The 115,343-nt window shown below is 35.1% G+C and carries 87 protein-coding genes and 1 tRNA gene (1 of these 88 only partly in view); 47 read left to right on the top strand and 41 right to left on the bottom strand.

Going from position 1 to position 115,343, the window contains the following annotated elements; genetic code table 11:
* Positions 1-638: 638 nt before the first annotated feature.
* From creD to HCX49_RS23990, 4 genes are read right to left on the bottom strand one after another with little or no spacing between them, the layout of a single operon-like run.
* Complete coding sequence (gene creD, locus HCX49_RS23975) at positions 639-2,081, bottom strand: cell envelope integrity protein CreD (RefSeq protein ID WP_168128347.1); 1,443 nt, start codon at positions 2,079-2,081, stop codon at positions 639-641.
* Positions 2,082-2,091: 10 nt separating this feature from the next.
* Positions 2,092-2,595, bottom strand: coding sequence for a Coq4 family protein (locus HCX49_RS23980; RefSeq protein ID WP_132772124.1), 504 nt, complete (start codon positions 2,593-2,595; stop codon positions 2,092-2,094).
* Positions 2,596-2,645: 50 nt separating this feature from the next.
* A complete protein-coding gene (locus HCX49_RS23985; RefSeq protein ID WP_021189616.1) occupies positions 2,646-2,948 on the bottom strand; it encodes a winged helix-turn-helix domain-containing protein in 303 nt (100 codons plus the stop codon).
* Positions 2,948-3,565: a hypothetical protein gene (locus HCX49_RS23990; RefSeq protein ID WP_132844622.1), complete on the bottom strand. Its 618-nt coding sequence runs from the start codon at positions 3,563-3,565 to the stop codon at positions 2,948-2,950. Before HCX49_RS23990 ends, HCX49_RS23985 begins: the two co-directional genes overlap by 1 nt.
* A gap of 158 nt (positions 3,566-3,723) precedes the next feature.
* On the opposite strand from HCX49_RS23990, the gene HCX49_RS23995 reads away from it, so the two are divergent.
* Positions 3,724-3,805: transfer RNA gene (locus tag HCX49_RS23995), tRNA-Leu, on the top strand.
* 77 nt (positions 3,806-3,882) lie between these two features.
* A complete protein-coding gene (locus HCX49_RS24000; protein WP_132772126.1) occupies positions 3,883-5,208 on the top strand; it encodes a trigger factor in 1,326 nt (441 codons plus the stop codon).
* A 222-nt stretch (positions 5,209-5,430) separates the two neighbouring features.
* Here the strand turns inward: HCX49_RS24000 and HCX49_RS24005 are convergent, their stop codons facing one another.
* On the bottom strand, positions 5,431-9,813 hold the full coding sequence (locus tag HCX49_RS24005; protein ID WP_206368696.1) for a translocation/assembly module TamB domain-containing protein: 4,383 nt from the start codon (positions 9,811-9,813) through the stop codon (positions 5,431-5,433).
* 20 nt (positions 9,814-9,833) lie between these two features.
* Between HCX49_RS24005 and tsaD the strand changes: the two genes are divergently transcribed.
* The gene (gene tsaD / locus HCX49_RS24010) at positions 9,834-10,835 is read left to right on the top strand and encodes a tRNA (adenosine(37)-N6)-threonylcarbamoyltransferase complex transferase subunit TsaD (RefSeq protein WP_168128349.1); all 1,002 of its coding nucleotides are present in this window, start codon (positions 9,834-9,836) and stop codon (positions 10,833-10,835) included.
* A gap of 57 nt (positions 10,836-10,892) precedes the next feature.
* Here the strand turns inward: tsaD and HCX49_RS24015 are convergent, their stop codons facing one another.
* Positions 10,893-11,678 carry a hypothetical protein gene (locus tag HCX49_RS24015; protein WP_132772129.1) on the bottom strand — a complete coding sequence of 262 codons (786 nt, stop codon included), beginning with the start codon at positions 11,676-11,678 and terminating at the stop codon, positions 10,893-10,895.
* A 195-nt stretch (positions 11,679-11,873) separates the two neighbouring features.
* Here HCX49_RS24015 and HCX49_RS24020 point away from each other — a divergent pair, with 195 nt between their 5' ends.
* Together HCX49_RS24020 and HCX49_RS24025 are read left to right on the top strand one after the other, a co-directional pair.
* Positions 11,874-12,770 carry an energy transducer TonB gene (locus HCX49_RS24020; RefSeq protein WP_168128350.1) on the top strand — a complete coding sequence of 299 codons (897 nt, stop codon included), beginning with the start codon at positions 11,874-11,876 and terminating at the stop codon, positions 12,768-12,770.
* Positions 12,771-12,917: 147 nt separating this feature from the next.
* Positions 12,918-13,427, top strand: coding sequence for a hypothetical protein (locus tag HCX49_RS24025; RefSeq protein WP_168128351.1), 510 nt, complete (start codon positions 12,918-12,920; stop codon positions 13,425-13,427).
* A gap of 69 nt (positions 13,428-13,496) precedes the next feature.
* Here HCX49_RS24025 and HCX49_RS24030 read toward each other — a convergent pair whose 3' ends face one another.
* The 3 genes from HCX49_RS24030 to aspS all read right to left on the bottom strand — a co-directional run bounded on the left by HCX49_RS24030 (position 13,497) and on the right by aspS (position 17,950).
* Positions 13,497-14,633, bottom strand: coding sequence for an acyltransferase (locus tag HCX49_RS24030; RefSeq protein WP_168128352.1), 1,137 nt, complete (start codon positions 14,631-14,633; stop codon positions 13,497-13,499).
* Between the two features lie 80 nt (positions 14,634-14,713).
* Entirely contained in the window at positions 14,714-16,102 is a 1,389-nt protein-coding gene (locus HCX49_RS24035; RefSeq protein ID WP_168128353.1) for a LutB/LldF family L-lactate oxidation iron-sulfur protein, read from the bottom strand.
* A 93-nt stretch (positions 16,103-16,195) separates the two neighbouring features.
* Positions 16,196-17,950, bottom strand: coding sequence for an aspartate--tRNA ligase (gene aspS / locus HCX49_RS24040; RefSeq protein WP_168128354.1), 1,755 nt, complete (start codon positions 17,948-17,950; stop codon positions 16,196-16,198).
* A gap of 519 nt (positions 17,951-18,469) precedes the next feature.
* Here aspS and mraZ point away from each other — a divergent pair.
* The 14 genes from mraZ (at position 18,470) to HCX49_RS24110 (ending at position 35,595) form a co-directional block, all read left to right on the top strand.
* Complete coding sequence (gene mraZ, locus HCX49_RS24045) at positions 18,470-18,943, top strand: division/cell wall cluster transcriptional repressor MraZ (RefSeq protein ID WP_031288067.1); 474 nt, start codon at positions 18,470-18,472, stop codon at positions 18,941-18,943.
* A complete protein-coding gene (gene rsmH, locus HCX49_RS24050) occupies positions 18,936-19,850 on the top strand; it encodes a 16S rRNA (cytosine(1402)-N(4))-methyltransferase RsmH (protein WP_168128355.1) in 915 nt (304 codons plus the stop codon). The genes mraZ and rsmH overlap by 8 nt, the downstream gene beginning before the upstream one ends.
* Positions 19,851-19,870: 20 nt before the next feature.
* The gene (locus HCX49_RS24055; protein WP_021189603.1) at positions 19,871-20,281 is read left to right on the top strand and encodes an FtsL-like putative cell division protein; all 411 of its coding nucleotides are present in this window, start codon (positions 19,871-19,873) and stop codon (positions 20,279-20,281) included.
* A gap of 9 nt (positions 20,282-20,290) precedes the next feature.
* Positions 20,291-22,414, top strand: coding sequence for a penicillin-binding protein (locus tag HCX49_RS24060; RefSeq protein ID WP_021189602.1), 2,124 nt, complete (start codon positions 20,291-20,293; stop codon positions 22,412-22,414).
* A gap of 1 nt (position 22,415) precedes the next feature.
* A complete protein-coding gene (locus tag HCX49_RS24065) occupies positions 22,416-23,873 on the top strand; it encodes a UDP-N-acetylmuramoyl-L-alanyl-D-glutamate--2,6-diaminopimelate ligase (protein WP_168128356.1) in 1,458 nt (485 codons plus the stop codon).
* A 4-nt stretch (positions 23,874-23,877) separates the two neighbouring features.
* A complete protein-coding gene (mraY, locus tag HCX49_RS24070) occupies positions 23,878-25,122 on the top strand; it encodes a phospho-N-acetylmuramoyl-pentapeptide-transferase (protein ID WP_132772137.1) in 1,245 nt (414 codons plus the stop codon).
* Positions 25,123-25,126: 4 nt separating this feature from the next.
* Entirely contained in the window at positions 25,127-26,500 is a 1,374-nt protein-coding gene (murD, locus tag HCX49_RS24075) for a UDP-N-acetylmuramoyl-L-alanine--D-glutamate ligase (RefSeq protein ID WP_168128357.1), read from the top strand.
* Between the two features lie 35 nt (positions 26,501-26,535).
* Positions 26,536-27,744, top strand: a complete 1,209-nt coding sequence (locus tag HCX49_RS24080) for an FtsW/RodA/SpoVE family cell cycle protein (protein ID WP_021190261.1) — start codon at positions 26,536-26,538, stop codon at positions 27,742-27,744.
* A gap of 12 nt (positions 27,745-27,756) precedes the next feature.
* Positions 27,757-28,860: an undecaprenyldiphospho-muramoylpentapeptide beta-N-acetylglucosaminyltransferase gene (gene murG, locus HCX49_RS24085; RefSeq protein ID WP_168128358.1), complete on the top strand. Its 1,104-nt coding sequence runs from the start codon at positions 27,757-27,759 to the stop codon at positions 28,858-28,860.
* 5 nt (positions 28,861-28,865) lie between these two features.
* Positions 28,866-30,221 (top strand): UDP-N-acetylmuramate--L-alanine ligase, encoded by a 1,356-nt coding sequence (gene murC, locus HCX49_RS24090; protein WP_168128359.1) that lies wholly within the window; start codon positions 28,866-28,868, stop codon positions 30,219-30,221.
* A complete protein-coding gene (locus HCX49_RS24095; RefSeq protein ID WP_021190259.1) occupies positions 30,214-31,056 on the top strand; it encodes a cell division protein FtsQ/DivIB in 843 nt (280 codons plus the stop codon). Before murC ends, HCX49_RS24095 begins: the two co-directional genes overlap by 8 nt.
* A 24-nt stretch (positions 31,057-31,080) precedes the next feature.
* A complete protein-coding gene (ftsA, locus tag HCX49_RS24100) occupies positions 31,081-32,445 on the top strand; it encodes a cell division protein FtsA (protein ID WP_132844597.1) in 1,365 nt (454 codons plus the stop codon).
* 140 nt (positions 32,446-32,585) lie between these two features.
* Entirely contained in the window at positions 32,586-34,271 is a 1,686-nt protein-coding gene (gene ftsZ, locus HCX49_RS24105) for a cell division protein FtsZ (RefSeq protein WP_168128360.1), read from the top strand.
* A 181-nt stretch (positions 34,272-34,452) separates the two neighbouring features.
* Entirely contained in the window at positions 34,453-35,595 is a 1,143-nt protein-coding gene (locus HCX49_RS24110; protein WP_168128361.1) for a sugar phosphate isomerase/epimerase family protein, read from the top strand.
* Positions 35,596-35,618: 23 nt separating this feature from the next.
* Here the strand turns inward: HCX49_RS24110 and HCX49_RS24115 are convergent, their stop codons facing one another.
* The gene (locus tag HCX49_RS24115; protein ID WP_168128362.1) at positions 35,619-36,260 is read right to left on the bottom strand and encodes a response regulator transcription factor; all 642 of its coding nucleotides are present in this window, start codon (positions 36,258-36,260) and stop codon (positions 35,619-35,621) included.
* A gap of 258 nt (positions 36,261-36,518) precedes the next feature.
* Between HCX49_RS24115 and mscL the strand changes: the two genes are divergently transcribed.
* The 5 genes from mscL to tsaB all read left to right on the top strand — a co-directional run bounded on the left by mscL (position 36,519) and on the right by tsaB (position 38,705).
* Complete coding sequence (gene mscL / locus HCX49_RS24120) at positions 36,519-36,926, top strand: large-conductance mechanosensitive channel protein MscL (protein WP_021190117.1); 408 nt, start codon at positions 36,519-36,521, stop codon at positions 36,924-36,926.
* A gap of 187 nt (positions 36,927-37,113) precedes the next feature.
* Positions 37,114-37,272, top strand: a complete 159-nt coding sequence (gene rpmH, locus HCX49_RS24125) for a 50S ribosomal protein L34 (protein ID WP_045753170.1) — start codon at positions 37,114-37,116, stop codon at positions 37,270-37,272.
* 66 nt (positions 37,273-37,338) lie between these two features.
* Positions 37,339-37,776, top strand: coding sequence for a ribonuclease P protein component (locus HCX49_RS24130; protein WP_168128363.1), 438 nt, complete (start codon positions 37,339-37,341; stop codon positions 37,774-37,776).
* Positions 37,727-37,981, top strand: coding sequence for a membrane protein insertion efficiency factor YidD (gene yidD / locus HCX49_RS24135; protein WP_168128364.1), 255 nt, complete (start codon positions 37,727-37,729; stop codon positions 37,979-37,981). The genes HCX49_RS24130 and yidD overlap by 50 nt, the downstream gene beginning before the upstream one ends.
* A gap of 16 nt (positions 37,982-37,997) precedes the next feature.
* A complete protein-coding gene (gene tsaB / locus HCX49_RS24140; RefSeq protein WP_168128365.1) occupies positions 37,998-38,705 on the top strand; it encodes a tRNA (adenosine(37)-N6)-threonylcarbamoyltransferase complex dimerization subunit type 1 TsaB in 708 nt (235 codons plus the stop codon).
* On the opposite strand, the gene HCX49_RS24145 is transcribed toward tsaB, so the two are convergent.
* Together HCX49_RS24145 and HCX49_RS24150 are read right to left on the bottom strand one after the other, a co-directional pair.
* A complete protein-coding gene (locus HCX49_RS24145) occupies positions 38,700-39,602 on the bottom strand; it encodes a CorA family divalent cation transporter (protein ID WP_168128366.1) in 903 nt (300 codons plus the stop codon). The two genes, tsaB and HCX49_RS24145, sit on opposite strands and share 6 nt — an antisense overlap.
* A gap of 111 nt (positions 39,603-39,713) precedes the next feature.
* Entirely contained in the window at positions 39,714-40,325 is a 612-nt protein-coding gene (locus HCX49_RS24150) for an OmpH family outer membrane protein (RefSeq protein ID WP_021190122.1), read from the bottom strand.
* 190 nt (positions 40,326-40,515) lie between these two features.
* On the opposite strand from HCX49_RS24150, the gene gyrB reads away from it, so the two are divergent.
* The 4 genes from gyrB to HCX49_RS24170 all read left to right on the top strand — a co-directional run bounded on the left by gyrB (position 40,516) and on the right by HCX49_RS24170 (position 49,071).
* Complete coding sequence (gene gyrB, locus HCX49_RS24155) at positions 40,516-42,474, top strand: DNA topoisomerase (ATP-hydrolyzing) subunit B (protein ID WP_168128367.1); 1,959 nt, start codon at positions 40,516-40,518, stop codon at positions 42,472-42,474.
* Between the two features lie 566 nt (positions 42,475-43,040).
* Positions 43,041-45,086 (top strand): helix-hairpin-helix domain-containing protein, encoded by a 2,046-nt coding sequence (locus HCX49_RS24160; protein WP_206368698.1) that lies wholly within the window; start codon positions 43,041-43,043, stop codon positions 45,084-45,086.
* Complete coding sequence (locus HCX49_RS24165; RefSeq protein WP_168128369.1) at positions 45,086-47,173, top strand: ComEC/Rec2 family competence protein; 2,088 nt, start codon at positions 45,086-45,088, stop codon at positions 47,171-47,173. Before HCX49_RS24160 ends, HCX49_RS24165 begins: the two co-directional genes overlap by 1 nt.
* Positions 47,170-49,071 carry an ATP-dependent DNA helicase RecQ gene (locus HCX49_RS24170; RefSeq protein ID WP_168128370.1) on the top strand — a complete coding sequence of 634 codons (1,902 nt, stop codon included), beginning with the start codon at positions 47,170-47,172 and terminating at the stop codon, positions 49,069-49,071. The genes HCX49_RS24165 and HCX49_RS24170 overlap by 4 nt, the downstream gene beginning before the upstream one ends.
* Before the next feature lies 1 nt (position 49,072).
* Here HCX49_RS24170 and HCX49_RS24175 read toward each other — a convergent pair whose 3' ends face one another.
* The 8 genes from HCX49_RS24175 to HCX49_RS24210 form a co-directional block, all read right to left on the bottom strand.
* Positions 49,073-49,411 carry a YciI family protein gene (locus tag HCX49_RS24175; RefSeq protein ID WP_206368701.1) on the bottom strand — a complete coding sequence of 113 codons (339 nt, stop codon included), beginning with the start codon at positions 49,409-49,411 and terminating at the stop codon, positions 49,073-49,075.
* A 123-nt stretch (positions 49,412-49,534) separates the two neighbouring features.
* Positions 49,535-50,098: a YdeI/OmpD-associated family protein gene (locus HCX49_RS24180; protein WP_132772152.1), complete on the bottom strand. Its 564-nt coding sequence runs from the start codon at positions 50,096-50,098 to the stop codon at positions 49,535-49,537.
* A 13-nt stretch (positions 50,099-50,111) separates the two neighbouring features.
* Positions 50,112-50,945, bottom strand: a complete 834-nt coding sequence (locus tag HCX49_RS24185; protein ID WP_168128371.1) for a sulfurtransferase — start codon at positions 50,943-50,945, stop codon at positions 50,112-50,114.
* A gap of 105 nt (positions 50,946-51,050) precedes the next feature.
* A complete protein-coding gene (gene rpsA, locus HCX49_RS24190; protein ID WP_021190131.1) occupies positions 51,051-52,985 on the bottom strand; it encodes a 30S ribosomal protein S1 in 1,935 nt (644 codons plus the stop codon).
* Between the two features lie 467 nt (positions 52,986-53,452).
* Positions 53,453-54,427 (bottom strand): YihY/virulence factor BrkB family protein, encoded by a 975-nt coding sequence (locus HCX49_RS24195; protein ID WP_031288364.1) that lies wholly within the window; start codon positions 54,425-54,427, stop codon positions 53,453-53,455.
* Between the two features lie 2 nt (positions 54,428-54,429).
* Complete coding sequence (locus HCX49_RS24200) at positions 54,430-54,837, bottom strand: acyl-CoA thioesterase (RefSeq protein ID WP_168128372.1); 408 nt, start codon at positions 54,835-54,837, stop codon at positions 54,430-54,432.
* A 1-nt stretch (position 54,838) separates the two neighbouring features.
* The gene (gene mltG / locus HCX49_RS24205) at positions 54,839-55,879 is read right to left on the bottom strand and encodes an endolytic transglycosylase MltG (protein WP_021190134.1); all 1,041 of its coding nucleotides are present in this window, start codon (positions 55,877-55,879) and stop codon (positions 54,839-54,841) included.
* A gap of 2 nt (positions 55,880-55,881) precedes the next feature.
* A complete protein-coding gene (locus tag HCX49_RS24210) occupies positions 55,882-56,700 on the bottom strand; it encodes a PASTA domain-containing protein (protein ID WP_132772155.1) in 819 nt (272 codons plus the stop codon).
* Between the two features lie 155 nt (positions 56,701-56,855).
* On the opposite strand from HCX49_RS24210, the gene HCX49_RS24215 reads away from it, so the two are divergent.
* A complete protein-coding gene (locus tag HCX49_RS24215; protein ID WP_132772156.1) occupies positions 56,856-57,860 on the top strand; it encodes a D-alanine--D-alanine ligase in 1,005 nt (334 codons plus the stop codon).
* 54 nt (positions 57,861-57,914) lie between these two features.
* Here HCX49_RS24215 and HCX49_RS24220 read toward each other — a convergent pair whose 3' ends face one another.
* The 3 genes from HCX49_RS24220 to HCX49_RS24230 all read right to left on the bottom strand — a co-directional run bounded on the left by HCX49_RS24220 (position 57,915) and on the right by HCX49_RS24230 (position 60,589).
* Positions 57,915-59,099, bottom strand: a complete 1,185-nt coding sequence (locus HCX49_RS24220) for a serine hydrolase (protein WP_168128373.1) — start codon at positions 59,097-59,099, stop codon at positions 57,915-57,917.
* A gap of 136 nt (positions 59,100-59,235) precedes the next feature.
* Positions 59,236-59,730, bottom strand: coding sequence for a dihydrofolate reductase (locus tag HCX49_RS24225; protein WP_168128374.1), 495 nt, complete (start codon positions 59,728-59,730; stop codon positions 59,236-59,238).
* 37 nt (positions 59,731-59,767) lie between these two features.
* Complete coding sequence (locus HCX49_RS24230) at positions 59,768-60,589, bottom strand: thymidylate synthase (RefSeq protein WP_132772159.1); 822 nt, start codon at positions 60,587-60,589, stop codon at positions 59,768-59,770.
* 334 nt (positions 60,590-60,923) lie between these two features.
* Between HCX49_RS24230 and mtaB the strand changes: the two genes are divergently transcribed.
* Positions 60,924-62,243, top strand: coding sequence for a tRNA (N(6)-L-threonylcarbamoyladenosine(37)-C(2))-methylthiotransferase MtaB (mtaB, locus tag HCX49_RS24235; RefSeq protein WP_183915780.1), 1,320 nt, complete (start codon positions 60,924-60,926; stop codon positions 62,241-62,243).
* A 55-nt stretch (positions 62,244-62,298) separates the two neighbouring features.
* Here mtaB and HCX49_RS24240 read toward each other — a convergent pair whose 3' ends face one another.
* On the bottom strand, positions 62,299-63,195 hold the full coding sequence (locus HCX49_RS24240; protein WP_168128375.1) for an EamA family transporter: 897 nt from the start codon (positions 63,193-63,195) through the stop codon (positions 62,299-62,301).
* A 190-nt stretch (positions 63,196-63,385) separates the two neighbouring features.
* Between HCX49_RS24240 and HCX49_RS24245 the strand changes: the two genes are divergently transcribed.
* The 3 genes from HCX49_RS24245 (at position 63,386) to HCX49_RS24255 (ending at position 66,199) form a co-directional block, all read left to right on the top strand.
* Positions 63,386-63,877 carry a C40 family peptidase gene (locus tag HCX49_RS24245; protein WP_311732299.1) on the top strand — a complete coding sequence of 164 codons (492 nt, stop codon included), beginning with the start codon at positions 63,386-63,388 and terminating at the stop codon, positions 63,875-63,877.
* 93 nt (positions 63,878-63,970) lie between these two features.
* Positions 63,971-64,483 carry a hypothetical protein gene (locus tag HCX49_RS24250; protein WP_232789200.1) on the top strand — a complete coding sequence of 171 codons (513 nt, stop codon included), beginning with the start codon at positions 63,971-63,973 and terminating at the stop codon, positions 64,481-64,483.
* Positions 64,484-64,627: 144 nt separating this feature from the next.
* Entirely contained in the window at positions 64,628-66,199 is a 1,572-nt protein-coding gene (locus HCX49_RS24255) for a calcineurin-like phosphoesterase C-terminal domain-containing protein (protein ID WP_168128377.1), read from the top strand.
* A gap of 232 nt (positions 66,200-66,431) precedes the next feature.
* Here the strand turns inward: HCX49_RS24255 and HCX49_RS24260 are convergent, their stop codons facing one another.
* The 5 genes from HCX49_RS24260 to HCX49_RS24280 form a co-directional block, all read right to left on the bottom strand.
* Positions 66,432-67,757, bottom strand: a complete 1,326-nt coding sequence (locus HCX49_RS24260) for a mechanosensitive ion channel family protein (RefSeq protein ID WP_168128378.1) — start codon at positions 67,755-67,757, stop codon at positions 66,432-66,434.
* A gap of 43 nt (positions 67,758-67,800) precedes the next feature.
* Positions 67,801-69,174 (bottom strand): nucleoside permease, encoded by a 1,374-nt coding sequence (locus HCX49_RS24265; protein ID WP_132844556.1) that lies wholly within the window; start codon positions 69,172-69,174, stop codon positions 67,801-67,803.
* 45 nt (positions 69,175-69,219) lie between these two features.
* Positions 69,220-69,837 carry a bifunctional nuclease family protein gene (locus HCX49_RS24270; protein WP_132844555.1) on the bottom strand — a complete coding sequence of 206 codons (618 nt, stop codon included), beginning with the start codon at positions 69,835-69,837 and terminating at the stop codon, positions 69,220-69,222.
* 240 nt (positions 69,838-70,077) lie between these two features.
* Positions 70,078-71,052 (bottom strand): electron transfer flavoprotein subunit alpha/FixB family protein, encoded by a 975-nt coding sequence (locus tag HCX49_RS24275; RefSeq protein WP_168128379.1) that lies wholly within the window; start codon positions 71,050-71,052, stop codon positions 70,078-70,080.
* 21 nt (positions 71,053-71,073) lie between these two features.
* Positions 71,074-71,811: an electron transfer flavoprotein subunit beta/FixA family protein gene (locus HCX49_RS24280; protein WP_168128380.1), complete on the bottom strand. Its 738-nt coding sequence runs from the start codon at positions 71,809-71,811 to the stop codon at positions 71,074-71,076.
* A 336-nt stretch (positions 71,812-72,147) separates the two neighbouring features.
* Between HCX49_RS24280 and HCX49_RS24285 the strand changes: the two genes are divergently transcribed.
* Both HCX49_RS24285 and HCX49_RS24290 read left to right on the top strand, forming a co-directional pair.
* Positions 72,148-72,480, top strand: coding sequence for a tetratricopeptide repeat protein (locus HCX49_RS24285; RefSeq protein WP_132772167.1), 333 nt, complete (start codon positions 72,148-72,150; stop codon positions 72,478-72,480).
* Positions 72,481-72,564: 84 nt separating this feature from the next.
* The gene (locus HCX49_RS24290) at positions 72,565-72,984 is read left to right on the top strand and encodes a copper resistance protein NlpE (protein WP_021189447.1); all 420 of its coding nucleotides are present in this window, start codon (positions 72,565-72,567) and stop codon (positions 72,982-72,984) included.
* A 66-nt stretch (positions 72,985-73,050) separates the two neighbouring features.
* Here HCX49_RS24290 and HCX49_RS24295 read toward each other — a convergent pair whose 3' ends face one another.
* From HCX49_RS24295 to HCX49_RS24315, 5 genes are all read right to left on the bottom strand, one after another.
* The gene (locus HCX49_RS24295; RefSeq protein WP_168128381.1) at positions 73,051-74,178 is read right to left on the bottom strand and encodes a cysteine desulfurase family protein; all 1,128 of its coding nucleotides are present in this window, start codon (positions 74,176-74,178) and stop codon (positions 73,051-73,053) included.
* 50 nt (positions 74,179-74,228) lie between these two features.
* The gene (gene lnt / locus HCX49_RS24300; RefSeq protein ID WP_168128382.1) at positions 74,229-75,857 is read right to left on the bottom strand and encodes an apolipoprotein N-acyltransferase; all 1,629 of its coding nucleotides are present in this window, start codon (positions 75,855-75,857) and stop codon (positions 74,229-74,231) included.
* 2 nt (positions 75,858-75,859) lie between these two features.
* On the bottom strand, positions 75,860-76,573 hold the full coding sequence (locus HCX49_RS24305; protein WP_132772170.1) for a PH domain-containing protein: 714 nt from the start codon (positions 76,571-76,573) through the stop codon (positions 75,860-75,862).
* 33 nt (positions 76,574-76,606) lie between these two features.
* The gene (gene rsmI / locus HCX49_RS24310) at positions 76,607-77,272 is read right to left on the bottom strand and encodes a 16S rRNA (cytidine(1402)-2'-O)-methyltransferase (RefSeq protein WP_132772171.1); all 666 of its coding nucleotides are present in this window, start codon (positions 77,270-77,272) and stop codon (positions 76,607-76,609) included.
* A gap of 139 nt (positions 77,273-77,411) precedes the next feature.
* Positions 77,412-78,404 (bottom strand): aldo/keto reductase, encoded by a 993-nt coding sequence (locus HCX49_RS24315; protein WP_168128383.1) that lies wholly within the window; start codon positions 78,402-78,404, stop codon positions 77,412-77,414.
* Positions 78,405-78,703: 299 nt separating this feature from the next.
* Between HCX49_RS24315 and serS the strand changes: the two genes are divergently transcribed.
* From serS to HCX49_RS24335, 4 genes are all read left to right on the top strand, one after another.
* Positions 78,704-79,975, top strand: a complete 1,272-nt coding sequence (gene serS, locus HCX49_RS24320) for a serine--tRNA ligase (protein ID WP_168128384.1) — start codon at positions 78,704-78,706, stop codon at positions 79,973-79,975.
* Between the two features lie 543 nt (positions 79,976-80,518).
* Positions 80,519-83,749 carry a SusC/RagA family TonB-linked outer membrane protein gene (locus HCX49_RS24325; protein WP_168128385.1) on the top strand — a complete coding sequence of 1,077 codons (3,231 nt, stop codon included), beginning with the start codon at positions 80,519-80,521 and terminating at the stop codon, positions 83,747-83,749.
* Positions 83,750-83,762: 13 nt separating this feature from the next.
* Positions 83,763-85,238, top strand: coding sequence for a SusD/RagB family nutrient-binding outer membrane lipoprotein (locus HCX49_RS24330; protein WP_168128386.1), 1,476 nt, complete (start codon positions 83,763-83,765; stop codon positions 85,236-85,238).
* 239 nt (positions 85,239-85,477) lie between these two features.
* A complete protein-coding gene (locus HCX49_RS24335) occupies positions 85,478-86,512 on the top strand; it encodes an endonuclease/exonuclease/phosphatase family protein (RefSeq protein WP_168128387.1) in 1,035 nt (344 codons plus the stop codon).
* 274 nt (positions 86,513-86,786) lie between these two features.
* Here the strand turns inward: HCX49_RS24335 and HCX49_RS24340 are convergent, their stop codons facing one another.
* Together HCX49_RS24340 and HCX49_RS24345 are read right to left on the bottom strand one after the other, a co-directional pair.
* Complete coding sequence (locus HCX49_RS24340) at positions 86,787-88,472, bottom strand: SusD/RagB family nutrient-binding outer membrane lipoprotein (RefSeq protein ID WP_168128388.1); 1,686 nt, start codon at positions 88,470-88,472, stop codon at positions 86,787-86,789.
* Between the two features lie 11 nt (positions 88,473-88,483).
* Entirely contained in the window at positions 88,484-91,780 is a 3,297-nt protein-coding gene (locus HCX49_RS24345) for a SusC/RagA family TonB-linked outer membrane protein (protein ID WP_168128389.1), read from the bottom strand.
* Positions 91,781-92,372: 592 nt separating this feature from the next.
* On the opposite strand from HCX49_RS24345, the gene HCX49_RS24350 reads away from it, so the two are divergent.
* On the top strand, positions 92,373-93,242 hold the full coding sequence (locus tag HCX49_RS24350; RefSeq protein WP_168128390.1) for a HEPN domain-containing protein: 870 nt from the start codon (positions 92,373-92,375) through the stop codon (positions 93,240-93,242).
* 11 nt (positions 93,243-93,253) lie between these two features.
* Here the strand turns inward: HCX49_RS24350 and HCX49_RS24355 are convergent, their stop codons facing one another.
* The gene (locus tag HCX49_RS24355; protein WP_021190869.1) at positions 93,254-93,526 is read right to left on the bottom strand and encodes a helix-turn-helix domain-containing protein; all 273 of its coding nucleotides are present in this window, start codon (positions 93,524-93,526) and stop codon (positions 93,254-93,256) included.
* Positions 93,527-94,281: 755 nt separating this feature from the next.
* On the opposite strand from HCX49_RS24355, the gene HCX49_RS24360 reads away from it, so the two are divergent.
* The 3 genes from HCX49_RS24360 to HCX49_RS24370 are packed head-to-tail and all read left to right on the top strand — an operon-like array spanning position 94,282 to position 101,548.
* The gene (locus HCX49_RS24360; protein WP_168128391.1) at positions 94,282-96,981 is read left to right on the top strand and encodes a TlpA family protein disulfide reductase; all 2,700 of its coding nucleotides are present in this window, start codon (positions 94,282-94,284) and stop codon (positions 96,979-96,981) included.
* 44 nt (positions 96,982-97,025) lie between these two features.
* Positions 97,026-100,187 (top strand): SusC/RagA family TonB-linked outer membrane protein, encoded by a 3,162-nt coding sequence (locus HCX49_RS24365; RefSeq protein ID WP_168128392.1) that lies wholly within the window; start codon positions 97,026-97,028, stop codon positions 100,185-100,187.
* A gap of 17 nt (positions 100,188-100,204) precedes the next feature.
* Positions 100,205-101,548, top strand: a complete 1,344-nt coding sequence (locus HCX49_RS24370) for a RagB/SusD family nutrient uptake outer membrane protein (protein WP_168128393.1) — start codon at positions 100,205-100,207, stop codon at positions 101,546-101,548.
* Positions 101,549-101,610: 62 nt separating this feature from the next.
* On the opposite strand, the gene HCX49_RS24375 is transcribed toward HCX49_RS24370, so the two are convergent.
* The 4 genes from HCX49_RS24375 to HCX49_RS24390 form a co-directional block, all read right to left on the bottom strand.
* Positions 101,611-101,982, bottom strand: a complete 372-nt coding sequence (locus HCX49_RS24375; protein ID WP_168128394.1) for a hypothetical protein — start codon at positions 101,980-101,982, stop codon at positions 101,611-101,613.
* 180 nt (positions 101,983-102,162) lie between these two features.
* Positions 102,163-102,738 carry a MauE/DoxX family redox-associated membrane protein gene (locus HCX49_RS24380; RefSeq protein ID WP_168128395.1) on the bottom strand — a complete coding sequence of 192 codons (576 nt, stop codon included), beginning with the start codon at positions 102,736-102,738 and terminating at the stop codon, positions 102,163-102,165.
* Positions 102,739-102,977: 239 nt separating this feature from the next.
* Positions 102,978-103,976 carry a helix-turn-helix domain-containing protein gene (locus HCX49_RS24385; RefSeq protein WP_168128396.1) on the bottom strand — a complete coding sequence of 333 codons (999 nt, stop codon included), beginning with the start codon at positions 103,974-103,976 and terminating at the stop codon, positions 102,978-102,980.
* Between the two features lie 750 nt (positions 103,977-104,726).
* Entirely contained in the window at positions 104,727-104,864 is a 138-nt protein-coding gene (locus tag HCX49_RS24390; protein WP_168128397.1) for a hypothetical protein, read from the bottom strand.
* A 1,261-nt stretch (positions 104,865-106,125) separates the two neighbouring features.
* Here HCX49_RS24390 and HCX49_RS24395 point away from each other — a divergent pair.
* From HCX49_RS24395 to HCX49_RS24410, 4 genes are all read left to right on the top strand, one after another.
* Positions 106,126-109,242 carry a SusC/RagA family TonB-linked outer membrane protein gene (locus HCX49_RS24395; RefSeq protein WP_168128398.1) on the top strand — a complete coding sequence of 1,039 codons (3,117 nt, stop codon included), beginning with the start codon at positions 106,126-106,128 and terminating at the stop codon, positions 109,240-109,242.
* 11 nt (positions 109,243-109,253) lie between these two features.
* Positions 109,254-110,699, top strand: coding sequence for a SusD/RagB family nutrient-binding outer membrane lipoprotein (locus HCX49_RS24400; protein ID WP_168128399.1), 1,446 nt, complete (start codon positions 109,254-109,256; stop codon positions 110,697-110,699).
* A gap of 1,053 nt (positions 110,700-111,752) precedes the next feature.
* On the top strand, positions 111,753-114,995 hold the full coding sequence (locus HCX49_RS24405; protein ID WP_168128400.1) for a SusC/RagA family TonB-linked outer membrane protein: 3,243 nt from the start codon (positions 111,753-111,755) through the stop codon (positions 114,993-114,995).
* Positions 114,996-115,006: 11 nt separating this feature from the next.
* On the top strand, positions 115,007-115,343 hold the 5' portion of the coding sequence (locus HCX49_RS24410; RefSeq protein ID WP_132772192.1) for a RagB/SusD family nutrient uptake outer membrane protein. The gene runs 1,199 nt beyond the window's last position; 337 of the gene's 1,536 nt are visible here — the first part of the coding sequence; its start codon is at positions 115,007-115,009; the stop codon falls past the right edge of the window.

The raw sequence follows: 115,343 nt of genomic DNA on the forward strand, positions 1-115,343 counted from the left end.
ATAAACATCTATTGTTGTCTCCAATTCACGGGAGTCATAACACCTATTTTTATTTTTGTATCGTGGTTAAATTCATTTGCAAAAAATACAATAGCTCATTATTGTGTTTTACCCAAATACGAGGTTTTTCTCATTCTAGATCTTGTAAGCCATTTTATAGTATAAGTTATGTCATAGAAACGGTCAAGGTAATAGACCATTAACCACTTTATATATAGAGAGATCTATTTCAAAAATGAAGCAACCAACTCTTCGATAACAAGCATCAATATATTAGCAAGCCAAAACAGATTTTGTAAGCACCTATTATGGAGTGAAGGACGAGCCAATAAACGAATAACATTGACTATACAATCGCCCTAGTGGCACACAACAAATAGCCTGCATGCACACAAGAACGACACTAGGATGAGCCTAGAATCACACAAGGTGGAGTATACTTCCATGCTGCATGTGCACAATGATGCGCCTTCCTATGGCCTCGCTATGCACATGTTATAGACAGCAAATGAGCAATTAGGCTTATCCGACCGCTATAGATGGAAATAGAAACAATAATCCATTTCATTATATTGCTTTTCTTTTAAGGAGTATCAAGATATATGTTAAATATATCTTGATACCTTCTGTTGCCAATCTCATCGTTTATCGTATTGATACCAATTGATCTTTGTGGATACGCGCATTAAAATTGCCAATATGATAAATATACCTATTGTACCCACTATGAGTGAATAATCACGTAATTGCATTAAGATAAATATGAAACTATAGAAAATGGAAAGTATTCCAGAAAAGATAAGTGCAGACCTGCTATCATTGGTAATAGATTTAATGAATGAAGCGATAAGAATAATAGTAGCTAATGCGGCTAGTAGGTAAGCGAGGTTGAAACCCAGATGCTCACTAATGGAAAGAAGCAGGGAGTAAAAGAGTACCATAGCAAAACCAATCAGCATATACTGTATAAGATGTATGCGTTGTTTTTTTATAATTTCTGTGAAGAACAGTGCCGCAAATGTTAGAATAATAATCAAAATTCCATATTTGGCTACACGGGTAGTTTTTTGATAATTATTGACTTCCTCTAAGAAGTTGATTTGAATCATATCTTTTTCTGTCGCTATACTACTCTCAGTGGTAGCGGTAGGTTCGACAGTACTGCTATATCCTTCACTGACGGCATTACTGATTTCATAATTGTTTTTAATTTCATACAGTTTCTCTGCTTCACCAACCCATTGTTGCGAAAATTTACGGTTGAAACTTGGAATATTCCAGGTTGCCTCAAAATTGTTCCCTGTTATATTTCGGTCATCGGCTAAAACGGCACCGTTAAAACTTGGATTAGCCCAATTTCCCTGGGTATGGATCTTAGTCTGTTTTGCCAATGGAAGGAAGTTAATGGATTGCGAACCTCTTACATTAAATTTAATCTGAAAATTACCTAAGGTTGTTTTTGTTTGAGAAAGATCGATGGCTGCAATCATGTTATTCTCAAAAGGATTTAGAGCAGACATATTAGGTTCGAAGTCAATTTTCGTTTGATTGAAAACCAAACTTGGAGATGCTCCAAGCCCTTTAAGATCACTTAAACCAATCAGTATTTTGGCATTTTTCCATTCTAGTTCCTGACCGCTCAAGTCTATTTTGTTAAAATCGATCGCATCAAAGGAACCTTTTAAATCAAGTTGGGCATTGTAGACGACGCTTTTATAAATACCTCTTTTAAGCGATTCTGGTGAAATCACACTATTAATGTCCAATGATTTTGGCATTAGGTAAACGTATTGTGTTATGTAGGTATTCTTAGTGGAGATGATGTTCTTATCCGTAGTTACAATTTCTTTTACAACCTGATAGGGGATGGCAATAATAGGGCCTGATATCACCTGTTGACCAGCCCATTTAAATGCAATTTCACTGCTTACTTCTGACTGTCTATTTTTTCTTTCTTCAATAAGATCCTTCACCCAGAATAATGGGATTAGCAGTAATAGAACCAGTACAACAATGGTACTCAGTTTGGCGAAAATAGATGAACCAATACGTTCTAAGAGGGGTGTTTTATTTGTTTCCATGATTTTAAATTTATAATGCTGTTAAATTATGATGGTTAAGGTGTGTTTTTAAATTAAAAGATAAGCTGTTTTTGATTTCAGCTAAAGGAATTTTCAATAATGCCTTAAAATCCAGATCATAGAATTTTTGCATAGAATTTCCTTTTGCTAATGCTCTGAAGTACGTTTTTAGATATTCGGGATATATACAGGTCCCTATTCCAATCATGGCAAATTGGTATAAACTTATCTTTCCATTGCCAAGTAATAGATACTGCATAGCAACTTCGTCCTGTATTTCTGTGCCGCACTCTGTGATGACATGAAACACATCGTGATTCTCTAGTTTTGGGATAACATCAAAACCTTTCTCTTGATAGAATATACCTATATGATATCCCAAAGAGTCTTTCGGGAATTTTAGGAAATCTTCTTTACTGATTTTCCAAGCTGATTTATTTTGCTTAAATAACTCTGTGTAAATCTTTTGACTGGAGTTGTACAAAGCGAGCATTATGGTTAATCGTATTTTCATGTTTTTTATTTTAAAAGTACTTTGAAATTCAAAGTAAATGGATAAAAAAATTATTTGTATTGTTGTTTGATCAATTTTTCAAGAGCCTTTAAATGTTCTTCGAAAGCCCTTTCACCTTCGGTTGTTCTTCTATATCGTGTATTTGGCTTTCTGTCGACAAAGGTTTTAAAAACTTCGATGTATTTTTCCTTTTCCAATGTTTTCAAATTAGAAGCCAGATTTCCATCAGTGACATCCAGTATGGATTTTAATGAATTAAAATCATATTCGTCATTAGCCATCAATACGCTCATGATCTGTAAGCGGACTTTATTTTCAAATACTTTATTATACTGTGTTAAGTCTAAATTCACTATTCGTATTTTTTATGAACGATTACTCCATATATGATATGTAGAACTCCAAATCCCAATGCCCAAAAAATAATTCCATTACCTGGAAAAAGCAAAGCTAATAGTCCTAGTACAATTTCTAAAATTCCAAGACCTTTTATTTCACTAAATGTATAATGACTACCGGCTGTAAGTGCCAGACCGTAAAAAATCAATAGGATAGAGGATACCACCGCATAGTTTTCTTTAAAGATAGCTATGATGGCAAATAGGCCTCCAGTACAAAGCGGAACTGCCATTGCAAACAATAAAGCCCGGCTTGTGGTATTCCAAATATTTTGGCGATTAGCTTTAGCTTTTTTTATGGCCATAAAGACTCCCGTAAAGATAGAGGCTATTAAAACGAGAATAGCTGTCGTTAGAAGTTTCATGATAATCAATGGTTCATTGACATAATGATCCCGATAACCCATTTGACTATCAAAGCCATAAACTTCATAGTAGGCATATGCTGCTCCTAGTAGTGCATATGTACCAATAAGAACACTGGAAATCCCGCTAATGGAAATAAATTTGCTAGATTTTTCCATTAAATTCCGAATACTTGCTATTTCTTTTACTAAATCTTCTTGTTTCATAAAAGTACTTTGTTTTTCAAAGTAAATGAATAAGAATGAATTATGCAAATTTATTTTTTACCATAAAATATAAATTAGAAAATAATGAAAATTTATTGAGAAAAGACTTGCATCATATACGTTTCGTTTCTATCTTTGTGCCAACAAGAAATCCTAATGCGGAAGTGGCGTAATTGGTAGCCGCACCAGACTTAGGATCTGGCGTCGCAAGACGTGGGGGTTCGAGTCCCTTCTTCCGCACTTGAATGTCCTCCCGAAATTAAATCATCGGGAGGATTTTTTTTTATCAAAATAATGCGTAACGGTTTAGAAAGAGTATGAACATTTCACACGAAAAAGTTGACGCGATCAACGCAGTAATTACAGTTGATTTAGCGCCAGAAGATTATAACCCACAAGTAGACAAAGAAATCAAGGATCAAGCTAAAAAAGCTAAATTACCTGGATTCCGCCCTGGTTTAGTGCCTGCAGCACATATTAGACGTACTTATGGTAAATCAATTTTGTTGGATACAGTAAACAAAATTGTTAATGATAAAATTACAGCGTACATCGGCGAGAATAAATTAGAAGTTTTAGGTCAACCTCTTCCTATTGAAGAAACGGCTACATATAACTGGGACTATAAAGATAACTTCCAATTTAAGTATGAAATTGGTTTAGCTCCAGAATTTGTAAATCCTTTCACTAAAGAAGCTGAATTTACAGAATATGACATTAAGGCTGATGATGAAACTTTAGAATCACGTATTAAAAATTTACGTCGTAGCTATGGTAAAATGACTAACCCTGAAGTTTCTGAAGAAGGTGATGTTTTATACGCTACGTTGAAACAAGATAAAGAAGACGGTATTGAGAAAACAACTTCGGTACGTACTGATATTATCGAAGATGCAAAAATTAAAAAATCTTTAGTAGGTCTTAAACAAGATGATACGGTTAAGATTGATATTAAAAAAGCATTCAATGCTGAAGATATCTCCCGTATTTTAGGAATCACTCCTGAGGAGGTTGAAGCTTTGGACGTTACTAAATTTGAGTTAACGGTAAAAAATATCAACCGTTTAGAAGAGTCTGATTTAAATCAGGAGTTCTTCAATAAATTGTTTGCTGAAGGCGAAGTTACTGAAGAAGCTGAATTCAGAACAAAAGTAAAAGAAGAAGTTGAAAACTTATTCAAACAAAATTCTGACCAACGTTTACGTAATGATATGTATACTTTCGGTATGGAAAAAGTTGATGTAGCTTTTCCAGAAGAGTTTTTGAAAAGATGGTTAAAAGCAACGAACCCAAGTATCTCTGAAGAAGAGTTGAACGAAGGTTTTGCTGATTTCTTGAATAACTTGAAATGGACGATCATTGAGAACCGTGTTGTTACTGAAAATGGTCTTGAAGTTAAATATGATGAAGTAATCAATTTGGCAAAAGAGCGTATTTATGCGCAGATCAAAATGTACAACATCAATGAGGAGCCAAGTGATGAGCAATTATCGCAATATGCAATTCAAATGTTGCAAGATAGAGAGCAAGGAAACCGTTTGTTCGAAGAAGCAAAAGCACTTAAAGTGTTCGAATTCTTAAAAGAGCAAATTAAAATCAATAAAGAAGAGATCGAATATAGTGCATTCGAAAAATTAGCGTAAGCTATTCAACTTCTAATCATAGAAAAAGCCTTTCCATATTTTGGAAAGGCTTTTTTTAGGTGCAATTACTGGTTTCTAAGCTTGATATAATATGAAGTGAGCCTTAGATAAGAAAGTTTTAGTATGATTACACGAGCTTTTATATGACCTTCATGTTGTTTGCACCAAGATGGTCTATTTGTTTTTAATTGAATAAATTATTAAGCTGTTGAAGGGCTATTGCTATTTCGCTTTTTTCTTTTTTCCAAATGGAAACATCCGCGATAGAAATTCTGAAAAGGAATTGAACTCCTGACGGTATACTAAACCCACGGCACTCACATATTCCTCACCATTAGGATTGATAAGGAAATTCCGTGTATTTAGACGGTTAGACCCTCTTAGAAGTAAACGACCATCTTTACGAAGATAAAACAGGGCTTCTGCATCCGTAGTTACACGGTCCGAAAATACATTTAAATCCGTCAGCTGGTTGCTCCTGTTATCTGTGATTCCACCCGTCAAGATTAAACGATCATTAAAAAGTCTCAATGATGCTGAAGCATCATTTAAACTTTTAATATTGATGTCGAAAAAATTGATATTTAGAGATTCTGCAATGATATTATTTAATTGATTGAAAGCAATTTCAGTTCCGGCAGATAATAAGGTATTGTTGACTTCTTTACCGAAATCAGTCTGCGATCCTGGCGTAAAGCTTCTGCGAACGATTAAACTGAGGGCTTGCTGATTGATGTTGTTAACATCTGAAAGATAACCTTGAAGTTCATCTTTGACATATGGATCCTGAGGAAAGTTGAGATCAAAATTTATTTCGGGCTGACTCAATAAACCTTTTAGATTCATATCCGCTTGGGCAAGAATTCGTTGCGGATTGTCTGTTTGTCCTGCCGCATTATAAAGAGGGGACAGGGAAGTTCTTTGTTGGTAGATCGCAGTCAAATTAATGTTGGCTTCGGCGGGTTTACCAGCCCAGCGAATAGTTCCTCCTTCTTTAAGATCGAAGATCTTATTCAGATAATCCTGTGCTTTAAAATTGAATTTACCAGAACTGATGATATAATCGCCGAACATTCCAAAGTCACCTAGAGAGCTGATATTCATTGTGATATTTCCTGTTCCACGTCCAGATACACCACCTAAAGTAGTATATAAATTCATTTCTGCATTTGGACTTAAAGAAAGATCCATATTCATCGTGATACCATTGAAACTTTTTCTTTTTATCTGTTCGGAGGTAATTGCGCTATCTGGAGAAACGAAATAGATAAAATCGTTATCACTGATTGTCATCGAACTATTGAAGGGAATGTTAATAACTGTATTGTCTTCCGACTTAGCTTTGATATCGATATTGATAGCTGAGGTTAGACCTTTGAAGTTGAAATCACCACTGGCATATGCTGTTCCATAATAAAGATTGTTGTCCTTAAGCGTAGTGTTGAGCGTTAAAAAATTATTCGCTCTTACCTTAACATCAATAGTCGGATCGGAAAGCTTATTTAGATCGACCATACCATTGACAAGGGCTTCACTGTTTTTAGGATCAAGAATTTTAAAATTGTTGAGGAAAATACCATTTGATACTATAATGGCTTTATCAGTAAGATGGTAGGGAGTCCTTAAATAATTGATGATAAATGATGCATCGGTGAAATTAGCATTTCCACTTATTTTTGGCTTGTCGATATTTCCTTTGATATCAAGCTCACCATGGACTCTTCCTTGGAGATTTGAAACTAATGATTTCAAAAAAGGTTGGAAAAGGATAAGATCAGTATTCTTTAGGGAAGCCTTGAGATTTATTTTATCCTCCTCCTCTTTGATATTATAGGTGCCGGCAAGTGTAATGCTTTTGTTCCCATCATCGATTTTACTGTCTAAATGGACAATATTGGCATTTTGGTCGTAATTTGCCTTTAAGCTAAGCTGACCGATTGGAAGTTGATTATAAAGGATCGGATTTGTCTGTAGGTTAGCAATAAAATATGGGGACTTAAAAAGGGAATTGATTTCAAGATTACCATTCATTGCGCCTGACATAGTAATGCCAAGTGGCTTTGTAATACCATTTAAAGAACTTAGGTTAAAATCTTTGAATAAGATATTCAATTGGTCGCTTTCAGCATTAGACAATATCCCATTGAGCAGTACTTTTTGTTCATCATGCTGTAATGTCAAATCTTGCAAGAACCATTTCCCTTTGGAAACTTTAAGTTCTGAACCCTGGGTAAGTGACCATTGGTTTTTATTAATAATAATAGTTGATGGATCAAAACTGATAAATGCAGGCTTCTGGTGAGCAAAACGAATAACACCATTAAGATCAAGGTTATTACTAGCATCTAGTTCGGATAGTTTTATATTGAAACGTAAACTATCATTGGAAAGAATGTTAGCAATATTTACATTTTTAATATAGGTGCTATCCGTGAGATTTATACGGTCTGCTGAAGCTGATACAGACATGGATTCTGTATTGGAGATCTGATCTACAATAAGGTTAGAAATCTTTATGCCACTATATTTGAAAATGGGACTATATAAATTGAATTGTGCAGCGTTTTCCTCGCTTGAAAATTTAGCGTGCATAGTTGCTCCGCTATCGAGGCTGATTTCCTTTTTAAAGAAGGTCGCGATGGGTTCAAATGATTTGATTTGAAGATCCAGTTCAAAGTTTTGATTATTGTACAGCTCTGTTTCAAAACCAATTGCAGGTGCATAGCGCATGGCAAGCATTTTAAAATAAGGAACAATTGTTTTTAGATCAATCTGTCCAATAAGCGACGCAACAACAACATCGGAAGATACCGTCAGTAATCGGTTGATTTCATCTCCGGACGCTTGGAATACAACTTCTTTGATATCAAATGTACCTTTTTTTGTACTGAAATTGATGTTGTTTGCTTTCAGATCGCCGACAAGATTATTGATGTTTGATCCTTTTAAATTAGTTTCTATCGTTGTGTTGTGAACAATTATACTATCTTGCTGTGAAAGATGAAGTGCATATAAATTGGTTTCATGAATACCTGCTACTAGATTGTATAGAACGGGGGCATCTGACCAGTCCACATCTGTTTGAAAGTCTATACTTGCATTTGGGTCTTTAATGGAACCAGATCCTTTAAATTTTTCTTCAGCTATAATTCCCGATATTGGAATCTGTTGATAGGTATAATTTCTGAAATTAAAATTTTCTAAATTACCATTTAGATCTATTGAAAGTGTTTTTGATGAACTTCCTTTACCTTTTAAATTGAAGTTAAACCCTGTTGTTTTTAAAAGGCTATTGTTCAAAAATCTTCCTATATTAAAAGATTTCGATTCGTAAAGACCAGAAAATTGTGTTTCATTTTGAAAGTTTAAAGATGACTTGGTGCGAAGCGCTCCTAACTCTGTTTTTAATTCTCCATCAATATGAAAATTATTATAAAGCCCATGCAAATCTCCCTGGTACGAAACTGTATTTAATATTTTTACGATTTCTGGAAGTTTAAAATTCTTGTTATTGCTCAGTTTTGGAAGAATAACCTGCAGGTCAGCGTAGGTTGATTGTAATGATAGGTCTGTTAATTTAAAATCTGTTTGATCAATATCTGGTAAGCCAATTATTTTAACGTTGCCTTTTAATTTAGTTGCTTTTTCCGCTTCAATCTGTATATTTTTTGCATCAATATGATTTACGCTACCTTGCGCTGTGGCCTGCTTTATTTTTAAATCAAATTTGACCCGGTGCATTGATGAAGAAAAGAAGGCAATATCTTCTGAATTTAAAATAGAATTTTTGATTCTTAGGCTTACATTCACCCGATTGTTAAAATCAGAAAAGTCATCAAAACTATTAAACTCTAATTTGACAAAGTCTTTTATCGTTGATTTATTCGTGATCAATAAAAGCTTATCCAATTGAATTCTCTTGTTGCTCACAAATGCTTTTGCAACTAATCCTTTAACCTCCAATCCTTTTTTTTCCCGAAGATTTAATTGCTTAATGTCAACTTGTATGGATTTGTCCGTAAGTTTTATATTTCGAAAGTCGGCATTTAATTGTTTAATGTCTAGGTCGCCAAAATCCACAACTTTCGCATAATGTTTCTTGGTATGATCAAGATAGCGAAACTGATTATTTATTAATTTCAGTTGTTTTAAATCGAAATTTAAATTTTTACTGACTTTCTTTTCCTTTTTCTTTGGTGGAGTAAAGTACTGCAATAAAAACTGAATGTTTGAGCTGTCTTTATAAGCCTGATAATAAGCTGTGGTATTTTCTAGTGTAAGTTTATTGATAACAATTTTTTTGTCATCCCAGTATTGATTTAGATCTACCGATGCATTTAGCTTTTCAGCTATCAAAATCGTATCACCATTTGGACTGTATAATTCAAACCCTTCTAGAACCAAAGAACGAAAGGGTTTAAAATATATTTTTTTTAGAGCGATTTTTGTATTTAATTCTTTGGAGAGGTAAGAAACTGCTCGCTTGGCAATAAAATTCTGAACGGGCTCTAATTGTAACGATAGTAGCAATACTCCTAGCAAAACGAGTATGCTAGCCAGTGTAATCAGTGCTATTTTAATTATTTTTTTGATACTTTTGTACAATTATTAATTACCCCAAAGCTATGGCTGTTATTTTAGGTATTGAATCATCTTGCGATGAAACATCTGCTTCAATTTGTATCGACGGTGAAATATTTTCTAATGTTATTGCTACTCAGGCGATTCATGCTAAGTATGGGGGTGTTGTACCCGAACTAGCATCGCGTGCGCATCAACAAAATATTATTCCTACAGTAGAAGAAGCCATTCGCATTGCAAAAATACATAAAAATCAAATAGATGCAGTAGCTTTTACACGTGGTCCGGGATTATTAGGCGCATTGTTGGTTGGAACTTCATTTGCAAAGTCTTTTGCTCTTGCTCGTAATATCCCCTTGATAGATGTCAATCACATGCAGGCTCATATATTAGCGCATTTTATTGAAGATCCTAAACCTACTTTCCCGTTTTTATGTCTTACTGTATCTGGGGGACATACACAAATTGTGTTGGTGAAAGATTATTTCGAAATGGAAATTTTAGGGCAGACATTAGATGATGCCGCCGGCGAGGCGTTTGACAAAACAGCAAAAATTCTGAATTTACCATACCCGGGCGGGCCGTTAATCGATAAACATGCACAAAATGGTAACCCAGATGCCTATAAACTTCCTGAACCGCAAATACAAGGTTTAGATTTTAGTTTTTCGGGTTTGAAGACGGCCATTCTTTATATGGTGCAAAAGGAGGAAAAAGCTGATCCCGATTTTTTGAAAAATCATATGGATGATGTTTGCGCTTCAGTTCAATCGCGTATCGTATCGATATTGCTCAATAAACTTAAAAAGGCAGCCAAAGAAACTGGAGTAAAAGATATTGCAATTGCTGGTGGAGTTTCGGCAAATTCAGGTTTAAGAAGAGAATTGCTAGCAATGGGAGAACGGAATAAATGGAATGTATTTATTCCGAAGTTTGAGTACTGTACTGATAATGCGGCTATGATTGCAATAGCGGGATATCAAAAATATTTAATTAAAGATTTTGTCGGACAGGATGTCGGTCCACTGGCACGTATGCCTATGTAGTACATGGATCCCGATCATAAAAAAAAGACTAGTTGTTTAACTAGTCTTTTTTTGTTTCTACAATGGGGCACTATAACCGTATGCTTCAGCAATGTTTTTAAAAACTCCATCTACTGATTTGTAAAAATTGAGATTATAACCCTCTGCTCCCCAAAATGCGGTTGCTATTTTGATGGATTTATCGGATTGAAAAATAGATAATACTTGTAGATTTTCAAAATCAAATACGCCGCCGTCATCTACTCGCCAAGTACTCATTTCATCATATTTTGCAGGAAAATCTAACGTGATCAGCTGATCATCATGCAGATAAGATAGTACAGCAAGTGCTGAATCATTTTTAACCTCAAATAATGTTATATTAATCTGAGCTTTATTATTAAGTTCTGCTACTATTGAACTTTGGGAGATCTTTCGATTATACTGCTTCGCTATTTTTAACTTTATCTGTTCATCTGTCGCTTTGTCCATCTTCTTGAATGGTAGAATTTGATTTTGATCAATGAATTTTTGATTCACTATTAAAGCAAAATCACCCTCTTTTATTTGCTCCTTTATACTGAAAAAAGTACCACCATTATTCGAGAAATTGTTGCTTGTTTGTCGACCATTAGAGGATTCACTTTCAGATTTAGTACCTGAAAAATCAATAGAAGTGATTTTGTTTTCAATAATAGCATGTGTTGCCACCTCAGGTTTAATTTTTTCGTCTTCAACAGCCAAACTAACTAAAGAATCTTTTTTTTCATTTAAAAAAGCAAAACCTACAAAGGCTTCAGCCTTGTCTGTTTTGAGATTGCTTTCTTTTTTTTCTTGCTTGATTTGTTTTGGTTTTTCGTTCATGCAACTTATTAATAATGAAGAAGCTATGATGGCCGATAAGAATGTTGTAAAGTTTTTAACCATTTTCTATTTTATGGATTGATTTGTTCTCTATGGTTTAAAAATACGGGAAATTTTATAAATGAAAAATTTTCTTTTATGGAATTTTAATTACTGTGCATCATATGTTAAAATGTAAACTTAATTTTTAAAGCTATGCTAAACTCCAAATTGAATATTTACAAATCGGAATGGTTAGAGGTCGTTTTTGCAGGACGTAACCAATCTTATGGCGCTTTTGAATTGCGTAATTTATCGAATAAGGCAACGAACTGGTCGGTCGTAATTGTTTTAAGTGCAGTTGCTTTAATCGTGCTAAGTAGTAGCATATACAAAACATATTTCAAATCAGAAGCGCCAATTATAAATGAACGAATAACAGTTGTCGATTTACCTCCCCAGGTTGAACAGAAGGAAAAAGAGGAGGAAGACAAAATTGTAGAACCTATTCCTATTGAAAAAGAAGCACCACAACAGGTTGCTATAGATTTACCAAAGGAGGAAGTAATTCGTTTCGTTGAACCTAAAGTTGCTCCTCAAAGTATGGTAAAAGAAGATGTGGTGACGCAAGATGAACTAAACAAAACCAATAAATTGGCGGGACGCTTGAGTTTGAAGGCAAATCCTAATGGAACATCTATTGCAAGAGGTGAGTTTGGTACAGTAAAACGGGATGGTGGAATAACCGGCACTAACAAAGATGGTGCATTACATGGAGATCCAGATGCTATTGTTGGGTTTGAGCATATAGAAATTCAGCCAAGACCGCAGGGTGGGATGGAAGCTTTTATGAAATGGGTAGGCGAAAATTATCAGTATCCTGAAGCCGCTTTACAACAAGGTGTTAGTGGAATTGTTGAGGTTTCATTTGTAATAGAGAAAGACGGTACACTAACAGATATCCATGTAAAGCGTGATGTTTCCCATGGAACAGGGAAAGCTGCTGTTGAATTGCTTGTCAAAGCAAAAAAATGGAAACCAGGAGTTCAAAACGGTCGTCCGGTTCGGGTAGCCTATACATTGCCTATTCGGTTAAATACAGTCTCTCAATAAATATATTACTATTAGGGTTTAACTTTATTTAACAGTGGACGATTTAAACTTTAGGTAGTTTTCAACATCTTATTAACAAATGTCTGTAAACTCATCAATTAAAAATGGAGTAGACAAAGTTGTTAATAGTATTAAATAGAAAATATCATGAAAAAGTTAATGTTAAGTTTGTTGCTATCTGGAGCAATGTTTGCGGGTTTTGCACAAGAAAAAGCTAATATTAAAGAAAACGCAAACCATGATGGTCACCGTTCTGGAAAACGAGAATTTAAGTTAGATAAAAAATCAGCAGAAGAAATTGCGCAATTGCGTACGGATCGTATAGATCAGAAATTAAAATTTACGGATAAGCAGCGTAAGGAAATCTATTCATTGCAATTGGATCAAGCGAAAAAGGATAAAAAGAACTTTGCGGATCGTAAAGCTGCTATGGAACAGATGAAGAAGGATCGCATGGCTCAACGTGAAAAGTTGATGAAAAATCTAAATCCTGATCAACAAAAACTGTATAAAGAGTCATTTGCTGAAAATCATAAACAGCACCGCATGCGTAAATCTGAAGATCGTCCAATGCGTCGTGATCGTTTGGACAGAAATAATAAAGGTGAAAAAAATAGTATAGAGGTTAAAAAAGATATAACCGAAAAAAATAGTTAGTCTGTTTTAATGGTTTGGTTTTAATTGGTTTTTGGTAAAAAAGGTCCGTTCGTAAGAGCGGACCTTTTTTTATTTAACAAATCTTCTTGTTATGGAATTGGTGTCAAATAGCTTAGTCACTAGGTAACTTAAGACAAAACTAATAACGGCGATGAGAATTATTTTTAGACCAGCAGGTAGATATGGAATTTTGAAAAACAAATCGGATATACCCTGTACAATTATAAAGTGCGAAAGGAATATCCCAAATGTTGCAAGAGACCAATCTTTTAATGCTTTTGATTCACGCACCTTCAATCTTTGAAAAATAATAAATACTGAAAAAGTCATCATCGCGACGTTTATGGAGCAGAAATACCACACGATCTCTAAATTAGCATAGTTGGCAGGAAAATATTTTTGTGTAATTAGGAAACCTGAAAAAGTAATAACAAATCCGATCAAAAAGAGCGGAACAGCGATTGATAATGTTTTGTTCCAAGACCAATTTAAAGGGAATTTTACTAAATAGTAGGCGAGAATGATGTAGCCGATAAAACCAGAAAAATAATAAAAAGTTCCAAACTCATTCCAGGTACAGACTCCCCAAATACCCGTATTGCCGTAGTTGCCGTTGTAACCTAATAGTGGAGCAGCCATTTTAATGTAGGGCAAAACTAAGGTTACAATCCAAAAGCCTAAAAAGATCTGTATGTCTTTTTTCGAAGCGCGATCTAACCATGAACCAAATATGGGTATGATTAAATAAATGCCAATGAGCATGTAAATGTACCAAAGGGGTGTTGTATCGTAATTGAAATTAAAAATTGAGGTAATTATTTTCGTCATAGTTCCTTCTACAGTGTATTTTTCAATTGAAATCAACCCATTTGGGCTTTTTTGAATAAAATAGGCGTATAATGCAAATGCTACTGGAAGTGCAATGGACCAAAATAATAATGGAATAATGATGCGCCCGATACGTTTTTTATAAAATGTAGCGAGGTCGGTCTTAATCGGAAATAATAAAATACCGGACATCATGGCAAATAAAGGAACGCATGGTCGCACAAGACTTCCTATGAATACTGCTGTATGAAAAGAAAAGCTATTATCAAAAGAAGCGACAAATGCATCGCAGCTATGGCAGAGTACGACTAAAAAGCAAGCGAAGATTCTTAAAAAATCAATCCAGGGAATGTAAGTTCTTTTTGTTTGTAAATCCATAAATAAATTAGGTTTTTATTGATGGAGCTAAGCTAGGAAAAAAAATAGCAATTGATTTCAAATCAATTGCTACAATCTTGTTAATCTTTATTTTTTTGTTGCTCTTTCCACTGTTTGGAAAATGATTTGTCTGCGATTTTTGGTAATTGTCGATTATTTCCCCATGTTTTTTTGAAAAATTTACTAATAAAGAAGTTCTTGATCTTTCCGCCGAATAAATCGATCAGCTTTCTCCTTTGTATTAAGTAAGTAAATCCTTTCCATGCTTTTTTCTCGATTGCTGGTGATAGATCCTCTGCTACGGAATCTCTACGGTTTAGCAACAGCATACGTTGAATATCGATACCAACCGGACATACTTCTGTACATTTACCGCAAAGCGATGAAGCATAGCTTAAGTGTTTAAACTCTTTCATGCCACTGAGGTGTGGAGATATGAGTGAACCGATTGGACCTTGATAAGTCGTTTCATAAGTGTGTCCACCAATATTTTGATAGATAGGGCATACATTCAGACATGCTCCGCATCGGATACAATAAAGGCCCTGACGTTGGTCTTTTTGCGCTAATAGATTGGTTCGTCCATTATCCAGTAAGACGACATACATCTCTTCTGGACCATCAGATTCATAAGCTTGTCTTGGGCCGCTCAGTAGTGTATTATAAACTGTTAAATTTTGACCTGTTCCATGAGTGGCAAGCAAAGGCCAGAATAAATCAAGGTCATTGATCGATGGTAATATTTTTTCAATACCTACAATAGCAATGTGAATTTTTGGGAAAGCTGTTGTTAGACGGGCATTTCCTTCATTTTCTGTAATGGCAATACTACCGGTGTCTGCTATTAAAAAGTTTGCTCCGGAAATACCGATATCAGCAGTTTTATATTTTTCACGTAAAAGTTCACGTGCTTTCATTGTCAATTCTTCAGCTGTTGCTTCGAGCGGAGTGCCAAATCTTTCGTTGAATAATTGCGCTATATCTGCAAGACTTAAATGCATCGCCGGTGTAACGATGTGGTAAGGTTTTTGATCCAATAATTGAATTATAAATTCACCGAGATCACTTTCTAATGCCTCTATTCCTTTATTTTCTAGAAAATGATTGAGTTCAATTTCTTCAGAAGCCATGGATTTGGATTTGATAACAGTTTTTGCATTATTTCGTTCCATGATCTTCCAGATTTCCTGACGCGCTTCTTCTGCGTTATTGGCCCAGATTACTTTACCTCCTCGTGCTATAAATTTGCTTTCAAATTCGAGTAGATATTTATCTAAATTTTCAATAGCTCTCCATTTTGTTAGATTGGCTTCTAAACGGGAGTTCTCCAGATTTACAAATTTACTCTTCCCTTTTTCGAAAGCAATAGTATACTTGTCGATATTATAGTTAATAATATCGCGATGTTTACTGTCGAAAGATTTTGTCGCACTTTCTTTTAAAAATTTATCTGCAGAGCTTACTGACATCTAATTCTTTTAATTTTACAAAAAAAGTTGGTAATAAATTACCAACTTTTAAAGATAACGCTTATAAATTATTTATCGCATGATGCGATCAAATTATTTAAGTTTTAAATTCAAATTTAAGCTCAATTCGTTCAATTGATCCTGATGGATAGTTGAAGGAGCATCGATCATCACATCTCTTCCTGAATTGTTTTTAGGGAAAGCAATGACGTCACGAATAGAGTCTATTCCAGCTAATAATGCAACTAAACGATCAAATCCAAATGCTAATCCACCATGCGGAGGAGCACCGTAAGTAAATGCTTCCATTAAGAAACCAAATTGTTTTTGTGCCTCTTCGGGTGTGAACCCTAAATGTTTGAACATCAAAGATTGCAATTCACGATCGTGGATACGAATCGAACCACCACCTACTTCAGTACCGTTGAGTACAAAATCGTACGCATTTGCTCTAACTTCACCAGGATTAGTATCCAATAATGCAATATCCTCCGGTTTTGGAGAAGTAAAAGGATGGTGCATCGCATGGTAACGTTCAGATTCTTCATCCCACTCTAATAGTGGAAAATCAAGTACCCAAAGTGGTGCAAATTTGTTTTTATCACGAAGACCCAATTGATTGGCCACTTCAAGACGAAGTTCATTTAATTGTTTACGTACTTTATCCTTTGGACCGGCCATGATTAGGAATAAGTCACCAGGTTTAGCATTAAATAATTTTGCAAATTCTAATAATTGCTCAGGTGTATAAAACTTGTCAACGGAAGATTTTACCGTACCGTCTTCATTGTAGCGCGCATATACAAGACCTGTTGCACCAACTTGAGGACGTTTTACAAAATCGGTCAATGCATCGAGCTGTTTACGAGTATAGTATGCACAATTTTCTGCGTTAATACCAACTACTAATTCAGCTGCATCAAACACAGGGAAGCCTTTGTCTTTTGCAACTTCATTTAATTCTACGAATTGCATACCGAATCGGATATCTGGTTTATCAGAACCGTATAAACGCATCGCATCGGCGTACGTCATACGAGGTACTTCTCCCAAATCAATATTCTTGATTTTTTTGAAAATATGCTTTGCTAAACCTTCAAATATATTTAAAACATCTTCTTGCTCTACGAATGACATTTCGCAGTCAATCTGTGTAAATTCGGGTTGACGGTCTGCACGTAGATCCTCGTCGCGGAAACATTTTACAATTTGAAAATACCGGTCGAAACCAGATACCATCAATAATTGCTTGAATGTTTGTGGCGATTGTGGTAAGGCATAGAATTCTCCTGCATTCATACGAGAGGGAACAACAAAATCACGAGCACCTTCCGGTGTTGATTTGATCAATACAGGGGTTTCAACTTCTAAAAAGTTTTGCTCGTCAAGAAAACGACGAACTTCCTGAGCTGTTTTGTGACGTAAAATTAAGTTTTCACGAACTGGGTTACGACGTAAGTCTAAGTATCTGAATTTCATTCTGATGTCTTCCCCGCCGTCGGTTTCATCTTCGATGGTAAATGGTGGCGTTTTCGCCGAATTTAATATTTCTAAAGAAGAAACTTTGATTTCAATTTCTCCAGTTGGAATTTTTAGATTTTTACTCGAACGTTCGATAACTGTTCCAGTTACTTTAATCACATATTCACGGCCTAGTTCACGTGCGCTAGCGCGTAAAGAATCGTCGTCATCCGAATTAAAAGTTAATTGTGTAATGCCATAGCGATCTCTTACATCTATGAAAGTCATTCCGCCTAAATCGCGAGATTTTTGAACCCAACCGCTAAGTGTTACTGTTTTACCTAAGTCAGCTATTGTTAATTCTCCGCACGTGTTTGTTCTATGCATACGCTAAATTTTAATTTTACTACAAAATTATCTGTTTTTAGGGAGAATAACGAATGGCAATTTTGTTTTTTGAAAGAAACTCCATTACACTTTTGGAAGCTGCTATTATTTCCATGGTAAATTAAATTTTTCATTCTTAGAATTGGTGAATTTTGAAACTAGTTGGTGTATTTTAAGGATGAATTTTAATGTTTTTATTTAACTGTTTTTTTATCCCACATTCTCCCATTTTTGAGTCATTTTTTGTAAAAAATATGTTTTTTGACGTAGTTTCAGTCCAGTTTGACGAAAATAAAAGTGATTTTTGAGGTCTTTTTTTTCGTGTTATACCGTTTTTTGAAACGGTATAAAAACTGTATTTATGCGCTGATATTTAGCTTTTTGCCTGCTTTTTCCTCAAGTAATTTTCAATTAAATGTAGCGGGCTGGCTATGTGGAAAACTTTTTTGTGGGTAAAAGTGGGTAAAAGTGGGTGAAAGTGTATACTTTTACATTGAATTTGAAACCAATGTGTACAAAATGAGTTTTTTAATTGGCGAATATGAATGCAAGTTGGACACCAAAGGAAGAATGGTGTTGCCCGCTGCGCTCAAAAGGCAATTGCCTGATGTTGAGCGTGAGGGACTTGTGATCAATCGTGGATTTGAAAAACATTTGGTGATCTATACGCGCGAGGAGTGGAATGCGATTACAGCTCGGTTAGCTCAGTTGAATCAGTACGTTGAAAAAAATAGGATGTTTATCCGAAATTTTACACGTGGTGCAACGGAGCTAAGTTTGGATGCTGCTGGTCGTGTTTTGTTGCCAAAGGGTTTGCTAGATTATTCAGGTATCACAGGTGAAGTTGTTTTGGCTTGCCAGGTTAATAAAATTGAAGTTTGGTCCAAAGACGGATATGAAGAGTTTATGAATGGAGATCTTGGAGAGGATTTTTCAGCTTTGGCCGAGCAGGTTATGGGAGGTTTTGATTTAGGAGGATTAGCGAATGGATAATGTTTATCACGTACCAGTAATGTTAAAAGAGTGCATGGATGCTTTGGCGATTAAGCCAAATGGTATTTATGTGGATGTTACTTTTGGTGGCGGAGGGCACTCAAGAGAAATTTTGAAACACTTGGGACCTGAGGGCAGGTTATTTGCTTTTGATCAGGATCCAGATGCATTAAATAATGTAATTGATGATGCTAGATTTACCTTGATCCATCAAAATTTTCGTTTCTTAAAAAACAATCTTCGTTTGAACGGGGTGAAGCAGGTGGATGGTATTTTAGCTGATTTGGGAGTTTCGTCTCATCAGTTTGATGCCGCTGACCGTGGCTTCTCTATTCGTTTTGATGCGGATCTGGATATGCGTATGGATCAGATTTCTGATGTTGACGCTCGTGCAGTATTAGCGACTTACGCTGAGGAGGATCTTCATCGTATTTTCGGAATGTACGGGGAGATCGTTAATGCAAAAACATTGGCAAAGACAATTGTGACAGCTCGTTTGACTGCTCCTATTAATACGGTTGCGGAATTAAAGGAAGCGATCAAGAAGTTAGTGCCTAGAGGGAAAGAGCATAAATATCATGCGCAGGTTTTTCAGGCTTTGCGTATTGAAGTTAATAAAGAGTTAGAAGCTCTGCAGGAGTTTTTATTACAGACGGTCGATGTTTTAAAATCAGAAGGACGTCTTGTGGTCATGTCTTATCATTCTTTAGAAGATCGCTTGGTTAAGAATTTTATGGCTAAGGGCAAGTTTAGAGGTGATGTAGAGAAGGACTTTTTTGGGAATGAAATAAAACCATTTCATGTTATCAGTCGTAAAGCAATTACGGCTAATGATACAGAACTGGTTGAAAATAATAGATCGCGTAGTGCGAAACTGCGTATTGCTGAAAAGTTGGAGATAGCTTAATGCTTTAATAAAGTGTCGAGATGGGCAAGAATACAATAAAACAGCAGGGATTAAGCGAGGAGCTTCAAGAGGAACTACAGGAAGCAGTTGAGGAAAAAGCCGAGGAGACCCAGAAGTTTCTGCGGACGCTACTTACTGCTGGTAATTTGTCTATATATTCCATCGTCAATTATCTGCCATTTATTGGGTTTGTAACACTGCTCATGTTGCTTTATATTACAAATAGGCATTTTGCGGAGCGTACGATTCGTAATATCGATAAGCTGGGGAAGGAAGTTAAAGAGTTAAGCTGGGATCATAAATCACTTTCGGCAGAACTCATGAAAATGTCCACTCAAACTGAAATTGCGAAACGTGTGGATTCTTTAGGTTTGAAAGAGCGGGTAGAGCCACCGATCAAGATCGAAATTGTAAAAGAAAAAAAGAAGTAGGAGACGTTTATGAATATCAGAACTACCATTCTATTTCGTGTTTATATCGCATTCGGTTTAATCGTCCTTGTGGCGATTGCTGTGTTTACGAAGCTTTTTCATTTACAGTATATTGACGGTGATAAATGGCGGGAGTTGTCAGATAGTTTATCCATTCAGGAGCGTGAAGTAGAGGCTGCTCGTGGAAATATCTACTCTAATGATGGAAGCTTACTGGCGACATCTGTACCTGAATACGAATTGCGCTTTGATGCTATGGCTATTCCGGAAGAGGAAAACGATTATTTCAATCTGAAAGTTGATTCTTTGGCGATTAAACTGTCGGGATTTTTTAAAGATAAATCTTCTAGACAGTATTTGACATTATTAAAACAGGCAAGAAATAAAAAGCAACGTTATGTCTTGATTAAGCGAGCTGTTTCGCATCAAGACCTGAAAGTTATTAGGAATTTTCCGTTGCTTAAAGCTGTTCGTGTTGGTAAAGAACGTTATCCTGGTGGTTTGATTACAGAGCGTCAGAATAAGCGTATTCTTCCGTTTGTTAATTTGGCTGCGCGGACAATAGGCTATAAAAATGTCAAAGAAAATATTCATGTTGGACTTGAAGGTGCCTATGGTGAATATATTGACGGAAAAAGTGGAAAACGCCTGATGCAAAGAATTGCAGGGGGTGTATGGATTCCTGTTAACCGTGATATTGAAGTGGCTCCTGTAGATGGGGCTGATATTATCTCAACCATTGATATCAATATGCAGGATATGGCACAAAGGGCCTTGGAGAAGCAGATGATAGCAAGTAATGCTGATGAAGGTTGTGTTGTGATGATGGAGGTTAAAACGGGAGAAGTTCGTGCTGTTGCAAATTTTACGAAAGACAAAGATGGTGTCTACCGTGAAAAAATGAATATTGCGATTGCACAGAGTGCTGAACCAGGATCTACATTTAAACTAGCATCTTATCTGGCTGCTATTGATGATGGGTTGATCGATTCGAGTACTCATGTGAATGTTGGAAACGGAAACTGGCCGATCTACCGTCACACGATTAAAGATTCACATGCGCCTAAAAAATCAATAATGAGTGCGCAGGAAGCTTTTGAACAATCGTCAAACGTAGGTATTACGAAATTGATTTATGAGCATTATAAAGATAATCCAGGGAAATTTTCAGCTAAGCTGCATTCTTTTGGATTAGATCAGAAATTAAAATTACAAATAACGGGAGAAGGAGCTCCCTTGATAAAAACTCCAAAAAGTAAGAGTTGGAGTGGTCTGTCACTTGTACAAATGGCTTATGGCTACGAGCTAAAAGTGACACCATTACAGATGTTGACATTGTATAATGCCGTAGCGAATAATGGAAGAATGATTTCTCCGCTTTTTGTAAAAGAAATCAGACACCTAGGTAATACGGTTGAAAAATTTGAAGCAAGGGTTATTAATGAGAAGATTGCTTCTGATAAAGCCTTGGGACAAATTAGGGGAATGCTGGAAGGTACGATGAAAGATGGAACAGGGAAAACCTTGAGAAATCCATTGTATAGTTCCGGTGGTAAAACAGGAACGGCTCAAATGGCAGACGGTGCGATGGGATATCGTAATCGTAAATATCAATCTTCTTTTGCAGGATATTTTCCTGCTGAAGATCCAAAATATTCGATCATCGTGGTGATTCGAAATCCGAGAAACGGATATTATGGTGCGTCAACAGCGGGACCGGTTTTTAAAGAGCTAGCTGATATGGTGTATGCAAATGATTTGGATATGCACAGTGCTTTTAATAGAAAAAAACTAAATACGTCGGCCTTGAATACGAAGGCTTTAACATTAAAGGGATCGCGCGAAGCGACTCAGAAGGTGTACGAGCAGTTAGGTTTAAAAATTGTGAATTGGAATTCAATTGCACAGAATGATTCAACAAGTTCAACGCTTGGAGTTCCATTTGTGGAGTATCAAATAAAAGAGGGTGTAGTGCCAAATGTTATGGGAATGGGGTTGATTGATGCTTTGTTTGCTCTGGAGAATTCTGGATTTAAAACAAGCGTGATTGGAAAAGGAAAAGTGATTAAGCAATCTTTGATTGCAAGTCAAAAATTACCAATTGGTACAGGTGTAACAATAGAACTGAAGTAGAATGAAGAATTTAAAATCAATATTACATGCTATTCCTGTACAGGAGGTAGTCGGTCAACTAGATGTTGAGGTAGTATCGCTTTGCTTTGATTCGCGTCAGGTCGTGTTCGGAAGTTTGTTTATTGCCGTTAGAGGTGTACATACTGATGGGCATTTATTTATTGAAAAAGCAATTGCATTTGGAGCAAGAGCAGTAATTGTAGAAGAGTTGCCGACAGAGACGTTGGATTCTGTTGTTTATATTGTTGTAGCCGATTCAGCATTAGCTTTGGGTATTGTTGCATCTAATTTTTATGATAATCCGTCAAAGAAATTGAAATTGGTTGGCGTGACGGGAACGAATGGTAAAACAACTGTTGCAACGTTGTTGTTTCAGCTGTTTTCAGAATTGGGTTATCATGTTGGGCTTTTGTCAACTGTACAGAATCAGATCGGTGATCGTATTATACCTGCAACACATACAACTCCTGATCCTATTCAATTAAATCACTTATTGAGTGAAATGGTTGAAGAGGGATGTGATTACTGTTTTATGGAGGTAAGTTCGCATGCAGTAGTGCAACAACGGATTGCAGGTTTGAAATTTACAGGCGCTATTTTTACGAACATTACGCATGATCATCTAGATTTTCATAAAACTTTCAGTAGTTACATTAAGGCAAAGAAAAAGTTTTTTGATGATTTAGATACAGCAGCTTTTGCACTGACGAATGAAGATGATCGTAATGGACAGGTGATGTTGCAAAACACATTTGCTTATAAAAAGACATATGGCTTGCATTCTGGTGCAGATTTTAGTGCTAGAATTGTGGAAAGTCATTTCGATGGGATGTTGATGAACATCGATGGTCATGATGTTTGGGTGAAATTGGTTGGAGGCTTTAATGCTTATAATTTATTGGCAGTTTATGGAGCTGCTATTTTGCTGGAGCAAGAAACTGTTCGTGTATTGACTGCAATGAGTGTCTTGACTGGTGCAGAAGGACGTTTTGAAACCATGAAAGCACCGAATGGCGTCTTCGGAATTGTTGATTATGCACATACACCTGATGCTGTTGAGAATGTATTGCAGACCATTGAAAAATTACGTAATGAGAGTCAGCAGATTATTACGGTACTGGGATGTGGTGGTGATCGTGATAAAACAAAAAGACCCGAGATGTCACAGTCGGCATTACGTTATAGTGATCGTCTGATTATTACATCAGATAACCCAAGAACGGAAGATCCGCTTGTTATTATCAAAGAGATGGAAGCGGGTGTTGCTCCTGAGCAAAAGAGTAAAGTTTTGTCTATTGCCGATCGTAAAGAGGCTATCCGAGTAGCATATCAATTGGCTAAGCCAGGTGATATTATTGTGATAGCTGGAAAAGGACATGAAAAGTATCAAGAAGTGAATGGTGTACGCCATCATTTTGATGATAAAGAAATTTTAGAATTAACATTTAACGAAGAATAAGAATATGTTGTACCATTTATTCACATGGTTAAACGAATACGTGCACATTCCAGGAGCTGGACTGTTTCAGTATATTTCTTTCAGAACATCGATGGCGGTGATTGCATCATTGATCATCACGACTGTCTTTGGAGGAAAACTGATTCAGGTACTTCAGAATAAGCAAGTGGGAGAGACCATCCGTGATTTAGGATTAGAGGGGGAGAAAAAGAAACAAGGTACACCAACTATGGGTGGTTTGATTATTATTGCAGGTATTCTAATTCCGACTTTATTGTTTGCGAAGCTGACGAATATTTATGTCATCATTATGATCGTTGCTACACTTTGGATGGGAGCTGTCGGATTTTTGGATGATTATATTAAAGTATTTCGTCATAATAAGGAAGGTCTGGCTGGCCGTTTTAAGGTAATCGGTCAAACTGGTCTAGGTATTTTCATTGCATGTACAATGTATTTTCATCCAGAAATTGTCGTACGTCAAAATGTTGCATCACCTACTTCGACTAAACCTGTTGAGGTTGTGATCAATCAGAGTACCGGTGAGAAGACTTATGCAGAGAATGTGAAATCATCGAAAACAAATATTCCTTTTTATAAGAATAACGAATTTGACTATGCTAAAGTGTTTAAGGTATTTGGACTTAATAGTAATGTTTTAACGTTTATTGTATTCTTGGTCGTTGTAGTATTTATTGTGACAGCGGTATCTAATGGTGCAAATATCACAGATGGTATTGATGGTTTAGCAACGGGTACTTCTGCAATTATTGGTGTTACACTAGCCATTTTAGCTTATGTGTCCGGTAACGTTATTTTTTCAGACTACCTGAATATCATGTATATTCCTAATTCGGGAGAGCTTGTGATTTTTGCAGGTGCTTTTGTTGGGGCATGCGTTGGCTTTTTATGGTACAATACTTATCCTGCTCAGGTATTTATGGGAGATACGGGTAGTTTGGCTATTGGTGGTATTATTGCCGCTTTTGCGATTTTGATCCGTAAAGAACTGCTGATCCCGATATTGTGCGGTGTTTTCTTATTGGAACTGGTTTCTGTTATTTTGCAGGTTTCTTATTTTAAATACACAAAGAAAAAATATGGTGAGGGAAGACGTATTTTCTTAATGTCTCCTTTGCATCATCATTTTCAAAAGAAAGGTTATCATGAAGCTAAGATTGTAACCCGGTTTGTGATTGTTGGAATTATTTTGGCCATTTTGACCATCGTAACATTAAAAATTAGATAACAGTATGGCGAACATTTCATCAACATATTATCCACAGTCGGGAAAACTAATCGTTCTTGGAGCAGGTGAGAGTGGTGTAGGTACTGCTATACTGGCAAAACAGAAAGGTTTTGATGTTTTTGTTTCTGATATGGGAATGATTGCATCGCACTATAAAGTGCAGCTGGATGAAGAACAGATTACTTATGAGGAGGGCACTCATACCGAGAAACGTATTTTATTGGCGGATCTTGTTGTGAAAAGTCCCGGTATTCCGGAACATGCTCCTTTAGTCATTGCGTTGAAAGCTAAACATATTCCTGTTATTGCAGAAATAGAATTTGCTGCACAATATACCGACGCTAAATTGATCTGTATTACGGGATCAAATGGGAAATCGACCACTACCATGTTGACCTATGAGATGCTGAAGCATGCAGGTAAACATGTAGGATTAGCAGGAAATATCGGTAAAAGCTTTGCGCTGCAAGTCGCACGTGAGCAATTTGATGTTTATGTATTGGAAATTTCGAGCTTTATGCTGGATGATATGTACCAATTTAGAGCAGACATCGCTGTTATTTTGAATATTACCGCTGATCATCTGGATCGTTATGATTATAAGGTGGAGAATTACGTGGATTCTAAGTTTCGAATGATTCAAAATCAGACAAAAGACGATTACTTCATTTATTGTCTTGATGATCCACAAACAGCAGCAGGTTTAAAAAGACATCATACTGCAGCAATGCATTTGCCTTTTACACAGGAACAAAAAGTAGAATTTGGAGCATATTTGACTTCAATTAAAGATATTATAATTAACATACCTAATAGCGATACATTTACTATGAGAACGGAAGAGTTGTCTTTGACAGGGAAACACAATGTGTACAACAATATGGCTTCTGGCCTTATTGCTAAGGTTCAAGAGTTGAGAAATCAAGCTATGAAGGAAAGTATGAGCTCATATGTTAATATTGCACATCGTTTGGAGCAAGTAGCTTGTATAGGTGGCGTTAATTATATTAATGATTCAAAAGCAACCAATGTTAACTCGGTTTGGTATGCTTTGGAAAGTGTATCCACACCTATCGTTTTGATGTTAGGTGGCGTGGATAAGGGCAATGATTATGAAATGTTGCGCGATTTAGTTAAAAATAAAGTACGTGCTATTGTTTGTATCGGCAAAGATAATACGGCTATTCACGCCGCATTTGAAGATGATACGGAATTGATCGTAAACAGTTCTTCTATGAAAGATGCGGTGCAATTAGCATCTCATTTGGCTCAAAAAGGAGATACGGTATTGTTGTCACCAGCGTGTGCAAGTTTTGACTGGTTTAAAAATTACGAAGATCGCGGTGATAAATTTAAAGCCGCAGTGATGGAGTTGTAGTGGATATAGGTTTTATAAATCTAAAGTAATTAAATATGGTAGAGCATCTACTTTCTAAATTAAAGGGCGACCGTTGGATATGGATTATTGTAATCCTGCTTTCGGGCTGGTCTTTGTTAGCGGTCTACAGTTCTGTAGGAACGTTGGCATATAAAGAAGGTAAGGGAACAGAATTATATCTGTTCAAGCACTTCTCTTTAATTGCTGTTGGTTTTGTGTTGATGTATTTATCGCATAAACTGGATTACCGTTATTATGCAGGTATTTCCAAATTGTTGATGGCGATAACGGTTCCATTGCTTTTATATACATTGATTTTTGGAAGTAAGGTGAATGATGCAAGTCGTTGGGTTACGATCCCTGTGATTAATCAGACTTTTCAAACTTCCGATTTGGCAAAGTTGGCATTGATTACGTTCTTAGCTCGTATGTTGTCTAGGAAGCAAGAGGAGATAAAAGATGTCAAGAAATCATTTATTCCGATCATGGGTGCTGTTTGTGGTGTCTTTGTTTTAATTGCTTGGGCGAATATGTCTACAGCAATTATGTTGTTTGGGGTATGTGTATTACTGCTCTTAATTGGGCGTATTAGTTTTAAGCAGATCGCTATTGTATCTGCCGGTGTGGTATTGCTCGGAATAATTGTTGTTTCGATCGGTCCAAGACGAGCAACTTATTACAGTCGTGTCAAGTCTTTTATCGGGGTTGAAAAAGATAAACAGGAAGGTATGCCTGTTTCATTTCAGGATGATAAAAACTATCAGGCTAATAATGCGAAGATTGCAATAGCGACGGGAGGTGTTTTTGGTAAAGGACCAGGTAATAGTATTCAGAGAAATGTATTGCCACACCCTTATTCGGATTTTATATTTGCCATCATCATTGAAGAATATGGAACAATAGGCGGTGTCGTCTTAATTTTTCTATATCTCGCTTTGATGTATAGATGTATTCGTATTGTGACATTAAGCCCTAAAGCATTTGGTGCTTTTTTAGCCGCAGGGCTAGGCTTTAGTTTGACTATTCAAGCATTTGCGAATATGGCAGTAGCAGTAGGTTTGGGTCCGGTGACCGGTGTTCCGCTTCCCTTAGTGAGTATGGGAGGAACATCAATTCTATTTACCAGTATTGCATTAGGAATTATCTTAAGTGTAAGTAGAAATATTGAAGAGTTAAAAGGTAAACAGGAATTGGATGAACGACCAAAGGAAAAAAGAGTGGTCGTTGGTACGATTCCAGTATAAAAGATATAAAGAATGGCTATACGTGTGATCATAAGTGGTGGTGGTACTGGCGGACATATTTTTCCGGCAGTAGCAATTGCTAATGCACTAAAAGCATTGGATCCGCAAAATGAAATTCTTTTTGTTGGAGCTAACGGCCGTATGGAAATGGAGAAAGTTCCAGCAGCAGGTTATAAAATTGCGGGATTAGATATTCAAGGGATCAATAGACAACAGTTTTGGAAAAATATATTTTTACCGTTCAAGCTGTTTAAAAGCATGAACAAAGCACGTAAAATTGTCCGTGAGTTTAAACCTGATGTAGCTGTTGGTGTTGGTGGTTTTGCTTCTGGCCCCTTATTGATGGTAGCAAATCGATTGCATATACCAACACTCGTACAAGAACAAAATTCTTATGCGGGAGTTACCAATAAGCGCTTAGGAAATAAGGCAGCTAAGATTTGTGTTGCTTATGAAGGTATGGAACAATTTTTTCCAGCAGAGAGATTATTGTTAACGGGTAATCCGATTCGCCGTGCTTCTATTGAGATTGAAGGTAAGCGTGAAGAAGCGTTGGCCTTTTTTGGATTAGATGCTGATAAAAAGACAATTTTAGTCACGGGTGGCAGTCTAGGAGCACGTACTTTGAATGAAAGTGTAATGGCTTCTCTCGGGAAGTTTGATGATGCAAATATACAAGTGATATGGCAGTGTGGAAGTTACTATTTCGATAAATTAAGTCAAGAATTGAAAGATAAACTTTCTGGTCGTGTTCATATGCTTGCTTTCTTGCAACGTATGGATTACGCTTATGCAGCGGCTGATATGATTATTGGCCGTGCAGGTGCTGGAACGATCTCAGAACTATGTGTGGTTGGTAAGCCGGTAATATTGGTTCCTTCGCCCAATGTAGCGGAAGATCATCAAACAAAAAATGCGATGGCTTTGGTGAATAAACATGCGGCGGTATTAGTTAAGGATAACGAGGCAAAAGCAACATTATTTGACACAGCTATTGCTTTGCTCGGTAATGAATCTGAATCGAAAGCTTTGGCTCAAAATATAAAGAAATTAGCGCTTCTTGATGCGGACGTAGTCATTGCAAAAGAAGTTATAAAATTGGCAAATAAAAGGTAGAAATAATGAAAATTGACGCAATCAAACAAGTATATCTTATTGGGATAGGTGGAATTGGAATGAGTGGACTTGCTCGTTATTTTGCTCACTTAGGATGCGTAGTGAAGGGATATGATCGTACGGAAACGGAATTGACTAAAACATTAGTGTCAGAAGGAATTGAAATTTCGTATGTTGATGATGTCAATACGATAGATCCGATATTTAATATTTCTAATGAAGAAACATTAATCATTTTTACTCCTGCTATTCCTAAAGATTCTAAAATTAAACATCATCTGGAAGAAGTAGGGCATACGCTACATAAGAGATCTGAAGTTTTAGGCATCATTAGTGAAAGTCGTTTTACAATTGGTGTGGCGGGTACACATGGTAAAACGACAACTTCTACCATGGTGGCCCACATATTAAAGGATAGTGGTTTTGACTGCTCTGCTTTTCTAGGCGGTATCAGTTCCAATTACGATACAAATGTTTTGTATGGTAATAATGATGTGGTCGTCGTAGAAGCGGATGAATATGATCGCTCATTCTTAACCTTACATCCTAATATAGCTATTGTGACTTCAGCTGATGCTGATCATTTGGATATTTATGGTGATGCAAGCCAACTTTTGACGACTTTTCAAATGTATTTGGATCGAGTTGTTGAAGGTGGTACGCGTATTGTTAAGAAGGGTTTACCTTTTGAAAGTCAAATCTCGTATTCTGGACATGATGTTGCAGATGTTTATGCTTCTAATGTACATGTTAAAGATGGAGAATTTTATTTTGATTACATTTCAGGAGATGCAAAGATTGAAGATATTCATTTGGGAATACCGGGCACGCATAATGTTGAAAATGCTGTAGCGGCAATAACTGTTGCCCGTATTTTGGGTATTGCAGATGATAAAATAAAAGTTGCACTAACGAATTTTAGAGGTGTTAAAAGACGTTTTGAATATATCGTAAGAAGTCCGTCTGCTATTTATGTAGATGATTATGCACATCATCCGGAAGAGTTGCGTGCATTTTTGAGCTCGATGCGTAAGCTATATCCGAATAAGAAGTTGACAGTTGTATTTCAGCCACATCTCTTTACGAGAACCCGTGATTTTATAGAAGGATTTGCAGAAGTGCTTTCTATGGCAGATCGTGTACTACTTATGGAAATCTATCCTGCTCGTGAATTACCTATCGAAGGTGTAAATTCATCTTGGTTGTTGAGTAAAATCACGGCACCGGAAAAAGCTGTTGTTACAGCCGAGGAAGTATTGGCAATTGCTCAGTGTGAAAAACTGGAATTGTTGGTGACAGTTGGAGCTGGTGATATTGATAAATTAGTAAAACCATTGAAGGAAATTTTAGCACATGCTTAAATATTTACACAACATACGATGGAATCGCGTATTATATTTATCACTCTTTTTTTTAGGTGTGATAGCTGTAATCATTGTGATGTCCTTGGTCAATCGCAAAGATGACCTTCAAGTATGTCGTGAGGTAAATATTTTTATTGAAGGAAAAGAAGCTTTTATTGATCAAGGAGATATCTCTGCGCTTATCAGTAAAAGTTATGGCAATATAATTGGTAAGCCATTACTTGATATTCCTTTAGAAAAGATCGAAAAAACGTTGAAAAAGTTGCCTTACGTATCTAAGGCAACGGTTCATTTGGATATGGATGGTATTCTAGCCATTAATATCGCGCAACGGGAAGTCGTTATGCGTGTCATTAATAAGAATGGTCGGGAATATTATATCGATTTAAATGGATTGAAGGTACCAACTACATTGAAATATGTACCTCATGTCATGATTGCAACAGGTAATATTGAAGAGGGGTATAAGAATCCTTTGGATTCGATTAACTCTACACTGGTAAAGGATTTATTACGAGTGACACAGTTTATCGAAAATGATGAGCTGTGGAGCAATCAAGTTGTACAGGTATTTGTTAACAATGATAAAGATATTGAATTGGTACCTCGAGTCGGAAATCAGCAGCTTGTTATCGGCACTGCCGATTCTTTAGACCAAAAGTTTAGTTTGTTGCAGACATTTTATAAAGAAATAATCCCTAAAGTCGGGGTTGACGCTTACAATAAAGTGAATGTAAAATATGCAGGTCAAATTATTTGTGAAAAACGTGGTGTTTGGACATTTGATGATCTGCATAATCCGGAGAAGAAAGTAAAGAATAACACATTATAGTATACAGCATCAATACAGAATATTATGAATCCAAAATCAGCAGAAATCGAAAGAGAGAACCCAATTATTGTGGGACTCGATATTGGTACAACCAAGATTTGCGTTACAGTTGGAAGACGTAGTGGCGGAAATAAAATAGAACTTTTAGGCGTTGGTAAAGCAGATTCGGCAGGAGTAAGCCGAGGTGTGGTCGCGAACATTCAAAAAACGGTGAGCAGCATTCTTGAAGCGGTTGAAATAGCCGAAAATCAATCAAATGTTGATATCAAAGTGGTGAATGTTGGTATTGCTGGCCAACATATCAAAAGTATTCAACATCGTGGTATTTTTACCAAGACTGATAGCGATGATGAAGTTACAAGAAAAGATATTGAACGTCTTATTTCGGATATGTATAAATTAGTGTTGCCTCCTGGAGAAGAAATTATCCATGTGTTGCCGCAGGAATTTACGATCGATAATGAGCCGGGTATTCGAGAACCGATCGGTATGGCAGGACGTCGCATTGAAGCGAATTTCCATATTATTTCGGGACGTGTTACGGATATTCGAAATATTAAAAGATGTATTGATAATTCAAATTTAGAGGTTTCAGAATTAATTCTTGAACCTTTGGCATCATCTGAAGCTGTATTGGATGATGACGAAAAAAATGCTGGTGTTGTTTTAGTTGATATTGGAGGAGGTACTACAGACGTAGCGATTTTCCATGAAGGAATCATTCGTCACACTGCTGTAATTCCTTTAGGAGGGAATATCGTGACGGAAGATATTCGTCAAGGTTGTTCTGTATTGAGAAGTCAAGCTGAGTTGTTAAAAACACGATTCGGATCTGCATTAGCTGATGAAAATAAGGAAAACGAAGTAATTTGTGTTCCCGGATTAAAAGGTCGTGAACCTAAAGAGATTTCAGTAAAAAATCTTGCATACATTATTCAAGCACGTATGGAGGAGATTATTGAACATGTGTACTATGAGATCAAATCTTCTGGTTATGAAAATAAACTGATCGGTGGAATCGTTATTACTGGAGGTGGTGCCCAATTGAAACATTTGGTACAACTTGTTGAATATATCACTGGCATTGATTGCCGTATCGGTTTTCCTAATGAATACTTGGCAAAAAATGAAGTTTTGCCAAAGGCTTTGTATGAAGAATTGAAAAGTCCATTATATGCTACCAGTATAGGTTTGTTGATGAAGGGTATTCAGGCGCACGAGGATGAAGTAGAGACCAGAAGAGCGCCTAAAGTTGTAAAGAAGGATGTTGAGTCTGTGAAAGAGGTCGGCGAGCAACAACAGAAGGAGCATGGTTTGCTAACATGGTTCAAAAAATTAATGAAGGATGGCAATGAAATTGATGATGCCACTTTCTTGGATAAAAAATAGTTTTCAACACTTTATGTTTTTTTCCACATTTTAAACATTTGTGGAAAAAAATTGTTGAAAATATGTTATTATTACATTACGAATATTGAGTTTAGGTGAAGTTTGTACTGAAGTCATTATGAGTTAAATAGGGATAAGTTATGTCAATACAGTTTGAAATGTTAAAAGAACAATCATCAATAATTAAGGTTATTGGGGTTGGTGGTGGTGGCGGTAATGCCGTTAACCACATGTATAAACAAGGAATTAGTGGGGTAGATTTCATCGTGTGTAATACCGATGCTCAAGCTTTGGAGTTAAGTCCAATACCTAATAAAGTACAATTGGGTATGAGTTTGACAGAAGGTATGGGTGCTGGTGCAGATCCTGATGTAGGTGAAAATTCAGCTATCGAAAGTATTGACGATATCAAACGTATGTTAGGTACTAATACCAAAATGCTGTTTATTACTGCAGGAATGGGTGGTGGTACTGGTACTGGAGCTAGTCCCGTATTGGCAAAAGCAGCTAAGGAATTAGGTATTTTGACTGTTGCGATTATTACAACTCCCTTTACTTTCGAAGGTAAACGTCGCCGTTCGCAAGCCGAAGAAGGTTTATCTGAATTGCGTAAATATGTAGATTCGTATTTAGTGATCTCTAACGATCGTTTGAGAGAGATTTTTGGGAATCTTACCATGACAGCAGCTTTTGCAAAAGCTGATGATATTTTAACAACTGCCGCAAAAGGTATCGCTGAGATCATTACTATCCCTGGTTATGTAAACGTCGATTTTAAAGATGTGCGCACAGTGATGAATGATAGTGGTGTTGCCATTATGGGTAATGCTGTTGCTGAAGGTGAAGACCGAGCTATTAAAGCAGTTGAAGGAGCTCTTGCTTCTCCGCTATTAAAAGATAATGAAATTGAAGGTGCCCGTTATATCTTACTGAATATTACTTCTGGTTTAAAGGAAGTAACTATGGATGAGGTTGCTATTATTACTGATTATATTCAAGAGAAAGCTGGTCTTTCTGCAGATTTAATCTGGGGTAATTGTATTGATGAAAACTTTGGCGAGGAACTATCTGTAACAATTATTGCGACAGGATTCCAGACTTCTGAGGAAAGAGATATTGAACGCGAAAATACGAAAGTTACGATGCCTTTAACGGCTGCAGAACAAGTAGCATCTTTTGTTAAACCGGTTAATCAATTTGTACAGAAGGAAGTTACGAATACACCTCTTGTTAATCCTGTGCAAACAAATCCAGAAAACGTTTCAGCTCCTATCCCGACAAATGATTTGTTTTCTGCACCTAAAAATGTTGTTCAACAACAGGTTGCTGTTGAAGGGAATTCGATTATTCGTCATGAATTAAATTTTGAAGAAGTGGTCGAAGAAGAGGCTTCGTCAGCAAATCAGGGAAATGATTTCCAATTAAAAACTTCTCCTTCTGTATTTCAATTTCAGATGCCTACGGTATTTGACGATTACACTGCTGGATCTGTTTCTCCGCAAGAGGAGCAGGCAAATAATTTCTCTGCTTCTGTCAATAATAAAGCTGAAATAGAACAGGTGGAAGAGGAGCAAGTTTCTTTTGAAGATCAATTGGTACGTACAAAAGAACGTATTTTGAGATTGAAGGAGTTGAGTATGAAATTAAAATCTTCAAATGGTCTTCAGGAATTGGAAAATGAGCCAGCTTACAAAAGAAAGCAAATGTCATTAGATGATACGCCGCATTCTTCACAATCTCAGGTTTCCAGATTTACACTGTCTTTTGAAGATGGAAATACAGAAATTAGACCCAATAATTCTTTTTTACATGACAATGTAGATTAGTTTAATTTTGCATAAATAATATGAAAGCTATCTCGTGTGAGATAGCTTTTTTTTGTATCTTTAATTTTTACCATTTATATAGAAATACATTATATTTATGAAATAGCAATGTTGTAAAAACTCTAAAAAAGAGCATATGCATGGTTATGTCATAGAACCGATAAAAACAAGTAGTATAGATATGAATCGCAAATTGAATAATCCAATATGGGTGATGAGTTCAGCATTTGACAAGCTGGATTTAACTGAATTAATAGATAAAACAAAAGAAGTCGGAGCTTCAGGTATTGATTTATGTGTGTTTAGAAAAGATGGCACACGTCAGGATCATACGGCAACACATCTCAATTATGAAGGTTTTACAGCGGAGGATGCAAAACGTACAATAGAAGTTTTCAATCAGGCCGCTTTACATCTGTCTTTGGGGGCTTTCGAGAATATGATCGGTGGAGAAGAAGGTGAACGGGTTAAAAATCAGAATCATTTATTAAAACTTATTCGGATTGCTCATTTACTCGGAGGAGATGCCAATAATGTAAAAGTGGGGACTTTTGTTGGTTATAATCATGATCTTGGTAATCAGATAGATGGCTTTCAGAAAAATCTAGATGAGTACAAACGTGTTTTTGCACCAATTATTAAATATGCTGAAGATCTAGGGGTAACGGTATTGTATGAAAACTGTCCTATGGAAGGCTGGAGATCGTCGCGTTATAGCAGTACTTATAATAATTTGCCAGCAGTATTGGCCGCACGAAAATTGATGTATGAAATGATACCAAGTAAAGCACATGGTGAAATCTATGATCCATCACATGATGTCTGGCAAAATACAGATCCAGTATCTGTTATCAATGCTATGGATATTGAGCGGTTACACCGTATTCATATCAAGACTACACGCAATTTAAGTACACAAGCGCGCACGGACTGGGGCGGTATGTATCCAATGCAGCATGTTGATGCTGACCTTGCTAAGGCTGCTAATATTGCAATTCCAGCACATGATTGGGATAGACATCATTACGAAGCCATGCTTCCTGGATTTGGAGGGTCAGATAGCATGGACTGGAGAGCATTTGTTGATACTTTGCAAAACCGCGCTTTTAACGGAGTTTTTGAAATAGAAAACGAAGCTAAAAATTCTAAAGATACAGGGGTTATGTCTGCTATCTTACAGGGCTTTAATACCTGTGTTAATTTCTTTGCACCAATGCTATGGGAACTGGATGAAAAGAGCGGGTATTCATATAAAAATGAACGTGACTTACAGATCGTACACGGAAAAGATATTCCTGTTGTAACAATTGATGAGTTATCTTAAAAAAATAGAATTCACTCTGCAAACTAGTTTGCAGAGTGAATTTTAAATATTTCAATGAGCTCTGGAATATTAGAGACATTTAATTTTTCAAATATTCTGCTTTTGTAAGTACTTACAGTTGACGGGCTAAGATCTAAGCTCGTAGAGACTTCAATGATACCCAATCCCTGCATTAAATACTTTGCAACATCCACTTCTCTGTTTGAAAGTCGTGAAAGCGGATTCATCGTGTTTATCTTAGCTTTGGTTTGAGTTAGCTTCTTAACGTAAAGGTCTTTTACTTCATCCGACATGTATTTTCCTCTTTCTTTTATTGTTAATATTGCATTACTAAGCTCTGCCATAGCCGTGCTTTTATTGACAAATCCTGCAGCGCCAGCTTCAATATATCTTAAAGCATAAAGAGATTCATCATAAGAAGAGAATACCAGTATTTTGATGGACGGTTGTATTTCTAGAATTTCTTTTACTACTCTAATATTATTTCCTCCAGGCATATTGATATCGAGTAATAGTAGATCAAAATCTTCTTTTTCCAACAATGTTAGAACCTCACTATAATCCTGAGCCTGTGTAATGATACAGGATGGCATAGTTTCTTTTATAATGACAGATGCTCCTAATCGAACAATACTATGGTCGTCGGCAATTAATATTTTTTTCATGAGCGATATTTAGGAAATATTATGTTGCGAATTGTGTTGTTTAAAAATAAACAAAAATACTGAATTCGAAATAATAAATGCGTGTAAATATAGTCAAAGATTAGTTCTTTTCTGTTTATTTTATTTCTCGCTACTTTGTGTTGTAAATTGGCTAACGATATTTTACCGTAAATATTAATATTTTTGTGTCAGTTATATTGAAATAAGCTTATATTTAGGTAGAGAATTACAATAATTGCAATATTAAACATTTATTTTATGGGAATTTTGAAAGAGTTTAAAGAATTTGCTATGCGCGGTAGCGTAGTTGATTTAGCAGTCGGTGTTATTATCGGTGGTGCATTTGGAAAAATTGTAACGTCATTGGTAGATGATATCATCATGCCACCAATTGGTTATTTGACAGGAGGTGTTGATTTTTCAGAAATTAAATATGTACTTAAAGCTGCAGATGAGGTTGCAAAAAAGCCAGAAGTAGCGATTAACTTAGGAAACTTTATTAATGTCGTGATCCAATTTCTAATTGTTGCATTTTGTATTTTTATGGTGATAAAAGCCTTAAATTCGATGAAACGTAAGGAAGATAAAGCTCCTGAAGTGGCACCTGCTCCAACAAAAGAAGAAACACTTTTAACAGAAATCAGAGATTTACTTAAAAATAAGTAATCATATACTTTGGTAAAAAATTAGATGAAGAATACCCTATTCTTCATCTGTTTTTTATGGAATATTTCGATATTTTGGAGAAGTTGCATTTATTGTTTGTTATTCTCTAAAATATATTTTACTTTTGCATTCCTCTTTAGGGAGTTTTATTAATAGAATCAAAACATAATTTAGCATATTAAGCGTCATGAAAAGAACATTTCAGCCATCGCAAAGAAAAAGAAGAAACAAGCACGGATTCAGAGATCGCATGAGTTCTGCAAATGGTAGAAGAATTTTAGCTTCTCGTAGAGCAAAAGGTAGAAAACGCCTTACAGTTTCTGACGAAGGTCGTCACAAAGGTTAATATTTTTGCGTAGCTGGTGGCCAGGAGGCTCGTGTAATGACATGGCCGACTTTTCAGTCATCGATTATGATTAAAAATACATTTAAAAAAGAAGAACGTTTATGTAGTGTCAAGTTGATTGACACGCTGTTTCATAAAGGTTCTTCTTTTGTTTGTTATCCCTACCGTGTTGTCTTCTATGCTCAAAGAGAAGATACTAACCTCATTTTGGAAAATTCTTTATCACAGGTAATCTTAGCGGTTTCAAAACGCCGGTTCAAACGTGCCGTTGATCGTAATCTGATGAAGAGACGTATGCGTGAATGTTATCGTTTACAAAAAAATGATGGCTTAACACCATTTTTACTGGAACATCAATTACCTTTGTTATTTACAATACAATATGTTGGTAAAGGCTTGTTAGCATATGATTTTCTGTATAGTCATATGGAAAAAGCTTTGATAAAATTAAAGAATGAGTGTTCTAAACTATATTTGGCAAAAGATAATCAAGCGGATATTTAGTCTGCTATTCTTAGGTATTATCCGATTTTATCAAATTTTTATCTCTCCTTTCTTGGGAGCTAATTGTCGTTATACGCCAACCTGTTCTCAGTATGGTTATCAAGCTATACAAAAGTATGGCCCATTTAAAGGAGGATGGTTAGCTATTAAACGTATCTTGAGTTGTAATCCGTGGGGTGGTCATGGCCACGATCCGGTTCCTTAATCTTTTTACTATAAATATGCATACTTATATTTTACAAATAGAAACCTCGACTTCTGTATGTTCAGTAGCTCTAGTTGAATCAGGTAACGTCCGTCAGCACGAAAGTGTTGATGAGCCGAATGTGCACGCTTCTCAATTGACACTTCTTATTCAAGCTTTGCTGGATCAGGAAAATATAGGTTTTAAAGATTTATCCGCGATTGCAGTAAGTATGGGGCCTGGATCTTACACTGGCTTAAGGATCGGAGTTTCTACCGCTAAGGGTTTGTGCTATGCCCTGGATATACCTTTGATCGCTGTCAATACGCTAGATGCTATTTATTCAGGTTTTCGTGCGAATGAAGGGAAATCACTATCGTACGATCTTTATATCCCGATGTTAGACGCGAGAAGGATGGAGGTGTACTGTGCTTCATTTGATGATACAGGAAAATCGGTAGTAACTACTCAAGCTTTGATTATCGATGCTACAAGTTTTGATCAATTTATAGTACAATACCCTCGTATTTGTTTATTTGGTCCGGGAGCGGATAAATTAAAAGATGTATTTAGTACTGGACAAGGTGTAGATATTATTGAGGAAGTACAGACGAACGCGACTGATATGAGCAAAATTGCTTTCGATAAGTATCAAGCTAAAGATTTTGAAGATGTTGCTTACTTCGAACCCTATTATTTAAAAGATTTTGTTGCAACCACTGCAAAGAAAAGACCTGGTTTATAACCAGCCTTTTCTTTTGAACCAGTAATAGATTGCTAGCGATATTCCGAGCATAATAATAATTGCTACAGGATATCCATAGTACCATTCTAGTTCAGGCATGTTTTTGAAATTCATACCGTAAACGCCAGCGACAAAAGTAATCGGCATAAAAAACACGGAAAAAATGGTTAAAATACGCATGATTTCGTTCGTGTGATTGGAGGAAATATTAAAATAGATATTGAGGAGCTGACTTGTGTTCTCTGAAAGATTGTCGTACAGGGTATTGGCTCTCAAATATAGATCTTTTAAATCTCGGCTGTAGACATTGCGTTTTTGATTAGCATGAAAGTGCTCTACAATTTCTTTGTACAATATGATAACCTTCCTGACAACATCAATCTGTCTTTTAATAAAATAGACATGTTTGAGGACTAGCTTTTTTTGACGTGTCAGAAAAACGCTTTCTTCATATTCATCCAATTTAGTAGATATTTTGGGCAGTATTTTTTCAAAAGAGGCCAGCGCCGCCGTGCTCAGGTAATTAGCTAAATGTTTACTGTCTTTTAATTTTGGAGATCTAAAATCCAAAAGTTTCATTTTATGAATGAATTCTACATTTTTCTTATGAAGTGTAATGACGAAGTCTGCACCATAGAAAATAGTTAAACGGTCTGTTATTTCACCAATATTGTCGGAGTTATCCTTAAATGTTGCAGATACCATCCTTAGGATAATAAAAGTATAGTTGTCAAACTCTTCTATTTTTGGAAGATGTTCAGGTTCTAAAGAATCTTTAATAGATGCCTGATTGAGGTTATATTTTTCTTTCAAAATTTCGAGATCCGTTATACTTGGCTCGAATACATCGACCCATTCATAACTAGCTTGCTCTTTACTTACTATAGTGGATATCATAAATTAATCGGATTTTAGGTTAATATACCGAAGAGATTTTCAAAAAGCAAATTGTTGTTAAATAAGAAAGCCGCTCATGAGCGGCTTTCTTATTTAACTATTTTAGAAATGTTATTTCTTTTCTTTTTTATATTCTTCATTTAATTGTTTCACCACTTCATTCGTGATTTCCAATTTTGAATCAGCATATAATACTGTCGGATTTGATTTCGAATATGTCAGTACAAGTGTATAACCGTTATCACTTGCATGTTTCTTCAAAAATTCGGTAATTTTATTGTAGACATTATTAAATTCAGCGGATTCGTCTTGTTGTATTGAAGCAGATGCATTTTGATCTAAACGGCTTAATTCGTCTTGTTTACGTGCTAATTTTTCTTCTGTCGCTTGTCTTTCTGCAGCACTTAAATTAGGTGCTTTTTGTTGGTATTCTGCAACTTCACGTTGAAAAGCTTGGCTTTTTGCCTGAAGATCTGTTTGTGCTTTTTTAACTTTTGCTTCTAATTTACTTCTAATGTCCTTAAAGTACTCATATTTTTGAGATAAAGAATCTGAATTGATGTATACAATTTTCTCAACTTTTGTTGAAGAAGTGTTTGCTGAAGTAGAATCTTTGGAAGTTGTAGCACCAGTACTTTTTCCCTCTTGGTTACAAGAAATAGCGGCTACTGATATTGCTACGCCTAAAGTTACCTTTGATAATGTTGAAAATATATTACTCATTGTTTATTTGATTACACGTTTTAATAAGAACAAACCTACTATAAAAAAATTACATTTAGGATTTTCGACTGCTAAAATATAAAATAATTATGGAATAATAGCGCATTAAATTGCTTGTTATCACTTCTCGTTGACTTGTTAAAGTGGTTAAAATTTCGTATTTTTGATTACAAGTATTTAATTAGTTTCAATGAGCGAAGAAAACAAAAATGCATCATCCTATTCAGCCGATAATATCCAAGTTTTAGAGGGATTAGAGGCTGTACGTAAACGTCCTTCCATGTATATTGGAGACACAGGGGTTAAAGGTTTGCACCATTTGGTATATGAGGTCGTCGATAACTCTATCGATGAAGCCGTTGCAGGTTATTGTACAGATATTTTTGTCACTATCCATAAAGACAATTCTATTTCCGTAAAGGATAACGGACGTGGTATTCCAACAGGTATCAATAAAAAGGAGAATAAATCGGCACTGGAAATTGTAATGACTGTATTACATGCTGGTGGTAAATTTGATAAGGATACGTATAAGGTATCAGGTGGTCTTCACGGCGTGGGGGTTTCCTGTGTAAATGCTTTATCTATTCATTTGTCCGCAGTTGTTCACCGTGATGGTAAAGTTTTCCAGCAAGAGTATGAAAAGGGAAAACCTTTATATACGGTGAAGGAGATTGGTGAGTCTGATGCTACGGGTACTATTGTTACGTTTACTCCCGATAGTGAAATTTTCACAACGACTACGACTTATAACTATGATACATTAGCGAGTCGTCTTCGTGAATTATCTTTCTTGAATAAAGGGATCACTTTATCTTTAACAGATGAGCGAGAAACTTTGGAAGACGGTACTTTACGTCAAGATGTGTTTTTATCTGAAGGTGGTCTACAAGAATTTGTCCAGTTTTTAGATAGTAACCGTCACCCGATCATACCACATCCGATTTATGTGGAGGGTATCAAACAAGGTATTCCTGTTGAATTGGCTTTACAGTATAACGAGACTTACACTGAAAATGTACATTCATACGTGAATAACATTAATACCATTGAAGGAGGTTCACATGTTGCCGGTTTTCGTCGTGGTTTGACCCGTACTTTAAAAGCATATGCCGATAGATCTGGTTTATTGAAAAATTTGAAGGTAGAAATTACTGGAGATGATTTTCGTGAAGGTCTAACAGCTGTTATTTCGGTGAAAGTCGCTGAACCGCAGTTTGAGGGACAGACAAAAACCAAATTGGGTAACTCTGAAGTAATGGGTGCTGTTGATGTTGCCGTAGGAGAGATTTTAAATATCTATTTAGAAGAGAATCCTCGGGAAGCAAAAGCAATTGTACAAAAGGTTGTAATCGCAGCTCAGGCTCGTGCCGCGGCTCGTAAAGCTCGTGATCTTGTACAAAGGAAAACTGTAATGGGTGGTTCTGGTTTACCTGGTAAGCTCGCAGATTGTCAAGATAATGATCCTACAAAATGTGAAATTTACTTTGTGGAGGGAGATTCGGCAGGTGGAACAGCAAAATCAGGACGTGATCGTAAATATCAAGCGATTATGCCACTTCGTGGTAAAATTCTAAACGTAGAAAAAGCAATGGAACATAAGATCTATGAAAATGAAGAGATCAAAAATATGTTTACTGCCCTAGGTGTTAGTTTAGGTACCCCAGATGATCCTAAAGCATTAAACTTAGATAAATTACGTTACCATCGTATCATTATCATGACCGATGCGGACGTCGATGGTTCTCACATCACAACTTTAATTCTAACGTTCTATTTTAGATACATGAAAGAATTGATTGAGAAGGGATACATTTACATCGCTACTCCACCATTATATTTGGTTAAAAAAGGTAAAGATCATCAATACGCTTGGACTGAAGATCAACGCTTAAATGCTATTCAGCAATTGAAAGGTGGAGGTAAAGAAGACAGCGTACATGTACAACGTTATAAAGGTCTTGGAGAAATGAACGCTGAACAACTATGGGATACAACAATGAATCCTGAGACGCGTACATTAAGACAAGTGAACATCGAAAATGCGGCTGAATGTGATCGTATATTCTCAATGTTAATGGGTGATGAGGTTGCACCCCGTCGTGAGTTTATTGAGCGCAATTCACGTTACGCTAAGATCGATATTTAATTATTTTAGATTTTAATCTTTGAAAGGTCTAACTACTCAGGTAGTTAGACCTTTTTTTTTGAATTAGAAAAATCTATATTTTTTGTCTAATTAGGTTAATAACTGTAACTTATATATGGTATTAGTATTTTCGTTGTACTTAAATTACGTTTTTTCGTCGATTTTAGGTTAACGATTAGCTCTCTACTAAAGCGTGTTCTATGATCCGTTGATAACCTTCTTCAACCATATAATACGTATTGGTTTGCTGTAATTAAAGATTAATGATGCTGATTGATAAAAATTATGATTTACTTCGCCTATCTTATTTAGGTGATTATTTTTGCTTTTACCCTAAGTGAGAATGCGATAATGCTATAAAAAAACCTCTCCTGGTTTTTAATTGTAGCAACCGTTATAGCTTCTTTTAAAGAATTAATTGATGCATTCGTTACAATATTTCTTTAAGTAACATAATTATTACTTATTGTAATAGTCGTGTTCCGATATGTGAAATAATATGAAATTAAACTTTTTATTATCTATATATCAAATTTATGATTCTTATTTTTTTAAGTAATAAGTTTTTGAGACTTAAACTTTACCTATTAATTTGGATCTTGTTAGGTAGCGCTATTGCAACATATGGTCAAGAGTATAATGAATTGACTTTTGATCAGTTACTTGAACAACTATTGGAAGAATTAGAGGAGGATGTCGATGCGAGCGAAATTTCAGAGAGATGGTCATATTACCTGAAAAATCCGATTGATTTAAATAAAACAGACGGACGTGAATTAAACGATTTATTATTTTTAAGTGTTATTCAGATCGAAAGCCTGTTGGCACACAGAAAAGAATCCGGTGATTTTATTTCTAAACAGGAGTTACAAAGTATAATCGGGTTTGATTTGCGTACAGTTCAGTATTTACTTCCTTTTGTTACTGTTTCAGGTGATATGCATTACAGAGATTTTACAGTTAAGAATTTCTTAAAATCGAAGCAAGAAGTTATGTTACGATATGGACGTTTATTGCAACGTGCCAAAGGATATTCGATTACTGATACAGCCAGGTCGCGGTACATTGGGGATCCGAATCGATATACTGTACGTTATAGGCTCAATTATAATGATAAGATTCGGCTTGCTATTAATATGGATAAAGATGCCGGGGAGTTATTCTTCAGAGACAAGCAACAATATGGTTTTGATTTTTATGGTGCGAGTCTATCAATTAGAGATCTTGGGAAAGTAAAACATGTAGTCATTGGAGATTTTGCCTTACAAATTGGTCAGGGTTTGACGATGTGGAATGGATTGAGTTTCGGTAAAGGAAGCATGATCGAAAGTTCTGCTAGGCAGGGGATAGGTTTAAGACAGTACACATCTTTGAATGAAGCAAATTTTTTAAGAGGTGTAGCAGGTTCTTTGTCTTTAGGTAAATTTGAATTTACACCTTATATTTCTTATCGAAAGATTGATGGCAATATGGAAAAGGTCAATGATGATTGGGTGATATCTACTTTGTCCACTTCAGGTCTTCATCGTACCCCAACAGAACAGCGATATCGTAATGCGATCGGACAACTGGTTTATGGAGGTAACTTACTTTACAGCAAAAATAGATTTAAGATAGGTGGAAATTTTGTTGCTACCCATCTAGAAGGTGTTAAACTTTTGGGCAAAGCTCTTGAAAATAAATATGATTTTGAGGGTAATTTACTTCGAAATGCTAGCCTCTATTATAATTACACTTATCGTAATTCTTATTTTTTTGGAGAGATTGCTACGAGTTTTGATGAAGGATATGCTTGGTTAACGGGAATTATGACCAGTATAACTCCAAAGTTTTCCACAGTTCTTTTATATCGTGATTATCAAAAGAACTATCATAGTTTCTTTGCCCAGTCAATGGGAGAAAATAGCAGTACTAAGAATGAAAAAGGACTCTATACAGGTCTTGTTTTTCATCCCTCTCGAAAAATTCAATGGACCGCTTATCTGGATGTTTTTAAGTTCCCTTGGTTGCGATACCGCGTACTAGCACCTTCTTCAGGCTATGATATTATGTCCCAATTCTCTTATATCTGGTATAAGAAGGGCCAGATATCAGTGCGCTTCCGATACCGTGTGAAAGAAGAAAATACTTCGGCTTCAAAAAATGAAAAGGTTTTCTTGGCAACAGTTAATAAATACCAATTGAGATTTGAATACAAATATAAATTAAGTAATATCTGGAGCATTCGTAGTAGGCTTGAAGGTGTTCAATATCTGAAAGAGTCCGAACAAAAAGAATTTGGGTGGATGGCCTATCAGGATCTGTTTTTTAACCCCAAGAGTAGTAAAATAGCAACAAATATGCGTTTAGCTTATTTTCATACTGATAGTTATAATACCCGGATTTATGCTTTTGAAAATGATGTCTTATATGCTTCTTCCTTTCCACTGTATTATCAAAAAGGTTGGCGAATGTATAATAATATACGTTACAGAATACATCGAAATATTGATTTATGGACTAAAATATCAGCTTTCTATTATCCTGAACTTGAAAAAATAGGTTCGGGGTTAGATGAAATTCAGGGAAATATCAAATCAGAAGTTAAAGTACAGCTAAGATTCCAATTTTAATGAAGACGAATTTTGAAGAACAGCTGAAAAAGCTTCCATTTCTTAAAATTGTGCTATTTTATGGTATTGGAATAGGAATTGCCAATTTTTTTGAACCTAGCAAAAGCATGTTTAATTTGATACAATTACTGCTTGTTTTTAGCTTTTTATCGCATCTCGTATTTTTCTTTTATACTTCCCGTTTAGAAATTTTATCTATTGTAAATAGCTACATTATTTTGATTTTTTTCGGAATTTGGAATATCTGGAGAACGCATGATCAGGTGGATATTAACCATTTTCTCATTGGTACTAGTGATCAGTATATTGCGATGGTGGATGAAGAACCGGTTTTTTACAATAATTCAGTTCGATTTTCTGTAACTCTGTTAGCAAAACGTATCGATTCAACATTTCAAAAGGCGACAGGTCGGCTTATGGTGACGTTGCCTTTTGATCAAAAAGACTCTCGTATACAATATGGTGATGAGATGGTTTTAAAAAATAAGGTGAAACCCATCCCAAAGCCACTTAATCCATTGGAGTTCAATTATAGAGATTATTTAAAAAATCAGGGTATCGATGGCCAGATTTATTTGAAGTCAAAGGAGTATAAAATCATTCGTCATCATCAAGGTTTTGGGATTAAAGCCCGAGCTTTAGAATTAAGGAGGGAGCTCGTCAGTAAATTTAGAAAATATCTGAAAGATGAAGATTCTTTTCAAATTGCAGTGGCATTGATCGTTGGTTATAGAGCAGTGATGTCACAAGATATTGTGCAGACTTTTAGTAATACAGGTACTATTCATGTGCTGAGTGTTTCAGGTATGCATGTTGGAATAGTCTTTATTGTTTTGATGTGGTTGCTAGCCAAAGTAAGTGGTAATTATACTCTAAATCTTTTAAGAATTGTTATGTTGCTTTGTGCGATCTGGAGTTATACCATCTTAACGGGAATGGCACCTTCCATATTACGCGCAGCGATCATGTTGAGTTTTTTTCTTATTGCTAGATCAATGCAGCGGGAAGGCAATATGCTCAATACAATGGCATCTTCTGCATTCCTACTTTTATTATTGCAGCCCAATATATTATTTGATATCGGGTTTCAGTTATCTTACTTTGCTGTTTTAGGAATTGTTTTATTTTTTCCACTGTTTAAACGTCTATCTATTTTTGAAAGTAATCGCTTCAGTCGCATCATATGGGATAGCGTCGCTATTTCTTTGAGTGCTCAAATTATGACAGCACCGTTTTCATTGTTTTATTTTGGACAGTTCCCAAATTATTTTTTAATTGCGAACTTACTTGTTGTTTTACCTGTTACGCTCATTATGTATATCGGGATGGCGATGATGTTCATTCCTGTTGATATTATCAATGTTTGGTTAGGGTATGCTATGGATTGGCTTATTAAGAAAATGTTTTTCACATTGGAGTTTTTGGATCAATTACCTTTTGCAACATGGACTGGAATTGTCCTTTCTCCAGCTTTAGTTTTGATCAGTTTAGTTTTCTTGTTCAGTTGCAGCTATGCATTTTATTGGAAAAATAAGGTTGCTTTATACATGAGTGTATGTTTTCTATTGATTGGCCTTAGCACTTTCAGCTATTTACAGTATTTGCAGTTTAATTATATAGGATTTCGCATTTACAGTACCAGAAAAGAGATTGCACTTGCTTTTATACAAAAGAATAACATCACCATGGTTAGTTCTTTTGATTCTTTAGATGCCAGAAATTTGGTTTATAGTGCGAAAAGGGATTTGTCCCGTTTCTCTAATTGGGAAGATATTGATTTTCTTCCATTGATATCATATGATTCTGTAAGGACAAATTACCTGATTCAGAAACCCAATTTAACAATACAAATTATGGAGCATTCTTTACTAAGTCATCGCCCTACAGATATTTTACTTGTCAGAAAAAATAGCAAATGGAATTTTATCGAAAATGTAAAAATTATAAAACCTAAGCTTGTGCTGTTTGATGGAACGAATAGTGACTTCAATATTCAGATGTGGAGACAGCAACTTGATGATATGGGGGTAGCGCATTATACCATAAAAAATAATTTTGCGTATGTTTGGGACAAGGAGTTATTATGAGTGTAGATAGCATCAGCATATTAAAACAGTATTGGGGACATGATGAGTTTCGACCTCTTCAGGAGGAAATCATCCAATCTGTACTGGATAAGAAAGATACCCTAGCTTTATTGCCTACAGGTGGTGGTAAATCAATATGTTTCCAGGTTCCGGCAATGATACTTCCGGGTATCTGTATTGTCGTGACGCCTTTAATCGCTTTGATGAAAGATCAGGTAAAACATCTCAAGGATATCGGTATCGAAGCTGTTGCTATTTATTCGGGTCTTAAACCACGAGAAGTCGATATTATATTGGACAATTGTATTTTTGGCCATATAAAATTTCTTTATTTATCTCCCGAACGTTTGTATAGTGAATTGATACAGGAGCGTATCAAACATATGCCTGTCAATCTCTATGCAATAGATGAAGCCCATTGTATTTCACAATGGGGTTATGATTTTCGACCTTCTTACCTACAGTTGTCTAAACTGAGGGAGATACATCCAGATATTCCTTTTCTTGCTTTAACTGCAACAGCTACGACATCTGTAATTGCAGATATTCAGGATAAATTGGCCTTTAAAAAGAAGAACGTATTTGTTAAAAGTTTCTTGCGTGATAATCTCGGATATATGGCGCTGGAAGAAGAAAATAAATCGGGACGGATGCTTCGTGTCATTCAAAAGCTGGGAGGCTCAGGTGTCGTCTATGTGCGAAATAGAAGAGAGACTCAAGAGATTGCACGTTTCTTAATAAACAATGGGATCTCGGCGGATTTTTATCATGCTGGTTTGATAGGAAAAGACCGTGATGATAAGCAAGAAGCTTGGATGCAAAATAGAACACGCGTTATTGTTGCTACCAATGCCTTTGGGATGGGAATTGACAAATCGGATGTCCGGTTTGTTATTCACTTGGATATCCCTGAATCTTTAGAAGCTTATTATCAAGAAGCAGGAAGAGCAGGCAGGGATGGAAAAAAGGCTTATCCTGTTATGTTATATCAGCAGGAAGATAAGAATCGTCTTTTAAAAAATTTAGAACTGAGTTTTCCAACCGTCGCTTTCATTCAACAAGTCTATCATTACTTATGTAATCACTTTCAAATTCCTTATGGTGCAGGGGAGGGAGTTGTATTTGATTTTGATGTAGTCTCTTTTATAAAAAAATATAAACTTGAAACAATTCCTACTTTAAGTGCCCTCAAGTTTTTAGAAAAGGATGGCTGGTTGACGCTTTCTGAAGCTGTCTTTATTCCTTCTCGATTTAAATTTGCAGTGAACCATCAAGAGCTCTACAAAATTCAAGTTCAATATGAGCGTTATGATAAACTTATAAAGGCTATATTAAGATCGTATGGAGGAGTATTTGATGATTATATTTCCATAAATGAATATGAGTTTGCAAAAAAGTTAGGTGTTTCTTATGAGCAAATTGTAAGTTTAATCAACGCCTTGGTTAAAATGGAAATTGCGAGTTATATTCCTCCAACAGATAGCCCACAGCTATCTTTTCTGCAGGACCGTGTTGATTATAAAAATCTTTATGTAGACCATGTTTTCATTAGAGAAAGACAACGCGTAAAGACTGTTCAGATCGAGGCGATGCTCAATTATATTGAGCATTCACAATGTCGTAGCCAGTCACTACTCCATTATTTTGGTGAACAGAATACACTATTTTGTCAGGTCTGTGATCTGTGCCTAATTCGTAATCATCGTGTGAAATTGCATCATAATATAAAATTAGAGATAGAACGCATTTTACTGAACGAAGCTCAAACGATACATGATCTGATTGGAAGGCTTTCTCTTGGTGATGATGAAATAAAATTGGAAGTAGTGCGAAATTTAATAGATCATCATAAGATTAAGGTCGTAGATGATCGGTATATCTGGAATACCAATATCTAGTTTAAAATTCAAATTTATTTACTTTTTTACTGGCTTCCAAATATAATGGTAGCGCCGCAGATCCGTACCATAACGTAATTTCGGAGATTAATAAACCAGCGTTAATGGCAGGATCTGTAGCCAATAATGCTTCTGCTTCTTTGATAGTTTTAACATTTAATATAAAGATACCGCGATAATCTCTTTCATTTTTCCCAAATGGACCAGCTACAATTAGTTTTTTCTCTTTTGCTAGGCGTTGAATATTTTTCATATGTCCATCAAAAAGTCGATTGACAGAATCTTTATCGGTTATTTTTGTTGCGCCCGTTTTTAGAAGCACAAAACTATAATACTTCATTCCATAATTGTCAGCTCCTAATTAATCGGCTAATAAATGGTCATATTTGGCATTAGCTTTTTGTGAATACGAACGAGGTAGCGTACCTAATATCAATAATCCAAGGTAAAGTATATTTTTCATCTATTTTTTATATTTATCATATAAACCTTTTCCACTTAATATAATAGGTTTAATTTTTTCTAGACGGTTTACTTTTGTTTTATCTTGTTTTGCTTCATGAATATACTCATAATATTCATTCTTTTTTGCATCACTGAGATTCTCAAAATTCCTTTTTAATTGCGGGTCGTTCTTTAATGCTTCTTCAATTAATGCGGGAATGGATAAATATTCTTTTTTCCCTGGAATGAGTTTTAATCCCATTTCTTCAATATTAATGGCCTGCTGTATATATTGTCTGAGTAGAGATTTATCAATTTGGCTTGGATCTGTAAATTTCCATTGGCGCAGGTTTTTCGTTTTTTCTCCCTGTGTTGCCGTTAAAACTGCTGCGGGATCTACTAGGTGCGATCCGTTAAAAAACCAGAGTGCAAAATGATCTTTAAATCCAGCAAATGAAATAACATTTTTTTGTTGGTACGTGAATACCGGACCACCCCATTTTGTTGTTTCTTCAAGTGGGAACTCTTCAATTATGCTGCGTAGGATTAATAATTCTTCCCCCCATTTGCTTTGCTTATCCATAAATTTGTAATAACTAGTTGGAAATAGGTAAATTGAGTTTTTCCTGTCCCCACTCAGACCAAGAACCATCATATACTTTGATGTTTTTATTCCCAAGTAAATGACTGGCAAAAGCTAGGATCGATGCTGTAACACCTGATCCACAGGTGAAGATCTGTTCATTGCTGTTATTAAATGATTTAAACAATTTTTGCAACTCTTCTTTTGAATCGTAGCTGTTTCCTTCGAGAACAAGATCAAATGGAAGATTATGAGAATTGGGAATATGTCCCCCTCTTAATCCTGCTCTGGGTTCTGGAGCTGATGCAATAAATCTTCCTTGACTACGAGCATCAATAATGCTTGTTTCACTATTTTCATAATGAGCTAACACGTAATCTTTATCTGCATACCATTTTGAATTAAAATGAGCTTTGGCATTACCTCTTTGTTTTGATTTTATATGATGGTCTACTATGGGAAAATGTTGTTCTTTCCATGCTGGAATTCCACCTTCAAGTATATAAACTTGATCAAACCCCATAATCTTAAACATCCACCAAGCTCTAGGACTTGAATATATACCCCACCGGTCATATAGTATAATGATGCTATCTTGATTGATACCTAGTTCCTGAATTCCATTTGTGAAAGTTTCTTGGGAAACAAGTGTGTGTGGTAGCGGGTTGTTTTTATCTGAAAAGGTAGTTTCGATATCAAAAAAGAGCGAGTTGCCTATTACTTCTAAGTTCGTACCCTTTAGCGATTGACCTACTTTGTCGATTGTACAATCTAATAATACAATTTTGGAATTGTTTAATTCACTACTAAGCTGTGCAGGAGTGATTAGTGAAGAGGGAAAGTACATGGGTTATTTCATTTACGTTACGTAAATTTAATCATGTTTTTGTTATAAACAAAAAAAGCCCTAGCTAAATGCTAGGGCTTAATATTATCGAGTTGATGTTAAAAACTATTTAGCGTTTTTCTCATCACCTTCCATTTGCTCTTTCAATTGTGCAAGAACGTCTAAGTCACCTAATGTAGATTTCTCAACTGAATCTTTTACTTTTTTAACAGCATTGTTTGCTACTTTAGCTTCTTTTTTACGAGCATTGAATTCTTCAACACGTGCTTCAGCTCTTTCATCTTCCCAGATACGAGAGTGAGAAATTACTAGACGTTTGTTTTCTTTGTTGAATTCAATGATTTTGAATGAAGCAACTTCGTCAACTTTAAGTGCAGAATTATCTTCTTTTACAGAGTGTTTAGATGGACAGAATCCTTCAACACCATATTGTAAAGCAACGATATCACCTTTGTCACCAACTTTCAATACAGTACCTTCATGAACTGAATCAATTGTGAAGATTGTCTCGAAAGTATCCCAAGGGTTTTCTTCTAATTGTTTGTGACCTAAAGATAATTTTCTGTTTTCTTCATCTAATTCTAAAACAACAACATCTAATTTTTCACCAACTTTAGTGAATTCGTTAGGGTGGTTGATTTTTTTAGACCAAGATAGATCAGAAATATGGATTAAACCGTCGATACCTTCTTCTAATTCTACGAACACACCGAAGTTAGTCATGTTTTTAACTACTGCAGTTTGTTTAGAACCAACTGGGTAACGCTCAACAATGTTTTTCCAAGGATCTGGAGTTAATTGTTTGATACCTAGGCTCATTTTACGCTCTTCGCGATCTAAAGTTAAGATCTCAGCTTCGATTTCATCGCTTACTTTTAAGAACTCTTGTGGAGAACGTAAGTTTTGAGACCAAGACATTTCAGAAACGTGAATTAAACCTTCAACACCCGGGATGATTTCTAAGAAAGCACCGTAATCAGCAACTGTTACGATTTTACCTTTTACTTTAGAACCAACAGCTAAGTCTTTATCTAAAGATTCCCAAGGATGCTCAGAAAGTTGTTTCAAGCCTAAAGCGATACGTTTTTTCTCATCATCAAAATCTAAAACAACTACGTTAATAGTTTGATCTAATGATAATACCTCTTTTGGATGCTCGATACGACCCCATGAAATATCAGTAATGTGAAGTAAACCATCAACACCACCTAAATCGATGAACACACCGAAGTCAGTGATATTTTTAACAGTACCTTCTAATACTTGACCTTTTTCTAATTTAGATACGATTTCAGATTTTTGGTTCTCTAAATCGTTTTCAATTAATACTTTGTGTGATACGACAACGTTTTTAAATTCGTGGTTGATTTTAACAACTTTGAATTCCATTGTTTTACCTACGTAGATATCGTAATCACGGATAGGTTTAATATCGATTTGAGATCCAGGTAAGAATGCTTCAACACCTTTGATATCAACGATAAGACCACCTTTAGTACGACTTTTAACAAAACCGTTAATGATAGCATCATTTTCCAATGCTTCATTGATAGCTTCCCAAGATTTTTGAGTTTTAGCACGTTTGCGAGATAATACTAATTGTCCATTAGCATCTTCTTGCGACTCTACAAAAACGTCAACTACGTCACCAACTGCCAATTCTGGTAAGTCACGGAATTCAGATAATGAAACCAAACCATCAGATTTGAAACCAACATTTAAGACAACGTCTTTATTGTTGATAGAAACAACAGTACCTTCGATAATTTCACCTTGATTGATTTGGTTGAAAGTACCTGCGTATTGTTCTTCTAATTTAGCGCGCTCAGCCTCGCTGTAATTTCCGAAACCTTTATCACTAGCATCCCAGTCGAATTCGCCTTCTGGAGTGATCCATGTGTTAGATTTGATTTCTTCGATTAGTTTTGAATCAGCCTCTGATTCAATTTTTTCTGTGTCTTTCACCACTTTGGTGTCAGCGCCTTGTAGCTCCGCGTTTTTCGCTGCTAACTCTTTTTCTACTTCTTGTTTTTTTGCCATTAATTATTTTTTCTCCTTTTCCCCACATTGTAGGGACTGCAAAAATACGAAAAACTTTTATTAACAAGTATTTATATCTATTTTTTTTTAAATTGTTATCCACATTTATGGAATTGCTGGCAATTTCGAGTGAAATCCACTGCTAAAACATAATTGAATTATGACTCTTCCATATGGAATTGGGCGTATGTTCCTATCAATTGTTCCAATCTAGGAGTTATTGTAGGGTGTAAATTACTTTGATTTGGTTGTACAAGTACATTTGAGAAATTATTGAGCAGTATGATCGAATTGTAACGTAAAAAATAGGGGCTATGAATTTTGTTGATTTAGAGGGAGATAGGGGATTGTGCCTTTTTTCTGGTAGCCGATATTTAAAAGCAGAATTAATAAGAAGATTGAACAGCTGTTCCGATTTATATTGTAATAAACTAATTTTTAAAAAATAGACGATATCTCAAGCCGAACTATAAATTTTCGTTATTTGCTCTGAATGAATTGTAGGTTTTTGGCCTTACGATTTTAATACTTTGTTTGGACAGAGCAATGGCCGCATTTAGTTCGTAACCTATCAGTAATATTAATGTATTGAGATACATCCAGATCATGATGACAATTAAAGTTCCAATAGACCCATATAGCTTATTGTACGTGCCAAAGTGGTTGATATAGAATGCGAATCCGGAGAAAGTTAGAATAGCTAAAATAGTAGCTAAAGTTGCTCCGGGGCTAAATATTTTCCAGCGACGGGAAGATGTTGGTGCAAATTTATAAAGGCAGCTCACAGTAAAGAAATATATACCGAATATGACGAACCAACGAGCCGCCTTTATGACAAAGGCCCAGAAACTATTGGTTATAGCAATACTATCTTTAAGATAATTAACAACAATGCCAGCATAAGTAAATATAGTCATTCCTATGGTTAAGGCTGTTATAATCAAAAAAGCGAGTCCAAGCGCAATCATTCTACGTTTTATCCACGTACGTTTTTCAGCAATAAGAGAAGCCTTATTGAAAGCCCGCATCATGGAGGCCATTCCATTGGTAGCAAAGTAAGCTGCCAATATAAAACCGAAAGATAAAAGTCCTCCATTCTGATTTTTAATAATGTCTTCTAATGTAGTCTCGACTACTTCATAAGCATTATGTGGAATGACTACTTCCAAAAAATCTAAAAGCTGTTCTTGAAAATTGTCTATTGGTATATAAGGGATCAATGTAAATAGAAAGATGATCCCCGGAAAAATAGCCAGCATGAAACTATAAGAAAGTGATGATGCTTTGCTTAAAATAGAGTCACGAGATATTTCTTGAAAAAAGAATATGGCTACAGTATAGAGAGGCAAAGATCCAAATCCAGGTAAAATCACTCCTTTACTCCATTCAATAACTTGATTGTAAGGTTTTAATTTCAATAAGTATTGATGAATATTGGACATGTTTATTCAAAGTATTGCGCCATTTTTTCAAGAAAAATGGCGGGTGGCATTGTGGGTTTGTTCTTACTGATATCAACAAATACGAGTGTTGTTTCACCTGTATTTAGGAGCTCTTCTTTTTCATTGAACAGTTCATATTCAAAAACTATTCTTACTGCAGGTTTTTTTCTGATTGTAGTTTTAATCGTTATAAAATCATCGTAACGTGCAGGTTTAATGTATTTACATTTCATCTCCATAACCGGTAGCATAACACCCATCTCCTCCAGTTCACGGTAAGAGATTCCGGTGCTTCGTAGCATTTCGGTTCGAGCTATTTCGTAGAATGCAGCGTAGTTTCCATAGTACACATAACCCATTTGATCGGTTTCTGCATACCGTACACGTGTTTGATATTCGAATTGAAACATACTATTTTTTGATATTTCGTTCGTCTAATGCTTTTTGAAATTTGCGGGCGTTTATTTGATGTTCAGCGACATTAGTAGCAAAAGCATGGTATCCAGAAAAGTCTTCTTTAGCACACATATAAATATAGTCGTGATGCTTATAATTTAATACAGCATCTATGGCAACAATACTAGGCATCATAATAGGACCTGGAGGAAGACCTTTATAGATATAGGTATTATATGGATTATCAGTTCTTAAATGTTTATTCAATACACGTCGGATAGTAAAATCTTGAGTGGCAAAAATAACTGTCGGATCAGCCTGTAAAAGCATTCCTTTTTGTAATCTGTTGAGATATAACCCGGCGATAGCGGGCATTTCGTCTTTGTGAAGTGCTTCACCTTTAACAATGGCAGCAAGAGAACTAACTTCCTGTGGTGTCAGGTTGATTGCTTTTGCTTTTGCTAAGCGATCTTTTGTCCAAAATTTTTCCCATTCATCATGAAAACGTGCAAATAATTTTTCGGGCGCAGTATTCCAATAAAGTTCATATGTATTTGGAATAAACATTGCAATGAAATTATCTTTAGTAAAACCGTATGACTTTGCTAGATTCTCATCATTTAATAGTTTTAAGAACGTGATAGAGTCAGCCTCGAAATTTTCTGCAAGTTTACCAGCAAAGTTTTCCTTTAAGCGGATATTTTCGAATCTAAATTTAACAGCATCTTGATAGCCTCCTCTCAAATTACCGATAAATCTTCGGTTGTTCATTCCTGGAGTCAAAGCATAACGACCAGGCTTAACACTCTCCGTATAATTCTGATATTTAGCAGCGCGATCAAAACTATTTGGATCTTCCACTATTTTTTGATCTTTTATTTTTTGTAATACTTGTAAATAAGTATCACCTGTATTGATATACAGGTATTTTTGATTATCTGTAACATTTGATGCTAGGAAAGTGGTGTAAGCTGTCCAGCCGAAATATCCTCCAATAATAAAGATTAGGAGTGCAATGATTTTTAACCAATTTGGTATTCTCTTTTTATTTTCCATATTTATGGATTTGTTTTTTGTTTTTGCGGTGAAGAAGGAGCTGTTACTGGTGGAGTAGCAGGGACAGTATTGGACAACGTAAGATCCACTTTGGATCCAATACTCGTGATCCCGGTCTCTAAACCAGGAAACTGTGTGATAACACGGGCTGTACTCGTATCCGACACGCCAATATCGTAAGTCACCGTACCCAAAGATAATCCTATTCCCTGTAATGCAAATTTTGCTTCCGTAACAGTCAATCCTGATAAATCCGGTATTTGAACTTCATTTGCGCCCTGACCATTACCCAATATTAAATCAATTTTAGATCCTTTTGGAATCATTCTGCCATCACGAATAGATTGCCCTGCAAATTGGGCATCTAAAACAATATCTCTTGCTATGTCTGCAATATAAGTTGTATCACCTATACGTAAATTATGGTTTTTTAGTATAGAGGATGCTTCAATTAATGTTTTATCCTTGATTTTTGGAAACGCGATTTCAGGAGCTACCTGTGTAATAATAGTTAAGTAGATTGTACGTCCGCTTTTTACATGAAATTTAGCTTCGGGATCTTGTTCAATTACTAGACCTGGTTTAGCATCCATTTGATAAACGGAATCAATTTGATATTCCAAGTTCGCATTTTCTAATGCTGAGATAGCAGCATTAATATGTAAGCCTTTTACTTGTGGAACTTCTATCGATTCATCGTGTTTGGTATATACTTTTAAACCAAGATAGATGAATAGGAAAATTGCTAAAACAAATCCAATAGCGATTAGAATGTTGTTTCTAAACGTATTCGTTTTTAAATACTGTAATATTTTTGACATTTATATTTCTTTAAAAAATCATTTTATCGTATATTTTCTAAGCAAGATTAAAGCCACTATTTTTGTTCAATATCTGCCCTTTTAAATATTGAACAAAAATATTCGTTTTTCTGTGTATAGCAAATTATATTTGTTAGAAGAATCACGATAATTTTATGAAAACAAAAATAGCATTAATAACTGGAGGTTATACAGGTGAAGCAGAAGTTTCTTTTAAAAGTTCTGCATTTGTATACTCACAGCTTGATCACAATAAGTACGATATCTATCAAATTACGATTACCAAAGATGCATGGTTTTATGTTAGTGATTCAGGAATAAAGCATGCAATCAATAAAGAAGATTTTACTTTAGTGCTTGATGATAGTATTGTTCAGTTTGAATTGGCTTTTATAATGGTTCATGGTTCACCCGGTGAAGATGGGCGATTACAGAGCTATTTTGACTTAGTTGGCATACCTTATACATCATGTGATGCGTTGACTTCGGCGCTAACAATGAATAAGGGATATACAAAAGCGATTTTGGCAGATCTTAATGATTTGTTTTTAGCTAAATCTGTCTTATTGTTTGAAAATCAACGAGCTCAAGCCGTTGAGCTAGTAGAAGATAAATTATCCCTGCCTTATTTTGTAAAACCTAATGCTGGAGGTAGTAGTATAGGTATGACCAAAGTAAAAGTGGCAGATGAACTAAAAGTAGCCATTGATAAAGCTTTTGATGCTGAAAACACCGGTAGCCAGGTTATTGTTGAGGAGTTTGTAAACGGCCGTGAATTTTCGGAAGGTATTTATCGTAATGTCGACGGGGAATTGGTTGTTTTACCGGCTACTGAAGTGAAAACAACACGTGAGTTTTTTGATTTTGAGGCAAAGTATATTCCCGGGCTTACAGAAGAAATTACACCAGCGGATCTGGATGTAAATCAGCAATTGCGTATAGGAAAGATTTTAAAAGATATTTATGTGCGATTGAATTGTAAAGGAATGGTCCGTATTGATTTCTTTTTGGAAAACGATACGGATAAGTTTTATTTTATTGAAATCAATACCATTCCAGGGCAAACTCCCCAAAGTTTTATTCCTCAACAAGTCCGCGCGGCAGGATTGACGGAACAAGAGTTTTACGGTAATTTAATCGAAGTGGCGCTAAAAAAATAACTTCAGTATGAGATTTTAAAAGTTACATTACAACTTCATGTAATGTAACTTTTTTTATTTTCTAAAATCAAATTTCGTTAGATCAGGTCTAAATTCTTTCGTTCTTTTGAGTTCTTCCTGGTAGATAATTTGGCCTATGTTTTTTAGAAATGGGTAGGTGACAGTTTCATACTCGTAGATTCCATCATTATAAATTCCATTTTCATTAGATTGGATTACTACAGCCAATAGGAACTCTATCCCCTTTTCAAAATCAACAATGTATGCGTTATCAATATTATAACCATAGGAATCTCCATATTTATTGAAAATGCGAATATTTGGATTTATTGTTGCCTTTTTATCACGGCCATAAAAAAGCAATTTACTATATGTCGGCCAGAATTCAGTTGTGTCATATTTAGGGTAATCCGACTCAAACGGATAACGCGACATGTAGTCGTACAAAAATGAATAATCATCATTTGTTAATTTGAATCTTTTGCGAGCATCGAAAGCTTCCGGGAAAAGTAATTTTTTCATGATCAGTTGCTGATCATCTAACGGGTAAACATTTAACCCTTCAAAACTCCATTGTTCATGAATAAGCTCGTCTTTGTCATTCATGTAACCTTTTCCTTGACGAGTATTTTCTAGCTTAATAGGGTAGTCGTTTGGATCAAATTGGGCATCCTGTTTATAGAGGGTTTTATCTTCTAAGTAGAAAGTAATGGGATTGGTGTGTTTTGCCCAGACACCTTTGTCACCTATGGCCAGTCTATTGACAATGCGTGAGTTTTGTGCGCCATGCTTTTGTAATTTGCTATTCAATTCAGCACGTCCGATAAATTCGAAAAGTCTGTTCTGTGCGTCATTGTCACTTGTCAAAAGGATTTTTTTAATATATTGACCAACTGACGGGAGACCATTTTTAGCAGACTCATCTTGTACAACAGCTGTTTGTTTCTCATAAGAAGAGTCGATTCTTAACGGTGTATCTTTTGATAATCCAGCAATCTTTAGCTCATTTATTTTTTCTAATGCTAGGATTGCCGTTGGGAGCTTAACTGTGCTGGCAGGATAGAAATACCAGTTTGGATTTAATCTATAACTGAATGATTTAAAATGTGGCACATTATTTTTATCCCGATCAATTTGCGTATAGAGAATTTGAACTTCATTTTTACTCGGGTGATCTAAGATCTTTTCTAACAATTCGGGATGGCCTTGTAATAATTTTTCGAGGTAAATTGTATCCATTTTTTGAGCAAAGGAGTAAGGAATGATACTGATGAAAAAAAATGTTAGAAATTTATGCATAATTGGATTTAGTATACTGATTTTCGAAAGGATGGTTTACAATAAAGGCTTCTTACAATTAGAGAAGCCTTTATATTTATTTTTTGACGTACACCTGAAAGCTATAGTCAAAAGCATGTTTTTCATCTTTTTCATGCGTGTCTTCGCTTTCTAATATCCATTCATGTGCTGGTAATTCTGGAAAGTAAGCATCTCCATCAATAGTTGTATGCAACCTGGTCAATAATATTTTATCTGCGAATGGTAACGTTTGTTTAAATATTTCGCCACCACCAATAACAAAGATCTCTCTTTCATCTCTGCAATAATTTAATACTTCTTGAAAGCTATTGGCGATATCCACATCATCAGATTTTGCGGTCATGTCTCTTGTCAAGATAATATTTCTGCGATCTGGTAATGGTTTACCAAGAGACTCAAAAGTTTTTCTCCCCATAACCACACTATGTTCAAGTGTGTTTTTTTTGAAATATTTAAGATCATTTGGTAAATGCCAAGGCATTTTATTTCCTTTACCGATTACATTATTTTCAGTAGCGGCGACAATTAATGTTATTTTAAGTTTACTCATTTCTATAGGTTACACATGTATATAAAGAAGATTCTTTTTAAACTGCTACAGGAGCTTTAATATGCGAATGGGATTCATAATTTAACAACTCGAAGTCCTCAAATTTAAAATCAAAGATATCTTTTACTTCTGGATTGATTTTTAATTGAGGTAAAGCCTTTGGTTCACGGCTCAATTGTAATTCTGTTTGTTCGAAGTGATTACTGTATATATGGGCATCTCCTAACGTGTGAATAAATTCAGCGGCTTCCATATCACAAACCTGTGCCACCATCATGGTTAATAAAGCATAAGATGCAATATTAAATGGTACACCTAGAAAGATATCTGCACTTCTTTGATATAGCTGACAAGACAACTGTGGTTTTAAGATTCCATTTTCAGGATCAGCAGGAGCAACATAGAATTGAAAAAATGCATGACAAGGAGGTAAAGCCATATTTTCAATTTCTGCAACATTCCAGGCAGACACAATGATTCTTCTTGAATCGGGTGAAGTCTTCAATTGCTTGATTATTTTTTCAATCTGATCGATATGGCCTCCATCAGGAGTTGGCCATGAACGCCATTGTGATCCATAAACAGGACCTAAATTACCATTTTCATCAGCCCACTCATCCCAGATACTGACACCATTGTCTTTTAAATATTTGATGTTTGTTTCACCTTTCAAAAACCAGATCAATTCATGGATAATTGATCTTAAATGTAATTTTTTTGTCGTAACAAGTGGAAAGCCCTCCTTTAAATTGAAACGCATCTGATATCCAAATACACTTTTAGTTCCAGTTCCAGTACGGTCAGTTTTAATAACCCCGTTTGTATATACGTGCTTTAGTAAGTCAATATATTGTTTCATTGTAAATAGTTGCTTTTATTTATTTTGTGATTAACAAACAGCGTCTTTTTGGCTGTAATATACCAACAAAGATGCTCGCTGTATAATCATGTAATATTCTATACGAAGGTAAGATTTTTTGAAGTATTCTCATGAAAATTTATAAAAGTGTGCACATCATTTTCATATGTGTTACACTATCATAGCAATGTAAAGAAAGACTGTAAAATAAAGAAATCAAAACTGATATTGTTAAATTTTGGATCATTAAAATCTCATAATTAATTGAAAAACGTTTAAATCAGAATTAAGAATTTTCATTTGGAGCTTTTTGTTGTATTTTTGCAAAATCATTATGAGTAAAAAAGTAGCTTTCTATACCTTAGGATGTAAATTGAATTTTTCAGAAACATCCTCCATAGGTCGTGTCTTTCAAGATGCGGGTTATGAAACCACGCCATTCAATAGTGCGGCAGATGTTTATGTTATTAATACATGTTCAGTAACGGATCATGCAGATAAGAAATGTCGCAAGGTAGTAAAGGAAGCACTTAAATATTCACCTAATGCTTATATCACCATTGTCGGTTGTTATGCGCAGTTGAAACCAGCTGAGATTGCTGAAATTCCGGGAGTGGATATGGTTTTAGGTGCCGCAGAAAAGTTCAATATTATCGAACATATCAATGATCTGACAAAAAACGAGAAGGCTGTTGTTCATAATGCACCAATTGATGAAACCAATCAATTTGTATCTGCATATTCAATCGGTGACCGTACGCGTACATTCCTAAAAGTACAAGATGGATGTGATTATTCTTGTACTTTTTGTACAATTCCTCTTGCTCGTGGAGCAAGCCGTTCGGGGAAAATTGAGGATATCGTACGTCAAGCCGAGGAAATTGCGGCATCTGGCGTAAAAGAAATTGTGCTAACGGGTGTAAATATCGGTGATTTTGGTATTCGAGACGGTAAACGACAAGATAAATTCTTAGACCTTGTAAAGGCTTTGGACGAAGTGTCAGGAATAGACCGTATCCGTATTTCTTCGATAGAGCCAAATCTTTTGGCCAATGAGATTATTGAATTTGTAGCACAATCAAAACGTTTTGTTCCACATTTTCATATGCCTTTACAGTCTGGAAATAATAAAGTATTGAGTATGATGCGTCGGCGTTACAAGCGAGAGCTGTATGCACAGCGTGTGGAGAAGATTAAGGAATTAATGCCGGATTGCTGTATTGGCGTTGATGTCATTGTAGGATTTCCTGGAGAGACTCGTGAAGACTTTATAGACACTTACAATTTTTTAAATGACATGGACATTTCCTATTTGCATGTCTTTACTTATTCTGAACGTGAAAATACAATAGCTGCACAGATGGAAGGGGCTGTCCCTGGATCTCAGCGCAGTGACCGTAGTAAAATGCTGCACATTTTATCAGAGAAAAAACGTCGTGCTTTCTATGAGAAACAATTGGATAAAGTAGGCGAAGTACTTTTTGAGAGTGATGAGAAGGACGGATATATGCATGGTTTCTCCAAAAATTATGTGAAAGTTCGTACAGCCTACGATCCTTTGCTGGTCAACGAAGTTGCACATGTGAAATTCTTATCGATCACAGATGGTTGTGAAGTTGAAATAGAAGAGTTAAAAGAAATATTAGCACACTAATGCTAGATGATATAAAAGATAAGGGCTCAATTCGATTAGAATTGAGCCCTTGTCGTTATGCAACTTTTTCCTTTTTAGCATTTAACCAAATGACGGTTGCTAATATCATGAATACACCTATCCATTGAATAGGACTTACAGTTTCTTTAAGTATGAAGTATGACATAGCAGTTGCTACTGGTAGTTCTGCAGAACTTAAAATACCACTTAGAGAATAACCGATTTTAGGAATTCCATAAGCAAATAATAATGGTGGAATAACAGTTCCGAAGAAAGAAAGAATAAGTCCGAAATGCCATATGCTGTCACCTAAAGCTCCCGATATTAAAAATGTTGGCGGAAAGATGGAACAGATCATGATGCAGGATCCAGTGACCATTAATGCACTTTTTTGAACTGGCGGATAGTCATTTCCAACTCGTCCGTTAACAATTAGAAATACTGCATAAGCAGTTGCTGCTAATACTCCGTAGGTAATGCCGGTCCAATTGAGTTTATCGATTCCTTGTTCAATAAGACCTGTTGCAAATACAGTGCCTATAAGTACAATTGCAATACCAATCAATTGACGATTAGTAGGTCTATTTTTGAATATAATATATTCAATTAACGTTCCTATCCAGATGTATTGCATTAATAGAACAATCGCCAATGAAGCAGGCACTAATTGAACGCATTTGTAATAAACTAAACTTACTAGACCTGTAGAAATACCACTGATAACAATTTTCCATTTATTAGATTTTTTAGAGAAACCATGATTTGCTTTTGGGTTTAGTAACTGAATCAGTAGATAAACTGCCCATAAGATAATCATTCCAAAAATAGCTTGTACTCCAGTTACTTGCCCTAAAGTGTAATCTTGCGCATATGCTTTTTTGACAAATGTTGACAACAGTCCAAAACTACTTGCACCGACAAATACAGCAATAGCACCTTTTAATTTTTCCATATTATATTTTACAAATTCCGACAAAATTACAATTTGAAAAGAGATATGAAGAAAGAAGGGCTTGTTTGCCAGTTAAATTTGGTTTTATTACATTTACCTAACATTTGATATTGATATGTCTATAAAACGTAATATATTATTTTTTTTCAGCCTGATACTTTTACTCAGTAGTTGTTCAGTTAATAAAAAGGTGAACAGTAACAGTGGCCACAGCAGTACAGTTTTGACAGATGCCAGTGAAGCTAGAGGTAAGAATTATAGTACAAGCTCATTAGATAATTACGCAGATCTTTTGCAAGTAAAGAAAAAGGAACTCAATCCTACGCTTTATTCTTTTATTGACGAATGGATGGGTATACCACATCGAATGGGAGGTGCAACAAAAAGAGGGGTGGATTGTTCAGGTTTTGTTAATATATTATATCTTAAAGTATATAAAGAGAATTTACCTCGTTCATCTAGAGATATGGATGGTGCAATTAAGAGCAAGCGAAATTCCCAACTTAAAGAAGGTGATTTGGTTTTTTTTTCGTTCGGGGGACGTAATGTGGATCATGTTGGCGTATATCTGCATAATAATAAATTTGTACATGTATCGACAAAAAAAGGTGTTATTATTTCTGACTTAAAAGATTCGTGGTACGCCAAATATTTTACGAATGCTGGAACACCAAAATCCTGATTGGTAATACGAATTCCCTTTTTTATGTCAAATAATAGATAAAACTTTATAAAGCTATTTTAATCCTTATTTTTGTCAAAAACTAAAATAAAGATGAGTATCAAGGGTAAAAAGATTTTTTTGGGTTTATGTATTGTTGTACCATTTCTAATTTACTGTGTTTACTACTACAGTAATATGATTAGCAATGCGCCTTTCCGTTTCACAGATTTTCAGTCTGTGGTCTTTCGATACGGTGAGCCTAATCATATGGATAATCAGTATGATTCAAAAACTGGAATTTTTCAGTATGTGACCAAAACAAACGAGATAGAGCGTGATACGGTTCGCATGACTAAAGATGATTTGCTTTACTTACATCGGAAAGCTCAAGAATTAGGTTTTTGGAATTTGGATGATGACATGACGGGACCTGAAGCAAAAGTAAATCCTGAAACAGAAACGCCTCGTTTTTATTTAGAGATGAATTATAAAGACAAATCAAAAAAAGTCACGATGGACGCTGATTTTGCTGGTAATGAAAAAATGCGAAATGCAGGAAAGTCTATGATCGATGAAGTCAACCGAATATTAGCCGCGGCTCAATCTAGATCAAACGTTAAGTAGATAAAATAAAATATTATATACAAAAAAGGGATAATCATATGATTATCCCTTTTTTGTATATAAATTAACAGTTTGTTAAACATCAGGTGACTATTGATTCATATTAGAGTATTAGCTTCGGCTTTAATTATGTTATATATTCAAATGAAAAATATTTTTGCTGTTGCAACAGCTTTATCTTTAAGTTACACGGTTAGCGCTCAGGAAATTGCAAAAGGTGTTGTTTTTGATGATATCAATAAAAATGGAATTCTTGATAAAAAAGAACGGGGTATACCAAATGTCTCTGTGAGTAATGGGGTAGAGGTCGTTCAAACTGATGCTCAGGGTCAATATAAATTGCCTGTTGATGAAGACAATATTATTTTTGTTATTAAACCTGCTGATTATGCACTACCGCTTAGTGCAGCAAATCAACCAAAATTTTATTATATACATAAACCTCAGGGAAGTCCGGAATTGACCTATAAGGGAGTTTCACCTACTGGAAAATTACCTAAGGATATCAATTTTGGTTTGACAGCTCAATCTGAATCAAGAGATTTTTCTGCGTTTGTATTTGGAGATCCACAAGCTTATGATATGACCGAAATGGATTATTTTAAAAGAGGAATTATAGATCGTATATCCAATAAAAATGCTGCTGTGTTTGGGATCAGCTTAGGAGATCTAGTTGGTAATGATTTGTCATTGCATCCGGCATATAAAAGTACAATTTCATTAATGGGTTTACCCTGGTTTAATGTAATTGGTAATCATGATTTAAATTTTGATACAAAAGAAGATAGCTATTCGGATGAAGCTTTTGAAGCTTCTTTTGGTCCCGCAACTTATTCTTTTAATTATGGAAATGCTCACTTTTTAGTTCTTGATGATATTATTTATCCTAATCCTGATACAGGAAAAGGATATAAAGGAGGTTTGCGTAAAGATCAATTGGAGTTTATTGCCAATGATCTGAAGTTTGTACCAAAAGATAAGTTAATTGTATTGGCTTTTCACATCCCGCTTGAACATGAAAATTCTGAGGTTTTCCGTACTGAAGATCGTGATCGATTATTTGATATTTTAAGTGAATTTCCCCACACACTTTCTTTATCGGCTCATACACATTTCCAGCAACAAAATTTCTTTGGCGCTAAGGATGGCTGGAAGCAATCAAAACCGCACCATGAATATAATGTAGGAACAACTTCTGGCGATTGGTACTCTGGAGAACTGGATGAAAATGGAATACCTGTATCGACCATGCGAGATGGTACCCCAAAAGGTTACGCTATTTTAAATATTAAAAATAATCAATATACATTTGATTATAAGGTGGTAGGGAAAGATGAGGCTTATCAAATTGCACTATCTGGACCATCAATTGTAGATCAAAAATATGTACAACGATACCCAGTTTATGCAAATTTTTTTATTGGAAAAGAAGGTGATCAAGTATTATATCGTATAAATGATAGTCAATGGAAAGAAATGGATCAGGTCAAAGAAGTTGATCCATCCTTTGATGATGCGGTTAAGCAGTATGACCTAGCAACCGATTATAAAGAGGGAAGAAGGCCTTCTGATGGTACTAATAGTTCTCACTTATGGAGATTGAAATTGCCAAAGTTAAAGGCAGGAGAATATAAAATTGAAGTGAAAGCCACTGATTTATTTAACCGGATACATACAGCTGTAAAGGAAATTGAGGTTGTAAATAAAACAAAATAGTAAATAACCATATAAAACCGTGAAGCAACCTTTTTAAGGTTGCTTTTTTTATAAATAATGATGAAAGATTAAACTTTAGTTAAGGATTGCTTAATATGACAACTTTATATTTGTATCAGAGTAATTTTTGATTCATATAGTAAAGGGTTAATGTGGGGTCTGTTGGGAAACACACCCAGAAATTTAGTTTGTTTTTAAAAAGAAAGGTAATCTTGGAGAAGATTACCTTTTCTTATTGTAAATGTGTATGATCAATTTTTATACTTAAGTTACGCAGATCATCAGATGCAGGACTTTCAAAAACTTCTAGTTTGAAGTATGTAATGACAGCAAATAAATGGTCAAATAAATCAGATCGGATACCTTCATAGATCTCAAAGCGGGTGTCATTTGAAAATACGTATATTTCTAATGGTACTCCATGTTCTGTCGGATCCATTTGACGTACCATACTGATCATATCCTTGTTTATGTTTGGATTCTGTCTAATATATGCTGTCGCATAAGCTCTAAACAGACCGATATTTGTCATTTTGCGTCCATTTACAGGCATGGATTGATCGGCTTGACTTCTATTGTTGTATTCACTAATTTCTAACCTGCGTTGTTCAATAAAAGGTTTAAGAATTTGAATTCTCTCTAAATCTTTGATTTCTTCCTCAGTCATAAACCGAATAGTGGAAATTTTAATATTTATTGCTCTTTTTATTCTTCGTCCCCCAGAGGTCTGCATACCTCTATAATTTTTAAAAGAATCAATCAGTAAAGTATGCGTGGGTATTGTGGTGATGGTTTTGTCAAAATTTTGCACTTTCACATTATTTAGGTTGATTTCGATAACTGTCCCATCGGCATTATGTTTTGGCATTTCAATCCAGTCACCCACCCGTATGGAGTCATTGGCAGAGACAGATATACTTGCGACAAAGCCAAGGATGGTGTCTTTGAATACCAGCATTAAAATGGCAGAGGCAGCTCCTAGCGAGACCAGAAATGATAACGGAGAAATACCTGTTAAGATAGAAAAAGTAATGGTTCCTCCAATGCAGATTAAGACAATCTGAGAAACCTGCAAATAACTTTCCAATGGTTTGTCAGCAAAGCTTTTTCTAGTTTTAAGGATATCACGTAGTGTTTTTAATGCAGAATGCACAATGAGCATAATGTTTAAAACTAGCAAGATCTCTATTCCTTTATTGATTGCTTCTAACCAATTTGGAAATCCTAGAAATATGATTGGACTGATCTGCTGGGCAATGAAAAGTGGAATGAAGTGACTGATGTATTTCAGCGTTTTATTTTTTATCAAATAATCATCTATTGAGTTTTTCGATTTTATTATAAAACGGGTTACAACAGAAAGGATTACCTTTCTGGCTATAAAGTCTATAATTAATAAAATTAGAATAACTAAAAATAATAGAACGATGGAATTGATTGTATGTGCCCATTCACTATTGAAACCTGCCTGTAAAAGTTTATGATAGGACCAATCGTAAAATTTTGATTGAGATTGTTTATTTATTTCTTCTAAATAGTCTGTAGTAGATAGCTGCATCTACAAATATAAAAAAAAGCCATTCGACAGAATGGCTTTTTTATTATTTAGCGCCTAAAGGCATATTTTTATCGTGTTTATGTTTGAAAAGAATAGCAAAAAGAACTGCTAACACCAAAGTATAAAGCGAAAATGTTAACCAGATATGATGCCAGTCTTTAAGGATCAAATTTGTATTGAATAAACCATTTTCACTAATGGAGAGTCCTCGTTCTTTAACTAAATTGATTAACTTATTATTATTTACATCTGTATCTAAAAATGAAGCGAGCTGTTTCACATTAGTAAATGAAATGGAGAAATATTTGTCGATGATCCATCCTGAAACTAAACTGCCAAATACTGCACCAAAACCATTGGTCATCATCATAAATAGGCCCTGCGCAGAACTTCTTATTTGCGAACTAGTGGATGTTTCTACAAATAAGGAACCTGAAATATTAAAGAAATCAAAAGCCATACCATATACAATACATGATAATATGATCATCCATAAACCAGAAGATGGATCGCCATAAGCAAATAAACCAAAACGCAATACCCAAGCAAACATGGATATCAGCATAACCTTTTTAATTCCGAATCGTTTTAAGAAAAATGGTATGGCAAGAATAAATAGCGTCTCAGATATCTGTGAAATTGACATGATGATCGTTGAGTATTTGATTACAAACGAATTTGTATATTTAGGAAAGAATTTAAACTCATCTAAAAATACATCTCCATATGCATTTGTCAGCTGAAGAGCAGCACCTAAAAACATGGAAAAGATAAAAAACAATGCCATCTTATAATTTCCAAATAATTTGAAAGCTTCCAGACCTAGTGTACGTACCAGAGATGATTGCTCGCTTTTGATATTTCTAGGTGGACATTTGGGAATAGAAAAAGAAAACAATCCTAAACCTACTGCGGAGGCTCCGGCAATATAAAATTGCATACCTGTTGCTTTACTGCCTGTCAAGTTAACAATCCACATGGCTGCAATAAAACCAATAGTTCCCCAAACACGGATTGGGGGGAATGCCTTTACCAAGTCATATTTCCCTTGAGTGAGCACAGTATATGCGATGGAATTTGATAGGGCAAGGGTTGGCATGTAGAAACACATGGCAAGGAGCATCGCATAGAAAAAAGTAACAGGATCATTTATTTGTGGTAGATAAAAGAGTACCGCCGCATATAAAAGATGTAATACCAAATACAGTTTTTCAGCGTTAACCCATCTGTCTGCGATAATTCCCATTAAAGTAGGCATAAACAAAGAGGCAAAACCCATTGTTGCAAATATAGCTCCAAACTGGGTACCGTCCCATTGCTTAGTACCAAACCAGTAATTTGCTATTGTAATTAACCAAGCTCCCCACACAAAAAATTGGAGGAAGTTCATAATGGTCAACCTTAATTTAATAGACATAAGTAATATAGAGTTGAGTTTGTTTTTTTGTCGATGATTGTGACCTTATTTTCTACGTGATATCTCATCACGGATTAATGCAGCCTGCTCATAGTTTTCATCATGAAGGGATTGTTCGAGAACCGTTTTTAATTGTTCATCTGTAAGGCTTGAGAAAGGATTTTGAATTTTTGATTTTTCTTCTTTGACATCATCTTCAACGATTTCAGCATTTACTGCATTTTCTAGATTTTCAAGAAAGGCAAACTCATTGCCTTCGATAACGATGCCGGCAGAAGATAAGATGAAGTCGTAAGCATAGATGGGTGTTCCAAAACGAACAGCTAGTGCAACAGCATCTGAAGTTCGGGCATCGATTTCTACAGTTTTTTCTCCATCTGAACAGATGATTTTGGAATAAAAAATGCCTTCTATTAAATTATATATAAGAACTTCCTGTATATTAATTTGAAAAGCTTTTGCAAAATTTTGAAATAAATCATGTGTTAGAGGACGACTGGGAACCATCTTTTCTATTCTAATCGCAATAGCTTGTGCTTCGTGACTTCCTATTATGATAGGAAGACGGCGATTACCTCCAGACTCGCCAAGCACTAATGCATATGCACCTGATTGCGTCTGACTGTAGGATAGTCCAATGATGTCTAACTTGATTTTCTTCATTATGATACCTTTACGGTTTACAAATTTAGATAAATTTGCTTAGATAAGCAATATAATCAAGGAGATATAAAGGTAATTTTATTCATTTATACCTATTTTAAGTGACTTACATAATTATACTCGGGTAATCATTATATGCTCTGTGATAGGGTGTTTAATAGTAGAAAATGAAAAAATAATTTGAAATAAAAAAACTCCATTAACAAATAAATTGCTAATGGAGTTTTTTATTCAGGAACTTTATATTCCTTTGTAAGCTTTTAAAGCTGTGATTAATTTAGGAATAACCTCAAATGCATCTCCAACAATTCCATAATCTGCTACTTTGAAAAAAGGAGCTTCAGGATCTTTGTTGATCACAACAATTGTTTTTGAAGCACTGACCCCTGCTAAATGTTGTATTGCTCCTGAGATACCAATTGCAATATATAAATTGGGAGTTACCGCTATTCCCGTTTGTCCAACGTGCTCAGAATGTGGTCTCCATCCCGCGTCAGAGACCGGTTTTGAACATGCTGTAGCCGCACCAAGTACATTAGCAAGTTCTTCGATCATACCCCAGTTTTCTGGACCTTTCAATCCTCTACCTGCGGAAACAACAATTTCTGCCTCAGGTAATGAAATTTTATCTGTTGCTCTAATGATATCCTTAACAATCGTACTAAAATCTGACGCATCCAAACTCGGAGAATAGGTTTCAATAGTTGCTGTTCCTTCGGAATCTTTTGCTTCAAATGAATTGGGATTAACAGCAATTACTTTGACAGCCGAAGTTAATGCGACATAAGCAAAGGCCTTGCCTGAAAAAGCTCCAGTTTTGACTTGTAGCGTTTCTCCATTTATACTAGGTAATTCAATAGCTCCGTCGGCTAAACCAGCTTCTAATTTGGCAGCAACCCGCGGGGCTAACCCCTTTCCAGAAAAAGAATTTGACAATACAACTATTGATGCGCTTGATGATTTTGCTACATCAACGATGATAGCGGCGTAAGCCTGGTTTACAAATGAATTTAATTGTTCTGTATTGACATTTAATACCTTACTTGCTCCATATTTACCCAAAATACTTAATTGCGATTCTTCAACATTACCGATTGATAATGCAATAACTTCAGTTCCCGATTGTTCTGCAATAGCTTTAGCATAAGAAACAACCTCAAATGCCGATTTCTTGAACTTACCGTCTGTATTTTCTACATATACTAATATTGACATATTCTTTACGATTAGAGTTGATTAAATAACTTTTGCTTTTTCATGCAGAAGAGAAACTAATTTTTCGACATCTCCAGCATCAACCAAAGTGACAGCACCGCGCGGAGCTGGAGTTTCAAATTTGACAATATGCGACAACTGAGCTACTTCAATAGGTTCGATTACATCTAATGACTTTGTTCTAGCGGTCATAATACCTCTCATATTCGGTATTTTTGTTTCTGCTACCCCTTCAGCTGTACCAATGACAGCTGGTAGATTTAAAGTTAGAACTTCTTTGCCACCTTCGATTTCTCGTTCTACAGTTGCGCTATTGCCGTCAATATCTAGTTTTTTACTGATAGAAACGGAAGGAATATTTAGGATCGTAGCTACGAGAGCTCCTACTTGAGTTCCATTATAATCAATGGATTCTCTACCGGTTAATATAAGATCAAAGCTGTTGTCTTTTGCATAATGAGCAATCTGATTGGCAACAAACCAAGCATCTCTTGGTAAGGCATTTACTCGTATTGCATTATCTGCACCAGTCGCTAGCGCTTTTCGGATAGTAGCCTCAGTACTTGCATCCCCAACTGTAATAACAGTTACGGTGCCTTTACCGCCTTCAGCCAAATCTATTGCTTTTGATAAAGCAATTTCATCGTAAGGATTCACTATGTATTGCACACCAGCATTATTAAAAGCGGTGTTGTCATTGGTGAATGTAATCTTGGAAGTAGTGTCAGGGACATTACTTATACACACTAATATTTTCATAATTTATTACCGTTTTATACAAACCTAATATAATTTACTTTAAATGTAAAGATAATTTGGGAGAGTACCATACTGTCTGCAATGGAATGTTGAGTTATGTTTTTGTTAAAATAAAGGTATGTAAATTATTTTATTGATAATTTATGGTCTTTAAATAGATTTTTATTTATTAAATGTGTATTTTTTATTATAGGTTGATTAAATTTTATACAGTTTATGATTCGTCAATGGTTTGTCATTTTTGTATGCTAGCATAGTAATTTGTTGTCGAAATGAGCTTTTTAGCTTCTTTGATTATTTGTAGCTTTACCGGTATAAAATTAAAAGCTATACATAATGTCAGACCGTTTAGAACAATTGAAGGAGTTTTTGAAAGATTCTCCACAAGATCCTTTTTTGAAATATGCTTTGGCTACCGAATATTTAAAATTAGGAAATCAAGATGAGGCGCTTAAGGGGTATACTGATCTGATAAGTGATCATGCCGATTATGTTGGAACTTATTACCACTTGGGGAAACTTTATGAGAAAATGAATCGTGTAGAAGATGCACGAGATATTTATAAAAAAGGTATGGTCATAACACAACAAAAACGCAATATGCATGCGTTAAGTGAATTGCGCGGAGCATTAAGTTTACTGGACGGAGATGATGAAGATGAATATTAACATTTTTTTAACATTTTAATCTTGCTTTTTGGTACTTAATTTGTCTATATCTCTGTGGAGATTTGAGAAAGAGTTTTAAAGAAGATGAAAAGGCTATTTATTATATTATGCTGTATCTTATTTGTTTTTGTTGCATGTGATAACCAACGTAAAGGTGCTGAAGCAGTTAAAGACAAACAAGATCACCAAAGCGCTACTCTATATGAATTGAGCGGAGCATACAGCGGAGTAATGCCTTGTGCAGATTGTGACGGGATCGAAACTGTTTTAAAGTTAAACCAAAATTTTTCCTATAGTTATACCTCAAAATATCTTAATAAAAGTGATGAAGTATTTGTCAAAGATGGAAAGTGGAAATTTGAAAATAATGTGATCACACTTGAAGGAGTGGATTATAAATTCAAACTGGGTGAAAAGGCAAAACTTTGGCAATTGGATTTATCAGGTAATGAAATCGTCGGAGAATTGGCAGAGAATTATAAGTTAGAAAAACTAACACAATAGTCATTTTAATAAAATCACATTAACAAAAAAAGACCTTCAAATTTTGAAGGTCTTTTTAGTTTTTTTCTATTTGCAGATCTCTTTGAGGTGATTAACAACGAAGTCTACTTCTTCTTTTGTATTGTTTCTACAGAAAGAAAAACGTACTGAAGGTCTTGTGCCGTCCGCCCTTATAGCTCCTAGTACATGTGATCCGATATCGGTTCCAGAACTACAGGCACTTCCACCCGAACAGGAAATACCAGCAATATCTAGATTGAATAATAACATATCTGCCATATCCGTACATGGAAATGATACGTTTAAAACAGTGTAAAGTGCTTTATTTGGTTCAGTGACACCATTAAATTTAATATCTGGAATTGCTATCTGCAATTGTTCAATCATATAAGATTTTAACCCCTGTATGTAAGCACTATGTTCTTCCATATGTTCGTAGCTCAGTTCTAAGGCTTTTGCTAGTCCTGCGATACCATATACATTTTCAGTTCCACCACGCATATTACGTTCTTGTGCACCACCATAAATCATGGGTTTGATTTTCGTATTTGCATTAATGTATAGAAAACCAACTCCTTTCGGTCCATGGAATTTATGTCCAGCTCCCGTTATAAAATCAATTTTTAGCTTACTTAGATCATGTGGATAGTGACCCATAGTTTGGACAGTATCAGAATGAAAGATTGCTTTATACTTTTGACATATTTCTGATATTTTTTCAATATCATTTAAATTTCCAAGTTCATTGTTACCATGCATAATGGAAACGAAAGTTCTAGGGTTTTTTGAGAGTAAGTCTTCTAATTGATTTAAATCAATATTACCAGTGGAATCTACATGCAGTAAGTCGAGATGAACTTTTCCTGATTTTTCCAATTCTTCTAATGTATGAAGCACAGCATGGTGTTCTATTGGTGTAGTGATCGCATGTGTAATTCCAAAATCTACAATAGAACGTACAATTGCCATGTTATCAGCTTCTGTACCACCAGAGGTAAAGAAAATTTCAGATGGAGAAGTATGTAAGATTTGCGCAATGGATTTACGCGCCTTTTCAACAATTGTTTTTACTTGTCGTCCATGTGAATGAATAGAAGAAGGGTTTCCAAAATTATTTTCCATGGTGTCTATCATGACACGAATGACTTCTGGATCTAGCGCTGTAGTTGCAGCATTATCAAAATATACTTGCATAATGGACAAAATTAAGTAAAAGTAAGTTTACTTATTTAATGGTATTGAGATTATTTAATAAAATTGCTTGTTTTTGATTTTTTAAAAAAGGTCAGTGTGGCAAGCAAAGCCCCCAAAAGACCTAGATAAGCGAGGATATCACCATTTTTTGTGTAAATAGTCAATTCCTCACTGAGGTTGATTTCTTGTGTTAGGGCTGCAGGTACCCACCAATCTGTTTTTTGAATGATGTCTCCGCGCTGGTTGATAAAGCCCGATATTCCCGTATTCGCAGAGCGGGCTACCCATCTTCGATTTTCAATGGCTCTTAACTTTGCGTAATCTAAATGCTGATCTTTACCAGAAGTATTTCCCCACCAACCATCATTTGTAATGATGGCAATAAATTGGGCCCCTTGTTGGATATATTGTGCAACATAATTCCCCCAGATAGACTCATAACAGATGACGGGAGCTGCACCGATACCACTTTGTGAATAAAATACCGATGGTTTATCCTGTTTTCCATATCCTCCGGTCGTTCCGCCAAATGCACTAAATAAAGGCTTTAAGAAATTAATAGCAGTGCCAAATGGCATTTGCTCAACACCGGGAACTAGTTTCGATTTATGATAAAATTGTAGTTTGGAAGACACGTCAACTAAAGTTGCCGCATTGAAATTGTCTTTATATAAGTTTGGTCCTACTTCTCTAGCAGTACTTGTTCTTTTATCGTTATATAATCTATAACTCTCTATCCCAGATAGTACGTTGCCATTTTTATAGTCATTTAGAAAATTAATAAGCGAATCAAATGTACTTGTAATTCTAAAATCTTCTTCATCGAAATCACCTCTTTGTGACAATGCTGTTTCTGGCCATATAAAAAACTCCGTATTCGGCTTGGCAACAGATTTTGATAGTTGCATCAAAGTTTGCAATTGTTCTTCAGGGCTGATATGACCAAATTTTCCAAATGGGTCAATATTAGGTTGGACAGTTACAATCTGAGAAGGGTTAATATGCTCCTCGTACGTCATATAGCGAATGACTGAGTATGAAGAGGGGATAAGCAACGTAAGGACTAACACAATAGTAATCCTACGAGGTTTTGCTACAATATTCATTTCTTTCTTGTTTAAATAAAGTAAGAAAATTAAAATATTGCTTAACCATATCCACATTGTACCACCATATACTCCAGTAAACTCATACCATTGAATTAATTGATGAAAATTTGAGAACCCATTACCTAAAGTCATCCAGGGAAATGCTAGATCCCAGGATTGATGTAAATATTCATAAGATATCCAGAAGGCCATTAATCCAAACAGGGAAAGAATAATGGATGTTTTTTTCCGCATTTGATAGTATAGTCGAAATGCAAGTGCCATTAATAATGATCCTAATAAAAAAGGAATGAGTGAAATAAAAATGGCAATATACCAGGGCATTACTGCAGATATAGAATTGTATACCCAATAAATAGAGGCCGTATTCCATAGCACTGCCGTTAATCCTGCTGTAAAAAAAATCTTTTTACCTTTTTTAATATAGGTTTGATTACGGATGATATTTTCAACTGCGATTAAGAGCGGGAGAAAGGCAATTAATAAGATCGGACTACTGTAAGGTACAGGTGGCCATCCTAACCATAATAAAAAGGCACTTAAAAGTGCCAGTAAATATTGATTTCTCACGATTAAATTTGAGATAAGATTTCGTTTTTCTTGTTTTCGTACTCTGCCTGTGTAATCAACTGTTTGTCAAAGAGGTTTTTTAATTTTCTTAATTTGAGTGTTATCTCATCATCTTCTTCAACTACAGCAGGTGCAGTTACCTCAATAATTGGAGGGACTGTAGTTTCGGGTACAATAGTTTCATTGACCTCTTCCACTATAGGCAAGGACGGTATGTTTTTAGAGGTAGGCTCTTCCTCTATTATAGGTTGATGAATTTCAAATGAGGGAGCTGTCTGTTTAGGAGCGGTTACAATAAATTTTTCTCTCTCCTGCTCGATTTCTTTTAATTTAGATGTTTCTAAAGCTCCTTTGATTAGCTGGTATAATTTACGTGCCTGTACTTTAGGGATGTAATCAATACTTAAATTTTCCCCAGTACTAGGGATTACGGTAACCTTAGAACCAAAAATTTCTTCTTTAAACGCGATATCTTTGATATCTTTCCAACTGAAAATTTCAAAATCTGTTGCTAAGCCCAGCTTTGTAAATTCACACATGAAAATACGTTTGTTACTAATCGTTATACTGTCGGGAAGAATGGTAACGGCCGGTTTTTTCTGTACGGCGATATAATCAATTCGCTCTCCCTCTGTCATCATGTCTTGCAATTTGACAACTAACTTTTCTACAATTTTTATGTCCTGGCCATCAATGGCAAAAAGTTCAAAGTTCATGTTAAATCTATTTTAAATAAATGAAGGCTAAACTTATTCTAAACCTCCCACACAAAATACAAATTCTCCTTTAATAGGATTGTTTTCAAAATGTAATTTTAAATCAGTTAAAGTACCTCTTACATTTTCTTCATACAGTTTACTTAATTCTCGTGATATCGAAGCTTGTCTTTCTGCTCCAAACACTTGAATAAACTCATCAATTGTTTTAAGGATACGATGTGGTGATTCGTAAAATATCATCGTTCGTTTTTCTTCAGCCAAGAATTTCATACGGGTTTGACGTCCTTTTTTCACAGGTAGAAATCCTTCAAAACAAAAACGGTCATTTGGAAGTCCAGAATTAACCAAGGCAGGAACAAAAGCGGTTGCACCAGGTAGACATTGTACTTCAAGCCCCTCTTTAATTGCCTCCCGTACTAATAAAAAACCGGGGTCAGAGATAGCTGGAGTACCGGCATCTGAAATTAGGGCAATAGTCTGACCTTCTTTTAGAAATCTAATGATTTCTGAAATCGCTTTATGTTCATTGTGCTGATGATGCGCAAATACTTTTTTTTCGATTCCAAAATGTTTCAAAAGGGGGGCACTTGTGCGTGTATCTTCGGCAAGAATAACATCTGCTTCTTTTAACACACGTATAGCGCGAAAAGTCATGTCTTCTAAATTGCCAATTGGCGTAGGAACTAAATAAAGCATTTACAAAGGTAAGTTTTTTTTAATAATTGTAATCAAGGCTTTGACTTGCCTTTTTTTAATAGCATGGGCTATTTTATTTATAGTAGTATTAAGCTCATTTCATTGGATAGAATCCTAATATGAAATGAGCTTTTTAAATTTATTTTGCTAAAATATTTTCAATTTGCTGTAATTCTTCTCTTGTAAATTGCTGGTTCTTTACCGCATTGACGGCATCTTGAATCTGTGATACTTTACTTGCTCCAATTAAAACTGATGTCACTTGAGGTTTCTGTAATAGCCACGATACAGCCATTTGTGCCAGTTTTTGATTTCGATGCAGCGCTATTTCGTTTAAAGCTTTTATTTTTTCGATTTTATCTGAAGTGATATCACTTTCATGAAGTGAAATACTTCCAGAAGCCGCTCGTGAATCTTGCGGAATACCATGTAAATATTTATCAGTAAGTAAACCTTGGGCTAAGGGTGAGAAAGGAATACAGCCGACTTGCTCCTCTGTAAGCAAATCCAATAGGCTTTCTTCGACCCAGCGCTCAAACATAGAATACTTAGGTTGGTGGATGAGACAAGGCGTGCCCATTTGTTTTAAAAGATCTATCGCACGTTTTGCTTCAGGTGTTTTATAGTTCGATATCCCGACATATAAAGCCTTTCCTTGTTGGACTAATAAGTTTAAAGTGGCCATTGTTTCTTCCAATGGTGTTTCCGGGTCCGGTCTATGGTGATAAAAAATATCTACATAATCCAGATTCATTCTTTTTAAACTTTGATCTAAGCTAGAGACTAGGTATTTTTTCGAACCCCAATCCCCATACGGGCCATCCCACATCGTATAACCAGCTTTGGAAGAGATAATCATTTCATCGCGAAGTCCTTTAAAGTCTGTCTGTAATATTTTTCCGAAATTTTCTTCTGCCGAACCAGGAGGCGGCCCATAGTTGTTCGCAAGGTCAAAATGCGTGATACCCGAATCAAATGCTGTCTGTATTAACTTACGACTGTTCTCAAAATCATTGACATGACCAAAATTTTGCCATAAGCCCAATGAGATTGCTGACAATTTAATTCCGGAATTACCCGAACGGCGGTATTCCATTTCTTGATATCGATTATTCGCAGGTGTATAGTGCATCTGTTATTATGCTTTATGATTTTATATAAAGGCAATTTACAAGTAATCTTACATATATAAAGATCTTGATGTAAAATTGATTTTAATTTTCATTCGGACTTATTAATTGAACTTCACCTATTATATTTCTTCTCTATAATATTTCGTGATGGAAGAGTGGGATATCGATTCGTGTATAACAATCATGAGTGCCAAATAGAAAGGGCGGGAACGAACAATTTTGTTTAATAAATGACAGAATAAAAATTGTAAATAAAACAAATTTATCTAAGTTTGTTTCTTTAAAAATACATACAATTATGTTGCAATTGAATTATATCCGTGAAAACAGGGATAAGGTAATCGAAAGATTAGGTGTCAAAAATTTCAAGGAAATTGGATTAGTAGATGAAATCATCACTTTGGATGAACAACGTCGTAAAATTCAATCCGAGTCAGATGCCCTTTCAGCTGAAGCAAATTCATCCGCAAAAAAAATCGGAGAATTAATGCGTCAAGGTAAAAAAGAAGAAGCTGAAGCCGTAAAATCCCAATCCTCCGGATATAAAGAACAGATCAAAAGTTTGACAGATCATTTAGATCGTGTTGAACAGGATTTAAATGCAAAGATTGTCCAACTTCCCAATCTTCCACATACTACCGTTCCTGTAGGTGTATCAGCAGATGATAATGAAGTTGTGTTAGAAAACGGAACTATCCCTACATTAGCAGATGATGCGGTTAGTCACTGGGATCTGTTAACTAAATACGGTATCGTAGATTTGGAGTTAGGTGTAAAGGTAACAGGTGCAGGTTTCCCTGTCTATAAAGGAAAAGGAGCTCGCTTGCAACGTGCATTGATCAACTTCTTTTTAGATGAAGCTGCAAAAGTGGGGTATGAAGAAGTACAGGTACCTATTATGGTTAATGAGGCATCTGCATTTGCTACAGGTCAGTTACCTGATAAGGAAGGCCAGATGTATCATGTAACACACGATGATCTATACTTGATACCAACAGCGGAAGTTCCCGTTACAAATATCTATCGCGATGTTATCGTAAAAGAAGAACAATTTCCTATTAGACATTGTGCTTATACACCTTGTTTCCGTCGCGAAGCGGGATCGTATGGTGCGCATGTTCGTGGTTTAAATCGTTTACATCAATTTGATAAAGTAGAGACAGTACAAATCGTTCATCCCGATCGTTCTTATGATGCATTGGAAGAAATGAATACTTATGTGCAGGGACTGTTACAAAAACTTGAATTACCTTATCGTGTATTGCGTCTCTGCGGTGGTGACATGAGCTTTACAGCCGCGTTGACTTATGATCTGGAAGTATACAGCGCCGCTCAAAAACGTTGGTTAGAAGTGTCATCAGTTTCAAATTTCGAAACGTATCAATCTAACCGTCTGAAAGTGAGGTTTAAAAACCAGGATGGTAAAATGCAATTGGCTCATACATTAAATGGATCTGCATTAGCTTTACCACGTATAGTCGCTTCTTTATTGGAGAATAATCAAACAGATAAGGGTATAAAAATACCGAAAGTACTAGTTCCCTATACAGGATTTGAATATATCGATTGATATTAATTTAATATAAATTGAAAGGGTTGTAATTTTTTACAACCCTTTTTTTATGTTAAAATTTTGTTAAATCTAATGATTGCCGTATTTAATTCTGTGTAATGGGGAATTATGAAAATTTAATTTATATCAGTGCTGCTTGCATTATTCGTAATATAGAAGCTTCATATTTACATTAGTTATGAAAAAAAAACTTTTTTGTTAAAATACTTGTAATAACAACTTTGTCTATATATATTTGCTTCCCGCTTTCAAGATGTAATGTCTATGAAGGTTTACTACCACATTATTCATCGTAAATTTTAAAAAGAAAATTTACAGATTCTTATAAGATCACCATAGTGAACTGATTGTTGTCACTATTTGTTGGATCTACAATTTGTTAAATCTGTTTGCAAAGGAAAAGCTATCCGTCAAGGTGAAGGAGGTTTTGATTTGTGTTTTTTGAATTGTTTAGACAATTAAAGCTTAAACGTTTTAAATACACATCTAATTTTATGGACATAAACATATTTATATAAATTAATTAACAAACTAAATAACATGAAACAAACATTACTTAGTTTTCTCGTTGGGGGGATGATTCTATCATCAGTAGCATTCGCTCAAGAGAAGAAGATTAGTGGACGTGTTACATCAACAACTGGCCAAGCGGTACCAGGAGTTACTGTTGTTGTGAAAGGAACTAATCAAGCTACCCAAACCGATGCAAACGGTAACTATTCATTGAGTGTACCAGCAGGCAAGGTAGTTTTATTTCGCTCGATAGGTTTTGGCGAAAAAACAATCCTAGTTAATAACAATACTTCAGTTTTTAATATATCATTGGAAGATAATACTAATGCGATAGAAGAAGTTATTGTAACGGCAAATGCAATCAAAAGAGAGAAAAGATCATTAGGTTATTCTGCACCTGTTCTTAAAAGTGATGAATTAACGGAAGGAAGAAATTCAAGTGCCATCGGTGCTTTAGCAGGTAAAGTTGCTGGTGTTAATATTACTTCGACATCTAACTCTCCAGGAAGTTCTTCTCGTGTTGTCTTACGCGGTGGATCATCCATTTCAGGTAATAATCAAGCCCTTATTGTTGTTGATGGTACTCCAATTGACAATTCAAGCGTTATTGGAGGTGCATCATCATTATCCAGTGTTGATTTTGGTAACCGCGGTAATGATATCAATCCTGATGATATTGCAACTGTAACAGTTTTGAAAGGTCCTGCTGCAGCAGCTTTGTATGGTTCTAGAGCATCAAATGGGGCGCTGATTATTACAACGAAAAGTGGTCAAAAGGGCGCTAAGAATGAAATTACTTTTAGCTCGACCAATACGATGTCTTCTATTTTGAAATTACCAGAATTTCAAAACCAATATGGACAAGGTTATTCTGATTACACCAAAGAAGGAGAACTTTTTTTCGTAAATGATCCAAAGGAAAACTGGTCATGGGGAGCTCCTTTTACAGGTGAGATTCAAGAATGGGGACAAGCTATAAATGGTGTTCGTCAGAAAAAAGCTTATTCTGCAGTAAAGGATAATGTAAAAGATTTTTTTGATCTAGGTTTAGCATCAGATAATAACTTAAGTTTTTCAGGCGGATCAGATAAATCTACCTTTTATCTTGGTTTAAATGCTTTAAACTCAAATGGTGTTTATCCTGGTAAAAAAGATACCTATAATAAATACGGTGTTCGTTTTAACGGATCAACAGAATTTTCTAACAAATTTTCTGCTGGTGTTTCCTTTAATTATAGCCGTATCAATAGTAATAATGTTGGTGGTGGTCAAGGTGGAGGTTCCGTGTACAACAATTTGTTGCAAACGCCACGTGATATGGATATTACAAGTTTCAAAGATTTATCCAATCCTTACAACAGTTACGGTTTTACAGATGCAAATGGTGTAGAACGTAATGATGTTTATGGTTACTATGGAGCATATTCAAATAACCCATATTGGGTATTGGAGAACTACAATAATTACAATGATGTAAATCGTATAACAGGTAACTTTAATGTTAATTATAAGCCATTAGAGTGGTTAACTTTCCAAGAGCGTATAGGCTTGGATAATTATACTGATCGTCGCCGATCAGAATCTCCAAAATATAGTTTCATACCAGCAGATAATACATCTGGAAATTATTCAGATGCGAATATTCAGACAGATCCAGGACAGTATAGAATTGATCAATATAATGTGAATGAAATCGTACACGATTTTATGGCGACAGCTACGCATTCTTTCAATGATGATTGGCAAGCATCTTTCATGTTGGGTAATAATATTCGTCAACGTAAAACCTCTAATATTAGCACCGCAACAAATGCAAGTGGCGGTTTAGTAGTACCAGGATGGTATAATTTGGCTAATAGTAATGGTCCATTAGATTTAATAGAAGACTCTTGGAGTAATAGAAGATTAATTGGAGTATATGGAGATTTAAATGTTTCATACAAAAACATTGCATATTTACAAGCTACTGCTCGTAATGACTGGTCTTCAACATTGCCAAAACAAAATAATTCATTCTTTTACCCAAGTGTAAGTGGATCATTTGTTCTTTCTGAATTATTTACCTCAGAACTGAAAAATAAATTTAATTATGCAAAACTTCGTGCTAACTGGGCACAGGTTGGTTCTGATACAGATCCATACCAATTATTAACGACCTTTTCTCGTGGTGAAATCAATGGTGGTTTTGGAACAACAACCTTTCCATTTGGTAATGTTTCGGCATTGATGTCAAGTAGTACGATCGGTAATACAGAGTTGAAGCCAGAGATCACTACTTCTTTTGAGATTGGTGCTGAATTAGGTTTCTTCAACAATCGTTTATACGCCGATTTTACATACTATAACAACAATTCAAAAAATCAAATCTTAAGTATTCCAATTCCTGCTTCTACAGGATATGGTTTTAGTTTAGTAAATGCTGGTAAAGTTAAGAATACTGGTGTCGAGTTAACATTGAGAGGTACACCTGTCAAGACTGAAAATTTTACTTGGGAGATGTTCGGAACCTTCACTAAAAACAACAGTGAGGTTGTTGAGTTGATGAATGGTGTTGAGCAAGTTTCTGTTGGAGGTTTCTCTGGAATGAACATAGTTGCTGCAGTAGGCCGTCCTTATGGGGAGTTTTATGGAGTTACCAATGCTAAAGATGAATTAGGTCGTACAATTGTTGACCAAAAAACAGGTTTACCAGTAGTTTCTTCTTCACCTCAATATTTAGGCACATATAATCCCGATTTTCAAGCATCTTTGGGTACTAACTTGACATATAAAAATTGGTCAATGAGTGCTTTATTTGATACTAAACAAGGAGGTGTTTTCTATTCTAGAACAAAAGATATCTTAGGTTTTGTGGGTACATCTGCTGAAACTGGCGGAGAGCGTTTTGGTCAAATTTTTCCCAATTCGGTATATTTAGACGCTGCTGGAAATTCGGTAGTAAATACAACTGCAACATACGATAAAGTGGATTACTATCCGAATATGGAGGCAGGAGTTAATATTGTAGATGCAACTTATATTAAGTTGCGTAATCTTACAATATCTTACAAGCTTACTAAAGATCAATTAAAGAATACTCCATTTGGAGCGGCTTCTATAGGATTATTTGGGAACAATTTATTTATCTGGACGCCTAGCGAAAATAAATATGCTGATCCAGAAGTAAATTCTGCGGGAGCTGGCAATGCGCAAGGTTTTGACTTTACAGCTCAACCTTCGTTAAGAAACTATGGTATCAACCTTAAGGTCTCATTTTAATAGCAAGTAAAGTATGAAAACTATATATTTAAAAAACGCTAAAAAGCTTTTAATATTAGCTTTAATTGGCACAGTTGGTTTGACAGGATGTAATAAGTTTTTGGATATTAATGATAATCCAAATAACCCTGAACAAGCTACTCCAGGTTTATTATTGCCTACAGTAGAAGCTGCAATAAGTCAAGTAGTGGGGAACAATTTTCAGGTTTATGGTAATATTTGGGGACAATATTGGACACAAAATCCTACCTCATCACAATACCGTACTTTAGATCAATATAGGATCGTTAATTCAGCAATGGATCGCCCTTGGTTGATTCTTTATAGAAATGCTTTGAATAATGCAAATTTGATTATCGAAACAAAGGCATCAGCAAATGAAAATTATAAAGGTATGGCTTATATTTTGAAAGCATATACTTTTCAAATTGCAACAGATGCTTTTGGAGATATTCCATTATCTGAAAGTTTGCAGGCAGCGGGTAATTTAAATCCTAAATACGAAGCTCAGGAAGTTGTATATGATTCAATTTTCAACTATATTGATAAAGGTCTTGCTTTATTGCAAACGAAGCAAGCTATTCCTGTAACGAGTCAAGATATGCTATTTAACGGCGATCTAAATAAGTGGAAAGCTTTTGGAAATACTTTAAAATTAAGAGCATATTTAAGAATTTCGAATGTTGATGCTGCTAAAGCATCAGCAGGAATTAAAGCGCTTTATGCTTCAAGCCCAGTTTTCCTAGATGAAGATGCAACGATTAATTATACTACCACTGGAGGTAACGAGAATCCATTTTATAATGAAATGGTAGGTTTAGGTAAAACTCAAAATGTGGTAGCTAGTGGAACAGCTGTAAAAGCCTTTGTGAAAAACAATGATCCAAGAGTTTTTGCATTCTACGAAAAAGTAGTTAATAATGATGGAGTCGTTCAGGACACCATCGCATTTATTAATCAAGGAACATATAGTGCTAATACAAAGAAATTGGTGTCATCTCCGTCACCTTTAGTAGGCGGACGTGCAGTTGAGCCAACATCAGCAGTAGCACCTGTTAAATTGATTTCAAATGCTGAAAGTTTGTTTTTGCAAGCAGAAGCTGTTGTAAAGGGCTGGGGGGCTGGTGATGCTAAGGCGTTATATGAATCTGGTATTACTTCGAGTTTTAAGGCAACAGGTTATGCTGCTGAAGCGGCAAATTATATTGCTAAGGCTCCAGATGCTGTATTTTCTGGAAATGTAGATTCAAAAGTAAAGGCAATTATCACACAAAAATATTTTGCATTGTGTGGTTTTCAAGGATTTGAGTCCTGGACTGAATGGAGAAGAACAGGTTATCCGACATTCTTTACTACGTCTGCTGCTTCTACCTTAGGAGAAGGTAGAATGCCTTTAAGAATGCCATATGCAAATAGTGAAGCAACCACTAACGCAAATTATCCTGGCAATGTAGTTATCTATACACCCGTATGGTGGGATGTTAAATAACAATTTTAAGGTTATAATTTTTAAAAAGCGATCTCGAAAGGGATCGCTTTTTTATTTTTAGCAATCTATATAAAACAATAGTTTTATATATTCATCTTGGAAAATTGATTGACCCAGTAGTTTATTATTTTGAAATGAACATATAAAGTGGTTTAATAGAAAATAACTGCATCTTTTTTCAAAGATTAGGATATTTACAAAAATAAAAAGTTTTAAAAAATATAAAAATAATAAGAAATATGAAGAAGTTTCTATACATAGTGACCATCTTTTTTGCTGGACAAGTGGCCCTTGCTCAACAAAAATCTCAATTGAAAATATTTCAAATTAATATCTGGCAGGAAGGAACAATGGTTCCAGATGGCTTTCCAGCTATTGCAGATGAAATTATTGCTAAGAAAGCAGACGTAGTGTTGTTTAGTGAGGTAAGGAATTACAATAACACAGATTTTGTACAACGAATCCTGGCAGAATTAAAAAATAAAGATGCCGTGTATTATGGTATATCCAGTGAACCATCTTTAGATGTTGCTTTCATTTCTAAATTCCCTATTAAGGATCAAAGACCCTTATATACTGAAGCCAATAAGGTGGGTAATGTGTTAAAAAGTAAAATTCAAGTAGCAGGTAGAAATTTTACATTTTATGCTGTTCATTTGGATTATACTAACTATGCCTGTTATCTGCCTAGAGGGTATGATGGTGTTACCTGGAAAAAGCTTGATCAGCCGATTGTAGATGTAGCAAGCATAATAGAAGCAAATAGAAAAGGAAAGCGGGACGAAGCGATACGTGATATCATTCTAGATGCAGATAAAGAAAGTAATAGTGAGACGATTGTAGTTGCCGGTGACTTCAATGAACCGTCCCATTTAGATTGGACTAGTGAAACAAAAGATTTGTTTGATCATAGAGGTGCTGTAGTTCCATGGGACTGTTCTGTATTATTAACCGAGGCTGGCTTTGTAGATAGTTTTAGAGAAAAATATCCCAACCCAGTTAGTCATCCCGGTTTTACTTATCCAGCCTATAACAAAGATATCGCTATTGATAAATTAGCTTGGGCGGCACAGGCAGATGACAGGGATCGTATTGATTATGTTTATTATAGAACAAATAAGCCTTTAAAAGTTTCTGAAGTTAAAATTGTTGGCCCTTCTGGAACAGTAAAGTATGGTAAAAAACAAGATGAGGATAGTCAGGATGAATTTATGCTACCTGTAGGAGTATGGCCCACTGATCATAAAGCTTTATTTGTCGAGTTGGAGTTTTAAACTTTTTGAAGCGTCTTATTTTTAAGATAAATGCTTAATAAGTGTAATGACAAAAGGGCGACTAAAGGTGAGGTTGCCCTACTGTAATGTTTTTCTGAAAGTAAACTAGATTAACTTTAAAATGCAAAAATGATGTAAGTATAATTGTTTGTAGTATCAAAATTGTAAGTAAAGGTTGAGAATCTGATACCAAGAATTCTAAAGTAAGATTTTATAAAAAGAAGAGGAGTGAAAATTTGAAAATTTCACTCCTCTTTTGATTATTTAATATTTATTACTTTTTATCCCACCAAACTCGGCCTTGAATACTTGATGGATCACCAAAATCTGGATCCTTTCGCATATCGTCAATAGCAGAGTTTCTATTATCAAAGTTTAAATCACCTTCCAACGCATAATTAATTACAAACCTTCTTGGAATTTCTAAAGTTTGACCTTCATTGATCCAATCTTCAAAAATAAGTTTTGTATTTTTATTAGGCATTCCTGTTCTTTTAACTAAAGCCCACGCCTCATTAAAATTTCTAAAGTAATTCAAATAAGCCTGCAGTATAATCTGTTCAAGACCTGTAGTAGATTTGAACACAATATCAGAACGTAATTTAAAGTTTGTAATTTCACTATCCGTTAATGGAACATAGTCATAAACTTGTGCAGTTTTTGCTAGATTATCATAAAATTTAAGTGAAGCATCCACTCCTTTATAATATAGCTCTTCTGCATTTTCATTAGACCAACCACGTTGAGCCAGTTCTGCTCGTGCAAAACAAAGTTCGGCATAAGTTAAGATCGGAATAATTCCCGTTCCCCTACCGGCATTGTTCTCTGGTTGAAAAAGACGATCTTGAATTCTTGATACCGTATCTAAAGTAACCAAATTATCCCCATCTTTAATCTGGTATGGGTTTAAAAAACGAGTTTTGATAGGATTATTAGGTAATTCTGGATTAGAAAACTGACCGTAGTATCTTCTTGTATCAAATTTTGCAGTTTCATTAATTACACCTTGCTCTTTTGCTTTTTGGAAATTTTCTTCGCTCCACTGATTCGGACGGAAGAAGAATCGTAAACGAGGATCAGTGTTATTCCACATATAATTAACTACGCCATGCTCACCAACGAAAAGACGTCCGTTTCCTGTTATATTCCAATTACCTCCAGACGTAAATTCCGTACGAGCTGATAACATCCAACTGTCAGATGCATTTTCCATTAAACCAGCAGGATGGCTCAGCACATCCCGAACGATAGTTTTCACACGCTCGGGGTCTCTTTTCGAAAGTCGAAGAGCAATTACTAAACGTAACGAATTGGCTGTCTTAGCCCATTTTTTTGCGTCACCACCAAAATAAAGATCAGCTGTACCGTAGTTAAATTGTTCCACAGCTTGAGTGGTATTTAAAATAGTTGCAGCCTCTTTTAATTCGGTTTCAAAGATTTTATAGAGTTCATCTTGTGTATTGTATTTCGGTTGCAGTGTACCTCCATATCGTGCCTGAAAGGCTTCATCATAAGGAATACTGCCATTTACGTCTGTCACATACCAAGCTTGTTGTACTCGCAAGACCGTAGCGATAGTTCTTTTATAAAGATTTCTAGCACGTTCATCTTCAGGCATTTTATCAATAGTTTGTTTTATATCCTCTAAAAGAGGACCTACATCTTGAAAAAAGCGTCCATAACGATTATTAGCATTTGCTGCATTATCTGTTACAGTAAACGTATTTCCAGTTCTTTGTAAGAAAACACGGGACCAACGACTTATATAACTATAGTTATCGTAATAAGCATCAAAATCATTATCATTAGTAGCGATAATCGCTCTTGATAATAAGTAATCAACTGGTAATTTAGTAACGGCATCAGGATCGGTATTATATTCAGCAAACTTCTCCTTACTGCAGCCTACAAAATACAAGCTAAATAGTATTAAAGCATATTTATACAATGAGGTTTTCATATTTATAATCATTAGAAGTTTGTATTTATTGTGAAAGAAAAATTCCGGATCATTGGAGAGCCACCACCCAAGAATGCATTGATAGAGCCAGATGATCTATTATCCTCTGGATTGATATTATCTGGTAAAGTATTATACAGATAGCCTAAATTACGGGCAGTAAGAGTAAGTCTCAAATTATTCAATTTTAGACGTGAAGCAGTTTCAGTTGGTAAATCATAGCTGAATGATACGTCTCTTAAAATCAACCAAGATGACTTAAATGTTGATAATTCACGAATTCCATTACCCCATCCGTAAGAATTGTTATAATAATTGACAGCACTGATCGGCAATCGCCATCCTTTGTCTACAGCCTCTTGATAAGACATCCCAGATAGATCATTACCATTGACAACAGTTCCTTGACGGAATACCGCATCAGGTATAATACCCCAAGCTTCATTACCATTAGCATCTTTGTAGGCGACACTTCCAGCTTCTCCTTGTCTACCATAAAGTGAACTTGCAATCTGTCCAGTCTGCATTCCATAATTGTAAGTAGGAGAATAGACCATACCACCAAATTTTGCATCCAGCATAAAACTAAACGAGAAAGATTTGTAGTTAAATCTATTTAATAAACTTCCCATAAAGTCAGGCAGTGACGAACCTATTGTTACTTCTTTTTCTAAGCCCTGTGCGTAGTTTTGAGAACGCAAATAGTAACCAATATTTCCAGTCGTTGCCATAACTGGCTTTCCATTATTCACATGATCAATGGGATTTCCTGCACCATCTCTTGCTTGAAAACGGGCGTGGCCATAACTGGCAACAAGTGTCCCATAATCACCACCGACTTTTGCTATAGAGCGGATACCATCATCTGCATCAAGTTCTTGAACCCCAGCGCCAAATGGAAGACTGATGATTTTATTGCGATCTCTAGAATAATTAAAATTTACATCCCAAGAAAAATTTTGTGTTTTAACAGGAGTTCCGTAAAGCCGAGCTTCAATTCCTCTACTTCTAATATGTCCTCCATTCACCAAAGCTGCAGTGACGCCACTTTCTTGAGAAATTGGCACTGAAGTGATCTGATCGATCGTATTTTTAGTATAATACGTAAAATCAAAACCTAGTCTATTTTTCAACATTTTAAGTTCAGTTCCGATCTCATAGGTATCACTACTCTCTGGTTTTAGATTCCGGTTTCCTAATGTTTTTGAGTCGAAACCATAATTCGGAATACCACCATAAGGAGTATTTGCAGTATAATATCCTGTCATTGCTCTATAAGTGGACGTTCCTCTGCCGACTTTATTGTAGGACATTCTTAATTTAGCAAAGCTAAATATATTTTCAGGAAGTTTCAGCGCATCCGACAATACCCAAGACAAATCGGCCCCTGGATAAAAATAAGAAAAATTACCTGATCCATCGGGATATACTAGACTTGAATCCCAGTCATTCCGACCGTATAGGTTGAGCGTCAGCCAGTTTTTATATGTTACAGCTGTTTGGAAAAAACCTGATACAATACGGGATTGATTCGGTTTATCTTCATTCACAATAGCCGGAAGTTTAGAATTTGATAGGCGAAATACATCGGCGATAAGCATCCCATCAGTTCTTCCATACATACCATTGCGTAAGGAATGATTGACCTCTCCACCCGCTTGTAGTGTGAGTTCAAAATCTTCTGTTTTTTTTGTGAAATTTAAATTTGAGCGATACCGAGTCTGTAGAACCCGTGAACTCCTGTTATTATAAGAACCTCCGTTGAAACCTTCTTCCTGACCTCGATTTTTCATTTGACGGTTAGTACTAAAAAGATTCGCAGTGAAATTATTCTCCCACATCAACCAATCTGTAAAATTAATACGAGCATTAAATGTTCCTCTAAAATTATCTTCGATTTGTTGTTGTTTTTGTTCATAAAGCGTAAATAATAGACTTGCTTTACCAGTAGGATCATCTTGGGTGACACCTCCATTTATAGCATCTTTATAATTATCTTTCCAATAATTAAGGTCATAAGAACGTGGCATACCATATGATAAACCGTACATTACATTATTGCCCATATTCCAACGTTCACCCCCATATTGTGGATTGAAACTTTGACTATTGACATAAGTAGCACCTGCATCGAGAATAATCGATTTACCCATACGATGGGTAGCTCTTAAATTAAAATTATTTCTCGTGAGCTTGTTATTGGGCGCCACTCCTGTAGAATTGGTATTGGAATATGACATCCTGAACGTTGTTTGTTCATTTCCACCTTGAAGTGATAGGTTGGAATTATTGTATCTTCCTGTACGGAATAGATCTAATGGATTATTGTTCGTTTGAAAAGGAACGAGTCTTCCATCTACATCTTTTACCGTTCTACCATCAAATTTTGGACCGAAACTATAGCCATAATTTGTTGTTGGAATCTGTTCATAACCATCTGTTCCTGCTACATATACAGCATTTGGATTAGAGCCGGGACCATATTTATCTTGCATATCAGCAGTAGCATATGGTTTATCAAAGCCCTGCGTGTGTGTAAAGCCAATACCAAAACCTTTTTGTGAATATCCTTTTTTTGTTGTAATCAGAATAACCCCGCCGGCCGCACGGCTTCCGTACAATGCTGTTACAGAACCTCCATTTAGAACTGAAATTGTTGCTATATCGTCTGGACTGATATTCTTAAGAACATTCCCAAAATCCTGGTCTCCACCTCGATTAGGAAGTACAACTTCTTCATCCATAATAATTCCATCAACAACAACCAATGGGGTATTGCCATATTGGTTTAATGATCCCGCTCCCCTGATCTGAAATCTAGGAGTAGACTGTGGTCCTCCTGTTCCGACATTGACTTGCAATCCTGGAACCATTCCTTGCAATGCAGCAATTGGATTTATTGCGTTTGTTCTACGGATTTCGTCACCACTAATTTGTGTCATGGCATAACCTAATTGTCGTTTCTCACGCGACTCGCCTAGACCTGTAACCACAACTTCATCTAAGGATGCAGCAGTTTCTTTTAAGCTCACGGTCAGACTCTTATTACTACTGATAGTAATTTCTTCACTTTGATATCCGATCATCGAAATACGAAGCTTATCTCCCTGATTAGCAGAGATGGAAAATGTTCCATCATGTGAAGTTTGTGCAGCCCGATTTGAGCCGATAACGGTAACTGTTACCCCCGCTATAGGTCCCTTTTCATTAGAAATTGTGCCCTTGATGGTTTGCTGGGCAAACAAGGAGGTTGCACTAAATAGCGTGCATAACGCAATTCCAGTGTTTTTTTTAAAAAATACATGCATAAAAAAATAGGTAAAATAAAATTGTTTAGTTAGTTGGCATTATTCTGGTAATTTTTTCTTTGGTTAGTTTATTGTTTTTATGTTAGTTAGTTAGTTAGTTAGTTAGTTTGAATTGTTAAATTATCGTTGACATAAATTAACAAGATTATTAATTCTCAAATTAATAGAATTAAAATGCGTAATAATGTTTGATTAGTACTTAACAATAAGAAGAATATCCTAAAAGAGAATTATGACTAAAAAATAAAATCTTTATGAAATTCTTTTCTATTGTTAAGAATAGGCTTTACAAATATAAAAAAAAACACAAAGATTGAAATACTTATTAAAAAAAAAATAAAAGTTTTTTACCCCAATATTATACTTTTTTAGCCTGATTTTATTATTATCTGAAATATAAAAAGTATATCTTGACCGTTATAAATTTGAATAATACTATTTTAAAATTATTGATATTCTGGTTAAAAAGATTTTTGATGATGAGATAAAAACTCAAAATTTAGATGTGTATTTTCTACTCTGTTGCTGTAATTATATATTCAAAATAACTTGTTGATAGCGCTTTCATCTTACTTATTTGTATCTTTATATTATGAATAAATTATCCCATTTACCACAAAACAAGCAGGAACAATTAGCCGAAATTGTAGATATTATTTGCAATATTGCTGATCCAGCTATGGTTATTTTGTTTGGTAGCCATACTTCGGACAAGTGGGTTGAGGATGAATATGAGGAACGGGGAGCCACCTATTCTTATATAAGTGATTATGATATCTTGGTTGTACTACCAGAAGGTGATAGAGAAAAGGAAAACGAAATCGCTAGTAAAATTGAGAATAAGACTTTAAAATATAAAAATGATGTGAGCCCTATAGTTCATAGTTTCAATTATGTAAATAAGGGACTCGAAATGGGACAGTACTTCTTTCGTGATATCATCAAGGAAGGGATTGTTTTGTTTGATACAGGGGAATTTACATTTGTAAAATGTAAGCCTTTAACTGCACAGCAGATTAAATCTCTTGCAATTCAATATTATGATAAATGGGTTAAGAGTGGATCTAGGTTTTTAACGTTAACTAAAGTAATTAGTGAGGAGTTTCTAAGAAAGAAACTACCTTTGAACGAGTTAATTTTTAACTTAAATCAGTCTGCGGAAAAATTTTACGGAGGAATTCTTTTAGTGTATACTGGGTATAAACCGAAGACTCACAGATTAAAAGCATATCGGAAATATGCTAAACATATATCAGAAGATTTAAATCATGTGTTTAAATATCCTTTGGAAGATGGGGAGGAAAATAGGCTGTTTGATATCTTAAATAAAGCCTACTTAGACGCGCGTTATCAAGACGACTATTATATTTCTCCTGACGATTTCAAAAAATTGATTAACAAGGTTGAGCTATTAGAACGAGTTGTTATTAAACTTTGCGAATTGAGAATTTCCAATCTCTAATATGAATAAGATTATTTGCGGTCTTTTCTTAGTGGCAAATGTTTTGGCATTTCTACGCTGAAGTTAAAAACATCTGAGGGTTGTACTTCTAAAGCCTTACATACTGCAATAAGGCCACTTATTGACATGTTATTTTCTCCTCTAACTATACGATAGACTTGACTGTAGCTGAATCCTGTTCTATCTTCAATATCCTCTAAAGTGATTCCTTTGTCTTTAGATATCGACCAGAGTCTATCTCTGACCAATTCTAGATTCTCTTTATCTATATATTGTTCGGCCATAGACAAAGAGACATTTTAAAACATTTATTTATTATTCCAAATTTGGAATAATTAAAAGTACTTGCTATATTTGGATATTCATTCGTTGGTAAAGGCGTGAGAAACCAAAAACCATGCAGAATGAAACATATAAACTTAAATAAATTCATTACACATATAGAGAGGTCCTCCCTTAATTTAGGGTCGCGTAGTTTCTCACGCTCAACCATTGAGCAAGGGAGGTACCTTTTCTTATTTTTAGATCTTTCTAAGATTTTCAAATTAAAAAAACTTAGATCTATTGAACCACCTCCCGTATAGCTATATTTTTTCTCTTTCAAACTGGAATTCTTTATTAAATTTTAGATAAGCAATCTAATCTACCTATTAAGTTGTGGAAAATTATTGTGATTTTCTGCTTCTTTGGTATTTACTTCTTTTTGAATTAATTAAAATATGGAGTTAATAAAACTATTTGGAGCAACCAAAAAAAATCCCCCTTAATCTTTATGCGGTTACAAGACATTATGATGTCTTCAAATCGATGAAAGCGTACCGTAGACCAGTATATTACCTTTATGATAACCATTTAACGCTTTTCGATTCCTGCAATTTATTAATATCCTGAGCACGAGCTTATGGACAGCTGATTAGTATCATTTGGAAGCTGTTCTGATTATCTATTGCACAAAGGAAAATGCCAAAATTATAAACCTTAAATACTTAGCGAAGCGATCTCTTTCGTGCCATTAAGTATGATTTAACTTATGAAAAAAATGAACAATTTTTATAAGGGTGGGAGAGTACATGCCTATTTTAAGGGTATTATCCAGTCCATTTGTAGGATAAGAATCAAGTGCAATATGCACGGGATATTACCTAAATATTCCGTTACTAAAAAAGCACTTGAAAATAATATTGCACATACAAGTAATGTTGATTTTATCAGTCAATATGCCTTCGGTGAAGGCTCGAAAAATCTCCGGGAGGACTCTCATTGTCGACTAGATGTCGAAGAAAAAATATCAAAAAGATTAAATTCTTATTTTTTCCTGACCAAATTAACACCAACTTCTAAGTTTCTGCGACTGGGCTTCGACTCGGCCTCGGGATTTCATCGGCTACAGCGCATGAAAAGTCGAAGTATAGTCGAGCAAAACCCGAGTGGATGTAGAAAAAAGGGTAGAGAAAAAGAAAAGAAAGTAAGTAGGAGCTTTCTAGATATGGCAAACAGCAAATCGAAGCTTTTTCTAGGGGGTACCCGCTGTATGCCTACTTTTAACAAGCTTCGGATTTTGTTTTACCTCCGGACGTCGTTGCACCGTATGGGCACCGTACCTCTCCCGTCCCTGCACCAGGAAAAGGACGGTGCAGGTGTTTTGCAAGTACTGCGCAGTTACAGTGAAACTTACTACAAGGTTAAAAGAAGGTTAAAAGAAAGTCCGAACAAGATCGGAGCAGATGGCTTTGCTTTTTTTATGATTTTCATGAAGATTGTACTTGCTAAAATCGTTGTGAAAGTACGGTTAGTGTACAGGTTATTCACTAACGCCCTACTGAAATGGTACGGGAAAGGTACTGAGAAGCTACTGGAGAGCTACCAAATAGGTACTAACGGCAGTAGCTTGGCTGCGGACTTGAAGGCGACAGCTGGTGAAGCACCGAACTTCAATAGGCGAAGGGTAGATCAAGCGTCCGTAAAGCGTTGCATATGCATAGATAAAGCATGGATAGTGCGTAAAACGGTATCCGTTTACACACTACTAACGCACTGTCAACGCTTTATACCTGCTTCATCCATACTTGATCTATACGCTAAAAGTGCTTTATTTCAAATAAGCGTTTTTAAGCACCTGAAAATCTTAAGCTGGGTTACGATGTGGTCTTGTGTTAATAAGTTGGCAAATCGCTTAAAAACCCCTTTAAATAACATGTTAAGTAGTGTTCACGATGCTGTCAGTGAGTGGGGTGTTTATGAGTTTCGAAAATTGATGGGTATTTCTTTCAACGCATTGAATAATATAAGGACTTATTCTTTACTAGTCCTTATGTTTTTCAATCTTCTTGATTGTTTTTTAATGGAATTGAAGAGCATCAGAACTTATTCGCTATTAGTCCTGATGGTTTCTATGTTTAGTTTATCAGCTCAGACGCCCCGCAAGGACAGCGGGGCTGATGGGTTATCAGATTTGTTAGCACTGCAACCAGGTGATAGAATTCCCGATGCGGTTTTATCTTATAAAATGGAGATTTTAAATACGATAAATAACCAATCAGAATGGCTTTCACTTGATGACATAAAAGAAGATATCATCATTTTGGATCTATGGGGGACATGGTGCACATATTGTATCAATAGTTTTCCTCATCTTTTTCAGCTCCAAAAAACATTTGCTGGAAAAATCAAGGTATTACCTGTTGTTAACCAGTCGAAAAATGTGGTAAGAAAAGCATTAGAAAAACAGTCTATTAAAGATATTGATGGTTTTTTTACAGCCTTAGATAATAATATTATCAACACATATTTTCCTTCTTCTGGCTATCCGCATATTGTCATCATTTTTCGCAATGAAATTGTTTCAATTACATTACCTGAGTATGTTGAATCTAAAGTGATTGAGCAGTTGTTAAATAAACATATCTCATATTTACCGTTAAAACGTGATGCTAGTAAGGCGAAAGATACTCCATTATTACGGGCTTCAATGAATGATTTAATACAGTATAAGCCGCTTTCTTATCGTACTATATTGGGGTTTCAAGATGGTCTGATTAGCAATATAATTTTAGAAAAAGATATAAATGGTACAAGGTGGCTTGTGCCCAATATGGATATTATGTCTTTGTTTGAATTGGCATATTTTGATTATGATCATCCTGTAGAAGATCTTGTTGGTTTGGCAAACTATCCCAATAGGCGCATCTTATTAACATCAGAATTGGCACCACTATTTTTACCTAAACCTTTAGGGGTATATCCTCGGAATTCACGTTTAAATATACAGCGAAAATACTTCTACACCTACGAAAATATAAGTTCAAGAATTCTAAATGCGCAGGAGTTAAAACATTTCCTCGCTAAGGACTTGGATAACTATTTAGGCGTTCAATCTCGGTTGATGAAAGTGCCAATGAATTGCTATGTGTTAAAAAAATTAAAAGATTTTGTCGGTCCTAAGATAGAAATGATGGAGCAGAATTCATTTTTACGGTATATAAATCATCCAGTATTTGAATTGCCACCAGTCATTCTTTTTGAGAAAAATAGAACCATTCCGAACCTAAATTTAGAGGAGAGGCCTTATAATTTTATTGAGTTGAAGAACGAGTTGGAATCTAAGGGATGGACTATTACCTCTGAAATACATCCAATTTTAATGCTCGTATTTTCTAAAGAGGTATTTCCTGATGTCAAATCATTTGGTAAACTGAACTTGACTTCACATGGTTTCACTACTCTTACGGATGAATTATGAAGAATTTATTAATCTTTTTTTTTATAGTTTTTAGTTTAAAGACTATGAATGCATTTTCTCAGGGAAAATGGAATTATGAGGGCGTTGTTAAGGATTCTCTAGGTAGAGGTATTGCAGATGCGAACATAAAATTTCTTGGATGTCAACAGACGGTCATGACAGATAGTAAAGGTGCTTTTCACTTGTCTTTGGATCTTAAGCAAGTCGATGTTGAAATATCGCATGTTAATTTTGAGCGTTTTAAAACTAGCTTGTCAGGGAATAGGGAGAATTTGGTCTTAATTATGACAGGAAAAACATCATTGATTGATGAGGTGATCGTTTCAGGATACCATGAACAGAAAAAAACAAAAAGTGTAGGATCTTATGAAGTGATAAAAAAGGAACTTTTGGATCGAACACCAAGTTTTGATTTATTGTCTAAACTTGAACATGTCACTACAGGGACATATTTTGATAGGTCGGCTTATTCTGTAAATGATAATGGTAAAGCCATAGAACCGAAAATTTTTATGCATGGTGTAAGTACATTGAGAAAAGCGGCGCTTGGTGGTAGCAAACCTTTGATTGTGATTGATAATTTTCCATTTGAAGGTGATCTTAATATGGTCAATCCGAATGATATTGAAAGTATAACACTCTTGAAAGATGCTGCTGCTTCTGCAATATGGGGTGCAAGAGCTGGAAATGGTGTTATTGTCATAACGATGAAAAAGGGAAAATTTGATAGCCGAGTTTCTCAAGATTTTAAAGGTACTATACGTCTGGATTTGAAGCCTAATCTTTACAGTCATCAAGTAATTAATAATAAAGATTTAATAGATGTTGAGCTGTTTTTGTTTGAGAAAGGGTTTTTTAACAATAAACTGAACAGCAGTAGTAAACCTGTGATATCACCTGTGGTCGATTTGCTCGATCGACATAGAAAGGGACTTGTTAATACAGCATATTTATCTTCTGAGTTGGCTAGGTACGGTCAAATAGATATTCGAAATGATATGTTGAAATACATGTACCGAAAAGCTACGTTGCAACAATATAACTATTCAATAAGTGGTGGATCAGAGAAACTGAATATGATTGGGCAACTTGGGTATGATAGATCATTGGCTAGTTTACGGAGTGATAATAATCGACGTACCAGTGGTCAACTATCTGCGGAAGCTAAATTGAGTCGCTATTTTAAATTGTCTGGACGATTAGTGTTCTCAGATTTAAAAACTTTAAGTGCGCTTGCAACCGATTTTTATTCGGACAACGGATACCCATATCCTTATTTAAATATTAAAGAAGGTCAAGAAAATTTGGCAATTCCATATAAATACAGAATGTCTTATATAGATACAATTGGAAATGGAGATTTGTTGGACTGGAAATATTATCCGCTTGATTATATTGATGAACCGCCAATATTGACAAATCGAAAAAATATAATTACTGATTTAGGAGTTCAGTTTTTTCCTTTAAAAGGTATGACTTTGGATGTGAAATATAGGTATAATTACTATGATAGTAAAAGAGAAGAAAGCTACAATATGAACTCTTTCTATACTAGAGATTTGATTAATCGTGGTATGCAGGTGATCAATGGAAATATACATTATAATTTTCCATATGGAGGGGTTTTAAGGCAACAGAATGCTTATTTGGAAGACCATAATTTCAGAGCACAACTTGATTACAAACTCGAAATCAATAAAAATAGAATTTCAATTTTAGTAGGTTCGGAATGGCGGACTAAAAAAGATCGATCACTGGGGAATATTATCTATGGATATAATCCTGCAAATCTTTCCTTTGTTTCAAATATTGATTTTACAAAACAATATCCAACCTATGGCGGATTAGGAGGAAATAACGTTTTGCCGTTTAATATTTTTCCCAATACGGATATCACAACTAACTTTTCTTCTTTGTATGGTATACTTGATTATGATTTTAATACTAAATACTTACTGTCGGCTAGTATTCGTAGAGATGCTTCTAATCTATTTGGAGTAGAAACAAATAATAAATGGACACCATTATGGTCCGTTGGCGCAGGGTGGAATTTGCATAATGAACAGTTCTTTAATTTAAACGGAGTCAATTTGTTAAAATTAAGAGGTTCATTTGGATATAGTGGAAATGTTGACAACAGCATGAGTGCGCTGACTACTATTCAATATTTTGGTTATAATAATTGGACTGTTCCCTATCCAATGGCTCGAATCGTTAATCTTCCAAACAAAGAATTGAGGTGGGAAAAGTTGAAAAATATTAATCTAGGAATAGATTTCGGTTTTTTCGATCATGCAATTACAGGAAGTGTAGATTATTATAGTAAATATACGTTTGACCTTTTTGATTCGCATCCATTGGATCCAACTAGTGGAGCCTCCTCCATGATATTGAATGCAGCTAATACAAAATCTAAAGGTATTGATGTTAATTTGAATTTTTCGAAAGGTAGCCATGATTTCAGATGGTCTGGAGCGTTATTATTTACCTACAATAATAGTTGGATTGTAAAAACTTTAACAGAGCAATTATCGCCAACATCATACGTCTTGAAAGGAGGTCTGTCTAATAAGCCTGGGGACATGATTTTTAGTTTATATGCATATAAATGGGAAGGTCTAAATCATGAAGGAAAGCCTCAAGGTTTATTGAATGCAGAAAAAAGTGTTGCATATTGGGATATTATGGGAAGTAAGAATCTAGATGTCTTGGATAGGGTTGGGTCAGCAAGACCGCTTTATTTTGGTTCGTTGAGAAACAATTTCTCATACAAGCAGTTTGGTGTTTCTACGACTTTTAGTTATCGTTTGAAATATTATTTTAAAAGGAATAGTATTAGCTACCAATCACTTTTTAATAAGAATGATGGTCATATTGATTTTTATAACAGATGGCAAAAATCTGGAGATGAATTGGTAACAAACGTACCCGCTATGACTTATCCAATTGATGATGGTGCTGATCTATTTTATAAAGATGCGACCATTTTAGTGGAACCTGGTGATTTTATAAAATTACAAGATATAAGACTCCAATATGTGCCACGTATGTCTGTAACTTCTAAGATTAAGTATTTGGAATTGTTTTTAATGGTGGAGAATGTTGGTCTATTATGGAAGGCGACTAAGCTAAATATTAATCCCGAATATTTAGGTAATATACCTGCGCCAAGAAACTATAGTATGGGAATTAAAATGAATTTTTAAATATAAATAATACGATTATGAGCACAAAACTAATATTCATGATGATGAGTTTTTTATCATCGATACAAATCTCATGTAATGATTTTTTAGAAGAAAAATCCGATATGTCGTTAGCTACAGTAAACTCAAAAGCAGATTTATATGCATTAATGGATTATACGGTATCTATGAACCAAGGCTATGTCTCCGCTGTCGGAGATATAGCGTCTGATGATTTTTTTATTCCAGATCAATATTATAGGGCATTGAATCAGCTATCAGATAGGTCTGTTTATGTGTGGGAGAGAGTACCCTTGGCAGATTGGTATTGGTTGTCTTATGGTCGAATCTTGAATGTGAATATTGTTTTAGAAAATATAGACAAGATACAGATGAATAAAGTTGATAGAAATAATCTAATGGGTATTGGTTTATTTTTTAGAGCATTCAGTTATTTTGATCTTGCACAAATCTATTCAAAGGCTTATGATGATAATGATGTCATTTTGGGGCCGCCAGTAAAGAGTAATTCTGATGTAAATGATCCGCCAATAAGATTGCCTCTTAAAACAACGATAAATAGTATAGTGGAAGACCTTAAAGTAGCGGCATCTTCTCTCCCAGAGCAGAAATTAGCTTATCCTACGAGACCTAATCGTAGCGCAGCTTTAGGTTTATTGTCGAGAGTTTATCTGGCGATTGGAAATTTTGAAAAAGCACTTTTGTATGCTGATTCGACATTGAGTTCATATGGAAAGCTCATGGATTTTAATTTGATTAAAGATGTTAAAAAATATCCATTCGAAAGATTTAATGCAGAAGTTTTATTTTTTTCAATTCATTCTGCTGAGAACATGTCACGAGAATCAGTGTTGAGAATAGATACAAACCTCTACGAGTCTTATGATAGCAATGACTTGAGGAAAAAACTTTTCTTTTCTTTGCAAAATGATGGTTATTATGCATTTACAGGAGATTATTCGGGTAATTCCAATGCTCAAAAATTTAATGGTATAACAACAGCAGAATTGTGGTTAAATAAGGCTGAATGTCATACAAGATTAGGAGATCTAAAGTCTGCTTCTGATGCGATAGTTTTTTTTAGAAGTAATAGATATGTAAAAGGTATGCCACTTGCCCCCCTTCCTTTGGATAAAGAAGGACTATTAACATTAATATATGCTGAAAGACGAAAGGAGCTCTTGTTAAGAGGTATTCGTTGGATGGATTTGCGAAGACTTGAAGATAAATATATTAATAAAAAAGAACTCACTAGAAAACTTGACAGTAAAGAATTTAAGATCGATTTAAAAGAAATCAAAAATTTCACCTTTCTTATTCCTCAAAAAGTTATTGAATTGTCAAATATTAAACAGAATTAATAAATTGAATGTATGATAAGAAACGCCCAAATAATAAATTATTTGGGCGATTCTGCTATCAATTAGTCATTTGGCTTTCTTGAAATATCATGGTTTGTACTTGATGGATTAAGCATATCATTTTTTAATGAATTTAGAGTTGCTGCAGTTATATGTCCTGATGCATCGGGCTCAGCTTTAATTGCACAGACTTTAGGTGTGCTTGAGCATTGCGATGGATTTGTAGGAGAGCCAGTATTACTGTAGTTACTCGGGTTGGTCAAAGCACTGTCGTATCCCGAATCACCGGGATTTAAAGTGCTGTTGAACTCGAACCAAACTTCATCTATTGGTTGATCAAATTTTTCAACCAATTTAAACGAACTAAATCCTAAGATTGCAATTGTGGCTACTAGAGCCATTGCATTTTTTTTGATGAAAGTAATTGCTTTCATACTGAGGCCTTTTTATCGGTTCCAAATTAAGTTAATGGAACACGCTAAATCAAAAAAAGTTTACCTCCACAAAAAACTTTATTTTTATTAATATGATCAGTACTATGCTTTTACGAGGTGTTCCGGCCTTTTAATGCCTCGGCTGTTCTTTTTACGTGGTGCAGCGTCACGTATCATAATTTAAAGTTGTACCGGCCTGCCCGGGAATAAGGCGAATTTTCTCGGGAATATTTTTCTTATCCTACAAAATGTGATACGAAAGAAGATAATAAGTAGTACGAAAAACGTCTTATAGCGGACTGATTGTACTTTGTGCTGATCAGGGTTTTTATCTATGGGGTTGGTTGGTCCAGTCAAGTACCATCCCAATATAGATAGGCTGAAAAGAACAATATTCACAATAAGGTGCCAGTGCCACGAAAGTTCATTAAAAACAGAAGCACATCCACATGGTCGTTTTGAATACAATCCCATCACCCCAAGGCTAATATAGATGCTGAAGATGAATAACAAAATTGCTGATAAGAAGTAAGCCAAACGACGGTACTGTCCAATAAATAATAATCCGATAATCAGTTCTCCAATAGGAAGACTCCAATACAGGGTATCTGCCCACAAAGATGGAAATGGCTGTTTAAGTAACGCACTATGAAAAGTCTCCAAGTTCCAGAGTTTATCTGTAGCTACAAATAGCCAAAACACGATCATAAAGATATGGATGCTATTGCTGGTGATATGTCTTATCTTCTTTTTCATGATTGATAGTTTTACTATTTATTTTCTTCGCTTTGCTATTTATTTAAATTGCTAAGGCTAAGGTCGGGACTAAGATTGAGGATGGGTTGACGATTTTGGTTCTTAGAACCTGACGATTTTAGCCTTTTGTATTGCTGTGGTTGCTTCCGAATAGGGGCGATGTAGAAAGGTATAAAGAAAGGAAGCAATCTTTGGTGAAACAGCTTCCCTTATTTTTTATGGAATGTATCTGTGTATAATTATTTACCTTGTGTTTTGAAATATTCTGTGGGACTCATCCCAGTATGACGGTAAAAGAAATGATTGAAAGTTTCACGATGTTTAAAATTGCAGGTGTCAGATACATTTGAAGAGGGATTGCCAGCTAAAATTAAATCTGTTGCCTGTTTTAAAATTACTTCGTTCTTGTATTGCTGCATGGTTTTGTTGAAATATTTGAAGTGTATCTTATTCAAGTTTCTAAAGCTAGCGCCAAAGTCTTCAGCAAGTTTTGTTAAAGTAAAGGAATGTCCTTCGAGTTCACAATAGGTTCTGATACTGTCATGCAATGCAAGTGCAGTTTTTTCATGACCATCAACACGTTCATATTCAATAAAAATTTTTTCAGAGGAGAGCCTAATCAATTTTTTGACTGCGGTAAAAATATGTTCTTCATTTTCTAGTTTTCCTTTTTTTAGATTATTGACTAAATGTTTGATATGTGCGCGTGTACGTGTACCGACTTCAAAATCTATACTGACACAGGAATATATACTTTGACTACGATGGGCTTCAATGAGAGGATGTAAAAAATGGAAAGGTCGTTCATTGCCATCACGAAAGATTTTACAACGAAAATAGAGATTAGATAAATGGCTCTGACCTTTTGGTATATGCAGTTCATACAGACCTGCTGGTAAGTAAATGTAGCGACCTCTTAAGGGATTGATGGTATAGGTTTTATTTCCCTGCAGATCTTTAATCAGGATTGATCCAGTTGATTTTAGTAGGTGGATTAAGTGGATATCTGATTTTATGATCTTAAAGGGGATAATACATTTATCTGTAGACTTGACGTCCAATAGATTGATAAATGCCAATAGGCCATCAAATTCTTGTAGGATGGCTTCGGATTGTGCCCGTTTATAATGCTGGTTATTTCCATTTTGCATCGACATAAGAGATTTCATTATGACATGATTAGGCTCATAGGGAGCTCCAAATGGTTGATCAAGTTGTAATTGTAATGATTTTAACATAATTATGAGTTTTAAAATTGTTAATTTTTGATATTTATAAATGTTCACCTAAAGTTCATAAAAAGGAAATCCAAATAATTGGGTTTTTGAGCCCAATTATTTGCGTTTTTGAGCCCAATTATTTGTGTTTTACTATTCATTTTTTTCTAAAACAAGGCGCTACTGTGCTTTATTTCCCGTTTTCAGGAAGCGGACGATTTAAGCTTCACCCTCTGCATATTCGTACGCTTCAGAACGAAGGTAAATCGGATAATGGTGTTGATTAGGGGTAGTAAACAGGGTATTCTACACCTGATATAGGCCTTAAATGGTGTTTAAAGGGAGGTGAGGGGTAGTCTATAGGAAATGGGGTATATTCAGCTGATTTATAGAATCAGCTCTACAGAGATCTAGAGCTTGTTTTTAAGGAGAGATTGATCGGATGATGTAGGGGTAACGGGGGTATACCCCTACTTTTTATATTTATCTGTTTGAATCAGGGTGTCTTTCAACTAATTTATTTATGATCTTCAATTTTTTTTGGGAGATACAGGATATTCATGGGAGTTGAACTTATTTAATGAAATAGTCTTGTGAGCGTAAAAACTTTAGTAGTAAAAATATACTCAATTTTCAAACAATAACGTTAACAAGAGAGATTGACTTTTATATCATCGAAGTGTTCGTTGACAGCATATCGGATTTCCTGCAGGAAGGTTTCGGAGGTTCCCATTTCTTTGAGAACGTAAATGGTGAGTGGAAGTGTTTGGTTTATTTTGCTGTGTATAAGATTGATTTAATATCTTTAGACTGTTCTTGAATATCAATGTGTTTACGGTTCACGTCCTCGAAACCGACTAAGAGCTGATGGTGTCTGATGATGGGTTCATCAATTTGCTTGTTTTTCATTCGAATAGCTGATTATATAGTTTGCGTCTGCGGAACTGGCTGTAAAAAAAGTAAAAGGAATAAGGAGTTATATCTGGCCTGGCGTCGCTAAGATGAAAGGGGATTGGAATCTAACTCTAATTTTGATATCACAGATAGTAGTTATTGTTTGGCTTTAGAACGTTCTTCTTGGTTCAAATGGAGTACCATAATTCTGGATGATCTATAAAGTTTTAATATTAATCGGATCGTAAATGGTTTATTCTTTTGTGTGTTATTGTTATTTAAACTTAAAGCTACATACATATTTTGGAAAAGGACTATTTTCTTTTATAAAATTCTTGTTGCGGTGAATTTTTTTAGAATTAAAAAATTATTTCTTTTGAGATAGACTATTCTAAGATGTGAACTGATATTGATAATTTTTCTGAAAAGATTTCTGTAGCGCCTCTTTTGAATAAATATAACAGTGTATAGGTAGGATACCAATTTTTTCCTAGGTTTTCATTGTATTATGTCGTTCATCATTGTTTAGACAATAATTGACAAGTATTCGTTTTATAAGATTAACTGACAGGTAAAGTTTTTTGTTACATATGAGTTGAAAAATAATTTACTGAATATCAGGTGGTTGAAATATTTTTGAGCATTTTTATATGCTAGCATATCATTTTGCTATTTCAAATTTAAAAAATGGTATATATTTGTTTTAACATTTTTTTAACAAAGTATACTAACTGATCTTTTGAAAAAGAGAATTAAAAAAACTAAATACTGCTTTACAATTTATAATAATAACAAATCTGATTGATTAAAAGCTTTATCATAGATTTTAGTAATTAAAACCCATTAAAATCGTTTTAATTACATCTAATAATCTTATGATTCTATACTTTAATGAGGCCTGATTTTATCTTTTGTTTGAAGTTTTGGTTAATGAAATTTTTATTTTAACTTTGCTTTTAACATTTTTTAACAATCTTGTTTTTTTGAAATTAAATGTGTTTTAGGAAAAACCGATCTTAGTTACGAGCTGATCCCAAAATTGACCAAGGAAATATTTGTAAAGTTTTAATATATTTTTTGTTAAGAATGCGTTAAACAGAAAATAAACAGTGATTGCTTTTTTCTTCTGGATAAAGATGAAAATGGATTACAATTCTTGATTGAGTATGAATTTTAAGGTCGAAAATAGTATGAAGAGATTCGATTTTTAAAATTTTATGAAAAGAAATTTACTTAACCAAAGTCTTTAGAGACTTTAAATACTTAATATAAACATATGAAACAAACATTACTCAGTTTTTTCGTGGGTAGTATGATTCTTACCTCTGTTGCATTTGCGCAGGATAAAAAGGTAAGCGGTCGTGTGACTAGTGCTGATGGTAAACCATTGGTCGGTGTTACGATTGCTGTGCAAGGATCTAATGTAGCTACCCAGACAGATGCGAATGGAAATTATTCGTTCTCTGTACCTACAGGAAAAGTTATCGTTTTCCGCTCATTAGGTTATTCGGATAAGACATTAATTGTTAAGGAAGGACAATCGGCATTTAATGTAACACTAGATAATTCTGATAATGAATTGGCGGAAGTCGTTGTTACGGCAATGGGAATTAAAAGAGAACAAAGATCGCTAGGTTATAGTGCCTCTACCATTAAATCAGAAGAATTAACTAAAGCAAGATCTTCAAACGTTCTAAATTCCCTTGCAGGTAAGGCTGCAGGTGTGAGAGTGAATGCGCAGTCTGGTACAATAGGAGGATCAACTAAGGTCGTCATTCGTGGCGTAAATTCTTTAGACGGTGGATTTCCATTATATGTGATCGATGGCTTGACAGTTAGTGATGCAACATCTCTTGGAGGAACAACGGCAAGCAATGTGGATTTTGGAAATAGAATGGGGGATTTGAGTTCAGATGATATCGAATCAATGACTATTCTTAAAGGTGCCGCTGCAACAGCATTATACGGTGCAAGAGCAAAAGATGGTGCGATTATTATTACGACTAAAAGAGGTTCTAAAGGCACAAGCAATGCTATTAGTGTTAATTCATCCTTACGTTTTGACAACCCATTAGTTCTACCGGATTTTCAAAACGAATATGCACAAGGAAATCAGGGTGTATATGCTTTAGCTCAAACTAACGGATGGGGTCCTAATATTGCGGAGGTTAGTAATCAAAAATTTAAAAATTTTTTAGGAGAGGATGTTACATTACAAGCTTATCCTGATAATGTAAAAGATTATTTTCAGACAGGAACCTCATTAATTAATAATATTGCTTTTTCAGGCGGTGGTGATAATTCAGATTACAGGGTGAGTTTTTCCAGTGCAAATGAAAGAGGAATAATACCAGAATCAAAGTTAGATCGCTATACCTTATCTGTAAATGCTGGAAGAGATTTTAGTTCTAAGCTATCTTCTAGATTTACCGGTTCTTACACGAATTTGAAATCTGACGGTAGACCTGCTCAGAGCTCTAACAATACTAATGCGATTATTTCAACAATATTTAGTCTTCCTAGAACAGTTGATATTGATCTTCTCAAGAATAATTTTGAAGATCCTGTTACGGGAAATCAAATCTTTCTAAGCCCCAATAGAAATGGGAATAATCCATTTTGGGTAATGAACTATAATAGAAATGGAAATACAGTTGATCGATTTTTAGGAACATATACCTTAACTTATAAACCGGTTGATTGGATTACAATTAATAATAATTTCGGTGCGGATGTATATACTGAGAAAAGATCACAGCATGTCCGAAAAGGAACCGCTGGTTTTATGAACGGCAGGTTTATTAATTTTGATTTGTTAAGTAAGCAATTCAATGACGATTTAATGGCTACATTCGAGCAGAATAATCTTGTAGACAATTTTAAATTTAAATTGATTGTTGGGGGAAATATTAATGAGCGTACAACGCAAAGTACAAATGTAGAAGCTGTAGGTTTAACAATTGATCAGTTATGGAACTATACCAATGCGGCAAGTAAAACTCCAACATTAGGATATAGTAAGAGAAGATTGTTGGGGGCATATGGTAACTTAAGTGTCAGTTATAAAGACTTTTTGTATTTGGATGTTACTGGTAGAAACGATTGGACATCAACATTACCAATAGAAAATAGATCATATTTTTATCCTTCAGTAAGTGGAGCCTTTATTTTTTCTGAGTTGTTGAAGGACAAAGGAATGGATTGGTTAAGTTTTGGTAAAGTAAGGGCGAGTTGGGCATCTGTTGGTAGTGATCTTGCCGCATATAATTTGGATTATCAATATACGCCTACCTCTACTGTTTTTATGCAATATGTCTCTTCAACAGCTACTGTTTTTCCAGCAGGACCTATAGAAACGGCATTTAGTGGACCACGTATACTTCCAAATGCAACGCTTAAACCCCAAAAGCAAAATTCTTTTGAGACAGGTTTTGAACTTAAATTTTTACAAAATAGAATTGGATTAGATTTTTCTTATTACAATAATATAACAAGAGATCAGTTGATCCCTATAGATATTGCTATTTCAACGGGATATTTTGCGAAATATATAAATGTTGGCGAAATACAAAATAAGGGAATTGAAATCGCATTGAATTTAGTTCCTGTGAAAACAGAAAGTTTTAACTGGAATTTAGATTTTAATTTTGCTAAAAATAAACAAAAAGTCAATGAATTAGCCCCGGGATTGTCACAGTATAGTTTGGCTAGTGGTTATAGTGGTTTGCAGATTAAAGCTAGTGTCGGAGAAAGTTTTGGACTTTATGGAAGTGATTGGGCAAGGACTGATGATGGTCAAATTATTATCGATGCAAAAACTGGATTAAAAACAGCGGTAGCAAATCAAAGATTAGGAGATATTTACCCTGCATGGACTATGGGTATTAATAATAATTTTAGCTACAAAAGCTTTTCATTAAGTGCTCTTGTAGATATTCGCACTGGTGGTAAATTTTACTCCGGTACTGTTGCAAATTTAAGAACTGGTGGTCTTGCAGCAGAAACTGCTGATCGTACTCCAATTGTTACGCCTGGTGTGGTTCTTGAAAATGGTGTCTATGTCCCTAATAAAAAAGAAATAAGTGCACAGGATTATTGGGTATGGGAAGGTAACTCAACAAATACCGTTGCCAATGTCTTTGACGCTGGTTTTATTAAATTGAGGGAAGTGAGATTTGCATATGCACTGCCATCTCATATTTTAAAATCAAAATTTATAAAAGGAGCGGAGATTGGTGTTGAAGGAAGAAATCTTTGGTTGATTAAAAGCGATGTACCTCATTTAGACCCTGAGTTGAATTTCTTTGGTTCGGGAAGTGTTGGCGAAGGTGTAGAATTTAATAGTATTCCTTCTGCACGATCATTTGGGATGAATTTGAGGTTAAATTTTTAATTATTGACATTATGAAATTTAAAAATAAAATATTAGCTGGAGCATTATTATTACTTTCTGCTTCGAGTATTGTTTCGTGTAATAAATATTTAGATATAAATGCTAATCCTTTAACGGCAACTAAAGTTGAGCCTAAGCTTTTGTTTGGCTACGCTGTGACGGCTTGGGATGTAAATAAGAATAGTGGGGATAGTTATATTTCTTTAGGTTTTCTAGGGCAAAGTTTAGCTTCTGGAGGTGATTTTTCTGAAAACTGGGGTTCATCAAATTTATACAATATCAGTACATTTGCAGTAGGGAACACGTGGAAAGTATATTATAGTACATCTGGAAACAATCTTAAGCAGGCAATTAAAATAGCTGAATCTGCTAACCCAGTACAAAATAATTCAGCAGCTCAATGTAAAATAGTTTTGGCTCAATTGATGTTTGAGGCTACAACTCTTTATGGAGATGTTCCTTATACAGAAGCTTGGGATCCTGAGAACTTTGCTTATCCAAAATATGATGCTCAAAAAGATGTTTTAGAAAATATTTTAAAGCTTTTAGATGAAGCCAAAGCGCAAATAGATCCAAGTAGCCCTCTCAAAATAGAAGATTACGATATTTTTTATAAGGGAGATCTTAGTAAATGGATTAAGTTAGCAAATTCAATAAAGTTTAAAACTTTAATGGTTATGGTTGATAAGGATCCTTCAAAAGCTGACGCTATTGGGAAATTGGTTTCTGCTCCTGCTACGATGATTAATGCAGAGTCTGAAATCTGGAAAGTTCCCTATACAACAACGGTTAATAATGAAAATCCAAAGTATAGATTGTTTTTGGGACAAAATCCATTTACTTATGCCAATAAACTGGTTACTGATATCATGGTGCCTAAATCTGATCCTAGACTATCAAAATATTTTGACTTAGGACCGGAATCTCAACAGTACGTGGGTATATTAGCGAATGTCGATGCAGACGATAAAACTTCTTTGATTTCAAAGTATTTGTATAGAAAAGATGCACCATCACTATTACTTTCGTATCAAGAGATGCTCTTTTTAGAAGCTGAGGTATACGCTCGTGGTTTAGGCGTAACTAAAGATCTCAACAAAGCAAATGATTTATATAGAAAGGCTTTACAAGTTGCGATGACTTTTTATGAAGTGACTCCAGCAGCAATAACAACATATCTAAATGCGGAACCTTCTCTTGCTACAGTTGCTAATCCTTTAAGAGAAATTCATCTTCAACAATGGGTTGATTTGATGGATCGTCCATTGGAAGCTTTTCTTCAGTGGAGAAGATCTGGTACTGATGGAAATGAAGTTCCTAAAATGGAAGTGCCTAAAGGAGCAACATCAGGGCCTTTATTTAGACGTTTTCCTTTGTCTACGGATGAAACAGCTGCAAATCCAAATATTCCTAATCCTCAACCAAAGTATTATGATAAAGTTTGGTTTGATTTATAATATTTAATTCAAAAAAGAGGCTGTATCAAAAATGATTTTTGATGTGACCCCCAAAAGTTGGACGGATTAACAAAATTAAGTTTTTTGTACAAGAGCTCGGTATTCCACCGGGCTCTTTCTATTTAACATGTTTTTATTCTTTTATTGTTGTGATTCCATATAATAACAATTTGTCTTACACAGAACCTGTACGCAAGCTTACTATTTTACATTTATATATATTCTAAAAAGAGTAGTGGCATAGATGAATTAGGTTTAATGTTTAATTTCCGGTTCAATAATGCTACTTAAGAAAAATGATCTTGGAAACTCTCTAATTGTATGATTTTACAAAAATCAAACTTGAGTTTAAGGTTTACAAATTTAACATTTTAATGCTGATCTATATTTTTATGTAATCATTAATCTATGGAAAATGTACCCATCACAACCTAATCTCATCTGATGCGTCAGGTGCAGTTTATTGCAGTTAGTTGCAAATTCCATTATTTATAATATTTCCCTCATCTTACTTGTGAAAGTTAATACTTCTCAAATTGATCTCATAATCGTAATTCTTTTATTTCGAAATATTAATTTACGATTTTTAATGGTTACCTATCGAGCTTTCCAATATAATTTCTTAGTTAGCGTAATGCTACATGAATTTTTGATTTTAAAAATTATAATCAAAAATTCATGTGTTTAAACTTATTTATCTTGCGTTTTATTACCAATATAAAAAAAATAGTTGCAAAAGTTTGCTTAATAAAAATAATATTATAACTTTGGTTTTAACATTATTTAACACATGAAGTTAAACAAATATTTTTAAAATATTTGAAATCTGCCATATTGAAAAGCACCCAAGCGCTATACAATCGTATTTCTTTTAAATATTAAACTTGACAAATAGTCACATGCATGAGACAAAATGCAATCGATTGCGTAAAAGCGATTAGTGACGAAATCTATTAGAAAGATTAAAATATTGATTTATAGTTGTTTAGTAAACGAAATTACTTAACTAAAGTCTTTTTTTATGACTTTACACATTTAAATAAATATAAATATATGAAACAAACATTACTCAGTTTTGTGGTGGGTAGTATGATTCTGACATCGGTCGCTTTTGCTCAAGAGAAAAAGGTTGCTGGTCGCGTTGTAGGCGCTGATGGCAAGCCATTAGTTGGAGTGACAATAGTTGTAAAGGGGTCAAATCAAGCTACTCAAACCGATTCAAATGGAAACTATTCTTTTTCTGTACCTACGGGAAAGATAATCGTTTTTAAATCCTTAGGATATGGCGAAAAGACATTAATCGTTAAAGAAGGTGCTTCAACATTTAATGTTACTTTGGAAGATTCACGAGAAGAACTTAATGAAGTTGTTGTTGTCGCTTACGGTACTGCTAAAAAAGAATCACTAACGGGTTCTGTATCATCAATAGGAGCAAAAGATTTAGAAAAAAGACCAGTAACAAATGCTTTTGCAGCTTTGGAAGGATCAGCAGCAGGTATTCAAATAAATAATACTTCGGGCATGCCTGGTGATGAGCCAAGTATCAGAATCCGCGGTTTTTCATCCTTAAATGGCTCTAATGACCCTTTATATGTAGTTGATGGTGTGCCTTTTGGTGGTGATATTTCTGATATCAATCCCAATGATGTTGAAAGTATTTCTGTATTGAAAGATGCATCTTCATCTGCTCTATACGGTAGTAGAGCAAGTAACGGTGTAATCATTATTACAACAAAAAAAGGAAAGATTGGTCGTTCTCAGGTTAATGTATCGACAGATCAAGGATTTTACTCAAGAGGAATTGCTGAATATAGCCGTGTAAATGATAGACAATTTATGGAAGCTATGTGGACAGGATACCGAAATAACCTGTTGAGCACGAACTCCAAAGCTTATCCAACAACAGAGCTAGCTAACGCTGAGGCTTCCAAGTCTTTAATTAGTAACTACCTGAAATTAAATATTTACGATAAAGAGGATAATAAATTATTTGATGAAAATGGAAAATTGGTTTCAGATGCACAAATAAAAAATGGATATCGTGACGATTTAGATTGGTTTAGTGAGGTGGATCGTGTTGGGCATCGCCAAAATTATAATATTGATGGAACTACTGCAACTGATAAAGCTAAAGTATTCTATTCTACTGGATATCTAAATGAAAAGGGATATATTAAAAATTCTGGATTAAAAAGGTTTACGGGAAGATTGAATGCTGAACTCCAAGCTAAAGATTGGTTTAAATATGGTTTCAATTTAGCTGGTTCTCACCAGATTTCGGATAGAATTAGCGGTTCCACAGATGATGCTGGTTCATTTACAAATCCTTTTAACTATGCACGTTCAATTGCACCTATTTATCCAATTCATCTACATAATGCAGATGGAGGTTATGCACCAGGTCTTTTGGGAGAAAAACAGTACGATAATGGAGAATCTACACGATTGCAATATGTGGGGCGCCACACAATTTGGGAAAATGAATTGAATAGCGATCAAACCATTAAAAATACAATGAACGGTAGAGCTTTTCTAGAATTTAAGTTTTTAAAGGATTTTACTTTTACGGTTAATGGTGATTTAAATGTACGTAACTCTGAGCGTCGTACCTATAATAACGCGATTATCGGTGATGGAGTAGGGCAGGGCCGTGCTGCAAGACGTACCTATAGATACAAGAATTATACAACCCAACAATTGTTAACTTGGAATAAAGATTTTGGCGCGCATCACATTGATGTATTGGCGGGTCATGAAAATTATTATGATAACATGAGTTACCTTTATGGGTATAAGACAGATGAAATCTTCGCTGGTAAAACTGATATGATCAACTTTACAAAGATTACTTCTTTGTATGATTATCAAGAAGATTATCGTGTAGAAAGTTACTTGTCTCGTGCTCGATACAATTATGAAGGGAAATATTTTGCGGAAGCATCTATTAGAAGAGATGGATCTTCTCGCTTTAGTGCAGATAATCGCTGGGGTAACTTTTGGTCATTAGGCGGTAGTTGGATCGTATCGAAAGAAGATTTCTTCAAGAATGCTTTAAATACAGTAAATGACCTTAAAGTAAGAGCGTCTTATGGAGAAGTAGGAAATGATGAAAGTGCAAAAAAATATGCGCATTTATCATTATATGCAATGGATCAAAATGCAAATGCAGGAGCAGTTTATAAAAGTCAGATTCCTTCGCCAGACTTAATCTGGGAAACTTCTAGCTCATTTTCTGCAGCAATCGAAGCGAAATTGTTCAAACGTGCCAACTTAAGTATCGAGTATTTCAATAAACAATCAAAAAATTTGATTTTTGATCTTAATTTACCGTTATCAGCGGGGCCTAACTCAACAAGTACTGCTGTTTCAACTGTAACTAAAAACATTGGATCAATGTCTAATAGAGGTATTGAATTAACTTTCGACGTAGATGTATTAAGAGGTGAAGGTTGGAGATGGAACGTTGGTGCTAACGCGACGTGGTTGACCAACAAAATTTTAAGTTTGCCAGAGGAAAACAGAGAAAATGGCGTTATAACTGGAAACTTTAAATGGGTTGAAGGTGGTGGACGTTATGATTTTTGGATGTTCAAATATGCTGGGGTAGACCAGATGACAGGTAAATCACTCTATTTAGCAGATACAGAAAGATTTAATGTGAATGGTTCTGCGCCTGATAAGGCGGCAATACCTGCAGCCGAACTTGTTGAAATCAATGGCAAATATTATGTTACCAATGCTTCAACTTATGGTGTAAGAGACTGGTCCGGTTCGGTTATCCCAAAAATGAGCGGTAGTTTCAATACAAACTTTGAATATAAAAATTTCAGTTTATCAGCTTTATTTACCTACGCAATTGGAGGTAAAGTTTTTGACTCATCCTACAGAGATTTAATGAGTATGTCAGGAACTCCTGGAGCTTTGCACACAGATATTATGAACTCATGGTCTGGTATGCCAGAAGGAATGACTACGACATCTGAAAATAGATTAGATCCTAATGGAATTCCAGCTATCAACTTTTCACAAAGTAATATGAATAATTTTACGAGTGACCGCTTTCTTATAGACGGATCATATCTTGTTGTGAAAAATATTGCATTTGGATACCGTTTGCCAAAGCAGTTGATCAACAGAATTGATTTATCTTCAGTAACAATAGTAGCAGGAATAGAAAATTTGGCTACAATGACAAAGCGTAAAGGTATGAACCCACAACAACAATGGAACGGTATAAGTACAAATGCTTGGGTTACTCCTCGTACTGTATCTTTTGGTGTAAAAGTTGGACTATAAGAATTTAAACAATGAAAAAAATTAATTATATAAAGTTATTATTATTAGGAGTTGTCTCTCTTTCGTCTTGTAGTAAAGATTATTTAGATACACGTCCTACAGACTCTGTAGAGAAATCTGAAGTTTTTGCAACCACAAAAAGTGCTAAAGTTGCTGTAAATGGTCTTGCCAAGATGATGACACAACAATATTTAAGTAGTCAAGGTTTCAATGGTGAGGGCACAATAAAGATGTACTACGGTAACTACCCAGGTAACAATTTTTTTGTCAATCTAAGTGGTTGGGCTGATATCATTAACTCCAATTATAATCAGAACTTAACGAGTATCTATTTATATTATCCTTGGT

The sequence above is a fragment of the Sphingobacterium sp. B16(2022) genome, assembly GCF_012030425.1.
Taxonomy (GTDB): Bacteria; Bacteroidota; Bacteroidia; order Sphingobacteriales; family Sphingobacteriaceae; genus Sphingobacterium; species Sphingobacterium anhuiense.

Coding starts and splice junctions, on each gene's coding strand:
- HCX49_RS24230 (WP_132772159.1), bottom strand. CDS start 60,589: ATGAAACAATATATTGACTTACTAAAGCACGTATATACAAACGGGGTT.
- HCX49_RS24225 (WP_168128374.1), bottom strand. CDS start 59,730: ATGAGTAAACTTAAAATAACATTAATTGTCGCCGCTACTGAAAATAAT.
- HCX49_RS24145 (WP_168128366.1), bottom strand. CDS start 39,602: ATGATATCCACTATAGTAAGTAAAGAGCAAGCTAGTTATGAATGGGTC.
- HCX49_RS24185 (WP_168128371.1), bottom strand. CDS start 50,945: ATGTACTTTCCCTCTTCACTAATCACTCCTGCACAGCTTAGTAGTGAA.
- HCX49_RS24065 (WP_168128356.1), top strand. CDS start 22,416: ATGAAGAATTTAAAATCAATATTACATGCTATTCCTGTACAGGAGGTA.
- rpmH (WP_045753170.1), top strand. CDS start 37,114: ATGAAAAGAACATTTCAGCCATCGCAAAGAAAAAGAAGAAACAAGCAC.
- HCX49_RS23980 (WP_132772124.1), bottom strand. CDS start 2,595: ATGAAAATACGATTAACCATAATGCTCGCTTTGTACAACTCCAGTCAA.
- HCX49_RS24055 (WP_021189603.1), top strand. CDS start 19,871: ATGGGCAAGAATACAATAAAACAGCAGGGATTAAGCGAGGAGCTTCAA.
- mltG (WP_021190134.1), bottom strand. CDS start 55,879: ATGGAAAATAAAAAGAGAATACCAAATTGGTTAAAAATCATTGCACTC.
- ftsZ (WP_168128360.1), top strand. CDS start 32,586: ATGTCAATACAGTTTGAAATGTTAAAAGAACAATCATCAATAATTAAG.
- HCX49_RS23990 (WP_132844622.1), bottom strand. CDS start 3,565: ATGAAACAAGAAGATTTAGTAAAAGAAATAGCAAGTATTCGGAATTTA.
- HCX49_RS24375 (WP_168128394.1), bottom strand. CDS start 101,982: ATGAAAGCAATTACTTTCATCAAAAAAAATGCAATGGCTCTAGTAGCC.
- HCX49_RS24080 (WP_021190261.1), top strand. CDS start 26,536: ATGGTAGAGCATCTACTTTCTAAATTAAAGGGCGACCGTTGGATATGG.
- murG (WP_168128358.1), top strand. CDS start 27,757: ATGGCTATACGTGTGATCATAAGTGGTGGTGGTACTGGCGGACATATT.
- HCX49_RS24215 (WP_132772156.1), top strand. CDS start 56,856: ATGAAAACAAAAATAGCATTAATAACTGGAGGTTATACAGGTGAAGCA.
- rsmH (WP_168128355.1), top strand. CDS start 18,936: ATGGATAATGTTTATCACGTACCAGTAATGTTAAAAGAGTGCATGGAT.
- tsaB (WP_168128365.1), top strand. CDS start 37,998: ATGCATACTTATATTTTACAAATAGAAACCTCGACTTCTGTATGTTCA.
- HCX49_RS24395 (WP_168128398.1), top strand. CDS start 106,126: ATGAAACAAACATTACTCAGTTTTTTCGTGGGTAGTATGATTCTTACC.
- HCX49_RS24335 (WP_168128387.1), top strand. CDS start 85,478: ATGAAGAAGTTTCTATACATAGTGACCATCTTTTTTGCTGGACAAGTG.
- HCX49_RS24255 (WP_168128377.1), top strand. CDS start 64,628: ATGAAAAATATTTTTGCTGTTGCAACAGCTTTATCTTTAAGTTACACG.
- HCX49_RS24015 (WP_132772129.1), bottom strand. CDS start 11,678: ATGAACGAAAAACCAAAACAAATCAAGCAAGAAAAAAAAGAAAGCAAT.
- mtaB (WP_183915780.1), top strand. CDS start 60,924: ATGAGTAAAAAAGTAGCTTTCTATACCTTAGGATGTAAATTGAATTTT.
- murD (WP_168128357.1), top strand. CDS start 25,127: ATGGCGAACATTTCATCAACATATTATCCACAGTCGGGAAAACTAATC.
- HCX49_RS24365 (WP_168128392.1), top strand. CDS start 97,026: ATGAATGCATTTTCTCAGGGAAAATGGAATTATGAGGGCGTTGTTAAG.
- ftsA (WP_132844597.1), top strand. CDS start 31,081: ATGAATCCAAAATCAGCAGAAATCGAAAGAGAGAACCCAATTATTGTG.
- HCX49_RS24280 (WP_168128380.1), bottom strand. CDS start 71,811: ATGAAAATATTAGTGTGTATAAGTAATGTCCCTGACACTACTTCCAAG.
- rsmI (WP_132772171.1), bottom strand. CDS start 77,272: ATGCTTTATTTAGTTCCTACGCCAATTGGCAATTTAGAAGACATGACT.
- HCX49_RS24260 (WP_168128378.1), bottom strand. CDS start 67,757: ATGCAGCTATCTACTACAGACTATTTAGAAGAAATAAATAAACAATCT.
- HCX49_RS24115 (WP_168128362.1), bottom strand. CDS start 36,260: ATGAAAAAAATATTAATTGCCGACGACCATAGTATTGTTCGATTAGGA.
- HCX49_RS24200 (WP_168128372.1), bottom strand. CDS start 54,837: ATGTTTCAATTCGAATATCAAACACGTGTACGGTATGCAGAAACCGAT.
- HCX49_RS24025 (WP_168128351.1), top strand. CDS start 12,918: ATGAAAAAGTTAATGTTAAGTTTGTTGCTATCTGGAGCAATGTTTGCG.
- HCX49_RS24295 (WP_168128381.1), bottom strand. CDS start 74,178: ATGCAAGTATATTTTGATAATGCTGCAACTACAGCGCTAGATCCAGAA.
- HCX49_RS24060 (WP_021189602.1), top strand. CDS start 20,291: ATGAATATCAGAACTACCATTCTATTTCGTGTTTATATCGCATTCGGT.
- HCX49_RS24350 (WP_168128390.1), top strand. CDS start 92,373: ATGAATAAATTATCCCATTTACCACAAAACAAGCAGGAACAATTAGCC.
- HCX49_RS24095 (WP_021190259.1), top strand. CDS start 30,214: ATGCTTAAATATTTACACAACATACGATGGAATCGCGTATTATATTTA.
- HCX49_RS24110 (WP_168128361.1), top strand. CDS start 34,453: ATGAATCGCAAATTGAATAATCCAATATGGGTGATGAGTTCAGCATTT.
- HCX49_RS24340 (WP_168128388.1), bottom strand. CDS start 88,472: ATGAAAACCTCATTGTATAAATATGCTTTAATACTATTTAGCTTGTAT.
- HCX49_RS24400 (WP_168128399.1), top strand. CDS start 109,254: ATGAAATTTAAAAATAAAATATTAGCTGGAGCATTATTATTACTTTCT.
- HCX49_RS24170 (WP_168128370.1), top strand. CDS start 47,170: ATGAGTGTAGATAGCATCAGCATATTAAAACAGTATTGGGGACATGAT.
- HCX49_RS24250 (WP_232789200.1), top strand. CDS start 63,971: ATGAGTATCAAGGGTAAAAAGATTTTTTTGGGTTTATGTATTGTTGTA.
- HCX49_RS24175 (WP_206368701.1), bottom strand. CDS start 49,411: ATGAAGTATTATAGTTTTGTGCTTCTAAAAACGGGCGCAACAAAAATA.
- creD (WP_168128347.1), bottom strand. CDS start 2,081: ATGGAAACAAATAAAACACCCCTCTTAGAACGTATTGGTTCATCTATT.
- HCX49_RS24360 (WP_168128391.1), top strand. CDS start 94,282: ATGAACAATTTTTATAAGGGTGGGAGAGTACATGCCTATTTTAAGGGT.
- HCX49_RS24030 (WP_168128352.1), bottom strand. CDS start 14,633: ATGGATTTACAAACAAAAAGAACTTACATTCCCTGGATTGATTTTTTA.
- rpsA (WP_021190131.1), bottom strand. CDS start 52,985: ATGGCAAAAAAACAAGAAGTAGAAAAAGAGTTAGCAGCGAAAAACGCG.
- HCX49_RS24370 (WP_168128393.1), top strand. CDS start 100,205: ATGAGCACAAAACTAATATTCATGATGATGAGTTTTTTATCATCGATA.
- yidD (WP_168128364.1), top strand. CDS start 37,727: ATGAGTGTTCTAAACTATATTTGGCAAAAGATAATCAAGCGGATATTT.
- HCX49_RS24315 (WP_168128383.1), bottom strand. CDS start 78,404: ATGCACTATACACCTGCGAATAATCGATATCAAGAAATGGAATACCGC.
- HCX49_RS24405 (WP_168128400.1), top strand. CDS start 111,753: ATGAAACAAACATTACTCAGTTTTGTGGTGGGTAGTATGATTCTGACA.
- HCX49_RS24265 (WP_132844556.1), bottom strand. CDS start 69,174: ATGTCTATTAAATTAAGGTTGACCATTATGAACTTCCTCCAATTTTTT.
- HCX49_RS24380 (WP_168128395.1), bottom strand. CDS start 102,738: ATGAAAAAGAAGATAAGACATATCACCAGCAATAGCATCCATATCTTT.
- HCX49_RS24355 (WP_021190869.1), bottom strand. CDS start 93,526: ATGGCCGAACAATATATAGATAAAGAGAATCTAGAATTGGTCAGAGAT.
- HCX49_RS24165 (WP_168128369.1), top strand. CDS start 45,086: ATGAAGACGAATTTTGAAGAACAGCTGAAAAAGCTTCCATTTCTTAAA.
- HCX49_RS24000 (WP_132772126.1), top strand. CDS start 3,883: ATGAACATTTCACACGAAAAAGTTGACGCGATCAACGCAGTAATTACA.
- HCX49_RS24035 (WP_168128353.1), bottom strand. CDS start 16,102: ATGTCAGTAAGCTCTGCAGATAAATTTTTAAAAGAAAGTGCGACAAAA.
- HCX49_RS24210 (WP_132772155.1), bottom strand. CDS start 56,700: ATGTCAAAAATATTACAGTATTTAAAAACGAATACGTTTAGAAACAAC.
- serS (WP_168128384.1), top strand. CDS start 78,704: ATGTTGCAATTGAATTATATCCGTGAAAACAGGGATAAGGTAATCGAA.
- HCX49_RS24385 (WP_168128396.1), bottom strand. CDS start 103,976: ATGTTAAAATCATTACAATTACAACTTGATCAACCATTTGGAGCTCCC.
- HCX49_RS24325 (WP_168128385.1), top strand. CDS start 80,519: ATGAAACAAACATTACTTAGTTTTCTCGTTGGGGGGATGATTCTATCA.
- HCX49_RS24390 (WP_168128397.1), bottom strand. CDS start 104,864: ATGAAAAACAAGCAAATTGATGAACCCATCATCAGACACCATCAGCTC.
- aspS (WP_168128354.1), bottom strand. CDS start 17,950: ATGCATAGAACAAACACGTGCGGAGAATTAACAATAGCTGACTTAGGT.
- HCX49_RS24290 (WP_021189447.1), top strand. CDS start 72,565: ATGAAAAGGCTATTTATTATATTATGCTGTATCTTATTTGTTTTTGTT.
- HCX49_RS24195 (WP_031288364.1), bottom strand. CDS start 54,427: ATGTCCAATATTCATCAATACTTATTGAAATTAAAACCTTACAATCAA.
- mraY (WP_132772137.1), top strand. CDS start 23,878: ATGTTGTACCATTTATTCACATGGTTAAACGAATACGTGCACATTCCA.
- HCX49_RS24020 (WP_168128350.1), top strand. CDS start 11,874: ATGCTAAACTCCAAATTGAATATTTACAAATCGGAATGGTTAGAGGTC.
- HCX49_RS24130 (WP_168128363.1), top strand. CDS start 37,339: ATGATTAAAAATACATTTAAAAAAGAAGAACGTTTATGTAGTGTCAAG.
- mscL (WP_021190117.1), top strand. CDS start 36,519: ATGGGAATTTTGAAAGAGTTTAAAGAATTTGCTATGCGCGGTAGCGTA.
- tsaD (WP_168128349.1), top strand. CDS start 9,834: ATGGCTGTTATTTTAGGTATTGAATCATCTTGCGATGAAACATCTGCT.
- HCX49_RS24285 (WP_132772167.1), top strand. CDS start 72,148: ATGTCAGACCGTTTAGAACAATTGAAGGAGTTTTTGAAAGATTCTCCA.
- HCX49_RS24150 (WP_021190122.1), bottom strand. CDS start 40,325: ATGAGTAATATATTTTCAACATTATCAAAGGTAACTTTAGGCGTAGCA.
- HCX49_RS24330 (WP_168128386.1), top strand. CDS start 83,763: ATGAAAACTATATATTTAAAAAACGCTAAAAAGCTTTTAATATTAGCT.
- HCX49_RS24220 (WP_168128373.1), bottom strand. CDS start 59,099: ATGGATACAATTTACCTCGAAAAATTATTACAAGGCCATCCCGAATTG.
- HCX49_RS24275 (WP_168128379.1), bottom strand. CDS start 71,052: ATGTCAATATTAGTATATGTAGAAAATACAGACGGTAAGTTCAAGAAA.
- HCX49_RS24345 (WP_168128389.1), bottom strand. CDS start 91,780: ATGCATGTATTTTTTAAAAAAAACACTGGAATTGCGTTATGCACGCTA.
- HCX49_RS24305 (WP_132772170.1), bottom strand. CDS start 76,573: ATGAACTTTGAACTTTTTGCCATTGATGGCCAGGACATAAAAATTGTA.
- mraZ (WP_031288067.1), top strand. CDS start 18,470: ATGAGTTTTTTAATTGGCGAATATGAATGCAAGTTGGACACCAAAGGA.
- HCX49_RS24180 (WP_132772152.1), bottom strand. CDS start 50,098: ATGGATAAGCAAAGCAAATGGGGGGAAGAATTATTAATCCTACGCAGC.
- gyrB (WP_168128367.1), top strand. CDS start 40,516: ATGAGCGAAGAAAACAAAAATGCATCATCCTATTCAGCCGATAATATC.
- HCX49_RS24240 (WP_168128375.1), bottom strand. CDS start 63,195: ATGGAAAAATTAAAAGGTGCTATTGCTGTATTTGTCGGTGCAAGTAGT.
- murC (WP_168128359.1), top strand. CDS start 28,866: ATGAAAATTGACGCAATCAAACAAGTATATCTTATTGGGATAGGTGGA.
- HCX49_RS24270 (WP_132844555.1), bottom strand. CDS start 69,837: ATGAAGAAAATCAAGTTAGACATCATTGGACTATCCTACAGTCAGACG.